Below are 115343 nucleotides of genomic sequence, written 5' to 3' on the forward strand. Positions count from 1 at the left end.
GTAAATAGCGGATTAAAAGCTACTTTTTCAACAATAGGTTTTCCGTGTTCTAAATGGTATAAAATAGGAGTGTCGTTTTGTGCGCAAGCAATATCATAACCACTTCCTCCAAAACTGTTTTTAAGCAGTGTAAAGGCATCGATTTGCAACCATTGAGCTATATTGTTTATTAAAGTAGAGGAGGTGCCTAAACCCCAGCTTTTAGGGAATCCAAGTTCTGTAGTAATTGTATATCCTTCGGAATTAGTGATGAAATTAGGATTTAAGACAAAAGCTTCGTGGAGAATGGTTATTAATGTAGATTTAACGGATTCACTTTCTGAATTTCTATCATTTAAAATATCAGAAAATGAAATGGAATCTTCAAACCAAATGCTGCCATCAGCATCATAGCTTTTCCAAATGATTTCTTTGTTGGTTCCTTTTTCTATAATCAGGTTTTGTCCTAATTTTGTGGGTAATGCAAAAGCTTTTGCGCCATCTAAAACAAGATATTCTCCTGTGATTAAAAGTTTTCCGTTACTGTAAAAGGTTTGTTTCATGTGGTTTTTTTTAGCCCCGATGGGAACGGCATCCTTTTGTGACTGGGTTCGGCACAAAAGATATAGTGTACAGCGGGATTAAGCTCCTGATAAATAGGATTTTATTTTCTTAAATTTTCAATAAAGTCAACTACGGCACTATGTGAAATAGTATTTTTCTTGAAATATTTATGTATCAAAATTCGTTCATCATCATTGGCTTCAAATTGATTGATGATATTGTTTAGATGCATTTTCATATGCCCTTCTTGAATTCCAGTAGTTGTCAAGGAGCGTAAAGCGGCAAAATTTTGCGCTAAACCTGCTACGGCGACCACTTGCATCAATTCTTTAGCGGATGGGTTTTCAAGCATTTCTAATGATAATTTCACTAATGGATGCAAAGAGGTTAATCCGCCAACTGTGCCTAGTGCCAAAGGAATTTCTAACCAAAAAGTGAATATTCCATTCTCTATTTTGGCATGTGATAAGCTGGAATATTTTCTGTTTCGTGCCGCATAGGCGTGAATTCCGGCTTCTACAGCGCGGAAATCATTGCCCGTAGCTAATACAACAGCATCGATTCCGTTCATTATCCCTTTGTTGTGTGTTACGGCGCGATACGGTTCTACTTCGGCTATTTGAACTGCTTGTACAAATCGTTCCGCAAATTCTTGTGGATTTGGAATGTGTTTTTCTTTTAATTCTTCAATAGGACATGAAACTTCGGCTCTTACGGTACAATTAGGAACGTAATTAGAGAGAATGCTCATGACGATTTGAATGTTTTTCTCGGGCACAGAGAATAATTCGTAAACAAGTGCTTCTTCTCTTAATGTTTTTGCAAATTGCTCTAAACAAGAATTAATGAAATTAGCTCCCATGCTGTCTTTGGTTTCAAATGTGGCATGAAGCTGAAAATAATTAGGCAACAAATTAGTTTTGTCTTTCAATACAATATCAAGAATTCCACCGCCACGTTTTTGCATATTTTTTGTGATGGATTCTGTTTCCGAAAAAAATTTTGCTTTGGTTTGAATAAAGAATAATTCTAATTTTGAAATGTCTCCAGTGAAAATAAAATGCACTTGGCCAATTTTTTCCGTGTTGATAACGGTTGCTTTGAATCCACCTCGCGTGGACCAAAATTTTGCTGTTTTTGAGGCAGCTGCAACAACGGAACTCTCTTCAATTGCCATAGGAATGGCACTGTATTTGTTGTTGATTAGGAAGTTTGGAGCGACTCCTAGCGGAATATAGAAGTTGGTTATTGTGTTTTCAATGAATTCATCGTGTAATTTCTGTAATTTTTCGTCAGAATTCCAATACTTTTTAATTAATGTGATTGCTTCAGAAGGATTTGAAAAGTATTCTTTGGCAATCCAGTTTATTTTTTCTTCTTTGGATAATTTAGAAAATCCGGCTACGGCGTTATTCATTCTCAATAGATTATAGTATGTATGTACGCAAAGATACGCTTTTAGCCGTTTTGTTCATATCATATTATCTTCAATAAATTGCCTGCTTTAATATTGTTTTTAACATTTAACACATCAAATGTGAAATAATTGTAAATTTTTCACTAAAATTGACGGTTTTTATATTTAAATCTATATCATGAAATAGTCACGATTAAAAATTACAATATTTAATGAAAATAATGCCTCATGGCGTATAACATATTTCTAAAATTTAATATTATCTATAGATGAATTCGAACAAAATTACCGTCCTACTTTTATTCTTGTGTTTTACTGTTTTCGGCCAACAAAAAATTACAATTGATGAAATTTTTAATGGTGCTTTTACTGCTAAAGGAATGGATGAATTAAAATCCATGAAAAATACCAATCAATATACCGTATTGAATTTTGACGAGACTTCAAGAAATTCGCAAATCGATTTGTATGATTTTGCAACGTTGAAAAAAAATGCTGTTTTAATCGATACCAAAGATCATAAAGAATTGCCTAAGATTGATAGTTACGCATTTGATGCTTCTGAAAAAATGATACTGTTAGCGTGTAACACGAATAAGATTTTCCGTCATTCTTTTACTGCAGATTATTATTTGTATAGTATAGGAACCAAACAATTAACCAAGTTGTTTGATTTCCAGATTCAGGAGCCTAGATTTTCTCCAGATGGAAAAAAGATTGCCTATGCTAAAGAGAATAATCTTTATGTATATGATTTGGCTTCTAAGAAATCAACTCCTATTACTACTGATGGAAAGAAAAATAACATTATCAATGGAATTACGGATTGGGTATACGAAGAAGAATTTGCCTTTGTAAGAGCTTTCGATTGGAGTAAAGACAGTAAAAAAGTGGCTTATATTCGTTTTGACGAAAGTCAAGTTCCGGAACTTTCCATGTCTATATTTGGTAAAGATTTATATCCGAAAATTGAAACATTCAAATATCCAAAAGCAGGAGAAAAGAATTCATTAGTTTCATTACATATTTATGATGCGAATACTAACGCTACCCAAAAAGTAAATCTTGGAAACTACAATGATTTTTATATTCCAAGAATAGAATGGACAAATGATGCAAATGTTTTATCTGCTCAGGTATTGAATCGCCATCAGGATAACTTAGACTTGTTGTTTATTGATGGAAATTCAGGAGCTGCTAAAGTAGTTTTGAATGAGAAAGACAAAGCGTATGTAGATGTGACTGATAATCTTACTTTTTTAAAAGACAATAGTTTTATTTGGACTAGCGAGAAAGATGGTTTCAATCATATTTATGTATATGATAAAGCAGGAAAATTAAAAACCCAAGTAACCAAAGGGAAATGGGAAGTTACTAAATACTATGGTTTTGATGAAAAAACCAATACTGTTTTTTATCAATCAGTAGAGAATGGCTCGATTAATAGAGACATTTACAGAATAGGTCTTGACGGAAAAAATAAAGTTCGTTTGTCCAAGAATGTTGGAACAAGTGGCGCTACTTTTAGTCCTAATTTCCAATACTATATCAATACTTTCTCAAGTGCGACGCAGCCTACAATGTATACTTTGAATGAGGCAAAAACTGGAAGGCAAATACAAATTATTGAGAATAACGAAGCATTAGCAGCAAAATTAAAAGGGTACAACTTACCAGCTAAAGAATTCTTTGTTTTAAAAACCGAAAAAGGAAATGAGTTGAATGCTTGGATTATGAAGCCGAAAGATTTTGATTCTACGAAGAAATATCCAGTTTTTATGGTTCAATATTCTGGACCTGGATCACAGTCAGGAGCCAATCAATGGAATGCTTCCAATGATTATTGGGCTATGATGTTAGCACAGCAAGGTTATATTGTTGCATGTGTTGATGGGCGTGGAACGGGTTATAAAGGAGCTGAATTTAAAAAATGCACTCAAAAGCAATTAGGGAAATATGAAGTGGAAGACCAAATTGATGCAGCTAAAGTTATAGGAAATTACTCTTATGTGGATAAATCCAGGATCGGAATTTGGGGTTGGAGCTTTGGAGGATTTATGGCTTCGAATTGTATTATGAAAGGGAATGACGTTTTCAAAATGGCAATTGCAGTAGCTCCGGTAACGAATTGGAGATTTTATGATAGTGTTTACACGGAGCGTTACATGCAAACGCCCCAAGAAAATGCAAGTGGTTACGATGAAAACTCTCCAATAAATTATGTAGATAAACTAAAAGGGAAGTTTCTTTTAATTCATGGTTCTGGTGATGATAATGTGCATGTCCAAAATTCGATGCAAATGATGGAAGCATTAATTCAAGCCAATAAACAATTTGATTCTCAAATATATCCGGATAAGGACCACGGTATTAAAGGTGGGAAAACTAGGATTCAATTGTATACTAAAATGACCAATTTTATTAAAGAGAATTTAGGGAATACAGATGCTTCAAGTAAAGAAACGATTTGATCTTCAAATTTATCCGAATAAAAATTAGCATTCAATCAAATAATAAATAGACTAACTTTATCAAACTAATTTAAAATCCAAAAAATAACAATATGGTAGAAACTCAAGTAAAAACAGCACATCCAAAAGGACTTTGGGTATTGTTTGGAACTGAAATGTGGGAGCGGTTCAATTTCTATGGAATGCGAGCTTTATTAACTTTATTTTTAGTGAATTCGTTAATGATGAAAGAAGAGGATGCTTCTCTTATTTATGGAGGATTCTTGGGACTTTGTTATTTAACACCTATGTTAGGTGGTTTTATTGCAGATCGTTTTTTTGGAAATAGAAACTGTATTTTACTTGGCGGACTGATGATGGCTATTGGACAATTATTATTGTTTACCAGTGCAAGTGTATTTTCAGCAAATTTAAGTTTAGCTACTACAATAATGTATGGTGGTTTAGGAGTTATTGTTTTTGGAAATGGGTTTTTCAAGCCAAATATTTCGAGTATGGTGGGAAGTTTATATCCAAAACAAGAAAAAAGTAAACTTGATACTGCTTTTACCATTTTCTATATGGGAATCAATTTAGGTGCTTTTTTAGGGCAATCTATTTGTCCATTATTAGGAGACGTTAGAGATACTGGTGGAGTTAGAGATATTCATGCTTTCAGATGGGGATTTCTTGCCGCTTCGATTGCAATGCTTGTTGGAACTTTAATTTTTTACTTTTTAAAAAATAAATATGTAGTTACTCCAGAGGGAAGACCATTAGGAGGATTGCCATCCAAAAATGTGGCCGCTGATTTTGAAGAAGGAGAAGCACAAAAAGCAGTTTTTTCTAAACCATCTTTGATTATTGCCGGAATTGTGTTTTTGATTTTAGGAGCGCTTGTTCATTTTGTTTTTGGTCAAAATTTAATTTATACCTTGATTTACTCCAGTGGGTTGACATTAGCGGGATTAATCATATCTGATTCTTCTTTGACAAAAATTGAAAAAGATAGAATTATTGTAATTTATATCGTTTCCTTTTTTATCATTTTCTTTTGGGCCGCTTTTGAACAAGCAGGATCATCATTAACATTTATAGCAGATAATCAAACAGATAGAAACTTCTTTGGATGGCAAATGCCTCCTTCGATGGTTCAAATTTTTAATGGGCTTTTTGTAGTGATTTTAGCTGTGCCATTCAGTATGTTGTGGGATAAATTGAGAGCCAATGATAAAGAACCAATTTCACCAGTTAAATTGGCTGTTGGTTTGTTGTTAATAACCGTAAGTTTTTTCATGATAGCGAATCAAGTAAAAGACCTTGGAAACTCTGGTTTATTGGCTATTAAATGGTTGATTTTATTGTATTTATTGAATACTTGTGCGGAATTATGTTTGTCTCCAATTGGATTGTCATTAGTAGGGAAACTATCTCCAAAACGTTTCTCTTCCTTACTATACGGCGTATTTTTCTTGTCTAATGCTTCAGGATATGCTTTAGGGGGGACTTTAGGATCTATTTTACCAGCAACAGGAGATAAATTTAATAAAGCAAAAGAATTAGGGATTGATTTACAAGGGATTTTAGATAAAACAATAACTCCTACTCCAGAACAATTAAAAGTATTAGCAGATCATAATATTAGCGATCATAATAATATTTTTGTTGGTTTTGAAATTCATAATTTATTCGAGTTTTTTATGGTTTTTGTAGTCTTAACTGGTATTGCAGCCATTATTTTATTTGCATTAACACCTTTCTTGAAAAAAATGATGCACGGTGTTAGGTAATTTTTGTATGATATAAAATTAAAAACATCATCTTTTTGAGACTCTCAAAGAGATGATGTTTTTTTATGAATAGAATCTTTATTTTTTAAATAATAAATCAAAATGGAACAAAATTTAAGTTTAGAACAAATACAAAATTTTGAAGGGAAATATCCTAAGCAATTGTGGTACTTGTTTATGGTTGAAATGTGGGAACGATTTTGTTTTTACGGTATGCGAGGGGTTCTTACTTTTTTTATGGTTGACCAACTTTTATTAAAAGATGAGGCTGCTAATTTGCAATATGGTGCAATACAGGCTTTTGTTTATGCTTTTACCTTTATTGGAGGGATTTTTGCCGATAAAATTTTAGGTTTCAGAAAATCACTTTTTTTTGGAGGGATTGTAATGATATTAGGGAATTTACTAATTGCTTTTTCTCCACAAACGTTGTTTTATTATGGGATTGCTTTTTCTATTATTGGAACAGGTTTTTTTAAACCTAATATTTCCTCAATGGTTGGGGAATTATATCATGAAAGTGACCACCGAAGAGATGCAGGTTATGGGATGTTTTATGCAGGAATAAATATAGGTGGCCTTTTAGGAGGGGCTTTGTGTATTTATTTGGGTAAATATTATTCTTGGAAATTATGTTTCTTGTCTGCGGCAATTGTAATGGTTTTTGGTCTACTTACTTTTTTATTCACAAAAAAACATCTTGGTCCAATAGGTGACTCCCCTTTGCTAAATTTGACTTCAAGCAAACGAAAAATTAGAGAAATTTCTGTTTATGTGTGTTCTTTGTTGAGTATTCCATTTATATTTATAATGGTAAAGAATACTGAATATACCGATTATTTTATGTACACCATTGGGATTATTGCAATTTCGTATTTCATTTTTGAAGTGATTAGTTTGAAACAAATCAATCTTCAAAAAAAGTTAATTGCTGCATTTTTGTTCATATTTTTCTATTTCTTATTCAATGCTATTTACGAACAAAGTGGAGGTTCGTTATCGCTTTTTGCAAAAGACAATTTGAATAGTAGTTTGTTGTTTTTTAATATTGACCCCAATGTAGTCAATAATAGTTCGAATACTTTTTTTGTAGTTGTTTTTAGTCCAATTATTGGATTACTTTGGTTGTGGATGGCAAAAAAGAAAATAGAGCCTAATACCGTAATTAAATTTGGAATTGGATTTTTGTTTCTTGGTGCATCATTTTATATCTTTTATTATACTCGATTTTTTGCAAATACTGAAGGAATGACTTCTTTGAATGTTTTTACTTTTGCCTATTTGGTCACTACGATTGGTGAACTGTGTTTAGGTCCAATAGGGATGTCTATCATTACAAAGCTTTCACCAAAACGATTGTTTGGGATGATGATGGGGTTGTGGTTTTTAGCGAGTGCCTTCGGGCAATTGGCGGCAGGAAAATTAGGTGCTGAAATGTCTAGATCAAATACTGGAACAACTTTAGTTTCTAAACTTCAATCGTATACAGAAGGCTATTATCAGTTAGCAATTTATTCTATTGTTGCAGGTGTTTTTTTAATAGTTATGACGCCATTGATTAAAAAATTAATGCAAGAAGTAAGATAGCTGACATTTTATGGTATTATTTTTGTTTAAATTTGTATTAAAATAAATCGATTATGAGAAAAATATATTTAATAATAGTATTCTTTATAGGGATCGCTTCTTTGCAGGCGCAAGAACTTAATTGGCATACGAATGTTAAGGAAGCAATTGCCATAGGGAATAAAGAGAAAAAACCATTATTGCTGTTTTTTACCGGTAGCGATTGGTGTGGATGGTGTATCAGATTGCAAAAAGAAGTTTTGAAAACTCCTGAATTTGAAAAATGGGCAAATGAGAATGTAGTACTTGTAGAATTAGATTATCCTAGAAGAACGCCACAAACTCCTGAAATTAAAGCACAAAATAACGAATTGCAACAAGCTTTTTCAATTCAAGGTTTCCCAACAATTTATTTTGCAAATGGAACTGATAAAGAAGGTAAAGTAAATTTTGAAGGACTGGGTAGTACCGGATATGTAGCAGGCGGACCGACCGCTTGGCTTGAAGTTGCCAATGGAATTCTGAAAAAGAAATAATTTTCAATTTAATTTATAAAATCCCTTTTCACCAGTTGCGTGAAAAGGGATTTTTTGTTTATAGCAAGTGGCTTTCCAATATTTTTGTACTGTTTTATAATTTGATGCATCAGCGATAACTATTTTAGGCTGTATGGATTGAAACAAACGGTCTAAATTTATCTTTGGGGATTGTGTAAGTAATAAAATATCAGGTTTTATATTTTTAGGATAAATCCCCAAGCTATCCAAAATCAGAATTTTTTTTCCGTTGAAAAAAGCGGTGTTTTCAATTCTTTTTTTAGTCTTCAAAGTGCTGAAATTTCCAACTAAATAAGCGGTTAGAATGTTGTTTTTTTGGCAAGTTTTCAAAATGCTGTCATTAGCATATACCGTAACTTTTTCTCCATTTCGCTCTGTAATCAGTGTGTTTTTCTTCGAATTGAAAACGATCCATTCTTTTTGGTTTTTCACATCAGATCCGTTTTTTATATATGAAATTTGTAGAACGATTGTCGAAATTAAAACCATTACCAGTTTGTTGAAACTTGGTTTTTTGAACCAAATGACAGTACTTATGATTATCAAATAGAAACTGATTAAAAAATAAAAGTTGAAAGGAATGTTCTGAATTATAAATTGTTCCAGTGAAGCTATGGAATTGATGATTTTATTCAGATAAAAGATACTCCATTCTAATGGTTTGGAAAGAAATAAAGGAACATATCCGAAAGCAGCCAATACCATAACTAAAACACCTAAAATCATTACAATACTAAGTAATGGAATGATAATTAAATTGGTCACAAAGAATAAACCGGGGAATTGATGGAAATAATAGATACTTAAAGGCAAAGTACCAATTTGTGCCGCAAAAGAAACGGTGAGTATATCCCAAATGTATTTTGAAACTTTATACTTTGGCGACCAGATAGAAGCTAAAAGGGGTTGTAGCCAAATGATGAAAAACAACGCGATATAACTCAACTGAAATCCAACATCAAACAAAAAGGAGGGTTGAAAAAGTAAAATAAGCAACATCGACACCAAAAGAGTATGGTAAATATTTACACTTCTTCGCAAATGGCTACCTATTGCAACGAACGAAAACATAACTACAGAGCGAACTACAGATGGTGCTAAACCTGCGATTAATCCAAATAAGGATAATGAAGCCAGAATGATTATAAGCTTGATGAAAGAGCCACGTTTTGTATTAGGTAACGGTTTGAGAATAAAAGTGACAAAGAGCAATATAAACCCAATATGCAATCCCGAAACGGATAAAATATGTACCGCACCAGCATATTGATAATCCCGAATAATTTCTGGAGAAATATCTTGTTGTTGTCCCATGATTAGAGCAACGGCTACATTTAACTCGGTTTTATGGAAGTTACTTTTCTCTAAGCTATGAATAATTTTTGTTCTTAATCGTGAGGTGTAATACCAAATATTCTTGTCTATTTCAGGACTGACGCTAATCTCATCGGTATCTGCATAAAGTTGGGCATAGATTTGTTTGTTCTCCAAATAGTTACTGTAATCAAATTGGTTGGGATTACTGGGCGGACTATTTTCATATAAAGTGCCTTTAATTCTTAATTGAGTTCCAATTTCGAACTCATGATTCAAACTGTCTTTTCGGATATTTAAGAGTATTCTACCTGAACTTTCTGCTTGATCAATGTGGTTTATTATGGCAATATAACGAACATTAAAATTAGAATTTTTTAATTTTTCGCGTAGCGTAAGGGATATCAAATGTGGCTTTTCAAAAATAGAGCGATAATGGGTATAATTACTTTTTTGGTAATAATCAGTATGAATAATTAATGTTGTTGCTCCAATAAAAAAGGAAAGTACGTAAGTGGAAATGCCGAAATAAGTATTTTGTGTTGAATACTTTTTGGTTAAAAAATAAAAAAAGATAAAAGTGATGATGGAAATAAATAGTAAGGCAAAAATAATTTTAGGTTCCGGTTTTAAATAATAAGGAAATAGAATCCCTAAAATAAAGCCAAATGTTATTCTCGCTAAAGGAAATTGGAGCACTTTCATTTATCTAAAGTACAATTTTTAGTAAGAATAACTTTATTTTTTCACAAAAAAATGATTCAGGTATTTATCTAATAATTCTATTTATTTGTGCAAAAGAGCTTTGGTAATAAGGCTCTTTTGTGGAGGAGATTATTACACCTTTGGAAGTAGAAGAATGAATAAATTTTACATCATCATCAGAAACTTCAATTACCATTCCTACATGATTAATTTGAGATTTTCTATTGGTTTTAAAAAAGATTAAATCTCCTTTTTTGATATTATCCCGTTCTCTATCAATGATTAAACCCAATTTTGATTGTTCATAAGAGGATCGTGGGAGTTGAATGTTATAAGAATTAAAAACAGAATAGATTAATCCGGAACAGTCAAAACCTGCTTTTGTCATGCCACCACTTTTATATTTAACACCAATATTCTCTGACGCGGAATGAATTAATTGTGCTATTAAATACTTTGTTCTATCCGTTTCTACCTCTGTTTTTCTTTCAGGAATAATTACTGAAGTTGATTTACATGCGGTAAAAAAAATAAGAATCAATAAAAGGTAAAGTAGGTGTTTCAAAAGAGTTGTTTTTTGCAGATTTTATAAGAATTGGTATCATTGCAAATCAGCCACAATCAATTTTGCTGTTTTTTCGCTGGCACCAATTCCGCCTAGTTTTGCTTCTAGAACGTTATATTTCTCTAAAAGTTGTTTACGATGACTAGATTCCAGAATTTTTTTCAATTCTTCTCGAATCCGTTTCGTCGTGCAATCTTCCTGAATTAATTCGCTGACTACCTCTTCATCCATAATTAAATTCACTAGCGAAATGTATTTTAGCGTAATGATTCGTTTTGCAATTTGGTAGGAAGCCCAGCTCCCTTTGTAACAAACCACTTCCGGAACTTTAAAAAGCGCTGTTTCCAGTGTTGCCGTTCCTGATGTAACTAATGCTGCAGTTGCGTTTTGCAATAAATCATAGGTTTTATTGGATATGAATTTTATATTTTCATTGGATATAAAATTCTCATAAAATGAATATTCCTGACTTGGAGCACCAGCAATGACAAATTGATATTCAGGAAAATCATTGACAACACTCAACATCACCGATAATATTTTAGTGATTTCCTGTTGTCTGCTGCCAGGTAAAATGGCTATAATAGGTTTTCCGTCTAATTTATTTTCTTTTCTAAAAACAGTTGCATCAATTGGTGTTTGGTTATGGATCGCATCAATCAATGGGTGACCTACAAATTCAACAGGAAAATGATGCTTGTCTTCGTAAAAACTTTTTTCGAAAGGCAAAATCACATACATTTTGTCTATATCACGTTTGATTTCTGTAATGCGGCTTTCCTTCCATGCCCAAATTTGGGGTGAAATATAGTAATGGGTTTTTATACCTAATTCTTTTGCCCACTTTGCAATCCGTAAATTGAAACCAGGGTAATCGATAAATATTAGAACATCCGGTTGGGATTTCAGAATGTCTTTTTTACATATTTTGATGTTGTTCAAAATGGTTTTTAAATTAAAAATCACTTCAATAAATCCCATAAAAGCCAATTCACGATAGTGTTTCACCAAAGTTCCACCAACATCTTGCATCAAATCACCTCCCCAAAACCGAATGTCAGCATTTGGATCTTCTTTGTAAAGCGCTTTCATTAAATTTGAACCATGTAAATCTCCCGATGCTTCTCCAGCAATAATGTAGTATTTCATGTTTTTAGTTTAGGGATTTTTTATTTTTGAGTGTTGGTTTCAAATTCTGAACTGTTACGATCAATATTTTTATGTTTAACAAAGGTATGAATATTGTTTTTTAAATAAATAATGACACAAGAGTCATGATAATTACCGCTAAAACAACTCCTCGTGCCATGAGTTCTTTGTTTAATTTGAGTAAAATTCCAAATGCCACTAAATCAAGAATAGATCCCAAAGTGATTATTTTACCTAGTTTGCCTTCAAATCTCATGATTTTGATACCGTTGATAAAATCAAAGTCGGTGAAAAAAGTGATGAAAAGATAACTCCCCAATATGGAAGCTAAAATTCCAATTATAAATCCCGTTAATAAATCCATTTTATTCATATAAGCAAATTTTTATTTGTCAGCGGTCATATATGGTATCGCTTTTTATGTATTGGTGTTTGCTATTGCAAACTAGTTTTTAGTGGCGATTTCATTCCAATTCCAGGTGTTAAGTTGTTGTGTCGCATGATGGGCCGTCAAATCAAATTGGACTGGAACTATAGAAATATATCCGTTTTTTAATGCCCATTCATCAGTATCTTCACCATTGTCTTGGTTTACAAATTCTCCGGTAAGCCAATAATAATCTCTGCCTTGCGGGGTTTTGCGTTTGTCGAATTTTTCCATCCAAATTGCTTTAGCCTGACGGCAAATTTTGATTCCTTGGATATCTTTTTCTTTCAATTTTGGAAAATTTACATTCAAAACAACTCCTTCGGGCAGTTTATTTTCAAGAACTTCCAGTGTTATTTTTCGAATAAATGACTTTATGTCTTCAAAATTGGCATTCCAGTCATAATCTAATAAGGAGAAGCCAATGGCTTGAATTCCCTCGATACCGGCTTCAATAGCAGCACTCATGGTTCCGGAATAGATTACATTTATAGAAGAATTGGAGCCGTGATTCACACCTGATACGCATAAGTCTGGTTTTCTTTTCAAAATTTCGCTTACGGCAAATTTTACACAATCTACAGGAGTTCCAGAACAACTGTATTCTGTGATGGCATCATTTTCTTTTGATATTTTATTTAGATACAAAGTGTCGTTTATGGTAATTCCGTGACCTGTAGCGCTTTGAGGGGCATCTGGAGCGACAACGACTACTTCTCCTATTTCGGCCATAACGGCTATTAATGCCCTAATTCCTGGAGCTGAAATTCCATCATCATTTGTAACTAATATTAAAGGTTTGGAGTGTTTTGTCATTTTATGTTTTCAAAAAGGGATTTCTAATTAAAGATTTAGATAGCAAATGTACTCACACAAAACGAAATTCTATAAACAAAGAAAATAAAATTTATCAACTTGGAATATTTAACCCAGATGAAAAAAAACAATTTTATATCTTTAACAAAAAATTATGCAGCCCTTGTTATAGTTGGCATAGTTTTTACCGTAATTTAGTTTAAAAATTGATGAATACTATTACTGACTTTATGAAAAGAAATTATAAAATACTTCTTGTTGTTGTTTGTCTCTCAGCAACACTGTTTGCATTTAAAATTAATGCATCAAAAGAGGAAGATCCAGATAAAGATAAGTTGCTATTAGAACTATTAACGTTTGTAATTCAAAAAGGACATTATAATCCTGCAGCTATAGATGACACTTTTTCCAAAGGAATTTACAAAGATTATATCCAGGCTTTAGATCCCTCTAAACGTTTTTTCTTGCAGTCAGATATTGAAGAATTCTCAAAATATGAGACTGAATTAGATGATGAATTGTTGAATAAAGATTTGACGTTTTTTAATCTTACTTACGATCGTTTGATGAAAAGAATGGAAGAAAGTAAAAAGATATACAAGAGTGTCTTGAGTCAACCATTTGATTATAATGTCGATGAGAGTTTCAATACGGATTATGAGAAAGCGCCTTATTCAAAAGATGAAAAGGAGCTTGCTGATAAATGGCGTAAGCAAATAAAATTGTCAACACTTTCATCATTGACAGACCGTTTGAAAATTCAAGGAAATAAAAGCAAAGGTATTGTTGAACAAGAGGATAAAGCCACTTCGGATCTTTTGAAAGAAGGAGAAAAGCTTAAAGTTGACATTATTAATCCTGATAAGGAGAAAAGTAATAAAACTGTTGATACCAGTAAGCCTAAAACTTTCGCAGAATTAGAAAAAGAAACAAGAGAAAGTGCTTTGAAATCATTAGATGAGTATTTTGGTTTTATGAAAGATTTAGATAGAAATGATTGGTTCTCTGTTTACATCAATTCAATTACTGCACGATTTGACCCGCATACCAGTTATTTTGCTCCCGAAGAAAAAGAACGTTTTGATGTAAGTATCAGCGGAAAGTTAGAAGGAATTGGGGCTCGTCTTCAAAAGAAAAATGACTTCACTGAAATATCTGAACTTATTTCTGGCGGTCCAGCTTGGAGAGGGAAACAACTTGAAGCAGGTGATTTAGTAATGAAAGTTGCTCAAGGAAATGATGAGGCTGTAGATGTGGTTGGGATGCGTCTTGACGATGTGGTTAAGAAAATAAAAGGTCCAAAAGGAACTGAAGTTCGTCTTACCGTGAAAAAAGTTGATGGAACAATTAAAATCATTTCAATAATTAGAGATATTGTCGAAATTGAAGAAACCTATGCTAAATCAAGTATCGTTAATAAAAATGGATTGAAATACGGGGTTATTTATTTGCCAAAATTCTATATTGATTTTGAAAATAAAGACGGTAGAGATGCTGGAAAAGATATTGCTAAGGAAGTGGAACGTTTAAAAAGTGCTGGTGTAAACGGTATTGTATTAGATGTTCGTGATGATGGAGGAGGTTCATTATCAACAGTAGTGGATATTGCAGGTTTGTTTATAGAACAAGGTCCAATTGTTCAAATAAAATCAGCCGGAAGAAAGAAAGAAGTTTTATTTGATAAAGATAAAAAAATTGAATGGGATGGCCCATTGGTTATTATGGTAAATAGTTTTTCAGCTTCTGCATCTGAGATTTTGGCGGCTGCAATTCAAGATTATAAAAGAGGAATTATCATTGGTAGTAAACAAACATACGGTAAAGGGACGGTGCAAAATGTAATTGATTTGAATCAGTTTGTTCGTAATAGTGCTGTGGGTGATTTAGGAGCTGTAAAAACAACTACGCAAAAATTCTACAGAATCAATGGTGGTTCTACGCAACTTGAAGGAGTAAGCAGCGATATTGTTATGCCAGACAGATATGCTTATTTAAAAATGGGGGAACGTGATGTAGACAATGCTATGCCTTGGGATAAAATTGACCCTGCTGATTATACTGTTTGGAATAAAAACGCTAATTTTAATCAGGCTATTGCCAATAGTAAGAAAAGGATTTCTCAAAGTCCCCAATTTCAGTTGATTGAGGAAAATGCTAAATGGATTGACAGTAGAAGTGAAGATAATAATTATAGTTTGAATATTGATAAATTCAAAACTGCTCAAAATGAAATTGAGGAAAAAGCTAAAAAATACAAACCTTTAGCAGATTATAAAAATACACTTAAGTTTACATCATTGCCATATGAGGTGGATGAAGTTAATAAGGATGTAGTTTTAAAAGAAAAAAGAGACAGATGGCATGAAGCATTGTCAAAAGATATTTATGTGGAAGAAGCGTTAAATGTTTTAGATGATTTGCAATCGAAATCAATAGTAAAAAAGAGTTTGCCCGCTAAATTGAAAAAAGACAAATTAGCTAAGTCATAAGATAATTTTTAGCAATATAGTTAATTGTTAATACGCTCCAGTTATTCTAAATAGAATTTCTGGAGCGTATTTAGTTTATATGACTGTCCGTGACTAGTACCAAAGCGATAAAATTAGCCACAGATTAAAAAAATTTTCACAGATTCCTTTAATGATGCTTATAAAATCTGTGTGAATCAGTGAAATCTGTGGCAAAAAAAAGACTTGGTACGAATTAAGGACTGTCATATAGTTTTATTATGTTTTGTTTTTTTAACTTCGGGTTAATTAATAAGATTAGAATATATGCGAAATCACCAGTTGTTTTATTCAGTTGCTATTCTGCTTAGCTTGAACTTTTTTTCTTCCTGTAAAAAGAATTTTGATACTGACAATGCTGTTGATGGCTACAGTTTACAGGAAAATGAAAAGCATCTTGAGAAAGCAGAGCACACTATTGCAATAGCTGATGCGTCTTTTAATTTTTTGCCATCTTCAACAACTAATCAAATTGTAAAACACGATTATTTCACTTTATCGTATAATGAAAAGTATGAGCAAGCGGAATGGGTTGCTTATGAATTAAAGAAAAGCTATCTGATAAATAATAGTTTTAAGCGTCCTTTTTTTATTGAAGACCCTAGTGTGAAAACGCGTTCTGCAGATTGGAGAAATTATAAGAAATCAGGTTTTGATAAAGGGCATTTGTGTCCGGCAGGTGATATGGAATTTTCTAGAAATGCTTATAATGATACTTTTTTTACATCTAATATTTCTCCACAATTGCATAGTTTTAATGATGGAGTTTGGAACAAATTAGAACAAAAAGTTCGTTATTGGGCCGAAAAATACGATGGAATCTATGTGGTTACCGGTGGGGTTTTAGAACCTTCACTTAAAACTATAGGCAGGGAAAAGGTTTCAGTCCCAAAGTATTTTTATAAAGTCTTACTTGATAAATCCGATGGAAAATACAAAATGATTGCTTTTCTTGTTCCAAATGAAGCAAGTGATAAACCTTTGTATGATTTTGTGGTTTCAGTTGATCGCATCGAAAAATTGACAGGAGTTGACTTTTTTCCTGAATTAGAGGATAAGTTAGAAAGTCAATTGGAAAAAAGTAGTGATTATAAAAGCTGGAGTTTCAACTAGCCCTTATAGTAATGGAAAGCTTTTGAAAGCTCGTTTATTAGTTTTTATATTTTTTCAAAGCGACCGGAGGAAGCTCTTGAAAAAATAATTAAAACTTTAACGAGACGAAAAACTTGAAATGAATAGCAGGATTTAGCTCCCAATATAGCATTCCATTTACCATTCATTTACTTTATTGGCATCCATTTTAATAAATATAAAAAGTAAAATAGTAAAACCCCAAAGTCCTGATCCTCCATAAGAAAAGAAAGGTAACGGTACTCCAATTGTTGGAAAAACCCCTATGACCATTGCGATATTTACAAAGAAATGAATGAATAAAATACCGGCTACACAATAGCCATATACTCTACTGAATTTTGTTTTTTGTCTTTCGGCAAGATATATTAATCTTAAAAACAGTCCTACAAAAAGACCAATAACGACAAGAGATCCTATGAATCCCCATTCTTCACCTACTGTGGTAAATATATAATCGGTATGTTGTTCAGGTACGAAACCTCCTTTGGTTTGTGTGCCTTCAAGAAAGCCTTTGCCTAGCCAGCCTCCAGATCCAATTGCTATTTCTGATTGATTAGTGTTATAACCAATCCCTTTCATATCTACAGATTTCCCTAATAATATATTAAAACGGTCTCTATGGTGTTGTTTAAATACATGCACAAAAACATAATTTACTGATAAGACAAATCCTGAAATTATGGCAAACAAAATTCCGCTTAGGAGCATATTTCTATCGGATAAGCGTGATTTGAAATGTATAATGATTAGGACTAATAATGCAATTAAAATCACATATTGTGGTTGTAATACTAATGTCAGTACAAATAAAAGAATGGTAATGAATCCTGTCCAAACATACCAAGATGGAAGTCCTTCACGATACAAAACGATTATAAAAATACTGTAAATAAGTGCGCTTCCCGGGTCAGGTTGAGGTAAAATGAGCATAACAGGTAAAAATACGATGGCAAGTGCCTGTATTTGCCTGTTAACATCTTTCAAATTAATTTGAGGATCACTTAAGTATTTGGCTAATGCCAATGCTGTAGCTGCTTTAGCAAATTCGGAAGGTTGTATTGTAAAACTTCCAATGCCATACCAACAACGTTGTCCAGCTATGGTCTTACCAAAAGCAAATAAACCAACTAATGATAACAGTGATATTCCAAAAATAATACTCGCGTATTTTTCGTAAAATTTACCATCTACATAAAGTACAATAAAAATTAAAGGAATAGTTAATATGATGAATATAAGTTGTTTGTCGGAAGTGCCTTCCATAGAGGATAAGGAAGAGGAATAAATGTTTAACCAGCCCATTATTACTAATAAGCAATAGATAATGATACATATCCAGTCAAGATTGTTCGTTACGCTTTGGTTTTTCATTTGTAATAGGTTGCTTATTAGTTTTCTTTAGTAGAATCTATTGTAATAATTGGGGCTGCCGTTTTAATTATTGGATTTGCTATTTTTTTACTTAGAAGCGAATCTTTAGGGACTGTTTCTATTAAGCTGGCTTCTTTCATTCCACCTAATTTTGCATATCGGTCCTGTAAACTTCTTTCAAGTATTCTCTTTTCTAAATCAGTTCTGGTTATTTTTTTTCTAAGATATTTTTCAATCATTAGACTGGCAATAGGTCCTGCTATTGTTGCCCCAAAACCACCATTTTCTACTAAAATTGCTATTGCGATCTTTGGATTGTCTTTTGGTGCAAAAGCAACAAATATGGAGTGATCCTCAAGTTTTACTCTTTTTCCATCGATTTTTGCATAATTTTCAGCTGTTCCGGTTTTACCACAAATATCAATTCCGGGTACATTTAATCCATGTGCTGTCCCAAAATTATACACATCAAATAAACCGCTAATCATGGGTTTGTAATATTTTTTGTCTATTGTGGTAACATGCTTGGTCGTGAATTTTTTATCAATTTTGTGGCCTTCAATTTTTTTGATGATGTGAGGGGTGTAATAATATCCTTCATTAGCAACAGTTGCCATCATATTAGCAAGCTGTATTGGAGTCATTAAAACTTCTCCTTGACCAATCGAATTGGATACGATTGTTGTGCTACGCCAACCGCCATTTGGATAGATTTTTTTGTAGGTTTTAGAATCTGGAATATTTCCTTTTTTACCAGTAGGCAAATCATAGCCCATAAATTGTCCTAGTCCAAAACTTTTTACGTGATTGCTCCAGACATCAACAGCATAAGCTGGTTTCGCGTATTTATTAATAGTCAACATGTAGGCACTTGCAAAATAAGTGTTACAAGAATTGTAAATACCATTATGTAATTGATGAGGGCCAAAACCATGGCATTTCATAAAGCGGCCTCTTGCATAACTAAAACCATGATGACACATAAAAGTGGTTTGTTCATTTATAACGCCTTCTTGAAGAGCCACAAGTCCAGTCAGTATTTTAAATGGAGATCCTGGAGGGTATTCAGCCAGCAATCCTCTGTCATAAAGCGGTTTTGCAATGGAATCATGATATAGTAACGTGTAGTTTTTAGAACGCTGTCTCCCTACAAGTATTCCTGGGTCATATGATGGAGCCGTAACTAGAGCTAATATCTCTCCAGTTTTTGGTTCAATAGCTACAATTCCTCCTCTTTTATTAATCATTAATTGTTCGCCATACTTTTGAAGTTCGGCATCAATAGTAAGGTTTATATCTTCCCCTTGAACAGCAATAGTGTCGTATTTCCCTTCTTTGTAGGAACCTATTTCTCTATTATATTTGTCTTTTTGGAAGTATTTTACTCCTTTTATTCCTCGTAAAATATCTTCGTAGCTTTCTTCAACGCCTTGTTTTCCAATTAAATCACCACTATTGTAATAAGGGTTTTTGGCAACTAACTTTTCGTTTACTTGAGTTATAAATCCAAAAACGTTAGCGCCATAGTCCACTTCGTAATCCCGTAAAGAACGTTTTTGAAAGTAGAAACCTTCGTATTTTCGTATTTTTTCCTGAAAAGCTGCAAATTCGCTTTTATTTAATTGTGGTAAAAAAACAGAAGGTAATCGAGGACTATATACCTTGGCTTTTGCCATTCTTTTTATAAAATCTTCTTTTGTAACATTTAGCAGTTGACAAAATTCTAAAGTGTCAATATTTTTAACATCTCTTGGGATAACCATGATGTCATAAGAAGCTTGATTGGCAACTAATAATTTGCCATGTCTATCATAAATATAACCCCTTTCCGGATAGTCATATTTTATTTTTATGGCATTATTGTCTGATTTTAGTTTGAACGAATCATCTATAATTTGTAAATAGAATATCCGTATTACTAGCAATGATGCTGCAACAATGATTAAGGAAGGCAGCAATAATTTTCTCATCTTTTGTTTGGCTTAATAAGATATATTATTATAATGCAAATTAGTATTGTAAATATGCTACTAAGGAGTGTTCGCAGTAAAACGTCCAAGATAAAACTAAATTGAAATGCTTCTAGTACGAATAATACTAAGTGATGAATTACAACAGACATTAATATAAAAGAGAATCGCTCCGGAGTTAAAACATCATTTAATCGCACTGTTTGATATTCATAGCTTAATCCAAATGAAAATTTAAAGATATAAGGTCTGAAATAGGCTAACAGGATACAAGCTGTGGTATGTATGCCTCCAGAATTACTGAACATATCCATGATAAGACCCAGAAAGAAACTAGCGATTAACAATCCTGATTTATTGCCGTTTACAGGATATAATATTATAAAAAGCAGGTATGGAAATGGACTTATATAGCCCAAAAAATTCATATTATTGAAAATAATAATTTGAACTGCTAATAACAGAACAAAACGGAAAACATTGACTAACAACGTGCTATTCATCTTTTTTTCCTTTTTCTAAATTAATAAGTTCGTCGCGATCTTTACTTTTTATGATGTAAACATGACCTAAATTCGTCATGTCATTAAATAGTTTTACATCTAGAGTATAATAGTTTGTTTGATTATCAATATAAATTTTAGCAATAGTTCCAATGTTGATGTTCTCAGGAAATATAACGGATTGTCCGCCGGTTACAATAGTGTCGCCTTTTCTGATAGCTGCTAATCTTGGTACATCTATCAATTGAACGAAACCAGTACTTTTTCCATTCCAAACCAAAGATCCAAAATGATTTGATTTTTTAATCTTTGCGTTAATTTGGGATTTTTTATTTAAAATACTAATTACAGTCGCATAATGGGGAGAAGTATTATCAATGATTCCTACAATTCCTAAGCTATTTATTACACCCATATCTGGTTTTACACCTTGTAATTCACCTGAATTCAATGTTAAATAATTTTCATAAACATTGTATGAATTGTGTATCACTTTTGAAACGATGATATCATCGGCTTTTACGCCTTTTAAACTATCTAATTTTTGTACGGCTGTTGTGTCTTTACGATTGAAGAGAAGGCTTTTTAATTCGGCATTTTCTTGTGCTAGCGCATCATTTTGAGTTTTTAAATTCAAATACTCATTTACAGAATTCACTTTTTCGTAAACTCCGCCACTTAAAAAGTTAGCAGAACTTATTATTTTACTTCTGTGAAAAGAATGAGATTGAATGGTGAGCACGAGTGAAATGCCCAAAAGCAGCAAAAACAGTAATCTATTACTGTTTTTAAATATAAAATTAAATATTTGCTGCATGTACTATTGGTTATTTTGTTTCAGGTTCTATCTTAAATTTCTACTTACAAAACTAAACCGAGGTTTAAATTATCTAGCATTATTTAAATTAGCAATAAAAACCTTATTTTATCAAGATACTTTTAAATTTTGTAATGTTTTTTAGTGCCATACCAGTTCCGCGAACTACTGCTCTTAATGGATCTTCGGCAATGTAAACAGGTAAATCTGTTTTTTGAGAAATTCTTTTATCAAGACCTCTTAACATAGAGCCACCACCTGCAAGATAAATACCAGTATTGTAAATATCGGCTGCTAATTCTGGAGGGGTTTGAGATAAAGTTTCCATTACGGCATCTTCAATTCGTTGAATCGATTTGTCCAATGCTTTAGCAATTTCACGATAAGATACTTCTACTTGTTTTGGTTTACCGGTAAGTAAATCTCTTCCTTGAACTGACATGTCTTCTGGAGGAGTTTCTAAGTCTTCAATTGCGGCTCCAATTTGGATTTTTATTTTCTCTGCAGTACTTTCTCCAACAAAAAGATTGTGTTGGGTACGCATGTAATATACGATGTCATTTGTAAATACATCACCGGCAATTTTTACCGATTTGTCACATACAATTCCGCCTAATGCAATTACAGCAATTTCAGTAGTTCCACCACCGATATCAACAATCATGTTTCCTTTAGGTTGCATAATGTCAATACCAATACCAATAGCTGCTGCCATAGGTTCGTGTATTAGATAGACTTCTTTTCCGTTAACTCTTTCACAAGACTCTTTAACCGCTCTCATTTCCACTTCGGTAATACCGGAAGGAATACAAACAACCATTCTTAATGCGGGAGTAAACATTCTTTTCTTTAATGCCGGTATGCTTTTTATAAACATACTGATCATTTTTTCAGAGGCATCAAAATCAGCAATTACACCATCTTTCAATGGTCTTATCGTCTTAATGTTTTCATGTGTTTTACCCTGCATCATGTTGGCTTCTTTACCAACAGCAATGATTTTGCCTGAAACTCTATCACGAGCAACTATCGAAGGACTGTCAATTACGACTTTATCATTATGTATGATTAAAGTATTAGCGGTACCAAGGTCTATCGCGATATCCTCGGTCATGAAATCAAAAAATCCCATAAGTTTTTTAAGGGTTAAAAAGTTATAAATTTGTGACGGGCAAAGTTAAACAAATTAATGTTTAAAATGACGAGTTCCTGTAAATACCATTGCAACTTTATTTTCATTGCAATAATTGATGCTTAATTCATCTTTAATGGATCCTCCGGGTTGAATTACGGCAGTTATTCCTGCTTCTTTAGCTATTTCTACACAATCAGGGAAAGGGAAGAACGCATCGCTTGCCATAGACGCACCATGTAAATCAAATCCAAAAGTTTTAGCTTTTTCAATGGCTTGCAATAAGGCATCAACTCTTGATGTTTGCCCAGTACCAGACGCAATAAGTGTGCCGTTTTTTGCAAAAACAATCGTGTTTGATTTTGTGTTTTTACAAATTTTAGAAGCAAATATTAAATCTTGAACTTCTTGTTCAGTTGGCGCTATAGTAGTAACGGTTCTTAAGTCTTCTTTATTGTCGGTTATATTGTTTCTTTCTTGAACTAAAATTCCGTTTAAGCAAGTTCGTACTTGTTTTTGTGGTAAAGCTACTTCGTTTTGAATTAATATAATTCTGTTTTTCTTCTCTTGTAAAATTGCAGCAGCTTCGGTGTCATATTCCGGAGCAATAACTACTTCGCAAAATAATTTATTTATTTCTGTTGCAGTCGCCACGTCAATTTTAGTATTGGAAATTAAAACACCTCCAAAAGCTGAAGTTGGGTCACAAGCCAATGCAACATTATAAGCCTCACTAATAGTTTTTCTGGTAGCTAAACCACAAGCATTATTGTGTTTTAATATAGCAAAAGTAGGACCGTCATTCTTGAATTCATTAATCAAATTTACGGCAGCATCTACATCTAATAAATTGTTGTAAGACAATTCTTTTCCGTGAACTTTTTTGAACATAGCGTCAAAGTCACCAAAGAAAAATCCTTTTTGATGTGGATTTTCTCCATATCTCAAGACTTGACCATGAGCAATACTTTGTTTGTAAACGGTTTCGTCTGTATTGAAATAATTGAAAATTGCGGTATCGTAGTGTGATGAAACATGAAACGCTTTTGTAGCCAATAATTTTCTGTTGGCAAGAGTAGTAGCTCCGTTTTGATCCGTAATTAGATCTAAAAGTAAGCTGTACTCATCAACCGAAGCCACAATTACAGTGTCTTTAAAGTTTTTTGCGGCAGCACGAATCAAAGAAATTCCACCAATATCTATTTTCTCAATAATATCTGATTCACTTGCTCCTGAAGCAACTGTTTTTTCAAATGGATATAAATCAACTATAACTAAATCAATTTGCGGGATATTGAACTCTTGCATTTGTTGCACATCACTTTCATTATCCTGACGGTTTAGGATTCCTCCAAAAACTTTTGGATGTAATGTTTTTACTCTTCCACCAAGAATGGAAGGATAAGAAGTTACGTCTTCAACAGGAACTACAGGGATTCCTAAGTTTTTTATAAAATCTTCGGTTCCTCCAGTAGAGTAAAGTATAACATTTTGGTCATGTAGTTTTCTTACAATTGGTTCAAGACCTTCTTTTGAGAATACCGAAATTAATGCAGATTGAATAGTTTTTGTTGTGTTCATTGTGTAGTTATAATTATAAAGTGCAAAAATAGTTTTTTTTTGATTATAAAATTCAATGAATTTGTGTAACATTATCTTAAAAAAATATACCAATTGGTAGGTGGATTTTTATTAGGTTTATGAAAAATATAATGTAGAATTTTACCTTAACGCAAAAAAGATTTTATGATAGTCTATCTTCGGTTATTAAAAGAGAGTTTTGGTTTTGCAATGAATGCTTTGCGAAACAACAAATTGAGAACTTTGCTTTCTTTATTAGGGGTTACTATTGGTATATTTTCAATAATAGCCGTGCTTGCAGCTGTAGATTCGTTGGATAGAAAAATTACCAAAGATTTAAGCAGCCTTGATAAAAACACGATTTATTTAATGAAATTTTCTTTTGGTCCTTCAGATATTCCACAATGGAAAAGAGAACAGTTCCCTAATGTAAAGTATGACGAATATACTTATATGAAGGGGGTTATGACTAATACTGACCAAATGGGATATCAAATATTTACCAAAAGAGAATCCATAAAATATGATTCAAAAACAGTTAGTGATGTTAATGTTGTTCCAGTTTCCCATGAATTTATTGATATTCAGGGATTAGAATTTGAAGAAGGGAGATTTTATAATGAGTCTGAAGCTAATTCTGGTGCTACGGTAATTGTTTTAGGGGACGAAATTGCTAAATCCTTATTTGAGAATATTGATCCAATTGGAAAAAATGTACGTTTATATGGTAAAAGATTCACCGTTATAGGTGTTTTGAAAAAACAAGGAGCTGGATTATTTGGGGATAGCAATGATACTTCTGCTTTTATTCCGGTTAATTTTGTTCGACAATTGTATGGTGATAATAATACTTCTTTGACTAATGTAATCATTTTTAAGCCAGAAAGAGGAGTGGATATGGATGCATATAGAGGCGAAATTTCTCAAAAATTAAGAAGTTATAGAGGTTTGAAAGCAGGTGAAATTGATAATTTCTTTGTTAATGTGTTTTCTGGATTTACGGATTTTATAGATGGCATTATTGGACAAATGAATGTAGTGGGATGGATTATTAGTGGATTTTCATTGCTTGTTGGTGGTTTTGGAATTGCTAATATTATGTTTGTTTCGGTAAAAGAACGTACCAATTTAATAGGAATCCAGAAGTCATTAGGTGCCAAAAATAAATTTATATTGTTTCAGTTTTTATTCGAAGCAATAATACTTTCAGTAATTGGTGGAATAATTGGACTTTTATTAGTTTGGATAATTTCAGTGATTTTAACCAGCGCACTGGATTTTGAATTTGTTTTAGGTATGGGGAATATTCTTTTAGGAACTGGACTTGCTGCTGTTATTGGTTTGATTTCAGGAATACTTCCTGCAATTGCTGCATCAAAATTAGATCCAGTAGAGGCGATTAGGACGGGAATGTAAATCGCCGGATAGCTTAAAAGAATCTGAATTTTATATAAAAAAGGCTTTCAAAATTATTTGAAAGCCTTTTTGTTTGAATCTTAAAAAGATAAAATTTAAAGCATAAAAAATCCCGATTGCTCGGGATTTTCGTTTATCTGATATTATTGTTTTGAATCAAATCAATGTACAAGTTGATCTTGTCCTTCAATTCTTTTCTAGGTGTTATAAAATCTAAGAAACCATGTTCAAGAACAAATTCAGCGGTTTGAAAACCTTCGGGTAAATCTTTACCGGTGGTGTCTCTTACTACTCTTGGTCCTGCAAATCCAATTAATGCGCCTGGTTCAGAAATATTAATATCTCCTAGCATGGCATAAGAAGCAGTTGTTCCTCCTGTTGTTGGATCAGTACATAACGAAATGTAAGGCAATTTTGCTTCAGCAAGTTGAGCCAGTTTAACAGATGTTTTAGCTAGCTGCATCAAAGAATAGGCTGCTTCCATCATTCTTGCTCCACCTGATTTAGAAATCATCACAAATGGTAATTTGTTTTGAATAGCGTGATCGATTCCTCTTGCGATTTTTTCTCCCACTACTGCTCCCATGGAACCACCAATAAAGGCAAAATCCATACAGCAAATTACTAATTCTTTTCCTTTGGATTTTCCAACTCCGGTGCGCACTGCATCCTTAAGTTTGGTTTTCTCCATAACATCTTTTAACCGATCTGCATATTTTTTTGTGTCAACAAAATGCAAAGGGTCTTTAGAAGTCATGTTTTTATCTAATTCAACAAATTCATTGTTGTCAAATAAAATTTGAAAATATTCTGCACTTCCAATTCTAACATGAAAACCATCCTCGGGACTTACAAATAAGTTACGAGCTAGTTCATCGGCATCAATAATTTTTCCAGTTGGAGATTTGTACCAAAGCCCTTTTGGAATGTCCATTTTGTCTTCGGTAGCAGTAGTAATCCCTTTTTCTTTTCTTTTAAACCAAGCCATTTTTCTAGTGTTCAGTGTTCAGTATTCCGTTCCTGTAGTTTCTGGTTTAGATTTCAAATCCCGATGGTTACATCGGGATTCAAAAACTTTAAACTTAATTTTATTATAGTGTATTCACATTGTTTAAGTCAGCAAATGCTTGCTCAAGTCTTGTGTTGAAAGTAACTTCACTTTCACGTAACCATTTTCTTGGGTCGTAATATTTTTTGTTTGGAGCATCAGAACCTTCTGGGTTTCCAATTTGAGTTTTCAAATAGTCAATATTTTTTACCATATAATCACGAATACCTTCCGTAAATGCAAATTGCAAGTCAGTGTCGATATTCATTTTTATTACACCATAGCTAATACCTTCTCTGATTTCTTCCAATGTAGAACCTGAACCACCGTGGAAAACGAAATCTACTGGATTAGATCCTGTGTTGAATTTGTTTTGTACGAAATCTTGAGAATTTTTTAAGATTTTTGGAGTCAATTTTACATTTCCTGGTTTGTAAACACCATGAACGTTACCAAAAGCTGCAGCAATTGTAAATCTTGGACTTACTTTTGAAAGTTCTTCGTATGCGTAAGCAACTTCTTCTGGTTGTGTATATAATTTTGAGCTATCAACATCAGAGTTGTCAACACCATCTTCTTCACCACCTGTAATTCCAAGTTCGATTTCCAATGTCATTCCCATTTTGCTCATTCTCTCTAAATAACCTTTGCAAATTTCGATGTTTTCTTCGATAGGCTCTTCAGATAAATCAATCATGTGAGAAGAGAATAATGGTTTTCCAGTTTTAGCAAAATGTGCTTCTGAAGCGTCTAATAAACCATCAATCCAAGGTAATAATTTTTTTGCACAATGGTCAGTATGTAAGATTACAGTTGCTCCGTAAGCTTCCGCCAAAGTGTGAATATGTAATGCTCCAGCAATTCCACCAGCGATAGCTGCTTTTTCACCTGCATTAGAAAGTCCTTTTCCTGCGTTGAATTGTGCTCCTCCGTTAGAAAATTGGATGATAACTGGCGCGTTTAATTTTGCAGCAGTTTCAAGAACACCATTGATGGTATTTGATCCCGTAACATTTACTGCCGGTAATGCAAATCCTTTCTCTTTAGCATAGTTAAAAATTTCCTGAACCTGATCTCCTGTAGCTACGCCTGGTTTTATGTTGTGTGCCATTGTAATTCTTTTTAGTTATTTTTTAGTTTTTAGTTTGCAAAAATAAGAATTAATTAGCATTAGAACGGATAATTTATACCAAAATTTAAAACAGAGTGTCCAAAATTGTATTCTTGGAACCATCGTTTGTTAGTTTCATTGGCTGGATTGTAGGTTTTAAACCCTAAATCAAATCGAATTACAAAAAAACTTAAATCGTATCGCAACCCAAATCCAGAGCCAATTGCTATATCTTTTAAATTTTTTAAATTTTTAAAAGTTGATTTTTCATCAGTCACATTGTCGAGCACATTCCATATGTTTCCTGCATCTGCAAAAAGAGCTCCTTTTAAACTGCCTAATACTTTAAATCTAAATTCACCACTAAGGGCAATTTTCATGTTCGCTTCATTAAAATCATTTGAAGCACCGCTGCTTCCGGGACCAAGGCTATAGGGTTGCCATGCTCTGTTATCATTAGAACCACCTGAAAAATAACTTCTTGAAAATGGAACGTTATTCGAATTGCCAAACGGGATGGCTATCCCAAAGAAAGTTCTAACGGCAAATACTTTTTCTTTTGTCAGATCCCAATGTTTAATATAGTCGAACTCTGTCTTTATATATTCGGAGTATTCTAAATTAAATATTTGATAATTGTTGTCTGAATTTTTAGGCAAATTTGTTGCTTTCGAAAGTAAGGATAATAAAGTTCCGGCAGATTCAATTTTTGTTCTAAACAGATAAAAATTATTATCCAGTAAGTCTGTTTTAGTGGTTTTGGAAAAACTATAACTTGTGGCTAAAATAAAATCATTCTCGGTAAGTCTAACTCTTCGTTCTTCAATACTTTTTACGTTTTCATAATTTTTATCCGTTGGAACTAATGAAGTGTTTCCTGTCAAAACATCATTAGTGAATCCTAATGTTCCGTCTTCGATTATTAAATCTTTATCTATGGAATTATTAAAATATAATGAGTTTGTATTGTATACTTTTCCAATAGAATTCAAAGCATTATAGGAAGATCTATATACATTGAAATAGTTTTGTGGATTTAGATTGCGCACAAATTGTGCATTAAATAAATCAAAACGAGCTGTATTATTTTTCTTTGGAGTCCAATTATAGGATAGCGCTCCGGTAAAATTCTCTTTATCCAAACCGATATTCCTTTGTTTTGCAAACCCCACAGTAATGAGGGTGGAAGGAATCATACTTTTTGGAATGATTTTTTCAGTTCCAAAAGGGATGAAAATTCTTGGAAAGTTTAATTTTAAATCTACTCCGTATTCTGAAACATTAAAAAAGTTATTATTAGGATTTGCTAAATCTTTAGAAGAGCCTATATTTCCTCGGGCTGCTATTTCTAATGTTTCGGCTCCATTAAATACGTTTCGTATGGTTTCAGAAGCACTTAATCCAATACCAATATCTTGGATATTGGAATGTGTAACATCAAACGTGGTACCGAAGCTGTATTTTTTTCGTGGTGTCAGATATACTTTTGCAATTAAAGAATGTGCAGTTGAGTCTCTTTTATCTACTTCGTATTGTATTGAGGGATAATTAAAAATTTTCAAATTATTCAAATAGCGAGTAGTTAAAACAGTTTTAGAATCAGCAAACAATGTTCCTTTTGTAATGAAAATGGCATTCGTTATTGCCCGAGGTTTATATCTTATTTTTTCGTAACCATACAAATTAAAATTATTGTAGGTGATGCTGTCAGTGATTTGTCTGTTATTACCATTAGGGGAATAATCAGTATATATATTTACATCACTTATTTTGTACATTTTGAAAGGTTCCGTTTTACTGGAGTCTTGTTGTTGGTACGAATAATTATTGATGACTAAATTTACATTTGCTTTATTGACTTTTTTAATCGTGTCCAAGTCAAAAGAGATGTAATTAGGTTGGAAATAATAAACTCCGTTGTTTCTAAAGTGTGTAGTTATTCGGTTTTTTTCATCTTCAAAATCAGATGTTTTATACTGGTTTCCAGATTTAATAAGAGTTTTGTTTTTGGTAGCTTCGTACATTGAATCCAATACAGGAGTCGAAATGGAAGTTCTTAATGAATCCAATAAATAAGGATCAAGTGTAGTTATCGCATATTTTATTTTAGCCTTCTTTGTTTTTAAAGTATCTATGGTATAGGTAGCTTTAACATTGAAAAATCCGTTGTTAAAGTAATAATACTTTAATCGTAATATCGATTTGTCAGTTTTAGTTTTATCAATAATTACAGGTGGTTCTCCTGTTTTTTTTAGGAAATCATGAATGCCGTGGTAAAAAAAAGATTTTCCAAGTCTGTCTACTTGTTTTGCTGAAAGCAATTTTGACTGTCTTTTATATTTTTCGGGATTATTAGTGAACTTTGCCTGATAGGTAGAGTCTGGATTTAGATTGGCTAAATTGTATAAATTCAATCGCAAACGATATCCTAGAAAGGTGCTATTTGGTTTTTGGTACAATTGATTGAAGATGATTTCTTCTTTTGTAGCTTTGTTATTTACCAAAATTTCATTTTTAGTAAGTAAATGTTTGCCCTCTGGAACTCTTTTTACAGCGTTACATGCACATATAAATATTGCAATTAGAATAAATGCTGCTATTTTTGTAGAAATCTTTTTCAAGTGTTATAAAATATTTAATTCAAAAGTACATTATTTTATGGTTAGTAAAAACCAAATAAAACTTATAACGAGTTTACAGCAAAAAAAATATAGATTCACCAATAAATTATTTTTTGCCGAAGGCGTGAAAGTAATTCAGGAATTATTGCAGTCAAATTTTGAACTGGATCATTTGTATACCACACAAAACGATTTTGAAGAAGTTGTAAACGGAAAAAAGACGTTGATTGATGACAGTGATTTAAAAAAGATAAGTGCTCTTTCCTCGCCCAATTCTTGTTTAGCAGTTTTTAAGATGCCAGTTGATAAAGAAATGATTGAATCCGGATTGATTCTCGCTCTTGATAGCATTCGTGATCCCGGAAATCTAGGAACCATATTGCGATTATGCGACTGGTTTGGTATTCATCAATTAGTATGTTCAAAGGAAACCGTTGATATTTATAATCCAAAAGTGGTGCAGGCTACAATGGGCTCCATTGCAAGGGTGAATGTTTCTTACATTGACTTAAATGCTTTTATTGCACAAACTAAATTACCTGTTTTTGGTACTTTTATGGATGGAGAGAATATTTATAAAACGACTTTGCCACAGGAAGGAATAATCATTATGGGAAATGAAGCTAATGGAATTTCACCAGAAATTGAAAAACTAGTTCAAAACAGACTTACAATTCCTCGTTTCGGAGAAATTCAAAAAACGGAAAGTTTGAATGTTGCTACTGCAACGGCTATTATTCTTAGTGAGTTTAGAAGAAATTAGCTATAAAATTAAGCGTAATAACTGTTTTTTAATGAAAGGTAAAATTGATAAAAACGGCTCGTGACTTTATTGATTCGATATTACTTGTCCAAGGACTATTTGGATCTTTGTCCCTAATTAGTTCGTCTTTAAGGCCAAAAACACCTCTTATAGAAGGAGAGAATATAAAGTATTCTGAAAATAAATCAATTCCAAAACCTAATTCGTAATTTGTTGTCCAAGGTTTTACTCTAAAACGTTGTTCTAAATTATCGTCTATAGATTTTGAATTGCTCGATAAATTTAAAGTCGTAGATAATCCTCCTTCAATATATGGACGTACATTACCGGTTCTAAGCGAAGAGAATTTCAATAGTAAAGGGAAATGAATATAAGTACTGTTTACTTCTCTTAGCGCGTCTATTTTTTTTGTAAAACCAGGATAGTATAAATCTCTTTTTGTGTAGTACAATCCTGGCTCAAATCGCAAGTTAATGTATTCATGAAGTTTTAAATCGCCTACAATTCCAACATTAAAACCGGTTGTTTTTTTTACCTGGATATCAGGGCCAACTGTTTTATAGTCAATTTTAAAATCGTAAGAATTGAAACCTAGATAATATCCAAAATAAAGTCTTTTATTTTGAAAATTTTCCAAGTTAATAATAGGATCCTTACTAAACATACTTTTAGTAAACTGTGAGAATCCGTTCAGAGTGAAGGTTAATAAAATTAAAACAACTATTTTTTTCATCTTATTTTTTAGAAGCAGAATAAATGGTGGCCACACCAAATGTTTGTGGCATTGCTATAACATCTATAAACCCAATTTTTCTCAAAATATTGTTCAGCTTTTCTCCATAAGGAAATGCTGCTGAGGATTCGGATAAATAGCCATAAGCAACATTATCTTTAGAAAATAATTTGCCTATAATAGGAAGTATGTTTTTGCTGTAAAAATTATAGCCTTGTTTATAAGGTGTCTTTTCGGGAACAGAGGTTTCCAGAATTACAAAGACACCGTTTGGCTTTAAAACTCTTAAAATTTCTGCCAAGCCTTTTTCAAGCGTTTCAAAGTTTCTAACTCCAAAAGCGACTGTTATAGCATCAAAATAATTGTCTTCAAAAGGCATATTCTCAGAGTCTGCTAAAAGCATCTCAATAGTATTAGATAAGTTTTTAGAGGCAATTTTCTTTACACCTACTTCAAGCATGCCAGCAGAAATATCTAGCCCGATAATTTTTTCAGCATTAGTTTGTGCTAATAGAATGGCTAAGTCTCCTGTGCCAGTTGCGATATCTAGAATTATTTTTGGATTAGATTTAGCAACAATTCCTAAAACTTTTTTACGCCATTTAATATCTATACCAAAAGAAATGACACGATTAAGATTGTCATAATTTCCAGATATGGTGTCAAACATTTTTGCAACTTGTTCCTTCTTACCTAAAGTAGAGTCTTTATAGGGTGTTATATTTTTTGACATTTTTTTAATTTCCACAAATATAATACAAACTACACAAACTAAAAATGGGTTTGAGTATTACGAGGAAACTTTATTTCTAATAAGATAAGGAGTACTCTTTTTTGGTCTTTTTGAAAAAAAAATTAAATTCAAAATATCACTAAAAGTGGGTATTGTATCAACGTTTTTAATTGTTCAATTTTGGATTAATATTTTAAATTATTTTTTCAATGATTAAAAGGGATTCAATGACCCAAATCAAATGGTTGTTTCTTGCGTTAACTTTATCATTTGTTCTTGTAAGCTGTGTTGAAAGTACTATTTTACAAAGTAGTATTGTATTTAAAGCGCAACATACGTTCTTAGGATTAAATTTGTTTTTGGAAATTTTAATTTTCTTTGTCTTTAGTACCTTCGTGGTATTTGGTATTAAAGGCTTTTTTGAGATGTATTCTCAAAAATCATCAAATACTATTATCTTCATTTCTGGAGTATTATTAGTGTTTGTGATTTTTATTTTATGTTATCAAATACTGTTTCAAGAATAGGTCATTCTCTTATCATTGATTAAAAAAAAACATCCCTTTTGGGATGTTTTTTATTTTCTGGAAAAAGTTTGATACGTATAATCGTAAAGATGCTTTTCATCGTTTTGATTAAACTCAGATGCTATGATTTCCCATTCATCAAGATTAATTTCAGGAAAGAAAGCGTCAGCCTCAAAATTATGATGAACTCTCGTGATTTCAATTTTATCTGTAAAAGTAAGGCCCAAGTTATAAATTTCTCCGCCTCCTATGATGTATGATGTTTCATTTATGGGACAAATTTCTAATGCTTTTTGCATACTATCAACTACAATACAGCCTTCTGGTTGATATCCTTCTTGTCTGGAAATAACAATATGGATTCTATTTGGTAGTGGCTTAGGGAAACTTTCAAATGTTTTGCGTCCCATTATGATATGATGTCCCGAAGTCAGTGTTTTGAATCTTTTGAAATCATTAGGAAGATGCCAAACTAATTCATTGTTTTTTCCAAGAGCATTATTTTCGGCAACTGCCGCAATCATTACTATCATAGTTCTTTAAATTTTTATGTAGAGGATTCTTCGTTAATCTTTGTTTGTAATTGAGTAATTTTTTTTTGCTGTAAACTTACAAGTCTATCTATTTGTTCTCTTTCCCAATTTTTATTCATAAACCGATCTGTAATGTAAACTTTTATAAAATGTAATATGAATATAAAAAACCAGATTGTAATTCCCCAAATGTACCAATCAGCCTCTACATCAATAGCAAAAAATTTATTGGCTATAAATAAAAAAAAACTCCCTAAAAGGAATAAAACAAAATGGAAATACAACCTCTTTTTTTGCTTAATTCGCCTTCTAGCATATTCATATTGTTCGTGTTGTTCTTTTTCCATAGGTTAAATTTTGTTTATAAAGATAAATTTTATTTTGAAAAGGCACAATTTTGATTCGGGATTATTTAGTAAGAAAACGTTTTCTTATTTTGGAAATAAAATTATAAACTTGTTAAATTAGTAATTTGTTTAAAAATTAACATAGTTTGTAGCTTTATGCTAAAACTTCATAGGCTTTGTCGAAACTTCAATTGAATTTATTTTCTTTGTCACATAATTCTAAAAATGAAATAGTTATGTCAATAAAGAAACAATTTGTAAAAACAAAACCGGTTTGTAAAGTTACATTTTCGGTAGAAGCAAAGCAAGCTAAATCAGCATCTGTGGTTGGTGATTTCAATAACTGGAATTTAGCCGAAGGAGTTTTAAGTAAATTGAAAAATGGTACTTTCAAAGCTACATACGACTTGAATAAAGATGCCTCTTATGAGTTTAAATATGTAATCGATGGAGAGTTTGTTAATGAGCCTGAAGCAGATTCATTTATTTGGAATGACTTCGCTGGTGCTGAAAACAGTGTTTTATCTGTCTAATCTAGTATAAAAAAATCCGCTGTAAAGCGGATTTTTTTATTTTGTTTTATCGGTGAATTTGAATTTTAAACAGATGTTGTTTTATACCGCAACACTACCTTTTATTAAGGCATGTGGCTCATAGCCTTCTAATGTAAAATCTTCAAAATCAAAATCGAATATATTTTTTATTGCTGGATTTAAAATCATTTTTGGTAATGGTTTTGGCTCGCGTGATAATTGTAATTCCAGTTGTTCAAAATGATTGTTGTAAATGTGTGCGTCGCCAAAAGTGTGAATAAACTCACCGGTTTCTAATTCACAAACTTGTGCAATCATCATGGTCAATAATGCATAAGAAGCAATATTAAAAGGAACGCCCAAGAAAATATCGGCGCTTCTTTGGTATAATTGACAGGATAATTTGCCGTCGGAAACATAGAACTGAAAAAAAGCATGGCATGGCGGTAACGCAGCTTTGTTATTGGCTACATTTTCGTCAAATGATTTTTTTGTATCCGGAAGTACAGAAGGATTCCAAGCCGAAACAAGCATTCTACGGCTGTTTGGATTGGTTTTTAGTTCCGTAATTAGTTCGGTAATCTGATCTATTTCTTCGCTATTCCAGTTACGCCACTGATGACCATAAACAGGACCTAAATCCCCATTGGCATCAGCCCAGGCATCCCATATTTTTACGCCATTTTCTTGAAGATACTTAATGTTAGTGTCTCCTTTGAGGAACCAAAGCAATTCGTAAATAATAGATTTTAGATGTAGTTTTTTGGTAGTAACCATTGGGAAACCTTCACTTAAATCAAAACGCATTTGATAACCAAATACACTTTTAGTTCCTGTTCCGGTACGATCTCCTTTTTGGCAACCGTTTTCCATAACGTGTTGCACTAAATCTAAATATTGCTTCATTTTATTTGAGGATTAATCGGTTAATCGGTTTTAGTTTAATTGTATCGGATACTGGATTAACAATTAAACAAATTACGATTCTCTTTTTGAAATTTCATCTCTAATTTTAGCGGCTTTTTCATAATCTTCATGAGAAACAGCTTGGTCCAGTAATTCGTTCAACTCTTGTAAACTATGTTTAGAATAGGTTTCGCCGGATTGATTGCTTTCTTCTTCATGGCCAAAAGTGTCTGGGTTAGAAAGGACATCGTCAATTTCTTGAGAATCTTTATTGGCTTCAAGCGGATTTGCCTTCAAATAAATTCCAGCTTTGTCCAAGATGTTTTTATAGGTAAAAATTGGTGCATTAAAACGAAGTGCCAACGCAATTGCATCGGATGTTCTGGCGTCTATAATCTCTTCAATTTTATCTCTTTCGCAAATGATACTGGAGTAAAAAACACCATCAACTAATTTATGGATAATGACTTGTTTTACAACGATATCGAAACGCTCAGCAAAATTTTTGAATAAATCATGTGTCAAAGGGCGAGGTGGTTTGATTTCTTTTTCTAAAGCAATAGCGATAGATTGGGCTTCAAATGCTCCGATTACTATAGGTAGTTTTCTTTCTCCATCAACTTCATTCAAAATTAGAGCATAAGCTCCGTTTTGGGTTTGACTGTAAGAAATTCCTTTTATAGATAATTTAACTAAGCTCATAGTTGTGAAAATGGGAAAGTACGTTGTACTTGTTTTTTTAATAAAAATCAGTAGCAATTTTTTTGCAAAAAAAAGCTACCTAAAAGCAAAGATACAAATATCTTATTTTTTAGGTAGCAATTTATATAGATTTGTTGAATTATGAGTGCTGAGCTTTAAAAGCTTTAAATTTCTCAATTAATTTTGGTACAATTTCAAAAGCATCTCCTACAATTCCGTAATCAGCTACTTTGAAGAACGGTGCTTCCGGGTCGCTATTGATGACTACTTTTATTTTAGAAGAGTTGATCCCTGCAATGTGCTGGATAGCTCCCGAAATTCCTATTGCAATATACAAGTTAGTTGCAACTGGTTTTCCTGTTTGTCCTACGTGCTCACTATGAGGTCTCCAACCTAAATCTGAAACTGGTTTTGAACAAGCTGTTGCAGCACCAAGTACTGAAGCTAATTCTTCAATCATTCCCCAGTTTTCAGGTCCTTTCAAACCACGTCCACCTGAGACTACGATGTCAGCATCGGCGATAGAAACTTTTCCGGAACCTTTTTCTACTGATTCTACTTTTACACCAAAATCATTATCTCCAATTGTTGGGTTGAAATCTTCTTCGGTTAGAGTGGATGCGTTTTCAAAAACACCATACGAGTTTTTCGCAAGACCAAGTACTTTTATATCAGTCGCAATTTCAGTGATGTTGAAAGCTTTGTTTGAAAAAGCATTTCTTTTTACTTGAAAAGGAGCTGTGCTTACTGGTAAACCTACCACATTTGAAGCAAATCCAGCTTCCAGAGCTACTGCTACAAGTGATGAAAGGTAAATACTGTCTGTTGTGGATGATAGCAAAATTAATTTGGCACTTTCTTTTTGAGCAGCTTGTTTGATGACATCAGCATATGCTTTTGCAGTAAATCCTGATAATTTATCGTTATTTACTTTTAAAACTTTATCTACTCCGTATTTTGATAATTCCGAAACATCTCCAGCGTTTACGGTTACGGCTGTAACAGTTGTTCCTAATGATTCGGCTACTTTTTTTGCATAAGAAGCTAATTCGAAAGCTACTTTCTTGAATTTTCCTTCTGCGTATTCTGCATATATTAATATTGACATAATGATTTTAGATTTTAGATTAACGATTTTAGATTTGAATCAAATGTTGAATTTTAGATTTATGCTGCTTTCTGCAATCTTAAATCTGAATTCTTCTATCTTAAATTACCTTGGCTTCGTTGTGTAATAAATTGATTAATTCATCTAAATTGTCAGGTGAAATTAATTTCACAGCTGATTTAGGTGCTGGTTTTTCAAATTTCACCGCTTTAGTGTTTACTGGAGCTTCAACGGGTTCCAGTATGGTCAATACTTTAGTTCTTGCAGTCATAATTCCTCTCATGTTTGGAATACGCAAGTCCTTTTCTTCAACTAATCCTTTTTGTCCTCCAATGATTAAAGGTAAAGAAGTGCTTACTGTTTCTTTTCCACCGTCAATCTCACGAACTGCTTTTACATTAGTTCCATCTACGGTAAGGCTTGTGCACGAATTTAGAAAGTTATAACCTAGAATTCCAGCAATCATTCCAGGAACCATTCCGCCATTATAATCCAGCGATTCTTTTCCAGCTATGATAACATCGTATGCGCCATTTTTAATTACTTCTGCAAGTTGTTTGGCAACAAAAAATCCGTCTGTAGGAGTTGCGTTTACACGAATGGCTTCGTTTGCGCCTATTGCTAATGCTTTTCTTAAAGTTGGTTCGGTTTCTGGTCCTCCTACATTGACAACTGTAACGGTTGCACCTTGTTGTTCTTGGAACCAAATTGCACGTGTTAAACCAAATTCATCATTTGGATTGATTACGTATTGTACGCCATTAGTGTCGAATTCAGAGTCACCATTGACGAAATTAATCTTTGAAGTAGTATCAGGAACGTGACTGATGCAAACTAATATTTTCATAAGTATGTTTTTTATTATTCTAAATTTCTTTTACAAAATTAGAATAATATTTTGAATAATTTACTATGCGTGCATAATATTTTTAGATACTATTACGATTTCGCAATTTTGTAATAAAAGCGGGATATTTTTTGACAAGAGAAAGGTTGCTTATGGATTTGAGTGAATTAATGAAAAAAATTAAACAAAAAACAACCAAATTGTTGCTTTCGGCTTCTTTATTTAATGTCTAAATTCAGGTGGGAAGTTGCTTGAAATGTGCAAATTTTCAATATTACATCGATTTCGTAGCCCGGATAGCAGCGGTATCCTTCCTGTGGTTCCTTTAACCACAGGAAGATATAGCGTATAGCCGGAAATAGCTCCTGATTATTTTAAAGTGATTTATGCTTTTAAGTGGTTTAAAATATTTATTTTTGCTTTTCGAAAATTACACACATACAACATACAACTATGAGAACTATACAATTTAGAGAGGCCATTTGCGAAGCTATGAGTGAAGAAATGCGTCGCGATGAGTCCATATACTTAATGGGTGAAGAAGTTGCAGAATATAATGGTGCATACAAAGCATCTAAAGGAATGCTTGCTGAATTTGGCGAAAAAAGAGTAATTGATACTCCGATTGCGGAACTTGGTTTTACTGGTATTGCAGTAGGTTCAGCAATGAACGGTTGTAGACCAATTGTTGAATACATGACTTTCAATTTCTGTTTAGTGGGGATTGACCAAATAATAAATAATGCTGCCAAAATGCGTCAAATGACTGGGGGACAATTCAATGTGCCTATCGTTTTTCGTGGTCCAACGGCTTCGGCAGGACAATTAGGAGCGACACACTCACAAGCACTTGAAAACTGGTTTGCTAACACTCCAGGTCTTAAAGTAGTTGTTCCATCTAATGTTTACGATGCGAAAGGATTGTTGAAATCAGCTATTCGTGATAATGATCCTGTGATTTTCATGGAATCAGAACAAATGTATGGTGATAAAGGGGAAGTTCCGGATGGTGAGTATACTATTCCAATTGGGGTAGCTGATATCAAACGTGAAGGAACGGATGTAACGATTGTGTCTTTTGGGAAAATCATTAAAGAAGCGTACATCGCTGCTGATGAATTAGCAAAAGAAGGAATCTCATGTGAAATTATCGATTTAAGAACGGTTCGTCCCTTGGATTTTGAAACGATTTTGACTTCTGTGAAAAAAACAAACAGATTGGTGATTCTTGAGGAAGCTTGGCCTTTTGCAAGTGTTTCTTCTGAGATTACCTATTTAGTTCAAGAACGTGCTTTTGATTTTCTTGATGCGCCTATCCAAAGAATCACTACTGCAGATACTCCAGCACCTTACTCTCCAGTATTGCTTAAAGAATGGTTGCCAAACGCTGGTGATGTTGTAAAAGCGGTTAAAAAAGTATTGTATAAAAAATAGATTTTTTTTAAGAATTTGATTTTTAGATAAATTTTAACAGTCAACAGTCTTAATTTAGAATAATCTAGATTTCTAAATACCTATATTTGAAACTTCATCAATTGTTTATTTGATGAAGTTTTTTTTTTTGAAATGATTATGAAAAAGCCCCTCTTATTTATCTTGTTTTTTTTGCTGATTAGCGCAAACGTCCTTTTTGCGCAAACTAAAGTTAGCGGTATAGTTTTAGATAAAACAAATCAGCCCATTCCTTTTGCCAATGTTGTTTTTAAAGATTCCAATGAAGGTGTCGTTTCTAATGAAGACGGACGTTTTTACATTGAATCAGCTAAAACCTATACAGCTATAATAATATCATCGGTAGGATTTTCTGAAAAAGAAATTACTTTAAATAAACCAGTGAATTATAATTTTAAAATTCAATTAAACGAAGCCGAAAGCTTGAAGGAAGTTGTCATTTTTACGGGTAAAACTTCTAAAAAAAACAATCCGGCACTTGATATTCTTAGAAAAATTTGGGAGCACAAGCGTAAAAATGGATTAAATTTATTTGCTCAATACCAAATGGAAAAGTATGAGAAAATAGAGTTTGACATGAATACCATTGATAGTGCGTTTATGAAAAATAAGCTGTTCAAAGGAATGGAATTTATTTTCAAGCAAGTCGATACCTCTAAGATTACTGGAAAAACGTATTTGCCTATTTTTATCAATGAATCATTGTATGATGTGTATGGAGACAATAAACTGAAGAAACTAAAAGAGAAAATAAAAGCCAGTAAAACTTCCGGTTTTAATGGAAATCAACAAATTTTATCTTTTGTAAAAGATTTGTATTCAGATTATAATATTTATGACAATCACCTTACTTTTTTTGATAAAAGTTTTACTAGTCCGCTGTCTAAAACAGGAATTGATGTCTATAATTATGTTTTAAAGGATAGTGCAGTCATTGATAAAAAATGGTGTTACAATATTATTTTTTATCCAAGGCGAAAAAATGAATTGACTTTCAAAGGGGATTTTTGGGTGAATGATTCAACGTATGCGATCAAAAAAATTAATATGGCGGTCACAAAAAGTGCCAATATTAACTGGGTGAAGGATATTTATCTAGAGCAAGAATTTGAAGTGATGAACGATTCTGTTTTCCTGTTGACTCGTGATTATCTGATGTCAGATTTTGCATTAAATAAGAAAGAGAAGTCAAAAGGAGTCTATGGAAAGCGAACCTCTTTCTATAGAAACCATGAATTCAATAAAGAAAAACCGGTCGTTTTTTATAAAGATGAGGTCAATTATATGGATAATGATGTCTATAATAAATCAGACGATTATTGGCATGAAAACCGGTTTGAAAATTTAAGCAAAGATGAATTGGGCGTTTATAAAATGCTGGATACTTTGCAAACAGTAAAGAAATTTAAACAATTATATAGTTTAGTCCAAATACTTGGCAGCGGTTATCTACCCATTGGGCATTTTGATTATGGTCCTCTTTTTTCATCGTTTGGTTATAATGAAGTAGAAGGCGTTCGTTTGAGAGCAGGAGGAAGAACCTATTTTGGTCCTAATGATGCTTGGCGAATACAAGGGTATACTGCTTATGGTTTTAAGGATGATAAATTTAAATATGGATTTTCTGGAAAGTGGATGGTCGATAAAAAAAACAGAATTATTTTGTCAGGAGGAAACCGGCGAGATGTTGAGCAAATAGGCGCAAGTTTGACTTCGACAAGCGATGTTTTGGGCAGGAGCTTTGCTTCATCATCTGTTTTTTCAACGGGTAGCAATGGAAAACTGACTAATATAAATTTGAGTAATATTAGTGTAGAAATAGAGCCCGTTAAAAATCTAATCTTTCAAACTGGATTTTCTTATCGAACATTAGAATCTGCATCTAAGACTTTTAGTTTGGATTATTACACTGATGCGGCACATACAATAACAAAAAGTGATGTAAAACAATCAGAGGTGAATTTGCAAATTGAATACACACCTAAGAGAAAAACTATAGGATTTGCAGTAGAAAGAGAGAATGTAGACAGTCCTTACAGTCGTTTTTTTGTTAACTATAGTCACGGTTTCAAAGGGCTTTTGGATAGTGATTTTCAATATGAAAAAGTACAATTGTATTATAAGCAACCTATCATTATTGGCCCATTAGGACGTACGAATATAATTATGGAATTAGGAAAAACTTTTGGAACAGTTCCTTTGGGATTGATGAGTGTGATTCCAGGAAATCAAACATATTTTACAATTGAGAATACCTTTAGTAATCTTAATTTTTATGAATTTGTAAGCGATCAATACGCAACTTTGGAATGGAACCATAACTTCAACGGAAGAATTTTTTCCAGAATTCCATTTATGCGAAAGCTCAATTGGAGAGAAATCATTGGTGTCAAAGGAGTTTATGGAACTATTTCGGATGCTAATAAAGCCATTAACGCTTCTGGTTTAATATACAATGCACCCGAAAAAGTGTATTGGGAATACAGTGCAGGAATTGGTAATATCTTCAAGGTATTCCGTATCGATTTTGCTTGGCGAGGAAATTATTTGAATACACCGGATACACAAAAATTTTCAGTAAAAGGATCGTTTGGCTTCTATTTTTAGGAGCTATTCCGGCTGTACACTATATCTTTTTATAAGGCGAAAAAAAATCGCCTTATAAAAAGGATGCCGTTTCCATCCGGGCTAAAAAAACATCAGATTATGCAAGAAGCCATTGAATATCTTTTAGAAAAAGATACCATTTTCAAGTCAATTATTGAACAATATGGGATGCCTACAATTCCCATAAGACCTCAAGGATTTGAAACTTTGGTGTTGTTAATTTTAGAACAACAAGTGTCTATAGATTCAGCAAAAGCGACTTTTTTAAAGTTAAAGGCCAAAGAAAAAAACTTTGTTCCTGTGGCACTTCTTGATTTATCAGATGAAGAATTTAGGAATCTTGGCGTAAGCCGTCAAAAAACATCTTATATCAAAGCGTTATCAACTGCAATACTGAATAAAGATATTGATTTAGAAAGTTTGCCGACCAAAACAGCTGAACAAGTGCGACAAGAACTGATTAAGATAAAAGGAATAGGAAACTGGACCATTGACATTTATTTAATGTTTTGCCTTCAAGAGCCAGATTTACTGCCATTAGGGGATATTGCGGTAGTAAATACCATAAAAGAATTACTGGAAATTCACAATAAGGAAGATATGGAAGCCCATACTATAAGATGGAGTCCGCATCGTTCCGTGGCGACCTATCTTTTGTGGCATCATTATTTGAACAAAAGAAATCGAACGGTGGTTTACTAAAGTGCTGTTTGTTACAATTTAATCCACAGATAACCTAATTTTTTCATTGTTGAAAGGGATTCTTTACTTATTTTTGCACCCATAAATATAGAAAAGAAAAACTAAAATGACTGCAGACAAATTAACAACTTTCGATGTCTTAATCGAAATACCAAGAGGAAGTAGAAATAAATACGAATATGATTTCGAAATAAAAAGAATGCGTTTTGACAGAATGTTATTCTCGTCAATGATGTATCCAGCTGATTACGGATTTATTCCTGAAACATTAGCATTAGACGGAGATCCATTAGATGTTTTGGTTTTGGTAAACGAGCCAACTTTTCCTGGATGTGTTATGGAAGTAAAACCTATCGGTGTTTTTCACATGGCAGATGATAAAGGACCAGATGAAAAAGTAATCTGTGTACCGGTTTCAGATCCAATTTGGAATTCATTGGAAAACCTTTCTGATATTAATCCACACTTGTTAAAAGAGATTGAACATTTCTTCCAAGTTTACAAAGATCTTGAAAACAAGCAAGTTGATGTAGAAGGTTGGGGAGATGTAAATGAAGCGTTTGCCATTATTAAGGAATGTACAGAGCGTTTTAATCAAATTGAGAATAAACCAGAAGGATTATTTAGTATTAAATAATTTTCAACTATAATTTTTACAAAAAAAGCAATATTCCGTTAGGAGTATTGCTTTTTTGTTTAAATTCGTTTCGTAACATTACTAATACTAACCAAAAACCAAAAGAAATTTATGAATACAATAATGATTTACTTGCCAATAGTTATGGCAATTGTAGGACTTCTGTTCATGTGGGTTAAAAGAGCTTGGGTATTAAAACAAGACGCTGGAGATGGTAAAATGAAAGAGATTTCAGATTATATTTACGAAGGCGCATTAGCTTTCCTTAAAGCAGAATATAGGTTATTGGCTTTCTTCGTAGTAGGAGCAAGCATTGTTTTAGCCGGAGTTTCATTTGTCGTTCCTACAACGCATATATTAATAGTAGTTGCTTTTGTTTTCGGAGCATTTTTCTCAGCCTTGGCTGGAAACATGGGAATGAAAATTGCAACAAAAACCAATGTTAGAACAACACAAGCCGCTCGTACCAGTTTGCCGCAAGCTTTAAAAGTTTCTTTTGGTGGTGGAACAGTAATGGGATTGGGTGTTGCTGGTTTAGCCGTTCTTGGTTTAACCTCTTTTTTTATTTTCTTTTTCCATTTCTTTATGAATGGCGTATGGACTTCTTCTGAAGACATGACCAAAGTTTTAGAGACTTTAGCAGGGTTTTCTCTTGGAGCGGAATCTATCGCTTTGTTTGCTCGTGTTGGTGGTGGAATTTATACTAAAGCTGCCGATGTTGGTGCTGATTTAGTTGGTAAAGTAGAAGCTGGAATTCCAGAAGATGATCCTCGTAATCCTGCTACAATTGCGGATAATGTTGGGGATAATGTGGGTGATGTCGCCGGAATGGGTGCCGATTTATTTGGTTCTTATGTAGCAACAGTTTTAGCAGCCATGGTTTTAGGCAATTATGTTATCAAAGATATGGGTGGGAAAATCGAGGATGCTTTTGGCGGAATCGGACCTATTTTACTGCCAATGGCAATCGCTGGTTTTGGAATATTATTCTCTATCATCGGAACCATGTTGGTTAAAATTACGGATACTAATGCCAAAGAAAAACAAGTGCAAAAAGCATTAAATATTGGAAACTGGGTTTCTATAGCTTTAACGGCAATTGCTTGTTTCTTTTTAGTTCAATATATGTTGCCTACAACCATGAAAATGGAATTTTTTGGAGAAGGAATACAAGATATCTCCTCTATGAGAGTTTTCTATGCGACTATCGTAGGATTAGTAGTTGGAGCTACAATTTCATCTGTTACAGAATATTATACGGGATTAGGGACTAAACCAGTAATGGCAATTGTACAAAAATCGAGCACTGGTGCTGGAACAAATGTAATTGCAGGTTTAGCGACCGGGATGATTTCTACCTTTCCAACCGTTTTATTATTTGCAGCTGCCATTTGGACTTCTTATGCTTTTGCCGGATTTTATGGTGTGGCTTTAGCTGCTTCGGCCATGATGGCAACAACAGCTATGCAACTGGCAATTGATGCTTTTGGACCCATATCAGATAATGCAGGTGGGATTGCTGAAATGAGTGAATTACCAAAAGAAGTTCGTACAAGAACCGATATTTTGGATTCTGTAGGGAACACAACTGCTGCAACAGGAAAAGGTTTTGCTATTGCTTCAGCTGCATTGACTTCATTGGCTTTATTTGCGGCATATGTAACTTTTACAGGAATTGACGGAATCAATATTTTCAAAGCGCCTGTTTTAGCGATGTTATTTGTTGGGGGAATGATACCCGTAGTTTTCTCTGCTTTAGCGATGAATTCTGTTGGAAAGGCAGCTATGGATATGGTGTACGAAGTGCGTCGTCAGTTTAGAGAAATTCCTGGGATTATGGAAGGAACCGGAAAACCGGAATATGCTAAATGTGTTGATATTTCTACCAAAGCCGCTTTACGCGAAATGATGTTGCCGGGAATCTTGACTATCGGTTTTCCAATAGCAATTGTTTTACTTGGTAAATTAGTTTACGGAGACAACAACCAGTTAATTGCTGAAATGTTAGGCGGATATATGGCTGGGGTTACTGTATCCGGTGTGCTTTGGGCCGTTTTCCAAAACAATGCAGGTGGTGCTTGGGATAATGCTAAAAAATCTTTCGAAGCAGGAGTTATGATAAATGGAGAAATGACATACAAAGGCTCTGATGCACATAAAGCAGCTGTTACTGGAGATACTGTTGGAGATCCGTTCAAAGATACTTCTGGACCATCGATGAATATTTTGATTAAATTAACTTGTTTGATTGGTCTTGTAATTGCGCCAATTTTAGGCAACGGAAGTCATACAATTTCTGATAAAGCGTCTTGTTGCGTGGCCTCAGGGAAATGTATCTCAATGTCAGCAGAAGAATGTAAAGCAAAAGGTTGTACAAATAAAACCTGTGAATATATGAATACAGGAGCAATGTCGACTCATATGATTTCTAAAGAAGTTTCAATTCAAAAAACAAGTACCAATGGTGTGGTTGTGGCTACAGTAACGACAACCTTAAATGGTAAAGTGGATACGCAAGTTTTCGAGGGAACTGAGAAAGAAGTTCAGGCGAAAATCGATGCTTGGAAATAAAATAATTTATTATTTGATAGTTAAAATGCCCTGTTTTTACAGGGTATTTTGCTTTTATAACAAACGATGAATCACTTAAAAATTAGTTTATTTAACTGTTTGTCAATTGACTAGTGTTTTTATAAAGATTCAATAAGTACCCAGATTCCAATCGTCACCCCAATTAGAAAGTTCTATAGCTGCGACAACTAAAAAAACAATTCCTAATGAACCTACAACAATGGCCACATTTCCTATTGTGGTTTTTGTTCTGTCTAAAATACGGATGGTTTTTAAATCACTTTCAGTCAACGGTATTTTTTCAATTTTATGTTTAGTCTTTATATAACCGTAATAGTTGCCATCAATTTTTTCAATGTCGATGAGCTTTAGTTTAGTATTGTCCGTTTTTAAAACTAAAATTTTTCTATTTGTAACTACTGCCTCATCTAAAGTTACAGGTGCTTTTTGATAAACAACGCAACTTTGCAAGTTAAGTGCAATGACTAATAGAAAACAAATAGTTTTGTTCTTTAAGTTGTTGTGTCTCATGATTTTTAGATTTAAATTAATAATCAGAAAAATCAGTTGATTAATGTTTTTATGTGGTAAACTAAGGGAGGTAAAAAAAAATAGTTTAATTTGTATTAATGTTAACGTGTTGATCTATAAAGGTATGAAAATAAAAAATACCTCACAATCTGTGAAGTATTTATTTTGTCTTATTGTTTTGTTGATTTAAAATAATCCATTTAGCTCTGCATCGATACGATTAAAAATGTGTCCTAAATCTTCAGGATTGTCAACAAAGTTAATATTATCAACATCAATAATTAATAATTTACCTCTATCGTAAGTGTGAATCCAAGCTTCATAACGCTCATTCAATCGGCTTAAATAATCAATAGAAATGGTAGATTCGTATTCACGACCACGTTTGTGAATTTGTCCAACAAGATTTGGGATAGAGCTTCTCAAATAAATTAATAAATCAGGAGCTTTGACCGTTGATTCCATTAATTCGAAAAGAGAAGAATAGTTTTGAAAATCACGATTTGTCATCAAGCCCATAGAGTATAGATTGGGGGCAAAAATATGTGCATCTTCATAAATTGTTCTGTCCTGAATGATTTTTTTACCACTCTCCCGAATTTGCATTATTTGGCGAAAACGACTATTCAAGAAATAAATTTGTAGATTAAAAGACCAACGCTCCATTTGATGATAGAAATCATCTAGATATGGATTGTCAACTACATCTTCAAAATGGGGTTCCCACTTAAAATGTTTAGCCAATAATCGTGTTAAAGTTGTTTTTCCTGAACCAATGTTTCCTGCTACTGCTATGTGCATTACGGTATTGTGATTTTATAATTTGTAATTCCTTCTGATGTAAAAATAGATAAAATTTGGTCTTTGTAGCTGAATTTTTTAAACGTTTTTTCTAAAATTTCAATTTCGAATTTTTGATTCTTTTCAATGTCTTCAATAGTCAGAATGGAGTTCTTGGAAAAGATAAATTGGTTGTCGGTGATAATTTCTATCGAATCAAAATCGGGAGTTTTTCCCTTCTTTGTTATTTTTCCAAAAATGTCACAGGAGAACCAATTGTTTTTATCATCTATCCAATAAAAAGCATTGAAATTTGATTGATAGTATTTTATGCTTTCTGGGAATGAAGTGGAAATGACTTTGTAGTCATTTTTTAAATAATCATAAAGTCCAATTTGCTGATTTAAACTGTTGTAAACCCACAATTGGTTTTGAGAAGCTATTCCTATAGCGTTCACAACTATTGGAATTGGGTTTTCTGAGAAGTTTATTTTTTGAGTTTCGTTCAGTTGATTGTCAAGTAGGATAACGGTATTGAAATTTTCGTAGAACAAAACAATTTTTAAAGGATTTAGTAAATCTACTTTCGTGATTTTTCCCAATGTAATGTTTTTGTATTCTAAAGATTCTTTGTCTTTTATTTTAGAAAAGACATTGTTTTTAATAGTGTAATAGTAACCAAATTGATCGTATCCTAAAAATTGATCGACGTCAATAGTTACGTGATTTATCTTCGAAGAAAGTAGTTTTTGGTTCTGTCCGAATGCAATCGGGATTGTAGTGAAGAAGAAAAATAGAATCAGGTTTCTCATAATTCAAGCAAATTACAAAAAAAGCGCTAAACTATTCGTTTTTGATTGTTAAGTTGAATTTTTTTCTACTTGCGGTGTTTTTGGATAGTTATTATTGCTAAAATAAAAACCCAGCTCAATTGAGCTGGGTTTTAAGTATAAATGGAATTATAATTCTTACAATCCAAATGCTGTTTTAACTTGTTCTACAAAGTCTAATTTTTCCCAAGTAAACAATTCAACAGTAACTGTTTTTTCGTTTCCACCTGGAGCAGAGAAAGTTTTAGTTACCGTTTCTGGAGTACGTCCCATATGCCCGTAAGCTGCTGTTTCGCTGTAAATAGGATTTCTTAATTTTAAACGTTGCTCGATAAAGTAAGGACGCATATCAAAAATAGCTTCTACTTTCTTTGCAATTTCACCATTGGTTAAACTCACTTTTGATGTTCCGTAAGTATCGATAAAAATACCCATTGGTTTTGCAACACCAATTGCATAAGAAACCTGTACTAAAATCTCGTCAGCAACACCTGCCGCAACTAAGTTTTTAGCAATATGACGGGTTGCATAAGCAGCACTTCTGTCTACTTTACTTGGGTCTTTTCCAGAGAATGCACCACCACCATGAGCACCTTTTCCACCGTAAGTATCCACAATGATTTTTCTTCCTGTAAGTCCAGTATCTCCGTGTGGTCCTCCAATTACGAATTTCCCGGTTGGATTAATATGGTATTGGATTTTATCATTAAATAAATGAGCATGTGCAGGATTTTTAGCAATAATCCTTGGAATCAAAATTTCAACTATGTCTTTTTTGATTTTTGCTAACATTGTAGCTTCTTCATCAAAATCATCGTGTTGTGTTGAGATTACAATAGCATCAATACGAGTTGGCTTATTGTCATCACTATATTCTAAAGTTACTTGAGATTTTGCATCAGGACGCAAATAAGTAATTTCGTTGTTTTCACGTCTTAAAATAGCTAATTCCTGCAATAATTTATGTGATAAATCAAGTGCCAATGGCATGTAATTGTCAGTTTCGTTAGTCGCATAACCAAACATCATTCCTTGGTCACCAGCTCCTTGTTCTTCAGGATTTTTTCTGTCAACCCCTTGATTGATGTCAGCAGATTGTTCGTGAATAGCAGAAAGGATTCCACAAGAATTGGCTTCAAACATGTATTCGCTTTTTGTGTAACCAATTTTCTTGATTACGTCACGAGCGATTTGTTGTACGTCTAAATAGGTGTTAGATTTTACTTCACCAGCCAAAATTACTTGACCAGTAGTCACTAAAGTTTCGCAAGCTACTTTTGAGTCAGCATCAAATGCTAAAAAGTTATCGATTAACGCATCCGAAATTTGATCTGCAATTTTGTCTGGATGTCCTTCGCTTACAGATTCTGACGTAAATAAATAGGCCATAATAATTATTAGTTTAAAATTAAGCGAGAAAAAATAATTGCTGAAAAGGACTAAAGAAGAGTTTCTGCTTTAGCATTTTTTCTACTGAAAAATTTTCAGCATCCATAATGAATTCGTTTCATTATGAAGAGGTTGCAATCAGTTCAAATTTTTCCTCTTGTATTCGAGTGCAAATGTATGAAACCATTTTGAATTGCAAATTAATCTTTTGTTTTTTTTAATTTAAATGAAGAAATTTAACATATTCTACTATTTCTATAGAGTTTATAAAATAAATTGATTTTTGTTTGGTAGATTCAAAAAAAGTTTGCAATTTTGCTTCATCAAATAACAGAAAAATGAAATTAGTTACTATCAATATGTGTTGCATGATGCCGGAATCTTCCGCAGAGTGCACTATTGTATAGTTTTAAATTTTAAAAATATATAAGTAAGACCTCTGCTAACCGCAGAGGTTTTTTTATTTTATGTTGAATTCATGATTTGAAAATTTGAAGAAATAAAAAGAAAGATAAATTCAATTTTGTCAAACTGATAAATAAAATCCAATGGTTAAAACAGTAGTAAATAAAATAATGATGTGTTGTATGATGCGTATGTGCATCCCAATTTGCTATTGCCAAAAGTGAAAGATATAATCTTTGTTATAGTTCCAACTATAAGTCCTTTTGGTAAGCCATCCAAAAGGACTTTTTTTTTGTCCAACAATACGAAAACATTAAAATAAATTATAAAAACAATAAGTATCAAAATTTAAAATTAATAACACTAATATTAAAATCTAATCATCATGAGTACACAAAAATTTGCAACAAACGCATTACACGCAGGACACGACGTAACAAAAAACGCAGGAACTAGAGCCGTTCCTATTTATCAAACCAGTTCTTATGTTTTCAATAACTCGGAACATGCCGCTAATCTTTTTGGTCTTGCGGAATCGGGATTTATCTATACCAGATTGAATAATCCAACAAATGATATTCTGGAACAACGGTTAGCGACTTTAGAGGGAGGGATTGGAGCAGTAGTCACTGCATCAGGAACTGCCGCAATTGCCACAACGTTATTGGTATTGCTAAAAGCGGGTGACCATATTGTGGCTTCTAACAGCTTGTATGGCGGAACGTATAATTTATTAAAAGTTACGCTGCCAAGATTAGGTATCACCACCACATTTGTTGATCCATCCGATCCGGCTAATTTTAAAAATGCTGCGAAGGAAAATACCAGAGCATTCTTTGTGGAATCTTTGGGGAATCCAAAATTAGATGTATTGGATTTGAAAGCTATTTCGGCTGAAGCCAAAGCATTCAAAGTGCCTTTTATTGTTGATAATACGGTTGCGTCTCCGTATTTACTGAACCCAATTCAATATGGAGCCGATGTTGTTATTCACTCTTTGACGAAATACATAACAGGTAACGGAACTTCCCTGGGAGGTGTTATTATTGATGCAGGAAATTTTGATTGGACGAATGGGAAATTCCCGGAATTTACAGAACCTTCTGCGGGTTATCATGGATTAGTCTATCACGAAGCACTTGGAAATGCAGCTTTCATTGCTAAAGTTCGTATAGAAGGGTTGCGGGATTATGGTGCTGCTTTGAGTCCGTTCAATGCGTTCCAGATTATTCAAGGATTAGAAACGTTGCCTATTCGAGTTCAAAGACATAGCGATAATGCTTTGGCTTTAGCCCAATGGTTGGAAAATCAGGAAGAGGTGGCATGGGTAAATTATCCGGGATTGAAATCGAGTAAATATTATCTTTTAGGACAGGAATATTTGCCAAAGGGGCAAAGCGGAGTAGTTACTTTTGGATTAAAAGGAGGATTTGAAGCTGCTAAAAAAGTAGCCGATGAAACTAAAATATTCTCTCTTCTTGCGAATATTGGCGATACAAAATCACTGATTATTCATCCTGCCAGTACCACACACCAGCAATTGTCTGACGAGGAACAAATTGCAACGGGAGTTTCTAAAGATTTAATCCGACTTTCTGTTGGTTTAGAAGATATAGAAGATTTGAAAGGGGATTTGAAAGCCGTTTTCGAAAGTATAAAAAAATCTCAATTGGTATAAAAGTTTGTTTTTTGGTAGTTAAACTGTCTTTGGTTTATTGGTCAGGCCAAAGGCGGTTTTTCTTAAAAATAGGGAACAGAAATGTGTAGTAAGAATTTGTCACCATCAAAATCAAATTTTAATCAATTCAGTCTTAAAAATTATTTAAAATGAAAAATATAGAAAAAATAGATCTCTTTAATTTTGATTTAGAAATAGGGAAGCAGAAACCATACATTTCTTTATCGTATCAAGTTTTTGGTCAGCCTATTGGTGGTTATCCAATTATTGTAGTGAATCATTCTTTAACAGGAAATTCAAATATTAGTGGTGAAAAGGGCTGGTGGAATGGTATAATAGGAGAAAATAAAGCCATTGATACTAATTATTTTACGGTTATCGCTTTTAATATTCCTGGAAATGGATATGATGATGTCATTGGAAATCTTATCGATAATTACCGTGATTTTACCGTTCGTGACATTGCTCGGATTTTTTGGGAAGGATTGTCTTTTTTGAAAGTTGAAAATCTTTTTGCTGTTATTGGCGGAAGTCTGGGAGGTGCAATTGCATGGGAAATGGCAGTTTTGCAACCTGATAAAATTGAAAATCTAATTCCTATTGCTACAGATTGGAAAGCTACAGATTGGGTAATTGCGAATGTTTTGATTCAAGATCAAATTCTTAATCACTCGGATGACCCGATTGTGGATGCTCGATTACATGCTACATTATTGTATAGAACGCCAGAATATGTGAATCAAAGATTTCAGAGAAATAAACTGGACAATTCTTCTATTCTCCAAATCGAAAATTGGTTGCTTGATCATGGGTTTAAATTGAAAGACAGGTATCGATTGGCAGCTTATAAATTGATGAATCATTTGCTGAAAACGAATGATATTACCCGCAATAGAAAAGATTTTTTGGCTGTAGCCAATACTATTCAAGCGAATATTCATCTTGTAGCAATTGATTCGGATTACTTGTTTATTGTTGATGAAAGCCGCAAAACCTATTTTGGATTGAAAAATATAAAGCAAAATGTTTTCTATCACCAAATCCAATCCATTCATGGGCATGATGCTTTTTTAATAGAATTCAATCAATTGTCAGATATTTTAAACCCCATTTTGAACAATCACAAACAACCAAATTATGTCAACGCTTAGAATAAACGTCGTGCTTTTTGGAATAGGAAATATAGGAGGCGCATTAATACAGCAAGTCCTGGAAAGTCAGCAATTTTTTCTTGAAAAGAAGAATATCGAATTGCGTTTTCCAATAATAACCAATTCCAGTTTAGCTTTTTTTGAAAAAGAAGGCTTGAAAAATACTTGGGAAGCTAATTTTGCGCAATCGGCAATTCCTTTCCGAGTGGAAGATATTATCGAGTATACAGAAAACCAAGGATTAGAAAATTTAATTGCTATTGATGCTACTGCCAGTCCAGAATTGGTAAAATCCTATATCTCATTAATACAAAACGGATTTCATATAGTATCTGCTAATAAAATTGCCAATACTTTGCATCATGATTTTTACAAAGAAATCCGTAGAAACTTAAAGAAGTTCGATAAAAGTTATTTGTACGAAACGAGTGTAGGTAAAGGTTTGCCAATTATTAATACCATTAGGGACTTGCATTTTTCAGGTGAAAAAATCACGAAGATACGTGGTGTTTTTTCCAGTTCATTGAGTTATATCTTTAATAGATTCGGAAATGAAAAGCTTCCTTTTTCGAAAGTTCTTCAAGACGCTGAAAAACTAGGTTACACTAATACCGATTCTCGGGAAGACTTATCCGGAAATGATGTTGCCGAAAAATTATTGGTTTTAGCCAGAGAAATCGAACTACAAGTTGAGATTACTGAGGTAAAAATCACGTCTTTATTGCTGCCAAATCTAAATAAAAAACACAAAAAATCAGAATACGCTTCTCGTAAAGATTTATTTGATGCACCTTATAAAATTGCAAAATTGACTCAAAAAGAAAACCATGTTTTAAGATATATAGGAGAAATAGATGTTGAAAGTAATACTCTCGAAGTCAAATTAGTTTCTGAGCCAATTAATTCCGCTCTCGGTCAATTAAAAGGAACGGATAATTTAGTTGAAATTTATACTAAATCTAATGGTGTGAATCCAATCATAATTCACGGCGGAGGTATAGGAAAGCAAATTGTTGCTCGTGGTGTGCTCAACGATATTTTGAAAATTACAGATCGAATGCAACAATTGGATCAAACGAAATATAAAGAAACAGTTTGGTTGTAATCACGATTGTAATTGCTGTTAAATTTTTTGACTTTTATTTGGAAAATTCAAAAACAATTAGCATATTTGCTATAAGAAAAAAAACAAAGATGAAATTTAATGTGTGCAATATGTCAAAAGCCATTCAGGAGAAATCCTGCGGGTCGCTTGTTGCTTAAATTTAAATTAAAAATTTATATAGCAAAAGCCTCCCGGATAACGGGAGGCTTTTTTTTTGAAATGCATCGGTCGTGATTTTTTAAACATAAAAAAACAAGAATAAAATGAATACGTTAAATCTACAGAAAACAAATAATTCCAAGGTCAAAAACATGATTTGTGCCAATGCCATTATGTGTATTCACGTCTGTTGATTCCAGAAGTATAAGTTTATAACACAACTTAAAACCCTTTTGGATATCTATCTAAAAGGGTTTTTTCATTTATTCTGAATTTGTTTCAGAATCTATAATTAATTAAAAAGAAAAAAATAACAGCTAATATCTTAAAATTATGAGAACATTAAAATATTTCCCAAGAACCTTTCGGTTGCTAAAAAACTTTAGTTTCAGGAACAAAACAGAAAATAGTAGCGATTCAAAAAATGAATTGATTCATCCAAGATTTGAAGTGTCAAAAAACGATCCTTTGGCACAAAAAATAGTACCAAATTCTTTGCTTTTTCTAATGTATTCAGAAGAGAATGAAGAGCTTTTTATTTAAAAAATCGAATTTCAAGATTGGTTTTGATTCCTTGATATTGTTACTTAAAGTTGTTTTTTCGACGAAGTAGAAAGCCCATGTACTGGTACTATTCCTTCGTCGAAAAGGCAATTGTGAGTTGCTTTTCCAGATTGTTTTTCAATGAAACAATTAGAATCAATTCTTATAAAAATTTGTTTCTTAAAAAAAATAGTAGTTAATTTGTGCCTTTAAGTTCAGAACTGTATTGAAATGTTATAAAGAAAGGCAGAGGGATTAGACCCGATGAAGCCTTAGCAACCCTTCGATTTATCGAAGAAGGTGCTGCATTCTACCACATCATAATGTGGAAAGATAACACTAAGAATTCTCCTAGTTTACTTCTAGCTTTCTTTCTAATATTTCCAGACACAAATCATAAAATCATAAAAGATTTGAAATTGGAAAATAAACCAACACCTATTACATTACAAAATTTCACCACCGAAAGTGGGGCTTTTTATGCTACCTTAAACTTAAGTTTTCAAGTTTTTGGTCCGGCTTTGCATACTGCTCCAATAGTTTTGGTAAATCATGCGTTGACTGGAAATTCCCAAGTTGTGGGAGAGAACGGTTGGTGGAATGATTTAATTGGTGAAAACAAAACCATAGATACTACTAAATACACGATACTGGCTTTTAACGTTCCCGGAAATGGTTTTGATGCTACCATCATTGAAAATTATTTAGATTTTAATACCAGAGATATTGCCAGAATTTTTATTGAAGGGATTCATTTTCTTAAAATAAAACAACTGTACGCTATTATTGGTGGATCAGTTGGTGGCGGAATTGCTTGGGAAATAGCGGCTTTGGAACCAAAAATCACACAACATTTAATTCCTATCGCGACGGATTGGAAATCGACAGATTGGTTGATAGCCAATTGCTTTTTGCAGGAGCAAATTCTAAATAATTCTTCGAAGCCTATTGAAGATGCTCGGATTCATGCGATGCTTTGTTATAGAACTCCGGAATCGTTCAAGTCAAAATTTGGTAGAACTACTAATGCCGAATTAGCCATTTTTAATATAGAAAGCTGGTTGTGTCATCACGGTGAAAAACTCCAAAAACGATTCCAACTTTCATCTTATAAAATGATGAATCAATTGCTTAAAACAATAGATATTACTCGAAACAGCGATTCATTTGAAGCAATTGCATCTAAAATTGAAGCTGATATTCACATTATTGGAATTGATTCAGACTTGTTTTTTACGGTAAGTGAAAATAGAGCGACTTATGAGGAATTAAAAAAATATAAAAATAATGTCACCTATCAAGAGATTGTTTCCATTCACGGACATGATGCTTTTTTGATAGAATATAAACAATTAGATAATTTGCTTGCCTCCATTTTTTAGGGGTGACACCATATAAAAACATACACAATGAAAATATTAAAATTTGGAGGTAAATCTTTATCGAATGGCGAGGGAATAAATAAAGTAGTCGCTATTATTACTGATAAAGTAAATCAAGGAGAAAAAATTGCTATAGTAGTTTCGGCAAGAGGAAATGCTACAGATGAACTGGAAGAAATTTTAGGAGTTGCTTCTAAAAATGGTAATTATAAAGAATTATTTGAAGACTTTAAAAAATACCAACAAGACGATTATGATGAAGTTGATTTGTCAGAAGAATTCAATGTTCTTGAAAAACTTTTTGAAGGTGTAAGTTTAATTGGGGATTACAGTAATAAAATTAAAGACCAAGTACTTTCTAAAGGGGAGTTGCTTTCTGCAAAATTACTGACGGCTATTTTAATTAAAAATGGAGTAAATGCGCGTTTTGCTGATTCAAGAGAATTGATTAAAACGGATTCGAAATTTGGAGACGCACAACCTTTGGAACAACTTTCGAAGAAAAACGTAATCAATTATTTCAAACAAAATAACGGAACAACAGTCAACATTGTTACTGGATTTATTGGTTCAAATAGTAAAAATGACACTACGACTTTAGGAAGAAACGGCAGTAATTATACCGCTTCATTGATAGCTAATTATATCGATGCCGAAGAACTACAGAATTATACGCATGTTGACGGAATTTATACTGCTAACCCCGATTTAGTTCCTGATGCTAAAAAAATAGATCATTTGACTTTTAACGAAGCGAATGAATTGGCTAATTTTGGAGCAACGATACTGCATGCCAAAACGATTATTCCTTTATTGGAAAAAAACATTCCGCTTCGTATTCTTAATACATTCAATCACGAAAATAAAGGAACATTAATTACTTCTAATTCTAACAAAGAAGGAATTAAAACCCTTTCAGTACTTGAAAATGTATCGTTAGTAAATCTGGAAGGTAGAGGATTGCTTGGAAAAACTGGTGTTGATGCCCGTATTTTCAGAGTGATGGGCGACAATGATATTAGTGTAAGTATTATTTCTCAAGGTTCTTCTGAAAGAGGAATTGGATTGGTAGTTGATGCTGATAAAGCGACAAAAGCAATGATTGAACTGGAGAAAGAATTCGAAAATGATTTCTACTCGAAGGATGTGAATAAAATCACGGTTACTGATAATGTTTCGGTGATTTCTATCATTGGTCAGGATTTAAGTACGTTCCATAAGCCTTACACGGCATTGATAAAAAATAAAATTGTCCCTATACTTTTCAATAATACAGTTACGGGTAAAAACGTGAGTTTGGTGGTTAAAAAATCGCAACTTCACAAAGCGTTAAATGTGATTCACGGGGAGATTTTTGGAGTTTCTAAGAAAATTAATATTGCCATTTTTGGACATGGTTTAGTAGGTGGAACTTTGATTAACCAAATACTGGAATCAGCAGCAACGATTGAGAAAAGAAAAGATATAAAACTGAATGTTTTTGCAATTGCAAATTCTAAAAACGTTCTTTTAAATAAAAATGGCGTTACTCCAAATTGGAGAAATGAAATTCAAAATAATGGTTTCTCCTACACAATTGAGGATGTAATTGCTTACGCAAATGAACATCATTTAGAAAATTTAATAGCTATTGATAATACAGCAAGTCCTGCTTTTGTAGAAAATTATATTTCTTTGATAGAAAGTGGTTTTGATTTGATTTCGTCCAATAAAGTGGCGAATACATTAAGTTATAGCTTTTATAAAAAACTGCGAAAAGTGTTGGCGGATAATCAAAAGAGTTATTTGTATGAAACCAATGTTGGAGCGGGATTACCATTAATTGATACGATAAAATTATTGCATCTTTCAGGCGAAAATATCACAAAGATTAAAGGAGTTTTCTCTGGTACATTGAGTTATTTGTTCAACAATTTCTCTGCGAAGGACGTTCCGTTTAGCGAAGTTTTAAAAGAAGCTATCGATAATGGATATACAGAACCAGACCCAAGAGAAGATTTGTGTGGAAATGATGTAGGTAGAAAATTATTGATTTTGGCAAGAGAATTAGACTTGCAAAATGAGTTTGAAGAAATTGAAATTCAGAATTTAATTCCAGAACATTTACGAGAAGGTGATGCTTCTAATTTTTTAAATAAACTGACGGAATTTGATCCAATTTATGCTAAAATAAAAGCGGAGCAAAAACCAAATCACGTGTTGCGATACATAGGTGAATTATCAGGTGATTTGCAAAATGACAAAGGAAATCTAGAAGTGAAGTTAGTTTCTGTACCTTCGGATACCGCTTTGGGTGGATTAAAAGGTTCTGATTCTTTCTTCGAAATTTACACGGAATCGTATGGTGACAGACCAATTGTAATTCAAGGAGCAGGCGCAGGATCTGCAGTAACGGCGAGAGGTGTTTTTGGTGATATTTTGAGATTGTCAGATAAAGGGTAATGATTTAAGATTTAAAAAACAACAAAATGAAAATAACACTTAACAGAATAAACGACAACTTTCACTTTGAATTAAAAAACGAAAGAGGTCATGTAGTAAATGTTGATAGTCGTCCTGAATTTGGCGGGAATGATATGGGTGCAAGTCCAATGGAATTAGTATTAATGGGTGTTGCAGGTTGCAGCGCAATTGATATGATTTCGATTTTAAAAAAACAACGTCAAGAAATTACCTCTTTCAAAGCTGAGGTAGAAGGGGAACGCGTACAAGTAGGAGAGGCAAAACCATTCAAGGATATTCATGTTGTGTTTTATCTGGAAGGTCCAATTAATGAAGAAAAAGCAGCAAGAGCAGCGCAACTTTCTTTTGAGAAATATTGTTCGGTTTCAAAAACATTGGAACCAAACGCAACGATACATTATAAAGTAGTTTTGAATAATAAATCATTATAGTTTAAATAAAGTTGTTGGTATTTGCGATTCCAACAACTTTAAAACTTAAACTTTAAACTAAAAAATAAAAATGAACGAACAAGATTTTGGTTTTGAAACCCAAGCCATCCGTACCCAATTAGAAAGGTCACAGTATCAAGAGCATTCTGTGCCTTTGTATTTATCATCCAGTTTTGTATTTGAAGATGCCGAAGACATGCGGGCTTCTTTTACAGAAGAAAAAGAACGTAATATTTACAGCCGTTTCAGCAATCCTAATACAACTGAATTTGTAGAGAAAATTTGCAAAATGGAAGGTGCCGAAGCCGGTTATGCTTTTGCAACAGGAATGGCAGCCGTATATTCTACTTTTGCAGCTTTGTTGAATTCAGGGGATCATATTGTTTCTGCAAGTAGTGTTTTTGGTTCTACGCACGCTTTGTTTATGACTTATTTTCCAAAATGGAATATCGAAACCTCGTATTTTGATATTAATAAGCCGGAAACTATCGAGAGTTTCATTAAACCAAATACTAAAATATTGTATGCCGAGTCACCTACGAATCCTGCGGTAGATGTTATTGATTTGGAATTATTAGGAGCAATTGCCAAAAAACACAATTTGATATTGATTATCGATAATTGTTTTGCAACGCCTTATATTCAGCAGCCTATAAAATGGGGAGCGCATTTAGTGGTGCATTCAGCTACCAAATTAATTGATGGACAAGGAAGAGTTTTGGGCGGAGTAACAGTAGGTAGCGAAGATTTGATCCGTCAAATTTATTTATTTTCTAGAAATACAGGACCAGCTTTGTCACCGTTTAATGCTTGGATTTTATCTAAAAGTTTAGAAACGTTAGTAGTTCGTGTCGAAAAACATTGCGAAAATGCTTTGAAAGTAGCTGAATTTCTAGAAAATAATCCGAATGTGAACAGCGTGAAATATCCGTTCTTGAAATCGCATCCAAAATATGAAATAGCCAAAAAACAAATGCTTTTGGGAGGCAACATTATTGCTTTTGAAATTAAAGGCGGAATAGAAGCAGGGCGACAATTTTTGGATAAAATAAAACTTTGTTCCCTTTCGGCAAATATTGGTGATACCAGAACAATTGTAACGCATCCAGCTTCTACAACACACAGTAAATTATCTGTTGAAGAACGTTTGGCTGTGAGCATTACTGATGGACTCGTACGTGTTTCAGTAGGTTTAGAAACAGTGAAAGATGTAATTGCTGATTTGGAGCAAGCGCTTTCGTAATTTTTTTTAATGAAAGATTAACGATTTTTGATTGTAGATTTAATACCTGTCAAAAATCGTTAATCTCCATTCACCATTCTTAAATCAAAAAGTATATTTTTGTTGGTACAATAAAAGACATGTTGATTTCGGATTAGTTTAAAATTTGAAATCAACAATTGTTAAACAACAATCTTAATTCACTTCAATATGCTTTCAAAGAAAACAAAATACGGAATAAAAGCGTTGTCATTTTTGGCTCGTCAAGAGAATCAAACCCCGGTTCCCATTTCGGATATTGCAAAAAGTGAAAATATTTCTATTAAGTTTTTGGAAAGTATTTTATTACTCTTACGTTATTCTGGTTTTTTGGGAGCAAAAAAAGGAAAAGGCGGAGGTTATTACCTGATTAAAGAGCCAAAAGATATTAATATGGCTCATGTATACCGCATTCTTGAAGGGCCTATAGCGCTATTGCCATGTGTAAGTCATAACTTTTATGAAAAATGTGATGATTGTATTGATGAGGTAAATTGTTCCGTTCATAGGCTAATGACTGAAGTGCGTGATAATACCTTAATGATATTGGAAAACAATTCATTAGCTGATATTACATTTTAGTCTATTCTGTCAAATAAAATAGTATAAAAAAAGACCATTTCATTGAATTAACCCAATGAAATGGACCTTTTTTTGTAAAAGATAAGGTGATCAAAAATGGATTATTGGACTATTTTTATATGTCAATTTCAATTAAAATATTTCGTTATAAAAGCTAAAAAACTAATTTATACCCCACGAAAAATAACATTATTGCAATGGCATTTCGAAGGAATAAATCAGGTACTTTTCCACTCAACATACTTCCAATAAAAATCCCAGGAAGTGATCCTATTAATAGCTGTCCTAGTAGCCCTAAATCTAAATTCCCCATTGAGGCGTGCCCTATTCCAGCAACAAGAGTTAATGGTACTGCATGGGCAATCTCTGTTCCAACTAATCTCGGAGTTGGTAAAAGAGGGTATAGGAAAAATAAAGTTACGGTGCCTAAAGCACCAGCTCCTATCGAAGTTAGGGTCACAGTTGCTCCCAGCATTACACCAATAGCGATAGTTAATACATTTTGAGTTTTACTCTGACTATGGAATTTATCACCAGCATGTTTTTGAGAAAAAACTAAGAGTTTCTTTTTGAACAAAATGGCTATCGAAGTAAAAAGTAGCGCCCAACCCAAACTGTATTTTATTACAGCATTTATAGTTGAAATGTCTGTTTTAATACTATTCAATATCCATAAAGTTAGTAAAGCTGCAGGAACACTCCCTAAAGTAAGCCAACCGGTGATGGACCAATTTATATTGCCTTTTTTATGATGTACAAACACGCCGCCTAATTTAGTAAAAGCCGCATACAATAAATCAGTTCCAACAGCAGTTGTTGGTGGAATACCAAACCATAATAAAATAGGAGTCATCAAAGATCCGCCTCCCACACCTGTCAATCCTACCACAAAACCAACTACTAAACCTGCAACAATTAATCCTAATTGAAAATCCATAAAAGAAATTTTTGACAAAAATAATAACTATTTTATAATTATCCTATAGATTTGGTAGACTTTATAAAGTATATTTAAAAAATAAAAAATTAATGTAAAAAATTCAAATATTATTTTGTAATATAGAAATAAGTAGTACTTTTGCATAGTAATCTACTAAACCGATAGGGTAATAGATTTTGTAATTAAACCAATAAAATGAGCGCAGCAATAGTAACTACTTTATTAGAAAAAACAGCAAATTTCTCTATCGAGGAAACGTTTGCTTTTTTGGCTAATGAATACAAAGACAAAGTGGTTTTTTCAACCTCTTTTGGACAGGAAGATCAAGTGATTACGGCTTTAATTGCCAAAAATGATTTGCCGATTACCATTTTTACTTTGGATACAGGAAGATTATTTCAAGAAACGTATGATGTTTTTCATAAGACCTTGAAAAAATATAAAATAGACATTAAAACCTATTTTCCGGAAGCTAGCGCTGTAGAAGAATTATTAAATAAAAAAGGTCCAAACAGTTTCTATGAATCAGTTGAGAATAGAAAAGAATGTTGTTTTATTCGAAAAGTAGCACCGTTGACTAAGGCATTAAAAGGAAATGAAATTTGGATTACCGGTTTACGTGCAGAACAATCGGAAAACAGAAATGATTTGGCGGCCTTTGAATACGATGCGCATTTCAATATCATAAAATTCAATCCATTATTGAAATGGACTTTGGCAGACGTTCAGAAATATATTGATGATAATAATGTGCCACAAAACGCTTTACACAAAAAAGGGTTTGTTAGCATTGGTTGTGCGCCTTGCACTAGGGCCATAGCCGAAGGCGAAGATATCAGAGCAGGAAGATGGTCATGGGAATCGAGTCATAAAGAATGTGGTTTACACCAAAAATAAAAGTTTAATCGTTTAGACGAAAACAGATTAACAAAAAAACAAATTACCAAATAAACAAAGAATGATGAGTTCAATATTAAAAACAAACGCTTTAGAAAGCGAAGCGATATACATTTTTAGAGAAGTTATTTCTCAATTTGACAAACCAGTTTTGCTTTTCTCTGGTGGAAAAGATTCAATTACATTGGTACGTTTAGCACAGAAAGCCTTTTTTCCCGCTAAAATTCCTTTTCCATTGTTACACGTAGATACAGGACATAACTTTCCTGAAACTATTGCGTTTAGAGATAAATTAGTAGCTGAATTAGGATTGGAATTAATCGTTCGTAATGTGCAGGACGCTATAGATGAAGGGAAAGTTGTAGAAGAGTCTGGGAAATATTCTAGCAGAAACAGTTTGCAAACGACTACATTATTGGATGCTATCGAAGAATTCAAATTTGACGCTTGTATTGGTGGAGCTCGTAGAGATGAAGAAAAAGCAAGGGCTAAAGAACGTATTTTTTCTGTTCGTGATGATTTTGGTCAATGGGATGAAAAAAACCAACGTCCAGAATTGTTTGATTTATTGAATGGAAAAATTGAAAATGGTCAAAACGTACGTGTTTTTCCAATTTCAAACTGGACTGAATTAGATGTTTGGAGTTATATCGAACAAGAGCAAATAGAAATTCCATCGATTTACTTTTCGCATAAGCGTAAAGTATTTATAAGAGATGGTATGATTTGGTCACATTCTCCATTTGTATACCAAGAAGAAGATGAAGAAATCGAAGAAAGAATTGTTCGTTTTAGAACTGTTGGAGATATGAGTTGTACTGCTGCCGTTGATTCTTATGCAGCAACTATTCAAGAAGTGGTTGGTGAAATTAGATCTTCAACTATTTCTGAAAGAGGAGCCAGAATTGATGACAAACGTTCTGAAGCTGCGATGGAAAAAAGAAAACAACAAGGGTATTTTTAGAATCCCCACTCCAGCCCTCCCCGAAGGGAAGGGAGCCTAAACTGGATTAATGTTGGTTTTGAGTTTTGGGAAAAGAATTTAGAAAATAAAAAGTAGAATAGTAATATATAAAAATATACCAGACTCGTCTCCCTTCCCTTCGGGGAGGGTCGGGGAGGGGAAAATATAACGGTAATATGGAAGTTTTAAAAATAGCAACAGCAGGAAGTGTGGATGACGGGAAAAGTACATTAATCGGGAGATTATTATACGATACAAAATCGTTGACTACAGATAAGATTGAAGCAATAGAAAAAAGCAGCAAGCAAAAAGGATACGATTACTTAGATTTTTCTTTGGCTACCGATGGTTTAGTTGCTGAAAGAGAACAAGGAATCACGATTGATGTGGCTCACATTTATTTTTCGACTGCAAAGAAAAGTTATATCATTGCGGATACTCCGGGTCACGTAGAATATACACGTAATATGGTTACCGGAGCGTCAACTTCACAAGTTTCAATTATTTTGATTGATGCTCGTAAAGGAGTAATTGAGCAAACCTACCGTCACTTTTTTATCAATAATTTATTGAGAGTAAAAGATGTAATTGTTGCGGTAAACAAAATGGATTTAGTTGATTATTCAGAAGAAGTATACAACAAAATTAAAGCTGACTTTCAGGCATTAAATGCAAAGAGCGCTTTCAAAGAACAAAATGTAAGTTACATTCCGTTAAGTGCAATCAATGGGGGTAATGTTGCCGATAAATCGGAGAATATGCCTTGGTACACAGGACAAACGGTTTTGGAACATTTGGAATCTTTAGAACCAAATGATATCTACGAAAACGGAATCGCACGTTTCCCTGTTCAAACAGTAATCCGACCAAAAACCGAGGAATATCACGATTTTAGAGGGTATGCCGGAAAATTATACGGGAACAATATTAAAGTTGGGGATGCCGTAACGGTACTTCCTTCTTTAACAGAATCTACAGTAACGAATATTCACTTTTTTGACAAGCAATTTGATGAAGCTACGGCTGGTTCTTCTATCACTATCGAATTAGATAATGACATCAATGTAACGAGAGGTGATATGATTGTAAAATCTAATGAACTTCCTAAAATTGAAAAAGACATCACAACAACTGTTTGTTGGATGGACAGTAAAAAATTAGTTGCAGGTGCAAAATATTATGTGCAACACAACAGCAATAGAGTTTTAGCAAAAATTGATAGTGTAAAAAACGTAATCGCAACCGATTATTCTGGAACAACTCCAGCGACTCAATTAGCTATAAATGAAATTGGAGAAGTAACTATTAAATTGAGCAAAGCCATTTATTTTGATGCCTATACGGACAACAAATCAAACGGTGCTTTTATCTTAATAGATGCTGCAACCAACACAACAGCAGGAGTTGGATTTATTAAATAGTTACTGGCTGACGGTTTTGAGTTGATAGTTATGCTACCAACAACCATCAATCAACAACAATAAACTAAAAAGATATGCAAAGTTTTAGAACCGAAATAGAAGATCCGATTGTCCAAAAAGAGATTATCGATTTAGAGAAAAAAATTCATTCATTCCGAAGTGGACAAATTGACGATGAGCGTTTTCGTAGTCTTCGTTTGGCACGTGGTATTTACGGTCAACGTCAAGAAGGCGTACAAATGATTCGTATTAAATTGCCTTACGGAAAAGTGACTAGTGAGCAATTGAAAAGAATTACTGAAGTGTCAGATAAATATTCTACGGGACGTTTACACATTACTACCCGTCAGGATATTCAAATTCACTATGTGAGTTTAGACAGAACACCTGAGCTTTGGTCAGAATTAGCCAAAGATGATATCACTTTGAGAGAAGCTTGTGGAAACACAGTGCGTAATATTACTGGTAGCGAATTAGCTGGTGTAGATGTTGACGAGCCTTTTGACGTATCACCTTATGCACACGGTTTGTTTCAATATTTATTGCGTAACCCAATTTGTCAAGAAATGGGGCGTAAGTTCAAAATATCATTTTCGTCTTCTGATAAAGATACTGCGTTGAGTTATTTACACGATTTAGGATTTATTCCAAAAATTGTAAATGGCGAAAAAGGTTTCAAAATAATGTTTGCTGGTGGTTTAGGTTCTCAACCAAGTCACGCTGAATTGCTTTCAGAATTTGTACCGGTGAATCAAATTATTCCAACTGCCGAAGGTATAATTAGAGTTTTTGACCGTTACGGAGAAAGAGCAAAACGTTTGAAAGCACGTATGAAATTCTTAATTAAAGACTTAGGTCGTGATGAGTTTTTACGTTTGGTTGACGAAGAGAAAAAAGCTTTGCCTTTTCATACATACGAAATAGATACTACCGCTTTTGAAGGACCAATTACAGAACCTTTGTTGGCAGTGCCATCAGTAACGATTGGTGATGTTGAAGCTTTTGAAGCTTGGAAAAAATCGAATGTGATTGCACAAAAACAAGCAGGATATGTAGCTATTGGTATTAAAGTGCTTTTAGGAGATTTTTATACAGACAAAGCAAGATTATTAGCTGATTTGATTAAAAATTACGGTGCTAATGAATTGCGTTTTTCTCTAAGACAAAACATCGTTTTGCGTAATATTAAAGAAGAAAATCTAGCGTTCTTTTATCAAGAATTGGCTAAATTGGATTTTGTTGCTTTAGGATATGACACTATCGGAGATATCACGGCTTGTCCGGGAACGGATACTTGTAATTTAGGTATCGCAAGTAGTACAGGTATTGCAGATGAATTAGAAAGAGTATTAAAAACGGAATACCCACAATACAGCAACAATCAAGAAATCGCAATTAAAATTAGCGGTTGTATGAATGCTTGTGGACAACACAATATGTCTGAAATTGGTTTCCAAGGAATGTCAATTAATGCAGGAAAACTAGTTGCTCCAGCACTTCAGGTATTATTAGGTGGAGGGAATTTAGGAAATGGAGTAGGACGTTTTTCTGATAAAGTAATCAAAATTCCAAGTAGAAGAGGGCCAGATGCGTTGCGTTTTATTTTAAATGATTTTGATGCCAATGGAAACGGACAATCATTCTTGAATTATTACGATGCCAAAGGAGAGAAATATTTCTACGAATTCTTGAAGCCATTAGCCGATTTGACTAATCTTACCGAAGCTGATTTTGTAGATTGGGGAAATGCTGATAACTACGTAAAAGCAGTTGGAGTTGGAGAATGTGCTGGTGTTGTAATTGATTTAGTGGCTACATTATTATTGGAAGCCAAAGATAAATTAACTTTCGCACAAGAAGCTTTCGAAGATAAAAAATGGGCAGATGCGATTTATTTAGCCTACGCAGGTTTTGTAAATGGGGCGAAAGCAATATTATTGGCTGAAAACCAAAAAACGAATCACCATGCTGGAATTATCGATTTGTTTGATACTGTTTTTGTCGAAAGCAAAAAAATAGAATTGGATTCAAGCTTCAAAGATTTGGTTTATCAAATCAAAGCGAATGAGCCTTCTGAGGAATTTGCACAAAAATACATTCAAGAAGGAGTTGCATTTTTTGATAAAATAGAAAAATACAGAGCAAAAGATTTAGCTGATGCATAATACAATAAAACCAAAAGTAACTTTAGTGGGTGCTGGTCCCGGTGACCCAGATTTGCTTACTCTGAAAGGAGTAAAAGCACTTGCTGAAGCGAATGTGGTTTTGTATGATGCGCTGGCCAATGAAGAAATAATGAATCACGCGCCAAAAAATGCCATAAAAATATTTGTGGGAAAAAGAATTGGAACACATGAATATTCGCAAGATCAAATCAATCAGTTGATTGTAGATAATGCGCTTACGTATGGAAATGTGGTTCGGTTAAAAGGTGGCGATCCGTTTATTTTTGGCCGTGGAAGCGAAGAAATAGAATTCGCAGAAAGTTTTGGAATCCCTACATTTGTAGTGCCCGGAATTTCATCAGCCATTGCAGTTCCCGCTTATCAAGGAATTTCTTTGACAAAAAGAGGCGTTTCCGAAAGTTTTTGGGTTATTACAGGCACAACTTCCGACAGGAATTTGTCCGATGATGTAGCGCTTGCAGCGCAATCATCAGCAACAGTTGTGATTTTGATGGGAATGAGTAAATTGGCGCAAATTGTGTCATTATTCCAAAAAGAATCTAAAGGAGAAACTCCTGTTGCGATTATTCAAAACGGAACTACTCCACAAGAAAAAGTGGGTGTTGGAACGATTAATACTATCCAACAAGTTGTAGTGGAGAATAAATTAAGTTCACCAGCAATAATTGTTATTGGAGAAGTGGTAAAAGAGAGTAACAAGTTCAAAGGGTTTTACGAGGAATTTATAGCATCTGAAATAAGATAATAATGGAACAAAACGAATTATATCCAATATTTTTAAAATTACACAACCTCAATGTACTTATTGTAGGTGGAGGAAATGTAGGTTTAGAAAAGTTATCGTTTATGCTAAAATCCAGTCCAAATGCAAATGTTGAGGTGGTAGCACCAAAGTTTTTGTCTGAACTGGAAGAATTGGTTAAAAAGCATCCTTCGGTGAAATTGACGAAAGCCAAGTTCAAGAAAAAGATGTTGAAGAAACGGCACATGGTTATTGCTTGTACCGATGATTTAAAAGTCAATAAACGCGTATTCGACTTATCTCGAAAAAGATATTTGATTTGTAACATTGCTGATACGCCGCCATTATGTGATTATTATTTGGGAGGAATCGTAACCAAAGGAAATGTCAAAATAGCGATTTCAACAAACGGTAAGTCTCCGACTACTGCCAAAAGATTGCGGGAGTTTTTTGAAGAAATAATTCCGGACGATATCAATAAAATGGTCGAAAACCTAAATGAATATCGCAAAACGCTGAAAGGAAATTTCGAAGAAAAAGTTCAAAAAATGAATGAAATTACCGAAGCGTTAAAAAATAAAGAATAAAAGAGCCAATAAGTAACGAATGATATTTATCATTTAAAACAGTAAAAATCAATCGTTAATTTGCAGTAAAATAGTTTAGCATAATTACACATATAAAGAATAAAAAAATGGTTAAAACAGACATATTAATTATAGGAGCCGGACCAACAGGTTTATTTGCAGTTTTTGAAGCAGGATTGTTAAAACTAAAATGTCACATTTTAGACGCACTGCCACAAGCGGGCGGACAACTTTCAGAATTGTATCCAAAAAAACCTATTTATGATATTCCAGGATTTCCTGAAGTATTAGCGGGTGATTTAGTTGATAATTTGATGGAACAAATCAAACAATTCGAACCAGGTTTTACGCTGGGCGAACGTGCAGAAACTATAGCAAAACAAGAAGACGGAAGTTTTATTGTAACCTCAAATAAAGGAAAGAAATTTCATGCTTCAGTTGTTGCGATTGCGGGTGGATTAGGAAGTTTTGAACCAAGAAAACCACTTATCGAAGACATTGAATTTTACGAAGATAAAGGGATAAAATATTTCATCAAAAATCCAGAGAAATTCAGAGACAAAAGAGTTGTAATTGCCGGAGGTGGTGATTCTGCTTTGGACTGGAGTATTTTCTTGTCTAATGTAGCTTCTGAGGTGACTTTGATTCACAGAAGAAATGAATTTAGAGGAGCATTAGATTCTGTAGAAAAAGTCCAAGAGTTGAAAGATTTAGGAAAAATACGAATGATCACGCCTGCGGAAGTAATTGGTTTGAACGGAGCCGAACATTTAGAATCAATTGATATTGAGGAAAATGGGGCACACCGTACCATTGAAACAGATTATTTTATTCCACTTTTTGGATTAACTCCAAAATTAGGTCCTATTGGAGACTGGGGATTAGATATTGAAAAAAATGCAATCAAAGTAAATAATGCTTTGGATTACCAAACGAATATTCCTGGAATTTTTGCCATTGGTGACGTAAATACATACCCGGGAAAATTAAAATTGATTCTTTGTGGATTCCACGAAGCGACTTTAATGTGTCAGGCAGCATACCAAATTATCAATCCAGGTAAGAAATATGTATTAAAATATACTACAGTTTCTGGTGTTGACGGATTTGACGGAACCCGTAAAGAGGCTCCAAAAGCAGTGGTAAAAGCCATAGTATAAAACTAGTAAAAAAATATAGCGTTAATACTTGCAAGTATTAACGCTATGTCTTTACTTTGCAGTGTTCCTATTTTTATTGAAAGTTATCACGAAAGGCGGAGGGAAAGACCCGATGAAACCTTAGCAACCCTTTATCTTTAAAGAAGGTGCTACATTCTACTTTATACTGAATTATTCAGCATTTAAGATAGATAACACAAGAATACTTCCACAGTATTTCTCAAACCTTTTCTTGACAAACATATCGATATTTACTTACTGAATTTATTTCAGTATCAGGAGCGAATGATTGGCGCAATTTTTGCCGTCATTGTTCCCGCTTTTCGTTGCAAACGAAGTTCACTGAACTCCGCTTAAAATGAAAGTTTAGTGAAGTAATCTTTTACTTTTTTTAAAGAAAAAAGTAAAAGGATTTACACTGCAAACGTAGTTTATCGAACTCCTATGAAAATAGGAATTAAGTGAGATAATCGGGGCTAAAGAGTAAAAATTTGTGTTTTTTTGGTTTTATTTCAACCATCAAAACACAACAATAACAAAATAAAATGTCAAGTATTCAAGAAGCCATTAAAAAAAACATACTCATACTCGATGGAGCTATGGGAACGATGTTACAACGTTACAATTTTTCCGAAGAAGATTTTCGTGGAGAGCGTTTCAAAGATTTTCCACATTCCTTAAAAGGAAACAACGATTTGTTGTCACTTACACAACCACAAGCCATCAAAGCAGTCCACGCAGCTTATTTTGAAGCGGGTGCTGATATCGTTGAAACCAATACGTTCTCAGGAACCACGATTGGTATGGCGGATTATTATCTGGAAGAATACGTTTATGAACTCAACTACGAATCGGCAAAAATTGCCCGTGAAGTAGCCGATGAATTTACTGCCAAAAATCCGGATAAACCTCGTTTTGTAGCAGGTTCAATAGGACCAACAAACAGAACGGCGAGTATGTCACCAGATGTAAACGACCCAGGTTATAGAGCCGTAACTTTTGATGATTTGCGTATTGCTTACAAGCAACAAGTAGAAGCCTTAATGGACGGCGGTTGCGATTTACTTTTGGTGGAAACTATTTTCGACACTTTAAATGCCAAAGCAGCCCTTTTCGCTATCGAAGAAGTCAAAGATGAACGCAATATCGATATTCCTATCATGGTTTCAGGAACAATTACCGATGCTTCAGGAAGAACACTTTCAGGACAAACGGTAGAAGCTTTTTTGGTTTCAGTTTCACACATTCCATTGTTAAGTGTAGGATTCAATTGTGCTCTGGGTGCGGATTTATTAAAACCATATTTGCAAACCTTGTCTCAAAACACTTCTTTCAACGTGTCAGCACATCCTAATGCAGGATTGCCAAACGCATTTGGAGAGTACGATGAAACGCCGGAACAGATGCAAGCATTTATCAAAGAATATTTAGACGATAATTTAGTAAATATCATAGGCGGTTGTTGCGGAACAACGCCAGAACATATAAAGTTGATTGCTGATATTGCAAAGGATTATAAACCTCGAGTTTCGACAGCAACAATGTAACGAAGAGACGCAAAGTATTGCGTCTGAATTATAGCCTCGATGTATTGGAATTAGTGAATTTGAGGCAAAAAAAAATAAAAAATGGCACAAGCAGAAACTAGAAAAAACCTTGTATTATCGGGATTAGAGCCTTTAATCATTACGCCACAAAGCGTTTTTGTGAATATTGGTGAACGAACCAATGTTACAGGTTCTAGAAAATTCCTTCGATTAATTAAGGAAGAAAAATACGAAGAAGCACTCAGTATTGCTAAAGAACAAGTAGAAGGTGGCGCACAAATCATCGATATTAATATGGATGAAGGAATGCTTGATGGCGAATATGCCATGACAAAATTCCTGAATTTGATTGCTGCCGAACCTGATATTTCCAGAGTGCCAATAATGATTGATAGCTCGAAATGGGATATCATCGAAGCGGGTCTGAAAGTAGTACAAGGAAAGAGTGTTGTGAATTCCATTTCTTTGAAAGAAGGGGAAGAGCAATTTATTCATCATGCTAAATTGATTAAGCGTTACGGTGCTGCAGCAATTATAATGGCTTTTGATGAGGTAGGACAAGCAGATAATTACGAACGTCGAGTAGAAATTTGCCAACGTTCATATGATATATTAGTGAATAAAGTTGGTTTTCCTCCACAGGATATTATTTTCGATTTGAATATATTTCCCGTAGCTACAGGAATGGAAGAACACCGCCTGAATGCTTTGGATTTCTTTAGAGGAACGAAATGGGTTAGAGAGAATCTTCCACATGCGCACATTAGTGGTGGTGTGAGTAATGTTTCGTTTTCGTTTAGAGGAAATGACACGGTGCGGGAAGCGATGCACTCCGTTTTCTTGTACCATGCTATTCAAAACGGAATGACGATGGGAATTGTAAACCCAGAGATGCTTTCTATTTACGACGAAATTCCAAAGGATTTATTAGAACACGTTGAGGATGTAATCCTAAACCGTCGTGATGATGCAACCGAAAGATTATTGGATTTTGCAGAGAATGTAAAAGGAGATGTAAAGAGTAATGAAAAAGCAGTTCAAGAATGGCGTTCGGGAACCGTTCAAGAACGAATTACACACTCACTTGTAAAAGGAGTCGATGCCTTTATAGAACTAGATGTTGAAGAAGCTCGATTGGCTGCTACAAAACCTATTGAAGTTATCGAAATTAACTTGATGACAGGAATGAATGTTGTAGGTGATTTGTTTGGTTCTGGTAAAATGTTTTTGCCACAAGTAGTAAAATCAGCGCGGGTGATGAAAAAAGCCGTGGCCTATTTGTTACCTTATATCGAAGCAAGCAAACAAGCGGGTGACAAGCAAGGAAATGGAAAAATCCTGATGGCAACCGTAAAAGGCGATGTGCATGATATTGGTAAAAATATTGTTAGCGTGGTGCTGGCGTGTAATAATTATGAAATAGTAGATTTGGGCGTAATGGTGCCACCTGAAAAAATTATTGCAGCTGCCATTGAGCACAACGTGGATATTATTGGATTAAGCGGATTAATCACGCCGTCACTGGACGAAATGGTATATCTCGCCAAAGAATTAGATAAACGAGGAATGAAAATTCCGGTAATGATTGGTGGAGCAACAACTTCTAGAGCACATACTGCCGTGAAAATTGCGCCTCAATATAGAGAAACGGTAATTCATGTAAACGATGCTTCGAGAGCCGTGACAGTGGCCGGAAGTTTATTAAACAAGGATAGAAAGATATACGCAAGCGATATTAGAGCGGAATATGATGCGTTTAGAGAAACATTTTTGAATCGTTCGCGTGATAAAAATTTCCTGACCATTGAGCAAGCACGTAAAAATAAATTGCAGTTGGATTGGGCCAATTTTACTCCTGTAAAACCAAATGTAATTGGAGAACAAACTATCGAAGTCGATTTGGATGTTTTGGTTCCTTATATTGACTGGACTCCATTTTTTAGAACATGGGAATTGTTCGGAAAATACCCTGCGATTTTAACGGATGAGGTAGTAGGAGAGCAAGCAACGTCTGTTTTTGCAGATGCACAAGAAATGTTGGAAGTTATTTTGAGAGAAAAGAAACTAACCGCTAAAGGAATTTACGGAATTTTCCCTGCGAATCAAATCAACGATGATGATATTGAATTGACTGATGAAAACGGAAAACCATTGCAGACATTCTTAACTTTACGTCAGCAATCACAAAAAACGAAAGGAGCTCCCAATATTGCATTGGCCGATTTTATTGCTCCAAAAGAAAGTGGAAAAGTTGATTATATGGGTGCATTTTGCGTAACCACCGGTTTTGGTGTGGATGAATGGGCAGCTGAATTCGAAAGAGATTTAGACGATTATAATTCAATTATGGTAAAAGCATTGGCGGATCGTTTTGCGGAAGCTTTCGCCGAATATTTGCACGAAAAAATTCGTAAAGAAATTTGGGGTTATTCGTCAGATGAAGCGTTGAGTACAGAGGCAATGATTGCTGAAGATTACAAAGGAATTCGTCCGGCACCAGGATATCCGGCTTGTCCTGACCATTTAGAAAAACCTACCATTTGGAAATTACTAAATGTAGAACAAGAAATAGGAGTGACTTTAACGGAAAGTATGGCGATGTGGCCGGCTTCTTCGGTATCTGGTTACTATTTTGGAAATCCGGAAAGTAAGTATTTTGGACTTGGAAAAATAAAAGAAGACCAAGTTATTGATTATGCCAAACGTAGAAGCGTTTCAACAGAAGTAGCCATGAAATGGTTGAACCCAAATATAGCAGATTAAAAAATAGTTTAAAGTTAAAGTTGTTCGAGAGAACCTTAAACCTTAAACTTCAAACTAAAGAAAATGAAAGTAACACAACATATAGAAGACGCAAAAGGTAGCACCTTATTCTCGTTTGAAATTATTCCGCCTCAAAAAGGCAAAAGCATTCAGGAATTATACGATAATATTGATCCGTTGATGGAGTTCAAACCGCCTTTTATAGACGTAACTACATCTCGCGAAGAATATATTTACGTTAATAAAGGTAATGGTTTATTAGAAAAAAAACTAACTAGAATGCGTCCTGGAACTCTTGGAATTTGTGCGTCTATCAAGCACAAGTATAACGTAGATACAGTTCCTCACGTGCTTTGCGGTGGGTTTACCAAAGAAGAAACCGAGTATTTATTGGTAGATTGTCACTATCTGGGAATTGATAATGTGATGGCGCTTCGTGGTGATGCAATGAAAGATGAACAATCTTTTGTGCCGAAAGAAGGAGGTAATGATTTTGCGGTTGATTTAGTTAAACAAATTAACCAATTGAATTGCGGAAAGTACTTGCATGATGTGATGGATATTGACAATAAAGCCAATTTTTGTATTGGAGTTGCAGGTTATCCAGAAAAACATTTGGAATCACCTTCATTAATTTCGGATTTAAAAAGACTGAAAGAAAAGGTAGAAGCAGGTGCTGATTATGTAGTAACCCAAATGTTTTTTGACAATGCAAAATATTTTGAGTTTGTTGCCAAAGCTAGAGAAATGGGAATTACAGTTCCTATTATTCCGGGTATCAAACCTATTGCTGTGCAAAGACATTTACAAGTATTGCCACAAATTTTCAGAATAGATTTGCCTGAAGATTTGATTCATGCAGTTGGTCAATGCAAAAATAATGCTGACATCAGACAAGTAGGAATCGAATGGGCTATTCAACAATCTTTAGAATTGAAAGCTGCCGGGGTTCCCGTGTTGCACTATTATTCTATGGGAAAATCAGAAAATATTCGACAAATAGCGAGTCAAGTTTTTTAATTGATACAATTTAAAAGGGCTGATTCTTCAGCCCTTTTTTTATATATAAAATCGAAACCAAATGAATCCAATCCTCCAACAAGATTTAAACGATATTGAAAAGATCCTTGAAATAGTAAAACAACAAGGAATTGATTTTCTAGATTCAATGGATAACGTTCCTACTTCTACTAAGAATTCTATAACTACGGATAGAAATCTAAACGATTCTGGTTTGGGAGCACTGTCAGCTTTGGAAGAATTTAACCAACGTTTAGCACCTTTGATGGTTTCGCAAGCTGGGCCAAGATATTGGGGCTTTGTAACTGGCGGAGCAACACCAGCATCTATTATTGGTGATTGGTTGACTACTATTTACGATCCAAATGCGCAAGCAACAAAAGCACAAGGTGGTGTTTCGGCTTTAATAGAAATTGAAACAATTAATTTGTTGTTGCAATTGTTAGAGTTACCAAAATCATTTTTAGGCGGATTTGTGACTGGAGCTACGATGTCTAATTTTACTTGTTTGGCGGTGGCGAGACAATGGTTCGGAAATCAATTAGGAAAAGATTTTGCAAAAAACGGAATTTCAGAACCTATAAACATTCTTACGGCTACGCCACATTCTTCGTCGGTAAAATGTTTGGCAATGTTAGGGATTGGAAGCCAGAATTTCACGAAAATAAAAACTATTGAAGGAAACCGTGAAGCGATAGATATTACCGATTTAGAAAAAAATATTGAAAGTCTAAATGGGAAACCATTCATTTTAATATCTAGTGCAGGAACGGTCAACACGGCTGATTTTGATGATTTCAATGCTATTACCAAACTGAAAGAAAAATACAATTTCTGGTGGCATGTTGATGCTGCTTTTGGAGGTTTTACCGCTTGTTCTCCAAAATATAAACACCTTGTAAACGGTTGGGAAAACGCCGACAGTATTACTATAGATTGTCATAAATGGTTAAATGTGCCTTATGAAAGCGCTTTTTATTTGGTAAAAGAAGAACATCAAAACTTGCAAATTGAAACCTTTCAAAATTCTAATGCACCATATTTAGGAAATCCGTTAGATAATTTTAGTTACCTTAATTTTTTACCTGAAAACTCAAGACGCTTAAAAGCTTTGCCGGTTTGGTTTTCATTATTGGCCTATGGCAAAAAAGGTTTTCAGGGTATTATTGAAAATAGCGTTACGATGGCATTGCAGTTTGACGATTTCATTACTCAAAACGAGAACTTCGAATTATTGGCCCCAACTCGCTTGAACAACGTATGCTTTACTTTGGCGGGAGACCACAATCAAGAAAAAGTCAATTTGTTTTTGTCGCATCTTAATGACAGAGGGAAAGTGTTTATGACGCCAACGGTTTACGAAAACCGAAAAGGAATTCGGGCTTCGTTTGTCAATTGGAGAACTAGTGAGAAGGATATACAAATTGCTGTGGAGGAAATGAAAACAAGTGTTTTGGAGCTAGGGATTGAGTAGATTTTAAATGTTCGTGTCAATTTTAGCACTAACATGTTATTCTGACGAAGGAGAAATCCCACGTGCTGAGATTCCTCCTTCGTTGATTGAAAAGTTAAAGGTTTTGTATTAAACGAGTTCTCTTTTTTATCTGAAAACTGAAAACTGTAACCTGATACTACTTCGTAATCTCCCTGAAAACAGCCTCCAAGTTTTTATTCTTCTGATTCAGTTGTAACGTTTTCAAACCATTTGCAGTAGCAAAATCAAAAACGGCTGGGCGCATGTCTTTGTCGGTTGTAAAGGTTAGTTCCCAGATCATGTCGTGTGTGTTTTTATAGGAAGTAAGATTTTCGATTTTAGCAATGGCTTGTTCTTCTATTTTATAATCAAATTCCACTTCGATAACTTGTTCCTTATCTTCAGAAATTAAGTTATCCAGTTTTTTATCGGCAACGATTTTACCGTTGTTGATGATGATCACGCGATCGCAAATCGCTTCGACTTCCTGCATGATGTGCGTAGAAAGAAAAACGGTTTTGTCTTTCCCTACATTTTTAATGACGTTACGAATTTCGATTAATTGGTTTGGGTCTAATCCTGTGGTGGGTTCATCAAGAATCAAAACATCGGGATTGTGCAATAAAGCATTGGCCAGTCCTACACGTTGGCGGTATCCTTTAGATAATTGACCTATTTTTTTATGACTTTCGGAACTTAAACCAGTCAGTTGAATTACTTCTTCGATTCGGGATTTAGCTACTTTATAGACATCGGCATTAAAAGCTAAATATTCTCTCACATACAAATCCAAATACAATGGATTGTGTTCGGGTAAATAACCAATAGAAAGTTGAACTGCTTTTTGTTGGCTGTTTACATCATGCCCATTTACTAATGCTGAACCTTCATCAGCATTGATATAGGTTGTCAATATTTTCATCAAAGTTGATTTTCCGGCTCCATTTGGACCTAAAAAACCAACAATTTCTCCTTTATTTACAGAAAATGAAATGTTATCCAGTGCTTTTTGGGCACCATAACTTTTGGATATGTTATTTACTTCTATTGACATGGAATTTTATTTGTTGCAAAAGTAAACAGAATAATCATTGATTTATTGTTTTTTGTAGTCCAATAAGTAAAAAGACCTTTGTCAAAGTTTACTAAGCAAGATGATATTCTCTTTTAGATTTATATATTTACCATAAACTATATGGATATGAATTTAAAAAATACACAATCGGGCAGTTTCTTAAAAAACTACAAAAGTATTTTATTGCTACTTGGAGGAATTCTGGTAGGAAGTATATTGGGTTTGGTTTTTGGAAAAGGAGTAGAAGTGATTAAACCTTTGGGAGATATATTTCTGAATTTATTGTTTACTGCAATTATTCCGCTGATATTTTTTACCATTTCATCCTCGATAGCCAGTTTAGAAAAGTCTGAGAAACTGGGGAGGTTATTTGTGATTGTAATTGGTGTGTTTTTAAGTACTGTGTTGATTTCAGCTATTTTGATGATTATTGGCGTATTGTTATTCCCTATTCAGCAAGATATCATCATTTCAAAAATTCCGTTAGAATCGATTCAAGCTAGTTCAGCAGGTTCACAAATTACACAATTGCTTACCGCTAATGATTTCTTCGAATTGTTATCTCGTAAGAATATGTTAGCACTTATCATATTCTCGTTTTTAATAGGATTTGCCAGTTTGCATTCGGGTGAAAAAGGAAAAGATTTCAGTCGGTTCTTGAATTCAGGAAACGAAGTGATGAAACAATTGCTGCATATGATTATGAAAACGGCTCCAATAGGTTTGGGTGCTTATTTTGCGTATCAGGTTGGGATTTTTGGCCCACAATTATTTGGTGCGTATGCAAAACCTTTGGGTCTTTATTATGCGGTTTGTGCTTTTTACTTTGTCGTGTTTTTTAGTTTGTATGCTTTTATTGCTGGAGGAAGAAAAGGACTGAATGTATTTTGGAAAAATAATATCACTCCATCATTAACTGCATTGGGGACCTGTAGCAGTATTGCCACAATTCCTGCAAATCTGGAAGGGGCAGAACACATGAATATTCCGAGTCATATCAGAAATGTAGTTATTCCCTTGGGAGCACCTTTGCATAAAGACGGTTCAAGTATGTCGTCAGTGATAAAGATTGCAGTTATTTTTGCCATGTTTGGTAAAGATTTTACGGATCCGCATACATTACTTTTAGCATTAGGAATTACTGTAATAGTTTCGGTTGTCGAAGGAGGAATTCCGAATGGTGGTTATATAGGGGAAATTTTGGCGATAACCGTTTATGGATTTCCAATGGAGCAAGCTTTGCCGGCGGCGATGATAGTAGGGACTTTAGTAGATCCTATGGCAACCTTATTAAATGCTAATGGCGACTTAGTTTCGGCGATGTTAGTGACCCGAATTGCGGAAGGAAAAAAATGGCTTTCGGTGAAAATAGCTGCTTAAATGTTATTTTGAATCAAAATTAAAGAAAAAGTCATTTTGAAATCTGTAATAAACAGTAATTTAAAAATCATTTGTTTAAGTATTTGGTAATAAAAAGGTTGTTTCACAAAGAATTCTTTTTTTGTTACATAAAATAATATTTTTTTTTTGGTCGGTTTGAAATAAGTCCTACATTTGCAGAGTAATTATTGAAAATAACACAACATACAATGTCTAATAACCGTTTTTATTTTAGCAACACTTATTATTTCTTCTTTAGGAAGTAAGGGATTGTGCTATGGTTATTTGAAAAACAACAAACAAATAAAACTAATATACAATCCTGATGAAAATCAGGATTTTTTTTTGAATAAAAATGAAATTAGCATAACAAAAAATCGGTAGAGCACGAATCAAAAATTATCAAAATTTCATTTTCAAATAAAAACAAATAGTAATTTCGAATGAGAACAAAGATTGCAATACAAGGTATAAAAGGCTGTTTCCATCATCAGGTAGCACAAGAATATTACTATCAGAATGTTGAGGTAGATGAGTGTTTGTCTTTTGAAGAATTGGTGGATAGTTTATTGTCCGGGAAATCAGATCAAGCGGTTATGGCTATAGAAAATTCTATTGCAGGACCAATTATTCCGAATTACGCTTTGATTGATAAAAATAATTTGCACATCATAGGAGAACATTATTTGGATATTCATCAAAATTTAATGGCGTTGAGAGGTCAAAAAATTGAAGATATTCAAGAAGTACATTCTCATCCTATGGCCTTATTACAATGTATGGAGTTTTTGAAAAAATATCCAAACATAAAATTAGTTGAAGATAAAGATACTGCTGAAACGGCCAGAAGAATACACCAAAATCAGTTGAAAGGAATTGCCGCAATTGCGAGCAAAACAGCTTCTGAAATGTATGAATTAGAAATTTTAGCGCCAGAAATTCAAACGATAAATAATAACATGACACGATTTGTTATTATTAAAAAGGAGAATTCATTTGTTGAAGAAAACGAAATAAACAGAGCTTCTATCAAATTTGAATTGGATCACAAACGCGGAAGTTTAGCGGCGGTTCTGAATGTAATGAGTGATTGTAAATTGAATTTAACTAAAATACAATCGTTACCAAAAATAGAAACTCCTTGGAAATATTCCTTTTTTGTGGATGTTACTTTCGAAAAATACGAAGATTATGCTAAAGCAAAAGCATTACTGACCATCATGGCAGAATACTTTAAAGTTTTAGGTGAATATAAAAATACAAAACCATGATTACTACAGCGAAACGTCTGGATATAATTGAAGAATACTATTTCTCCTCAAAATTGAGGGAAGTAAGACAATTGGCTTCTGAAGGGAAACCAATTATCAATATGGGAATTGGAAGTCCGGATTTACAGCCTTCACAAGCGGTTATAGATGCAGTAGTTCTTGCTATGCAAGAAGAAAATGCACATCAGTACCAAAGTTACCAAGGGTTGCCGGAATTGAGAAAAGGAATGGCTGATTTTTATCAGAACAACTTTCAGGTGGCGTTGAATCCAAATACTGAGATTTTGCCTTTGATGGGGTCCAAAGAAGGGATTATGCATATTTCACTGGCTTTCTTGAATGAAGGAGATCAGGTGCTGATTCCAAATCCAGGATATCCAACGTATACTTCGGTGACAAATTTAGTAGGGGCAGTACCCGTTTATTACGATTTAAAAGAAGTAAATAACTGGGAACCTGATTTTGAAGCTTTGGAAAAATTAGATTTATCGAAAGTGAAAATCATGTGGATTGGTTATCCGCACATGCCAACAGGAGTAAGAGGAAGTTTACAGTTGTTTGAAAAGTTGGTGGCTTTCGCCAAAAAACATCAGATATTATTAGTTAACGACAATCCGTACAGTTTTGTTTTGAATGACAATCCTATGAGTTTGTTGCAAGTAGAAGGCGCAAAAGACGTGGCTTTAGAATTGAATTCTTTGAGCAAGACTTTTAACATGGCGGGCTGGAGAGTCGGAATGGTTTTAGGAAATGCAGCTTGTATCGATGCGGTACTAAAAGTAAAAAGCAACATGGATAGCGGTATGTTTTACGGGATTCAAAAAGGGGCAATTGAAGCTTTGAAAAGTGACAAGACTTGGTTTGAATCGATGAATGCAATTTATAGAAAACGCAGAATTCTTACCGAACAACTAGCTGAGGAATTAGGATGTAAAGTTTATAAGGAAGGTGTTGGATTATTTGTTTGGGCAAAATTGCCTGACGGAATTACATCGGCGGAGAAATTTATTGATGAAATTTTATATGATAAATCTATTTTCATTACGCCGGGAACAATTTTTGGTTCTAATGGAGAAGGATACATCCGATTTGCACTTTGTGTAAAAGAGGAAAAAGTACAAGAGGCTATAGAAAGATTTAGGAATTAGGATTTTTTGATTTAGGAATTCAAATTAATCCTAATTCGAAAGTCCCAAATCCCAAATAATATAAAATATGAATATACACGTAATAGGAATAGGGTTGATTGGTGGTTCGATGGTATTGGACATTAAAACACTGTATCCGGAAGCCAAAATATATGGGATTGATAACAACGAAAGCCATTTGGCGGAAGCAATTGCTTTAGGAGTTGTTGATGCTGGTGCGACTTTTGATGATTTAAAAGAAGCAGATTTTGTAATCGTTTCTGTTCCGGTTGATGTTGCATTGACTGTTTTGCCAAAAGTATTGGATGTTATTGGTGATAGTACGATTGTTTTTGAAGTGGGCTCGACAAAGACGCCTATTTGCGAAGCGGTTGCCAATCATCCTAAGAGAAGAAATTTTATTGCAACACATCCTATTGCTGGGACGGAGTTCTCAGGACCATCGGCAGCGATAAAAGGATTGTTTCAAGGGAAAACGAATATCATTTGTGAGGTGGAGAAAACGACTTTCAAATTACAGGAAAAAGCGTTGCAACTTTTTACAGCTATGGGAATGAGAATTCGTTATATGGATCCAAAATCGCATGACAAACACATTGCTTATGTGTCGCACTTATCGCATATCAGTGCATTTATGCTTGGGAAAACGGTAATTAATAAAGAGAAAGACGAGCAGGATATTTTTGATATGGCAGGTTCTGGTTTTGAAAGTACAGTTCGTTTAGCCAAAAGTTCACCGGCAATGTGGACGCCTATTTTTAAACAAAACAGGAAACAAGTAGTAAAAACATTGGATGAATACATTTCTAATTTATTAAAGTTTAAGGAATTATTAGAAAAGGAAGATTACGATGCGATTTACAATGAAATGCAAAGTGTGAATAAAATAAAAGAAATATTAAACGGAATAAATATAAAAAAGTAATCAGCATTTATCCCGAAACTTAGGGAGCAGGTTACAGTTAAAGAGAACAACACAGAATAAAATAAAAAAAAGTAAAAATTAGAAAAGATGGAAAACAAGAAAGAAATGAGAAATTGGTTGAATGAATTCAATTTGACTCATCCATTTGTTATCGCAGGACCTTGTAGTGCTGAAACAGAAGAACAAGTATTGAAAATTGCACATGAATTGAAAGATTCAGATGTGAGTGTTTTTAGAGCAGGAATTTGGAAACCAAGAACACGTCCAGGAGGATTTGAAGGTGTTGGGGAAATAGGATTGAAATGGTTGCAAAAAGCAAAAGCAGAAACAGGTTTACTAATGGGAACTGAAGTAGCAACTGCTGCTCACTGTAAATTGGCTTTGGAACATGATATTGATGTGTTATGGGTTGGTGCTCGTACAACTGCAAATCCATTTGCGGTTCAAGAGATTGCTGATACATTAAAAGGTACTGATAAAATTGTATTGATTAAAAACCCTGTAAATCCAGATATGGCTTTATGGTTAGGTGGAGTAGAGCGTTTATATGCAGCTGGAATCAAGAATTTAGGAGTTATTCATAGAGGTTTTTCTACATACGAAAAAACAAAATACAGAAACATTCCAGAATGGCAGATTGCTATCGAATTGCAAAACAAATTCCCTGATTTACCATTAATCATTGATCCATCTCATATTACAGGAAACCGTGATATGATTCTTGAAGTGACTCAAGAAGCGTTGGATTTGAATTATGACGGTATGATTATCGAAACGCATACTGATCCAGACAATGCTTGGAGTGATGCAGCACAACAAGTAACACCTGACGCTTTGAAACAAATTTTCAAAGATTTGAAAGTGAGAAAACATGACGATGCATCGGATGAATTTACGAATAAAATGACAAAATTGAGAGCGAATATCGATGTTTTGGATGCTAATTTATTGGAATTGTTAGGAAAGCGTATGAAAGTTGCTGACGAAATTGGTCAAGTGAAAAAAGACGCAAACGTTGCAGTATTGCAAAACAATCGTTGGAATGAAATCCAAGAGAAAATGATTTTGGAAGGTGGAAAAAAAGGATTGACAGAAGAATTTATAGTTAAATTATTCAAAAACATCCACCAAGAAAGTATTGGTCACCAAGAAAAAATATTGAACTCTTAATTAGCTAAATAAGATTAATTATTTTTATTTATTAAAACCTACAATTTATTTGTAGGTTTTTTTTGTATTATTGTGTGAAATTTTAACAATCTAACCTTTAATTTTATGAAAAAACAATTACTACTTTTTTTTGCATTTTTTATGTTTTGTCTAACAGGCTATTCTCAATACAAAATTGAAAACATTGGGATTTCTTATGGTGAGGAAATCACAGAAGAAAAGGGAAAAATTATTAAAATTATTGGAGAAGCCAATAATAAAATTTACGCATTAGGTTTAAAAGGAAAAAAAGAATATTTCTTAAAAATTTTTTCGTCAAAGGAAATGAAGTTGTTATCTAATAAACCGATAGTTTTACCTGAGCTGGATGATAAAGAAATAGGTTTTGAGGAAATAACAATTTTAAATGATAGAATATATGTTATTGGAAGTGTTTATAAACGAAAAGAAAAAATTTTCAATCTAGTCGGAATCGAGTTTTCTGAAGATGGCGTTTTAAGTAATAAAATGGTGACCATGTTTGAATCTCAGGTAGCAAAAAGTTCAGACAGAGGAGGTTTCTATTTTAAACAATCTCCTGATGAAAATAAATTATTGGTTATGCATACTGCATTATTCGAAAAGGAAGATGCGATGAAATATGAAATTAAATTGTTTGACGATTCTTTGAATGTAAATTTTGCTACTGAAAATAAAGTGTCTTATGATGATTCCAAAAAAGATTACCAGTTTACAATTTCTGATTTTGATGTAAATTTTAAAAATGATGTATTCTTGATTGTAAATGAAGGATATAGAGATTCTAAAAAGAAAGAAAAGATTGAAAAATTTGAACTCCATATTTTTAAAAATGAAAATAAATATAAAAAAGAGGTTGTAAATATTGATGTAAAAGACAAGGAGATCATCAATTGTAAAATGTTGTCAACTAATAAAAACACATTGCAAATAGTTGGTTTTTACTCTAGTGTGAGAGAGAATGGTAAAGCGAATAAAGAGTTGAAAGGGGTATATAATGCTACTATAAATTTGGCTACTAACGTAAATGATAACCTTAAATTCAATGAATTTGACTATGAAACCAAAGTTAAATTACTTGGAGAGCGAAGAGCTAAAAAAGGAAAAGATGTTAAACCTTTATACGAGATTCATTCAATAATAGAAAAAAATGACGGTGGACTTATTGTTTTGTCGGAATATAGAATGGTTATTGTAGGACAAACACAAGGTTTTGGGCCACTAGGTTTTACCCCAATAACTTATATTACTAACGAAATGATTGTTACATGTCTAAAACCTGATGGATCTCTAGATTGGAGTAATGTGGTTGCAAAAGATCAATCGGCTGCGGTTACAGTATTGTCTTTAGGCTTTTTTGGTACAGGTGGAAACGGGAATTTTAATGTAAGTGCGGGTGTTTCTATTCCATTAACTGTTATGGGAAAAGGCCCAGAATATTTAAGTGGAATTCCAATTTATAAAGATGGACAATTGAATATCATTTTTAATGATAATAAAAAGAATAAGGGAATTACTGATATCGAAGAAATCAAATCATTGGGGAATTATAATAATTCAGTACCAACACTTTTTGTTTTTGATAATAAAGGGATAATAACAAGGAAGGATCCGGAAGAGGCTATAAAAAATGAATTGGTTATGAGGCCTGGAATTTTTTATAGAAAAAATGAAAAAGAATTTTTAATTTATGCTTCAAGGAAGTCCGAAGATAAATTAGGAAGAATGATTTTAAATTAAAAAAAAGCTGCCTGAATCAAGGCAGCTTTTTTTATAAACTTAACTCCTATCAATAAACGGGCATAAACTTTAAAATTTTATCTTTGCACCATGACAGGACTAGTATACAAATCTACAGGAAGTTGGTACACCGTAAAATCCGAACAAGGTGATTTTATCGAATGCCGTATGAAAGGGAAATTCCGAATAAAAGGAATCAAAAGCACCAATCCTATTGCTGTGGGTGATGTAGTGGATTATGAACTCGAGGAAACATCAGATACTGTTACGGGAACCATCCATAAAATTCACGACAGGAAGAACTATATCGTTCGAAAATCAGTGAATTTATCGCATCAAATGCATATTATTGCCTCAAATATTGATCGGGTTTTCTTGTTGGTTACCATAAATAATCCACCTACGACTTTTAATTTTATTGACCGTTTTCTGGTTACTGCCGAAGCGTATGGAATTGAAACGATATTGGTTTTTAATAAAATAGATACTTTTGACGATGCTACTCTTGATGAGCAATTGTATATGCAGCATGTATACCAAGAAATTGGATACAAATGTTTACGCGTTTCTTCTACTGAAATGAAAGGAATCGAAGAGTTGAAGGAAATGATGATTGGTAAAGTGAGTATGTTTTCAGGACACTCTGGAGTGGGAAAATCAACTTTGGTAAATGCAATGGAACCTTCTTTGCATCTAAAAACAAAAACAATTTCTGAAGCAAGTAAGCAGGGACAACACACGACGACTTTTGCAGAAATGTATGATTTATCATTTAATGCCAGAATCATCGATACGCCGGGTATCAAAGGTTTTGGGATTGTAGATATGGAAAAAGAAGAAGTGAGTGGTTATTTTCCTGAGTTTTTCAAATTGAAAGAACAGTGTAAGTTTAATAATTGCTTGCATAAAGAGGAACCGCATTGCGCCATTAAAGCTGCATTAGAAAGAGATGAAATTGCATGGTCCCGTTATAGAAGTTACCTTAAAATTCTCGAAGGTGACGATGAACATTATCGTACGGATATTCATAATGAAGACAGAATAATTAGTGATAAAACAAGAGAATAATAGAGACGCGATTTATCGCGTCTGTTTTTTATAGAATAAAAAAATGAAAGTTGTAATTCAAAGAGTCTCCTCCGCTTCTGTAACTATTGATGAAAAAATTGTTGCCAATATCCAAAAAGGCTTATTGGTTTTAGTTGGAATTGAAGATAGTGACACGCAAGAAGATAGTAACTGGTTGGTTGCTAAAATCGTAAACCTGCGAATTTTTGGAGATGAAAACAATGTGATGAATTTATCCGTAAAAGATATTGACGGTGATATAATTGTGGTAAGTCAGTTTACACTTCATGCTTCTACTAAAAAAGGCAATCGCCCTTCCTATATTAAAGCCTCAAAACCAGAAGTTGCCATTCCATTGTATGAAAATTTTGTAAAACGTCTGGAAATAGAGTTGGAGAAGAAAGTTCAAACAGGTGTTTTTGGTGCGGATATGAAGGTGCTTTTGTTAAATGATGGGCCTGTAACGATACAAATTGACAGTAAAAATAGAGAATAAATTTTTTTTGCCGAATTTTTCTTATAAATTTGAGAAAAATGTAATCTATGCAATTTAAATTTACTTGTTTTCTATTGTTGTTTTCTTCTACATTACTTCTTGCACAAAAAAGCGAATATAATACGCTATCTATCGCTGATAGCCTCAAAGAAAATGCAAATGCGGTAGTTCGTTTGAATCAAATTGATATTACTATTTCGTCTCAAAGGAATATGAATATCAAAACCAAAAGAGTAGTTACCGTTCTAAATGAAAAGGGCATTGGCGAAATTGAAGCGACAGAATACTATAGCAAAACGTCCTCAGTAAAAAATATAGAAGCATTAGTCTTTGATGGTTTTGGTATTGAAATTAAAAAAATAAAAAGGAAAGATTTCAAAGATCAAAGTGCAGTGAGCGGAAGTACGCTTTTCTCTGACGACCGTATTATTTATTTGGATTACACACCTATCCAATATCCCTTTACCATAATTTATGAAAGCGAAGTAGAAAGTTCAAACACTGCTTTTATTCCACAATGGTATCCCTTAAGTGATTACTTTGTAAGTGTTGAAAAAAGTGTTTTAAATGTAAATTATCCTTCTACTCTTGGTTTTAAAAAGATGGAATCTAATTTTTCTAATTTTAAAATTAATAAAACGGTAGATTCATCCACGCAACTTTCTTATACCGCCACTAATATTACTGCTCAAAAAGAAGAAGATTACAGTCCTGGGTTTACTACTATTTTTCCAAAAGTAATGATGGGTTTAGAAAATTTTCATCTTGAAAATGTAGATGGAAACGCTAAAACCTGGGCTACTTTCGGGCAATGGTATTCCGATAAAATTTTATCAGGAACAACCGAATTATCTGAAGAAACCAAATTAAAAATGAAAGCGCTTGTTGGGGACGAAAAAGATCCAATAAAGAAAGCAAAATTGATTTATAATTATGTGCAGCAAAAATCGCGATATGTAAATATCAGTATTGGAATCGGAGGGTGGAAACCAATGTTAGCTGCTGATGTTGATCGATTAGGATATGGTGACTGTAAAGCATTGACTAATTATACAAAAGCACTTCTTAATGCAGTTGATGTACCATCATACAATACTATTTTATACGGAAGTCCTCGCAAACGAAATATTGAGCCTGATTTTGTATCCATGCAAGGCAATCATATGATTTTATCGATTCCTAATGGGGATAATTATATTTGGCTGGAATGTACTAGTCAGGACACACCTTTTGGTTATCAAGGAACCTTTACTGACGATAGAGATGTTTTAATTATGAAGCCAGAAGGAGGAGAAATTGTGCGAACTAAAATTTATCAAGACAAAGACAATACCCAAATCAGTAAAGGAAAATTTTCTTTATCGCAAACGGGAAATTTTTTAGGGAAAATAATTATTGTCTCAGAAGGGTCACAATACAATCAAAAAGCAGCTATAGAGAATTTTCAGCCTACAGATAAAGAAGCGCATTATAAAAAATATTGGGATAATATCAATAATTTAAAAATTGATAAAATAACATTTACTAACGATAAGGAAAAGGTCAGTTTTACTGAAAATGCTGAAATTAGTGCCGTTAATTATGGAAGTGTTTCAGGAAATAAGATAATGTTTGTGGTCAATGGGTATAACCAAATTACAGGAAATGTAAAACGAATCCGAAATCGGAAAAATCCATTTGAAATTCAAAGAGGATATGTAGATGGAGATGAAATCGAGATTAGTTTGCCTTCAGGGTTTTCTATTGAATTTCTACCGAGTAATTTTGAATTGAAAACGAAGTTTGGAGAATACAAAACTGAAATCATCAAGAAAGATGCTGCTAATCTTGTTTATAAGCGTACCATGTTCTTGAAAAAAGGATTTTATTCTAACAAAGAGTACGATGAATACCGTCTTTTTATGGAACAGATTTCCAGAAATGACAATGCTAAAATTATTTTAACCAAAACCATGTAAAACTATGAAATGTAATGAACTAACCATTATTTTATTTTTCACTCTGTTTTTTTATAATGCTAATGCACAAGATTTTAAACTAGGGAAAGTTTCAATAGAAGAGCTTCAGCAAAAAGTTCATCCGAAAGACACGGCAGCTGTTGCAGCAATATTATTTAAAAAAGGAGAAACTAGTTTTGAATATTCAAATGATGCAGGTTTTACGGTAGTCACTAAAGTAGCTGTTCGTATAAAAATTTATAAAAAAGAAGGGTATGATTGGGCAAATCAAGAAATACATTTTAGAATAGGTTCTTCGAAAGAAAGTGTTGTTATTTCGGATGCTGTAACATATAATCTAGTAGCCGGAAAAATCGAAAAAACAAAATTAAAAAGTGAGGGAGCGTTTCAGGAAAATATAAATAAATATTGGGATAAAAAGAAAATCACAATGCCTAATGTAAAAGTGGGTTCTGTGATAGAGTACGAGTACAATGTTAAATCTTCAAATGTAGGCTCACTTAGAGATTGGAATTTTCAAACTAGTGTACCGGTCAATTATTCAGAATATAAGACTTTTGTACCCGAATATTTTATTTACAATAGTCAATTCAAAGGATTTATTACTCCAAAAATAACATCTGAAAGAAATAACAAACAAATATTTTTAAATAAAAAAGAGAAGGAATGTGATATATGTCCTTCATTAAATACTAATACCAAGTTTGATTACATAGAAACCAAAACGACTTATTTAGCGGAGAATTTACCAGCAATCAAAGAAGAAGCGTTTGTTAATAATATAAATAATTATGTAGCTAGTTTAGAGCAGGAGCTGTCTATGACGCATTATCCAAACGAGCCTATGAAACCTTTTTCATCGGATTGGAATGCGGTGGTGAAGACCATTTATGATTATGAAGATTTTGGACCTGAATTGAATAAAACCAGTTATTTTGAAGCGGATATAAAACCTATAATTGCAGGATTAGATACTCCGGAAGAAAAAATAACAGCACTATTAAATTATGTAAAAACTATTGTAAAATGGAATGATTACTATGGCTATTCTTGTAATGATGGAGTTAAAAAAGCCTATAAAGATAAAACAGGAAATGTAGCCGAAATCAATTTAATGTTAACGGCTATGTTGCGTTATGCTGGATTGATTGCGAATCCAGTTTTAGTTAGCACACGTTCTAATGGAATTGCAATTTTTCCTAATAGAACAGCTTTTAATTATGTTATTGCCGCAGTAGAAACTCCAAATGGATTGATATTATTGGATGCGTCGGATGCATTTTCGATACCAAACGTATTGCCTTTTAGAGCATTAAACTGGGAGGGAAGGTTGATACGAAAAGATGGTACATCCGAAGAGGTAGATTTAATGCCAAAAATCGCATCAAATAATACAGTAATGATGAATTATACAGTTGATGCCAATGGGCAAGTTTCAGGGAAATTAAGACGCCAGAGAACGGATCACAATGCTATGATTTTTAGGAAAAATATTGATAACATAAAAGATGATACTTATCTGGAAAAACTGGAAAATGATAATGAAAAGATAGAAATAAAAGAATATTCAAGAGTAAATGAAAAAGAGTTGAAATTACCTGTAACAGAAACCTTTTCTTTTTCAGGTTCTAATCTTTGTGAGGGAATTGGAGGCAAAATTTATATAAATCCAATGTTATTTCTTACAGAAGAACAAAACCCCTTCAAGCAAGAAAATAGAGAATATCCTATAGATTATGGATTTCCGTTTATTGATAAATACAGTATTAATATTCAAATTCCGGACGGATATAAAGTAGAAACAATTCCAGTGCCTACTGTTCTTAACATGCAGGATAATTTAGGTAGTTTTAAATTCATGACCAATTTATCTGAGAAAACAATTCAGTTAGTAATAACAAATCAAATAAATACACCGATTATTTCATCTGAATATTATTCAATGTTAAAAGAATACTATCAGGGCATGATCACAAAAGAAAACGAAAAAATAGTTCTAACAAAAATATAGTAGCATATGTCATTCAAAAAAACACTGTTTATCGTATTGTTTTTGGTTTCCTTTTCAAATGCCAAAGCACAAAATTTTGAATTGGGTAAAGTTTCGATTGCGGAATTAGAAGAAAAAGAACATCCTAAAGACCCTTCGGCAGTAGCGGCGATATTATTCAAAAAAGGAAAGATGAGTCTTGAATATACTAAAAATGAGGGTTTTGTAATGATAACTGAAGTGAAAACCAGGGTTAAGATTTATAAAAAAGAAGGATATGATTGGGCAAATCAAAAAGTGCGTTACTATTTAGGAAATAATTCTAAAGAGAATGTATCCTTTACGGATGCTGTAACATACAATTTACTGGATGGAAAAATTGAGAAAACGAAATTGAAAAGTGACGGAACATTTGATGAGACCATCAATAGATTTTGGGGGCAGAAAAAGATAACAATGCCAAATGTAAAAGAAGGGTCTGTAATAGAATTTCAGTATACAATTCGATCATTGAGTATTGGAATGCCGAGAGAGTATAGTTTCCAGACGACAATTCCGGTAAATTATTCAGAGTACAGGACTTTTATTCCACAATATTTTATTTATAATGCCAATCAAAAAGGATTTATTTTTCCAAAAGTAACGGTAGAGAAAAAACCAAAAACAATTAAATTTTTGGATATGGAAAGTAAACAAGCTGGAACAAGCTCTAGTAATGTCAATACATCATTTTATGAAAGTGCGCTAGAATACGAAGAAACCAGAACCACTTATTTGACAGAGAATTTACCGGCGATGAATGAAGAATCTTTTGTAAATAATATTGATAATTACACATCAAGTTTGGTGCAGGAATTATCAATGACACAATACCCTAATCAGCCTTTGAAACCCTATTCGACCGATTGGAAATCAGTAGTAAAGACAATTTATGAGTATGATGATTTTGGGCCAGAATTGGATAAAACAGGTTATTTTGAAGATGATATAAATGCTTTAATCAAAGGGTTGAATACCCAAGAAGAAAAAATAGAAGCTATTTTTAATTACGTTAAATCTAGTGTAAAATGGAATGATTATTATGGTTATTCTTGTAATGACGGTGTGAAAAAAGCATATAAAGATAAAACAGGAAATGTAGCCGAAATTAATCTTATGCTAGCTGCTATGCTGCGTTATGCTGGAATCAATGCTAATCCGGTATTGTTAAGTACACGCGCTAACGGAGTTGCATTATTTCCTAATAGAACAGCTTTTGATTATGTAATTGCAGCTGTAGAAATACAAGATGGTTTAGTTTTATTGGATGCAACTGAGAAGTATTCGTTACCTAATGTTTTGCCATTAAGAGATCTGAACTGGTTTGGGAGGCTAATTAGAAAAGATAGAACATCTGTAGAAGTAGACTTGACGCCAAAAATACTTTCGAAAGAAATCATAAATACTAGTTTTGTTATTAATAGTAATGGTGTTATTACCGGGAAAGTAAGAAAGCAACTTACCGATCATGAGGCGCTTTATTTTAGACAAAAAAACATAATAACTAGTAAAGATAATTACCTGGAAGAATTAGAAAACAAAAACAATGCTATTGAAATAACGGATTATGTTAGAGAAAATGATTTGAACTTGGCAAAGCCAATTCTTGAAACATATACTTTTAAAGATTCCAAAGATTTTGAAAGCATAAATGGAAAAATCTATATAGCTCCATTATTGTTTTTGTCAACTAAAGTAAATCCTTTTAAGCAGGAAGTAAGAGCATATCCAGTTGATTTTGGTTATCCTATAGAGAATAAGTATAATATTATGATAGAAATACCAGAAGGTTATGCTGTAGAATCTTTACCTGTTTCAATGAATATTGCTACGCCAGATAACATTGGAACATATAAATATGTTATTGGAGCTACTGGAAATAAAATCCAAATTTCAATTACTTCAGATATTAACACAGCAATAGTTCCAGCGGATTATTATACTGCTTTAAAAGAATTCTTTCAGAAAATGATTGACAAACAAAATGAAAAAATAGTACTTAAAAAAGTATAATTAAATGAAAATTGTTAAAGTTGCAATTTTTTTGTTTTTTGTTTTGTGTGTTACAAAAAGTAGTGCACAAAATTTTGAGTTAGGAAAAGTTTCTACTAAAGAACTCCTAGAAAAATTTCATGCTGAAGATTCTACTGCAGTTGCGGCCATTTTATTTAAAAAAGCAAGAACTTTTTTTAGTTATAATTCGACAAGTGGATTCACAGTAAATCATGAATACATCTACAGAATCAAAATTTATAAAAAAGAAGGACTTAGTTGGGCAAATTTTGAGGTTCCGTATTATGTTGGTTATGAAGAGATGAAAGATGAATCGGTTAAATTTTCAAATTGTGTAACTTATAATCTTGAAAATGGTAATATTGTTAAAACGAAATTAAACAATGAAGGCACTTTCAAAAAAAATGTGAATGAATATTGGAATGAAGCTTCCATTACTATGCCCAATGTTAAAGTGGGTTCCGTAATAGAGTTTAAGTATCTTTTAAAATCAGAAGCAATTGTTAAGTTTCCTAAATTTAAAATGCAATATGATATTCCGGTGAATTATGCCGAATATGAAACAGATATTCCGGAATATTTTATTTACAAACCAATTTTGACGGGCTATGTGAAGATTAAGGCAGAAGCAAAATATGTAAATGGTTCTCAGAGTTTCGAAAATAAATACAACCAATCGGCATCTATTAGTTACAAGCAAATTAACAGTGTTTATCTTGCTGAAAATATTCCTGCACTTAAAGAAGAGGAATATATTGACAATATTGAAAATTACAGATCGTCCATTTATAATGAATTAGAAAGAACGCGCTTTCCTGATCAACCAGTTAAAGATTATTCAATAACTTGGGAGGGAGTTGCTAAAACTATTTTTGAAAACGAAAGTTTCGGAAAAGAATTGAATGAACGTATGTATCTTATTCAGGATATTAAGATGATACTCAAAAGCGCTGTTTCTGAAGAGGAAAAATTAGATATCATTTTTAAATTTGTAAAATCAAAAATGAACTGGGATGGGGAATATGGTTTTTATACCCAAAAAGGAGTGAAAAAGGCATACGCTGATAAAACAGGAAATGTAGCCGAAATAAATTTTATTTTAATAGCAATGCTAAACTTTGCAGGGATAAATGCTAGTCCGGTTTTGATAAGTACGATAGAACATGGAGTTCCTGCATTTCCTAACAGGACAGTTTTTAATTATGTAATTGCTGCAGCTGAAATAGAAGGGAAGCAAATTCTATTAGATGCAACACATAAATATACTACACAGAATATTTTGCCATTGAATACCTTAAACGGGACAGGGCGACTTATTAAACCTGATGGAACATCACAAGAAGTTAATATGGTGCCAAATTTAGCATCAAATAAAAACTATAATTTAATGGTGAAAATTGATGATAAGGGGACTGTGTCTGGAAAGTTTAGGGCTCAAAAGAAGGATTATGAGGCGTATAGTTTTAGAGAAAAAAATACGCAAATCAATAAAGAAAATTATCTAGAAAAATTAGAAAATGATTTGGATGGAATCCAAATTAGTAACTATGTGATAGAAAATAAAGACACAGATTTCTCAAAACCTGTCTTGGAAACTTTTACTTTTACATCAGATAATCATTGTGAAACAATAGGTAATAAAATGTTTATTAATCCCATGTTGTTTTTTGCTTTAACGAAAAATCCATTTCTTCAGGAAAAAAGGATGATGCCAATTTATTTTGGTTATCCAAAGCAAGATAAATATAATATAAATATAGAAATCCCGGAAGGATATATAGTGGAATCTATTCCAAAAGCAATGAAAATTGCAACGGAAGATAAAATAGTATTATTTACAATTAATACAAAGGTTGAAGAAAATAGAATTCAAATCATAATTACAAGAGAAATTAATGCTGCCATTTTACCTGCAGATTATTATTATGATTTAAAAGAATTCTTTCAAAAAATTATCGATAAACAAAACGAAAAAATAGTACTTAAAAAACTATAATAATGAACTTAAAAAACTCCCAACTAGACGTAGATACTTGGATAAAAGAACATGGCGTTCGTTATTTCAATGAATTGACAAATATGGCTCAACTTACTGAAGAAGTAGGAGAAGTAGCCAGAATCATTGCTCGTCGTTACGGAGAACAATCCGAGAAAGAATCTGATAAAAATAAAGACCTTGGTGAAGAATTGGCCGATGTGGTTTTCGTGGTTTTATGTTTGGCCAATCAAACGGGAATCGATTTACAAGCTGCTTTCGACAAGAAAATGGATTTGAAATCCGTCCGTGACAAAGACCGTCACAAAAACAACGAAAAACTTAAATAATTTGTGAATTGTAAATTATGAATTGTGAATGAGTAGTGGTAAATTGCGTCCCTAAATTATTTGAGTTAAAAGCGAAAGCTATACCTCATAATTCATAACTCATAATTAAAAACATGAATTTACTGTTACAAACTTCCCATTCCAATTTACAAGCTCAAATTGCAGTTACCGGCTCAAAAAGTGAAACCAACCGACTATTATTGCTACAAGCGTTGTTTCCCAATATTACTTTGGCCAATACTTCTAATTCAGATGATAGTGAAGTAATGCAAAAAGCATTGAAAGGAAACGAGGAAATAGTAGATATTCATCATGCGGGAACAGCGATGCGTTTTCTAACTGCTTATTTTGCTGTTAACGAAGGTCGTGAAGTGGTATTAACAGGTTCGCAGCGAATGACTGAGCGTCCAATTAAAGTTTTGGTGGAAGCGTTAGAACAATTGGGTGCAAAAATCTCCTACGAGAAAGAAGTAGGTTATCCGCCTATTCGAATCAAAGGACAAAAAATTACTGCCTCTAAGGTTAACATTCCGGCAAATGTGAGCAGTCAATACATATCGGCATTGTCATTAGTGGCGCCAAAACTAGAAAATGGTATTGAAATCACTTTAGTTGGTGAAATCACTTCGGTTCCTTATATCAAAATGACTTTGGCTTTGCTGAATGATTTAGACATCAAAACCAGTTTTGAAGGAAATGTGATTACCGTTTACCCAAAACAAGAAGTAGAATCGAAAGTAATGACTGTAGAATCCGATTGGAGTTCTGCTTCTTACTTTTTTAGTTTGGCTGCTTTAGCAGATAACGCTGCTATTTCATTGACGAGTTATAAAGAAACTAGTTTGCAAGGAGATTCCGCTTTAGTTGAAATCTATAAGCAAATGGGTGTTGATACACATTTTGAAGAAAATAAAATGACGCTTACAAAACAAGCGGGCTTTATTCCTCAAACTGTAAATTTTGAACTTAACAATACACCTGATATTGCACAAACCATAGTAGTTACTTGCCTTGGATTAGGAATTGGGTGTCACCTTACCGGACTTCATACGTTGAAAATTAAAGAAACGGACAGGCTGGAAGCACTGCGAATTGAAATGACAAAACTCGGAGCGAATATCTCAGTTACCAATGACAGCTTGACGCTCGTGGCTTCAAATACTATTAATCATAATGTGCCAATCGCGACTTATAACGATCACAGAATGGCGATGGCATTTGCTCCTTTAGCTTTGAAAGTCCCAATAATCATCGAAAATGCAGAAGTAGTTTCAAAATCGTATCCTGATTTTTGGAATGATTTAAAAACGTTAGGCTTCGAAATTTTAGAAAAATAAGAGTTGTAAACACTAGTGAATCAGCAGCTTTTGAAAATAAAAGGCAAAACACTTGACAACGCCTATCTCACAATCGTATATTTGCAAACGATTTAGAATTTTGCTGTCCTGAGCGATGTTGATGGACCTAATTTATAAGTCATAACTCATAAATTTTTTAAATGAAATTATCACATTTTCAATTCGATTTACCTAAAGAACTTCTTGCCGAATATCCAGCTGAAAACAGAGACGAAGCTCGTCTAATGGTTATTGATCGTAAGAAGCAAACTATAGAACATAAAATGTTCAAAGATGTTATCGATTATTTTGATGACGGAGATGTTTTAATTCTGAATAATACTAAAGTTTTTCCAGCGCGTTTGTATGGAAATAAGGAAAAAACAGGAGCAAGAATCGAAGTTTTTTTACTTAGAGAATTAAATTCTGAGCAAAGACTTTGGGATGTTTTGGTAGATCCGGCTCGTAAAATCAGAATTGGAAACAAATTATATTTTGGAGATGACGACTCATTAGTTGCTGAGGTTATCGACAATACCACTTCTCGTGGTAGAACATTGCGTTTCCTTTATGACGGTTCTTATGAAGAATTCAGAAATAAATTAACGGAACTTGGAGAAACTCCAATCCCAAAATACATTTCAAGAGACGTAACTCCGGAAGATGCGGAACGTTACCAAACTATTTATGCTAAAGAAGAAGGAGCTGTTGCGGCACCAACTGCAGGATTGCACTTCTCTAAACATTTATTGAAAAAACTAGAAATCAAAGGTATAAAGTTTGCCGAAGTTACGCTTCACGTAGGTTTAGGAACTTTCAATCCAGTTGAGGTTGAAGATTTATCAAAACACAAAATGGATTCTGAGGAATTAAAAATTACTCAGGAAGCATGCGATATTGTTAATGATGCTAAAGTGAAAAAGAAACGTATTTGTGCTGTAGGAACTACTTCTATGCGTGCCGTAGAAAGTTCAGTTTCATCACAAAGTACGCTAAATCCTTTTGATGGTTGGACCAATAAATTTGTATTTCCTCCTCACGATTTCAGTATTGCGACGTGTATGATTACGAATTTCCACACACCAAAATCTACTCTATTAATGATGGTTTCAGCATTTTGCGGACATGATTTAATGAAAAGAGCGTATGCAGAAGCAATCAAAGAAGGATATAAATTCTATTCTTACGGTGATGCCATGATGATCATATAATCTGAATTCATTTCAATTCTAAATAACAAAATCTCGTCAGTAATGGCGAGATTTTTTTTGGGTGTGCCCTAAGGGTCGGGCTGTACGCTGTATCTTTATTTTCTTAAAGAAAGAAAATAAAGGATGCCGCTTCCATCCCTCACACAAAACAATTTCGGGATGATTCATGATTTGAATTCCTAGTTCACTTGATAAACCAGTTTTACGGTAATATTCGCTGTTTTATTTTTGGACTGCGTATTAAACGAACCGCCATAAGAAAAATCTTCAGATGAGTTTTGACCAGTAATTTGAAATACTCCCATATCTGATTTTTTTAAATTACCAAGATTTGCATCCGCATTTTCGGCAATGCTTTTAGCTCTAATACTTGCATCTTTTGTAGCTTCGGCAATCATTTTTATTTTCAACTCCGCTAATTTGGTGTAATAATATTCTGGAGGATTGGAGTAAAATTCTACTCCCGAATTAATTAATTCACTAGATTGTCTTGATATTTCTTCAATTTTATTCACTTCCTTAGATTGGATGCTCACACTTTGAGTCAATGTGAATCCTGTGAATATTTGTTGTTTAGTAGTTCCGTTTTCATTGAAAACAGTTTCGAAATCTTTATTAAAATTCACCGCCGAAAACACCATTTCAGTCGGAGCAATTCCTTTGCCTGACAAGTAGCTTTTGATTTTTTCTCTGTCGGCATCAAGTGAAGCATAAGCTTCTTTCAAAGTCGTACTTTTTTTGGAGAAAGAACCGCTCCAAACAATCAAATCCGAAACAAAATCCTTCTTCCCTAGACCAGTCACGCTTATAGTATCATTGTTCTTATTTCGATTCTGAAAAGCATTCGAAAATAAATATGCTGAAATCACAACTGCCAGCGAAATAATAATAACATTCAAATTGTTTTTAAGCATAGCTAAGATTTTATATTCAACCAAATATAATCAAATAACGAGTTTTTTTTTAATTCAGTATGCTATAGATGAATTATTTTTTCCTTCTCCAAAGCTTATTTTTAATCTATTATCTTTAAGTCTATCCTTTAAAAGGCTTTTATCTATCGGTCTTTTTTTATTACTTTTACCAAACAAAATACAAACAATGACTTTCGAAAATACCCTTGAATTTGCAAAACAACTCGATTTACAAGATCAGTTAAATAAATACCAAGATGAATTTATTTTTCCGCAGGTAAATGGAAAAAAAGTAATTTATTTTACAGGAAATTCACTGGGATTACAACCTAAGCGCACCAAAGCATACGTAGATGAGGTTATGAATGACTGGGGAAACCTTGCCGTTGAAGGTCATTTTTATGCACAAAAACCCTGGTGGGATTACCAAGAGCGATTTGCGAATCCGTTGAGTAAAATTGTTGGTGCCTTACCAAGTGAGGTAACTGTGATGAATACGTTGACGGTTAATCTTCATTTGTTGATGGTTTCCTTTTACCGACCTAATACAACCAGATATAAAATCATTTGTGAGGAAAAAGCGTTTCCTTCAGATCAATATATGTTTCAAAGTCAAGTGCATTTTCATGGGTATAAACCAGAAGATGCAATTATTGAAATCAAGCGTCGCGAAGGCGAACATAATATCCTCTTAGAAGATGTTTTGGCTAAAATTGAAGAAGTAGGAGAGGAGTTGGCTTTGGTTTTAATTGGCGGTGTCAACTATTACACAGGACAAGTTTTTGACATGAAAACTATAACTGCTGCAGGTCATAAAGCAGGAGCTTATGTAGGTTGGGATTTAGCTCACGCTGCAGGAAATATAAAATTAGAATTGCACGATTGGAACGTAGATTTTGCTGCTTGGTGCAGTTATAAGTATATGAATTCAGGACCTGGAAATGCTTCAGGATGTTTTATTCATGAAAAACACCACAATAATTCGGAGTTGCCAAGATTTGCCGGTTGGTGGGGGCACAATAAAGAACGTCGTTTCAAGATGGAACAAACTTTCGATCCCATTCATAGTGCAGATGGTTGGCAAATAAGTAATTTACCGGTACTTTCTTTAGCACCTTATTTGGCATCAGTAGAAATGTTTGATGAAATAGGAATGGAAGCTTTAATTCAAAAAAGAGATACAATCACTTCTTATTTAGAGTTTATTCTACTTGAGATAGACAAGGAAGTCGATAGTAGCTTCGAAATCATTACACCATCGAATCCTTCTGAAAGAGCGTCGCAATTATCAGTGTTGTTACATGGCGAAGGGCGAAGTTTATTTGACTATCTTATGGAAAATGGTGTGATAACGGATTGGCGGGAACCTAATGTTATTCGTTTGGCTCCGGTTCCATTATATACTTCTTTTGAGGATATGTATCACTTTGGTCAAATCTTGAAAGCAGGAATTTTAGGGTAACATTATCCTAAAATTATATAAAAAATAGTTTAAATTCTATAAGTTTTATTGGATGGTTTAAACGTTTCTTTGTAATATTAGAAATTATGAAAAATTTAAAATCATGAAAAATATATACATTATAATAGTGTCATTAGTTATTGTGTCTTGTCAAAATCAAGGAAAAATGGAGATTCAAAAAGCCAAACAGGCTACTGTGGATTCCATGAAAGTTGTAATAGAAAAACAAAGGGTTATCGATTCTATGCAAGTTGAAATAGCTAAAGTTGAAAATGCCAAGATAGAAACCCAAAAAGAAGTTGTTGTTGTAAATCATCAAGCAGCTGCTACGACTACCACAACAACCACAAAAAAGAAAGGTTGGAGCGGAGCTGCTAAAGGAGCTGTTATTGGAGCAGGAGTTGGAGCTGTTACAGGAGCAATTATTAGTAAGAAAAAAGGTCAGGGAGCAATAATTGGTGGTTTGGCAGGAGCAGGTGTTGGAGCTGGTACAGGCGCTATTATTGACGGAAGTAAAAAATAATAAATAAATTTTTATAAAAAAGAGTGTTTAAGTTCTAATCGAATTTAAACACTCTTTTTTATTTACTATCGTTGCAATTTTCGGTTATGTTATTTATTTAGAACCGAAAACAAATTTAAATACATAACCCATTTTTTGAAATCAGAAATACTTTTATTTGGTCACAACGGATAATCGAATGTTTTTTGTTTCTATTTTTTAAAAAATGAAGTAGTGGGAATTTCTTTTCGTGCATATTGAAAACGATCTACTAATTTGGGTAAACAATATCCGTCGAGTCCATTTAATGCCACAATGTTTCCTTTATCAATTTGTAACCAACCATCTTTGTGTTCCAATTCTTCTTCAAAAAATAAATTTTCGATAGAAGCAATGATGTGAATGGTATCATTTTCCTTGATATAATATTCATTTACATACTTGCAATACAATTGTACCGGGCTTCCTTTTACGAAAGGGATTTTAATATTATTTTTATATTCTTCTTCAAGATTGGTCTTGTCAAATTCAGAAATCCCCAATTCATAATTTGCCGAGGTATGATGCGCATCTTCAATCATATCCACCGTAATGTGATTCACGGTAAAATAGCCCGTTTCCCTTATATTTTTGTAGGTATCCCTTGGAACTGTTGTAGGCCTCATTATGAATCCAATTAATGCAGGATTGCTTCCTAAATGGGTTACGCTGCTAAAAATGGCTACGTTAGGTTTTCCATCAATAGATTTTGTGGCAAGTAAATTTGCTGATTTATATCCGGTGCAAGAATTGATTAAATTTAATCTTTCGATTTTCTCCATTTGGGAAATATCGTCTCTGGAAATATGCTTCATGTCTTTTTTAATTTGGAACAAATATAACTTTTTGTTTAATTAAATATAAAATAAATTAAACAAAATAATTATATTCAATATTTTAAAATCAAAAAGCTATCGAAAATAAATACTTTAAAATAACTTTCAAATCCTATATATTTGTTTATCAATTTATCCAAAAATGAAAAAGCTCAAAAAAGTCCTTCTGGTTTTACTTTCGTTAGTAGCGATTATAACAATAGCTTTAATTGGTTATGGGTTTTATCTAAAACCAAAATATGAAGGCGAATTGCAACTGAAAAATATTCAGAAAGAAACAACGGTGTATTTTGATGAATTTGGAGTGCCTCATATTTATGCTGCCACTACAAAGGATGCGATGGAAGCTTTAGGTTATGTTCATGCACAGGATCGATTGTGGCAAATGGAATTGATGCGACGCATTGCTCCGGGACGTTTGTCAGAAATATTTGGTTCAGTTGCGTTGAAAAATGATAAATTCTTTGCAGGACTTGGAATCGAAGAAGCTTCTTCAAAAGCGATTGCAGCTTTAGATAAAAATAGCCCAAGTTATCAATTGACTATGGCATATTTAGATGGAATTAATCAATATATCGATGAAGGAAAAACACCTATAGAGTTCAGTTTAGTAGGAGTGAAGAAAGAGAAGTTTACGATAAAAGATGTCTATAATATTTTTGGATATATGTCTTTTAGTTTTGCGATGGCTCAAAAATCAGATCCGTTATTGACCGATATTCGAAATAAATATGGAATGGAGTATCTCAAGGATTTTGGAATTGACGGCTCTTTTAATACCACACGTATAAAAAATGCCAAAGAAAAACCACAGGAATATGCCACTATTGCAAAATCGATAGCTTCGCTTTTAGATCAGTCGCCAATTCCTCCATTTGTAGGAAGTAATAGCTGGGTTATAGCACCAAAGAAAACTAAGAACGGTAAAGTTATTTTTGCCAATGATCCTCATATTGGGTTTTCGCAACCGGGAACTTGGTACGAAGCACATTTGGTAACGCCTGATTTTGAATTGTATGGTTGTTATTTGGCAGGAACTCCTTATCCTTTGTTAGGTCACAATCATGAATATGCGTATGGTTTGACGATGTTTGAAAACGATGATATTGATTTGTACCAAGAAGAGAATAATCCAACTGATGTGAATGCTTACAAAACACCAAATGGGTTCAGTCGCTATGAAATTAGAAAAAAAACTATAAAAGTAAAAGATTCTACTGATGTAGTTTTAAATATAAAAGTGACACGTCACGGTCCTATTGTGAATGATCTTATTGATGGTTTAAATAAAAAGAAACCCGTTGCGATGTCGTGGATTTATACACAACAGCCCATTCAGATTCTAGATGCGGTCTATATGCTTTCACACGCAAAAAGTAAAGCCGATTTTCACAAAGGAGTAGTTTTAATTGCTGCGCCGGGATTGAATGTAATGTATGGTGATGCCAAAGGGAATGTGGCTTGGTGGGCAACAGGGAAATTATACAAACACAATGTGGGGGTGAATACTAATTTTATTCTGGATGGAGCTAGTGGTAAAGACGATATTACCGAATATTTGGATTTCTCCAAAAATCCTTCAGCGGAAAATCCAGATTGGAATTATGTATATTCTGCGAATAATCAACCGGAACCAATAGACGGATTTTTATATCCGGGGTATTACCTGCCAGAAGACAGAGCCAAAAGAATCACCCAGTTATTAGACCTAAAATCCAATTGGGATAAGGAGTCTGTTAGTAAAATGATTTTCGATAATACTTCATTAGTAGCGCCACAAGTTCTTTTAAATTTATTTTCGAGTGTCAATTATAATGCACTTTCTAAAAATGAAAAAGAAGCCATTACTATTTTAAAATCTTGGAAAGGATCAAATAATCTTCATGATGTGGCTCCAACAATTTACAACAAATGGGTTTATTTTTATTTGAAAAACACTTTTGAAGACGAACTCGGTGAAACTGATTTCAAACAATTTCTTGAAACGCACATAATGAAACAAATTGTAGCGAAACAAATGGCTAATGAAAATTCACTTTGGTGGGATAATATTACCAGCAAAAGTGTTAAAGAAACTAGATCTCAAATTCTTTCACAATCGTTTAAGGAAGCTATTGTTTCATTAGAAAAACAATTAGGAAATTCAGTGCCAACTTGGACTTGGAATAAAGTTCATGTTTTAGAACATCAACATCCATTGGGCAAAGTGGCTGCATTACGAAGAATTTTCAATGTGGGACCTTTTGAAGTTCCAGGTTCTAATGAGGTAATCAACAATCAGTTTTTTGATTATACAGATGAAGCAAATTATGTTGTAAAAGGTGGGCCTTCAACGAGAAGAATTATTGATTTTTCGGATGTAGAAAACAGTTGGAGTATTCTGCCAACAGGACAATCAGGGAATCCACTGAGTTCGCATTACAGCGATCAAGCGGAACTTTACAATGCAGGAAAATTTAGAAAAATGAAACTGAATAAAGAGGAGATTGTTAGAACTTCAACAAAATTGGTCTTTGTTCCCTATAAAAATTAATAGTTTTAAAGTCCTTAGTCTAATAAAATCAGTAATTTTGCCTAACTTTTTATAAAAAATTAATGCAAACTCCCAAAAAAATAGCGGTTGTAGGTTCTGGATTAGTAGGATCTTTATTAGCTATTTACCTTCGCAAAGCTGGACATATAGTTCATGTTTATGATAGAAGTCCAGATATTAGACAAATTCAGTTTTCGGGACGTTCTATCAATTTAGCTATGTCTAACCGAGGTTGGAAAGCACTGGATGGAGTAGGAGTGGGTGATGCAGTGCGTGAGATTGCAATTCCTATGGATAAACGCGCCATTCATCTTGTGGACAAACTTAATTTTCAAAATTACGGACAAGAAGGGGAATCTATTTATTCGATTTCGAGAGGAACTTTAAATAGAAAAATGATCGATTTGGCGGAAGCCGCAGGAGCTCAATTCTTTTTTGAACATAAAATTTGGGATGTAACTTTAGATGATGCGACCCTGCATATTGGAGAAACTGAAAGAGGAGCTTGGCAAGAAAAAAAATACGATATGGTCTTTGGTGCTGATGGGGCTTTTTCTAGAATCCGTCACCGAATGCAACGTCAAAGCATGTTTGATTATTCACAAGAATTTCTGCCTATTGGATATAAGGAATTAAATATTCCTGCAAATCCTGGTGCCACACATAAATTAGACAAGAATTCTTTTCATATTTGGCCACGAGGCGAATACATGTTGATTGCATTACCTAATTTAGACGGTAGTTTTACGTGTACCTTGTTTATGCCTTTTGAAGGAGAAAATTCTTTTGCAGCATTAAAAGATCAAAAAGAGGTTGAAGCTTTTTTTGAAAAGAATTTGCCAGATACGATTGATGTAATTCCAAAATTGACAGAAGATTTTTTCAATAATCCAACAAGTACATTGGTAACCATGAAATGCTTTCCTTGGACTTATGAAGATAAAATTGCTTTAATTGGGGATGCCTGTCATGCAATTGTGCCATTTTATGGGCAGGGAATGAATGCGGGTTTTGAAGATATTTCAGTGCTATATGAAATGATTGAAATGTATGGTGATGATTGGAAAACTATTTTTTCGGAATATCAAAAATCGCGTAAACCAAATGCGGATGCAATAGCAGAACTTTCCTATCGTAATTTTATGGAGATGAGTTCTAAAACTGCTGATGAAAAATTCCTATTGCAAAAGAAAATCGAAAAATCCTTCTCGGATAAATACCCTGATAAATGGATTCCGCTTTATAGTAGAGTAACTTTTAGTGATCGTCCTTATGCTGAAGCTTTAGCAATTGGGGATTATCAAAATGCCATTATGGAGGAAGTTTTAAAAATGGAAAACATTGAAAATATTTGGAATAGCGAAGTAGTTGAGAATAAAATATTGGAATTATTGCAATAGTTTTTTAGAGCTATTTAAGGTCAGTTCGTTTCTAGTTAATCGCTGAAATCCCATCTCATTTTTTTAAACGAGATGGGATTTTTGTTTTAAACGAAGTGCATCAAATTCCTTATAAATAAAATTAAGTGAGGCATTCGAGACTACTTATTCCTCACGGTGTACTTTTGTGAAATCGAAAGCAGGTTTGCAAATGGCAATATATTCACACGGTTCATTAAAAGGATTAGAATATTGTACCCGAGTGTTTTTCTCAATTTTTATAGATTGACCAGCTTCAAGAATTACAATTTCATCTTCAATGATAAATTGCTTTTTTCCTTTTATAATATAGGTGTATTCTTCAAATTCGGGTGTTTGAAAGGGTTCGCTCCACTTGGGCGGTGCAATCATGTGTGCGATTGAAATTTCAGGATTGTTTGTGGTTGCGATTCCGTGATGCTCTTCAATTAATTTACCATCTGTTGTTGGAACTACAAATGGTGTTTTTTGGATAAAATATTTTTTCATTTTTTGAATTGATTTTTTGAAATATTTTTCAAGAAGTTTGATTGTAAAAGGGACTGTAGAGCTTATTTTTTGAACATTTTTGTTAAAATACCAAAAGCGCCTCTTATAAAAGTTGCACTAGTCAATACTTTCAAAACGGATTTTCCAACAACACTCGCAGTGCTTGGTCCACTATTTTCTTCTTTTTTAATTGTTTTTTCTTGTTCTTGTGCAGCAACTTCCTGTTCGACAACGGCTATTTTTTTATTGAGCATTTCGTAAGCGCTTTCACGATCAATAAGTTCACTGTATTTTTTTACCAGTTTTGATTTAGTGTTGATTTCTTGAATTTCACTTTCAGTTAAAATATCCATTCTGCTCATAGGTGCACGCATCATGGTCGCAGCAAGTGGAGTAGGAATTCCTTTTTCGTTCAATGCTGTAACCAATGCTTCTCCAATTCCAAGGCTAGTCAACACTTCATCTGTTTTGTAATATTCGGATGTAGGATAATTATCGGCTGTTTGCTTAATTGCCTGTCGATCATTGGCTGTAAAAGCCCTTAAAGCATGTTGTATTTTTAAACCTAATTGTGCCAAAACGCCACTTGGAATATCCATTGGATTTTGAGTAATAAAGTAAATCCCAATTCCTTTTGAACGGATTAATTTTATGATAGTTTCTATTTGTTCTAATAATGCTTTGCTGGCTTCATTAAATATTAAATGGGCTTCATCAATAAAAATTACTAATTCAGGTTGATCGGCATCTCCTTTTTCAGGCATTTGTTGGTATATTTCAGCCAATAAACTAAGCATGAATGTCGAAAATAATTTTGGCTTATCTTGAATATCTGTCAAACGAAGGATGTTGACATATCCTTTGCCATTTTCATCAATTCGCATCAAATCCTCAATATCAAAAGACATTTCTCCAAAAAATAAGTCAGCACCTTGTTGTTCTAACTCAATTATTTTTCTAAGAATAATTCCAGTGGTTGAAGTTGAAATTTTACCATAATCTGCCGTAATCTCGTCTTTTCCCTCTTCGGTTATATAATTGATTACTTTTTTGATGTCTTTAAGATCTAATAAAGGCATTTTATTGTCATCACAATATTTGAATATAACAGCAATAACGCCTGCTTGAGTGTCATTTAATGCTAATATTCTTGAGAATAGTACAGGACCAAATTCTGATACTGTTGCACGAAGGCGTACTCCATTTTGTTCAGACAAAGTCAGTAATTCAACTGGAAAGCTGGATACACTATATGGGATGTTAATTTTAGCCTGACGTTCGATAATAAAAGGTTTTTCCTCCCCTTCTTTTGCAATACCACTAAAATCACCTTTTATGTCCATCATCAATACTGGAATTCCAAAAGAGGACAATTGTTCTGAAAGGACCTGAATAGTTTTAGTTTTTCCTGTTCCAGTAGCTCCGGCAATTAAGCCATGGCGGTTCATTGTTTTTAATGGTATTTTTACATGTGCATCTGCTAAAGCCTCCCCGTCTAATATTGCTCCACCTAAAATAATGCTTTCTCCTTTCGAAATATAACCGTTTGTAATGTGTTGTGTAAAATCTTCTTTTCTGCTCATAATGGGGTCTAATTTAAATGATTTGCAAGGTAATAATTATTGTAATTTGTATAAATAAAGCGTTAACTGCAGTTTTCCTGCTTTTTTATTGTTAATAATAAAAAAAAATATTTTTAGCTGTTTCAATCTGGATATTGAAAAATTATCTCAATATGTCATAAAACATTATGTTTTTTTTTGTAAAATAACTGATTTACTTGTGAATTCTGATATAAATGCAAATTTTAAATTAACAAATTATTTTTCGGAATAAAATTAATTAGAATAAAATTAAAAAAAGTTTTTTTATTTAAACTAAAAATATAAATTTGCTCCACTACAAGTTTATTATAACTAAAGAATAAATTATTTAAAACTATTAAAATTAAAAAAAATGGCAAACGTTAAAAAAGAAAACGGTTCAAAAGGTGGAGGAATGATTTCAGGAATCATTATTGTAGCATGTGTTTTTGTTGGATGGATAGTATGGAATTTTATAATGGGTAATGGTGCTAATTTCGAGGGTGGAATTAATACAGGTCACCCACTACCAGGAAATTACTTGGCAATGGTTTATAAAGGAGGTCCTATTGTACCTATTTTATTAGGTTGTTTATTAATGGTTATTGTGTTTTCATTCGAGCGTTTTGCAGTTATTTCAAAAGCAGCTGGTAAAGGAAATCTTGATCAATTCATGAAAAGTGTACAAGGAAATATTACTACAGGTGATATTGATGGTGCTATCGCTTTATGTGACAAACAAAAAGGATCTGTTGCAAATGCAATTAAATCTGCTTTATTGAAATACCAAGATGTTAAAAAAGAAGGATTAGATAGTGAAGCTGCTGCTGAAACAATTCACAAAGAAATTGAAGAAGCTACTTCATTAGAAATGCCAATGTTAGAAAAACATATGACTATTCTTTCTACATTAGTTTCATTAGGAACTCTTGCAGGTTTGTTAGGAACAGTAACAGGGATGATTAAAGCGTTTGGTGCTTTGGCTTCAGCTGGAACTCCGGATCAAGCTGCACTTGCAAATGGTATCTCTGAAGCATTGATTAACACTGCAACGGGTATCTCTACTTCTGCATTAGCAATCGTTGCTTACAACTTTTTTACTTCTAAAATTGATACTTTGACTTATTCTATTGATGAGGCAGGTAATACAATTGTAAATACTTACAGACACTACAGAAGTACACAAAAATAATTAATAATTTAATTTATAAGAAAATAGTAATCTTGTAAAAGAGCTATTTTCTTATAAATATTAAAAAATATATTAATGGCTATAAAAATGTCCAAAAAAGCAGCGTCTATTGACATGACTGCTATGTGTGATGTGGCTTTTCTTTTGCTTACGTTCTTTATTTTGACCGCTACAGCTAAGATTCCAGAAGCATTGCCGGTAGATACGCCAGCTTCAACAGTTCAGTCTAAGTTGCCGGATTCGGATTTAGCAACCATTACTGTTGGAAAAGGGAAAGTGTTTTTTGACTTAAAAGGGAGAGAAGTTCGTAAAAGAACGCTTGAATTAATGGGTCAAAAATATGGTGTTGCATTTACAGAGGATGAATCATCAAAATTTGCTTTAATGGAAGGAATTGGAGTGCCAATTTCAAACCTAAAGCAGCTTATCTCTATGAAAACTGCAGAGCGAAGTAAAGAAGGTGTTCAGCCGGGAGTTCCTAAAGATTCTCTTGATAATCAATTGAAAGAGTGGATTTACAATGCTCGTATTGCAAATATTGAGGTCGATGATAAAGAATTGCAATTTGCTATAAAAGGAGATGCAAAGGAAGAATATCCTTCTATTAAAAAGGTAATGGATATTTTACAAGACCAAAAAATCAATAGCTTCAATCTAGTTACTGGTTTGAGAGCAAAAGATAAATAACTAAAAAAAATACACTAAAATGGCTGAATTAAATACCGGCGACGGTGGAGGCAAAAAAGGTGGAAAAGTAAGAAGTAAAAAGGCAAATTCAAAAGTAGATTTAACTGCTATGGTGGATTTGGCATTCTTATTGATTACATTCTTTATGCTTACTACTACGTTGTCTAAACCGCAATCGATGCCTTTGGGTTTGCCAGATAAAGAAGACGATAAAACTAAGGATAAACCAATTAAAGTTGATGAAAACCGTACAATGACTGTGTTATTAGGTGCTAATAACAAAATGACATATTACATGGGTTTATTGGCAACTCCAATTGCTGGTCCTAAAGAAATCTCTTATGGTAAAGAAGGTATTCGTAAAGAATTATTCAAGAGAAAAAAATCAGTATTAGAATATACCGGTAAGAAAGATAAAGGAATGATTGTAATTATCAAGCCAAGTAAAAAATCAAATTACCGTAATTTAGTAGATATTCTAGATGAAATGGCGATTGTTGATGTTCCAACATATGCAATTGTAAATGATTTTACTCCTGAGGAACAAAAATTGTTAGAAGGTAAATAAGATTTATCTTATTACTCAATAACCTAATAACTAAGAAAAATGAAATTAGATATATTCACAAACCAATGGCTTGATATTGTATTCGAAGGTCGTAATAAGGCCTATGGTGCTTATGAACTTAGAAAAACAAATACGAAGACTACGGTTAAAGCTCTTGTGCTTGGCGCAATTGTTTTCGCTCTTGCTGTTAGTGCGCCACTTATAATGAGTCTTATTCCTAATTCTTCAGATGATTCTGATACTTTAGATACTAAGATTACTACTGTAAAGTTGCCACCTAAGAAAGAAGAAGTAAAAAAAGATCTTCCACCACCTCCACCACCTCCTCCAAAAGTGGATCAAGTGAAATTTGTTAAGCCAGTTGTGGCTAAAGCAGATGAGGTTACAGAGGAACCACCAAAAATTGTTGAAATTAAAGACAAAAAATTAGGTGCAGAAACTATTAAAGGGGATCCAGATGCTGAATTATCTGTTGAACCAGTTGGAAACGGACCTAGTGCTGTAGTTGAAGAAGACAACCAAATCTACAATACAGCTGGTATCGAAGTTAAACCTGATTTTCCTGGTGGTATGGAGAAATTCTACAAGTATGTTGGTAATAATTACCAAACTCCTGAAGAAGAAGGTTTAAAAGGTAAAGTTTACGTTACTTTTGTTGTAGAAAAAGATGGTTCATTAACTGATATTAAAGTAATCAGAGATATTGGTTACGGTACAGGAAAAGAAGCAATCCGTGTTTTGAACAAATGTCCTAAATGGAATCCAGGAGAGCAAAATGGTAAAAAAGTAAGGGTGCTTTATTCTCTTCCAATTACTATTCAATCTGCTGAATAATGTTAAATAACATAGTAAATAATATTAAGAAGAAATCGCTTAAAGAGCGATTTCTTCTTGTTTTAGGAATTTTGTTTTTTCTAGTTTACCTTATTTTAGGTTTATTTGTTATCTTTATGAAGAATTTTCCTCTGGCAATTCAACCTAATTATAGGATTGCTTTTGGCGTATTACTTATTGTATATGCCTCTATTAGATTCTTCAGAATTATTAATGATAACAAAAACTAGATTATGAAAAATTATGCTAAAATTTCGTATTTTGTTTTTCTTGCAGTAATTGTATTTTTCTTAGCTTGTAACCAATCTAAAAGTTCAAAAGACAATGAAACTATACTGAAAGGTTCTGTTTCAATTTTTGTAGATGAAACTTTGACGCCTATTATTGAGGATCAGGTTTCTGTATTTGAAAGTAGATATGATGCTAAAATAAAACTTATTTCAAAATCTGAATCTGAAACTGTTAATTCATTGTTTAAGGAGAAAGCTGCAATAGCTATTTTGGCTAGAAATTTGACAACTGAAGAATTGAAGATTTTTGATCAAAGAAAAATTATTCCTAAAGTAACAATATTTGCTACAGATGCGATTGCACTGATTTCAAATAAGAACAATAAGGATACTATTATAGCGTTAAAAGATGTAATTGATTATATGCAAGGAAAAACTGTCCCATCGATTAAAGGGTTGGTTTTTGATAACCCAAATTCAAGTACAGTTCGATATATAAATTCTCTAGCTGGTTTAAATGCTATTCCAGAAAAAGGTGTTTTTTCATTTAAAACCAATGATGAAGTTATTAAATATGTTTCTGAAAATGCTGGAATGATTGGGATTGTAGGAGTTAATTGGCTTTCTCAACCAATGCCTGCGATGCAAAAATATATTGATAATGTAAATACGTTAAGTGTTAAAGGACTTAATACTGATAATTCATTTTCTCCTTCCCAAAATAATATAGCAGAAGGGAAATACCCTTTGGCACGCGATTTGTATATAATCAATTGTCAAGGATATTCAGGATTAGGAATGGGCTTTGCTTCATTTGTAGCCGGGGATATTGGACAAAGAGTAATTTTAAAATCTGGTTTGCTTCCTGTTCGTATTCCTGGCAGGAATATTACAATAAGGAATAAAATTGAAAATGATAAAAAATAAATTAACTACAATAAAGATGAATAAATTTAAAATTTTTAGTGTTGCTTTATTGGCTTCGGTAACCGTAAGTCAAGCGCAAGATTTGAATCCGGCCAAAAAAGCAATTGACGCAGAACAGTTTGATAGTGCAAAATCGATTTTAAAATCAATAGTAAGCTCTAAACCATCTAATGGGAGAGCTGCTTTCCTTTTAGGGAATGTATATCTTACTCAAAACATAGCAGATAGTGCTAAAATTTATTTTCAAAAAGGATTAACTGGTTCTGATGGAGCGAAACTTAATTATATTGGGTTAGGTCAATTAGACTTAGATAATGGAAATGTAGCAGCTGCTCAAGCAAATTTTGCATTGGCTGCGAAAGACATGAAAAAGAAAGATGTAGAAGAATATATCTACATTGGAAAAGCATATATGGCGGCTAATAAGCCTGATTATAAAAGTGCATTGTCTATTTTGACAAGAGCAAAAATTAACAATCCTCAAGATGCACAAGTTTTACTTGAACTTGGGAATGCTTTTTACGGAGATAAAAATCAGAATGAGGCATATGTTGCTTATCGTGATGCTTATCAAGCAGATCCTACTTTAATTAGAGCTAAAATGCAATTAGGTGTTTTGCTTAAAGGGGCAAAAGCCTATACTGAAGCAGTAAAAGCGTATGATAACGTAATTGCTACAAATGCAAGTTACGGACCGGTTTACCGTGAACTGGCCGAAACGTATTATTTATGGGGAAGAAATGAGCCATCTAAAGGTAAAGAGTACTTGCAAAAAGCATTAGGTTATTATGAAAAATACATGACTTTAACGGATTATTCGTTAGCCTCTCGTATGCGTCATGCAGACTTTTTAATCTTAGCGGGTGACTACAAAGCGTTAGAAGTTGAAGCTAATAAAATGAAAGAATTAGATAAAGTAAATCCTAGAATTTTACGTTATTTAGGTTTTGCTGCATATGAAAATGGAAATGTTGATGTTGCAATTCAATCGTTAGAAAGTTTTATTGCAAATCCTGCTAATAAAGTACTTGCTTTAGATTATCAATATTTAGGTTTTTCTAAAATCAAAAAAGCAATAAGTGCAGACGGTAAAACAGTTGATGCTACTCTTTTTAATAATGGTGTTTCAGATGTTAAGAAAGCGGTTGAAATGGAAATTTCCATCACTAATAATCTTGCTGATATTGGTAAAAAATTATACGAACAAAAATTATTCAAAGAAGCAGCTGCGATTTATGAAATAGCAACTACGAATAAAGAATCTAGAAATTACTTACTTGATAATTTCTATTTAGGAAACTCATTGTATTATGACAATACTAAAAAGGATGTTGTTAAGCCAGATCCTATTGCACTTCAAAAAGCGGATGTAGCTTTTGGAAATGTTATTGAAGCTTCACCATCTACTCAAGATGCTTATATCTTTAGAGCTAGAACTAATAGATTGCTTGAAAAAGATGACATGATGGTTAAGTATTATGAAGCTTATATCGCAGTTGTTACTGAAAAAGGTGCTGAAGAATTAGCTAAACCAGCAGTAAAAACTAAATTGATTGAATGTTATAATAATATGGCAGCTAGTTTCGCTAATACTGATAAAGTTAAAGCAAAAGAATATTTTAATAAAACACTTGCATTAGACCCTACAAATAATTATGCAACTGAATCATTGAAAACGTTAAAATAATTGTTTTTTAAATATATAGAAACCGATAACTTTAAAAAGTTATCGGTTTTTTGTGTATAATCGGTACTGATAATTAGTTGAGATTAGTAGTGTTTTCGCTCTGAATTAGGTGAAATGATCTAGCTAAAGGCTTTTATTGGTGATTTTCAGAAAGCATTTTCCAAATATCAAATTAACTCATTTTCTAATTAACTATCTTTGCCCTTTAAAATTAAATAATGTTATCAAAAGAAATACAATTAGAAGTTAATAAAGGCGCGATGCTTCCATTGATGGAAGAATTTTATACCATTCAAGGGGAAGGATTTCATACAGGAACAGCTGCATACTTTATTAGAATAGGTGGATGTGATGTTGGATGTCATTGGTGTGATGTTAAAGAAAGCTGGAATGCCGAATTGCATCCTCCAACAGGGATTGATTTGATTGTTTCAAATGCAAGTAAATATTCGGAGACTGTTGTAGTAACTGGTGGAGAACCTCTAATGTGGGATATGTCTTTGCTTACGCAAAAGCTAAAAGAAAATAACAGAAAAGTTCATATTGAAACTTCAGGGGCATATCCATTAACAGGGATCTGGGATTGGATTTGTTTGTCTCCAAAGAAAAATAAATTACCTACGGAAACTGTTTATGATAATGCACATGAGTTAAAAGTAATAATTTATAATAAACATGATTTTATTTTTGCTGAAGAGCAAGCTGAAAAAGTGAATAATAATGCTATTTTATTCCTGCAACCAGAATGGAGTAAAAAAGAAGAAATGACTCCGTTGATTGTAGATTATGTGATGAACAATCCGAAATGGCGTGTTTCTTTACAAACGCATAAATATCTGAATATTCCTTAAAAATTTAAAAACCCAAACTACAAATTGTAGTTTGGGTTTTTAAATTAAATATCTCTATAACTAGTTTTCGGAATGCTAACTTCTTGCAATCCGATTGCCTAGGAGCTTAGCCACAAAACTACCACACTTTCTGCTTTTTCAATTCGGTGATGTGAGCTAAGTGATGGTTTCCATGCCAAGCATAAGTTCCTATTATTTCCTTCAACTGAAATGCTGCGTTATGCTCAGGATGAATAAAGGATTTTTCTAAATCAGCTTCAGAAAGACTATTCATTAGATATGCCAAACGAAAGTGTAATCCTTCCAGGAAAGATAGCGTAGGCTGAATGGGCATTGTTAAATTATCATGCAATTCTGCCCAACGATCTTCATAATAAAATTTTATTACGGGTTTATCTTCAGTAAGAGTCCATTTAATCCTAATGAAACAATTCAGGTGGCTGTCTGCGCAATGGTGAATTACTTGACGAATCGTCCAACCGCCGTTACGATATGGCGTATCAAGTTGTTCCTCGGTTAAATGAATTACCTCTTTTTTTAATCGTTCTGGGAAATTTGCGATCTCTGCTATTTTATTAGTTAGATAATCGCTAGAATAGATTTCCGGTGCGATAAATTTCCCGATAGGATAACGTAATTTTTCTAATGCTGTATTTTCCATACTATAATTTATTTTTTTAAATCGAAAGTTTAGCTAAATAGTCATAATACTCCCCTTCAAGAACTAATTCGCATTGTAATCCATTGGCGAAAGCTGCATTTTGTAAGGTATTGTAATCCAGGTAAAGCCAAGGAAATTCCTCTTCTTTTTCTTTTTTATAGCGT

General features: G+C 33.3%; 96 protein-coding genes and 2 riboswitches (2 of these 98 cut by a window edge). Of the genes, 60 read left to right on the forward strand and 36 right to left on the reverse strand.

Going from position 1 to position 115343, the window contains the following annotated elements; translation table 11 throughout:
• Both OA85_RS15580 and OA85_RS15585 read right to left on the reverse strand, forming a co-directional pair.
• Nucleotides 1-542, reverse strand: partial view of a GYDIA family GHMP kinase gene (locus tag OA85_RS15580; protein WP_039110865.1) — the 5' portion only. Its footprint begins 376 nt before the window's first position; the window shows 542 of its 918 coding nt (coding positions 1-542); the start codon lies at nucleotides 540-542; the stop codon falls past the left edge of the window.
• A gap of 101 nt (nucleotides 543-643) precedes the next feature.
• Entirely contained in the window at nucleotides 644-1960 is a 1317-nt protein-coding gene (locus tag OA85_RS15585) for a hydroxymethylglutaryl-CoA reductase, degradative (protein ID WP_039110767.1), read from the reverse strand.
• A gap of 269 nt (nucleotides 1961-2229) precedes the next feature.
• Between OA85_RS15585 and OA85_RS15590 the strand changes: the two genes are divergently transcribed.
• The 4 genes from OA85_RS15590 (at nucleotide 2230) to OA85_RS15605 (ending at nucleotide 8302) form a co-directional block, all read left to right on the forward strand.
• Nucleotides 2230-4431: a S9 family peptidase gene (locus tag OA85_RS15590; RefSeq protein WP_039110768.1), complete on the forward strand. Its 2202-nt coding sequence runs from the start codon at nucleotides 2230-2232 to the stop codon at nucleotides 4429-4431.
• A gap of 92 nt (nucleotides 4432-4523) precedes the next feature.
• Nucleotides 4524-6200, forward strand: coding sequence for a peptide MFS transporter (locus OA85_RS15595; protein WP_039110769.1), 1677 nt, complete (start codon nucleotides 4524-4526; stop codon nucleotides 6198-6200).
• A gap of 102 nt (nucleotides 6201-6302) precedes the next feature.
• On the forward strand, nucleotides 6303-7787 hold the full coding sequence (locus OA85_RS15600) for a peptide MFS transporter (RefSeq protein ID WP_039110770.1): 1485 nt from the start codon (nucleotides 6303-6305) through the stop codon (nucleotides 7785-7787).
• Nucleotides 7788-7840: 53 nt separating this feature from the next.
• Nucleotides 7841-8302 (forward strand): thioredoxin family protein, encoded by a 462-nt coding sequence (locus OA85_RS15605; protein ID WP_039110771.1) that lies wholly within the window; start codon nucleotides 7841-7843, stop codon nucleotides 8300-8302.
• 3 nt (nucleotides 8303-8305) lie between these two features.
• Here the strand turns inward: OA85_RS15605 and OA85_RS15610 are convergent, their stop codons facing one another.
• The 5 genes from OA85_RS15610 to surE form a co-directional block, all read right to left on the reverse strand.
• Nucleotides 8306-10342 (reverse strand): ComEC/Rec2 family competence protein, encoded by a 2037-nt coding sequence (locus OA85_RS15610; protein ID WP_039110772.1) that lies wholly within the window; start codon nucleotides 10340-10342, stop codon nucleotides 8306-8308.
• Nucleotides 10343-10406: 64 nt separating this feature from the next.
• Entirely contained in the window at nucleotides 10407-10907 is a 501-nt protein-coding gene (locus tag OA85_RS15615; RefSeq protein ID WP_039110773.1) for a C40 family peptidase, read from the reverse strand.
• Between the two features lie 36 nt (nucleotides 10908-10943).
• Nucleotides 10944-12056, reverse strand: a complete 1113-nt coding sequence (gene lpxB / locus OA85_RS15620; RefSeq protein ID WP_039110775.1) for a lipid-A-disaccharide synthase — start codon at nucleotides 12054-12056, stop codon at nucleotides 10944-10946.
• A 100-nt stretch (nucleotides 12057-12156) separates the two neighbouring features.
• Nucleotides 12157-12429: a hypothetical protein gene (locus OA85_RS15625; protein WP_039110776.1), complete on the reverse strand. Its 273-nt coding sequence runs from the start codon at nucleotides 12427-12429 to the stop codon at nucleotides 12157-12159.
• A 72-nt stretch (nucleotides 12430-12501) separates the two neighbouring features.
• A complete protein-coding gene (surE, locus tag OA85_RS15630) occupies nucleotides 12502-13299 on the reverse strand; it encodes a 5'/3'-nucleotidase SurE (RefSeq protein ID WP_039110778.1) in 798 nt (265 codons plus the stop codon).
• Between the two features lie 209 nt (nucleotides 13300-13508).
• On the opposite strand from surE, the gene OA85_RS15640 reads away from it, so the two are divergent.
• The gene (locus OA85_RS15640) at nucleotides 13509-15788 is read left to right on the forward strand and encodes a carboxy terminal-processing peptidase (RefSeq protein WP_039110780.1); all 2280 of its coding nucleotides are present in this window, start codon (nucleotides 13509-13511) and stop codon (nucleotides 15786-15788) included.
• Nucleotides 15789-16073: 285 nt separating this feature from the next.
• Complete coding sequence (locus tag OA85_RS15645) at nucleotides 16074-16919, forward strand: DNA/RNA non-specific endonuclease (RefSeq protein WP_039110781.1); 846 nt, start codon at nucleotides 16074-16076, stop codon at nucleotides 16917-16919.
• Nucleotides 16920-17075: 156 nt separating this feature from the next.
• Here the strand turns inward: OA85_RS15645 and rodA are convergent, their stop codons facing one another.
• The 6 genes from rodA to purH form a co-directional block, all read right to left on the reverse strand.
• A complete protein-coding gene (gene rodA / locus OA85_RS15650; RefSeq protein WP_039110782.1) occupies nucleotides 17076-18311 on the reverse strand; it encodes a rod shape-determining protein RodA in 1236 nt (411 codons plus the stop codon).
• Nucleotides 18312-18328: 17 nt separating this feature from the next.
• Complete coding sequence (gene mrdA, locus OA85_RS15655) at nucleotides 18329-20281, reverse strand: penicillin-binding protein 2 (RefSeq protein ID WP_039110783.1); 1953 nt, start codon at nucleotides 20279-20281, stop codon at nucleotides 18329-18331.
• A complete protein-coding gene (mreD, locus tag OA85_RS17660) occupies nucleotides 20278-20784 on the reverse strand; it encodes a rod shape-determining protein MreD (protein WP_039110784.1) in 507 nt (168 codons plus the stop codon). Before mreD ends, mrdA begins: the two co-directional genes overlap by 4 nt.
• The gene (gene mreC, locus OA85_RS15665; protein ID WP_039110785.1) at nucleotides 20777-21601 is read right to left on the reverse strand and encodes a rod shape-determining protein MreC; all 825 of its coding nucleotides are present in this window, start codon (nucleotides 21599-21601) and stop codon (nucleotides 20777-20779) included. Before mreC ends, mreD begins: the two co-directional genes overlap by 8 nt.
• 103 nt (nucleotides 21602-21704) lie before the next feature.
• The gene (locus OA85_RS15670; RefSeq protein WP_035668436.1) at nucleotides 21705-22733 is read right to left on the reverse strand and encodes a rod shape-determining protein; all 1029 of its coding nucleotides are present in this window, start codon (nucleotides 22731-22733) and stop codon (nucleotides 21705-21707) included.
• A 54-nt stretch (nucleotides 22734-22787) separates the two neighbouring features.
• The gene (gene purH, locus OA85_RS15675; RefSeq protein WP_039110866.1) at nucleotides 22788-24314 is read right to left on the reverse strand and encodes a bifunctional phosphoribosylaminoimidazolecarboxamide formyltransferase/IMP cyclohydrolase; all 1527 of its coding nucleotides are present in this window, start codon (nucleotides 24312-24314) and stop codon (nucleotides 22788-22790) included.
• A gap of 165 nt (nucleotides 24315-24479) precedes the next feature.
• Here purH and OA85_RS15680 point away from each other — a divergent pair, with 165 nt between their 5' ends.
• Nucleotides 24480-25730, forward strand: a complete 1251-nt coding sequence (locus OA85_RS15680; protein WP_039110787.1) for an ABC transporter permease — start codon at nucleotides 24480-24482, stop codon at nucleotides 25728-25730.
• A 133-nt stretch (nucleotides 25731-25863) separates the two neighbouring features.
• Here the strand turns inward: OA85_RS15680 and accD are convergent, their stop codons facing one another.
• The 3 genes from accD to OA85_RS15695 form a co-directional block, all read right to left on the reverse strand.
• On the reverse strand, nucleotides 25864-26718 hold the full coding sequence (gene accD / locus OA85_RS15685; RefSeq protein ID WP_039110788.1) for an acetyl-CoA carboxylase, carboxyltransferase subunit beta: 855 nt from the start codon (nucleotides 26716-26718) through the stop codon (nucleotides 25864-25866).
• 103 nt (nucleotides 26719-26821) lie between these two features.
• Entirely contained in the window at nucleotides 26822-27889 is a 1068-nt protein-coding gene (gene fbaA / locus OA85_RS15690) for a class II fructose-bisphosphate aldolase (RefSeq protein WP_039110789.1), read from the reverse strand.
• A 59-nt stretch (nucleotides 27890-27948) separates the two neighbouring features.
• A complete protein-coding gene (locus tag OA85_RS15695; RefSeq protein WP_052257284.1) occupies nucleotides 27949-30510 on the reverse strand; it encodes a BamA/TamA family outer membrane protein in 2562 nt (853 codons plus the stop codon).
• A gap of 37 nt (nucleotides 30511-30547) precedes the next feature.
• Between OA85_RS15695 and OA85_RS15700 the strand changes: the two genes are divergently transcribed.
• On the forward strand, nucleotides 30548-31273 hold the full coding sequence (locus tag OA85_RS15700; RefSeq protein ID WP_039110790.1) for an RNA methyltransferase: 726 nt from the start codon (nucleotides 30548-30550) through the stop codon (nucleotides 31271-31273).
• A gap of 28 nt (nucleotides 31274-31301) precedes the next feature.
• Here the strand turns inward: OA85_RS15700 and OA85_RS15705 are convergent, their stop codons facing one another.
• The 4 genes from OA85_RS15705 to OA85_RS15725 form a co-directional block, all read right to left on the reverse strand.
• Entirely contained in the window at nucleotides 31302-32006 is a 705-nt protein-coding gene (locus tag OA85_RS15705; RefSeq protein ID WP_039110791.1) for a porin family protein, read from the reverse strand.
• A gap of 1 nt (nucleotide 32007) precedes the next feature.
• Entirely contained in the window at nucleotides 32008-32739 is a 732-nt protein-coding gene (gene ubiE / locus OA85_RS15710) for a bifunctional demethylmenaquinone methyltransferase/2-methoxy-6-polyprenyl-1,4-benzoquinol methylase UbiE (RefSeq protein ID WP_039110793.1), read from the reverse strand.
• Between the two features lie 577 nt (nucleotides 32740-33316).
• The gene (locus OA85_RS15720; protein WP_039110794.1) at nucleotides 33317-33799 is read right to left on the reverse strand and encodes a dihydrofolate reductase; all 483 of its coding nucleotides are present in this window, start codon (nucleotides 33797-33799) and stop codon (nucleotides 33317-33319) included.
• Between the two features lie 14 nt (nucleotides 33800-33813).
• On the reverse strand, nucleotides 33814-34146 hold the full coding sequence (locus OA85_RS15725; protein WP_039110795.1) for a 2TM domain-containing protein: 333 nt from the start codon (nucleotides 34144-34146) through the stop codon (nucleotides 33814-33816).
• Between the two features lie 236 nt (nucleotides 34147-34382).
• Here OA85_RS15725 and OA85_RS15730 point away from each other — a divergent pair, with 236 nt between their 5' ends.
• Nucleotides 34383-34679 (forward strand): isoamylase early set domain-containing protein, encoded by a 297-nt coding sequence (locus tag OA85_RS15730; protein WP_039110796.1) that lies wholly within the window; start codon nucleotides 34383-34385, stop codon nucleotides 34677-34679.
• An 81-nt stretch (nucleotides 34680-34760) separates the two neighbouring features.
• On the opposite strand, the gene OA85_RS15735 is transcribed toward OA85_RS15730, so the two are convergent.
• From OA85_RS15735 to OA85_RS15750, 4 genes are all read right to left on the reverse strand, one after another.
• Nucleotides 34761-35585: a thymidylate synthase gene (locus OA85_RS15735; protein WP_039110797.1), complete on the reverse strand. Its 825-nt coding sequence runs from the start codon at nucleotides 35583-35585 to the stop codon at nucleotides 34761-34763.
• Between the two features lie 72 nt (nucleotides 35586-35657).
• Nucleotides 35658-36287, reverse strand: coding sequence for a bifunctional nuclease family protein (locus tag OA85_RS15740; RefSeq protein WP_035668411.1), 630 nt, complete (start codon nucleotides 36285-36287; stop codon nucleotides 35658-35660).
• Nucleotides 36288-36426: 139 nt separating this feature from the next.
• Nucleotides 36427-37395 carry an electron transfer flavoprotein subunit alpha/FixB family protein gene (locus OA85_RS15745; protein ID WP_039110798.1) on the reverse strand — a complete coding sequence of 323 codons (969 nt, stop codon included), beginning with the start codon at nucleotides 37393-37395 and terminating at the stop codon, nucleotides 36427-36429.
• Nucleotides 37396-37495: 100 nt separating this feature from the next.
• Nucleotides 37496-38242, reverse strand: a complete 747-nt coding sequence (locus tag OA85_RS15750; RefSeq protein ID WP_039110799.1) for an electron transfer flavoprotein subunit beta/FixA family protein — start codon at nucleotides 38240-38242, stop codon at nucleotides 37496-37498.
• 453 nt (nucleotides 38243-38695) lie between these two features.
• Here OA85_RS15750 and OA85_RS15755 point away from each other — a divergent pair, with 453 nt between their 5' ends.
• The 5 genes from OA85_RS15755 (at nucleotide 38696) to OA85_RS15775 (ending at nucleotide 46211) form a co-directional block, all read left to right on the forward strand.
• A complete protein-coding gene (locus OA85_RS15755; protein ID WP_039110800.1) occupies nucleotides 38696-39676 on the forward strand; it encodes a pyruvate dehydrogenase complex E1 component subunit beta in 981 nt (326 codons plus the stop codon).
• Nucleotides 39677-39814: 138 nt separating this feature from the next.
• Complete coding sequence (locus tag OA85_RS15760; RefSeq protein WP_039110801.1) at nucleotides 39815-42301, forward strand: DUF5686 and carboxypeptidase-like regulatory domain-containing protein; 2487 nt, start codon at nucleotides 39815-39817, stop codon at nucleotides 42299-42301.
• A 99-nt stretch (nucleotides 42302-42400) separates the two neighbouring features.
• The gene (locus OA85_RS15765; RefSeq protein ID WP_039110869.1) at nucleotides 42401-43003 is read left to right on the forward strand and encodes a DNA-3-methyladenine glycosylase; all 603 of its coding nucleotides are present in this window, start codon (nucleotides 42401-42403) and stop codon (nucleotides 43001-43003) included.
• A gap of 106 nt (nucleotides 43004-43109) precedes the next feature.
• The gene (locus OA85_RS15770; protein WP_039110802.1) at nucleotides 43110-43640 is read left to right on the forward strand and encodes an inorganic diphosphatase; all 531 of its coding nucleotides are present in this window, start codon (nucleotides 43110-43112) and stop codon (nucleotides 43638-43640) included.
• 111 nt (nucleotides 43641-43751) lie between these two features.
• A complete protein-coding gene (locus OA85_RS15775; RefSeq protein WP_039110803.1) occupies nucleotides 43752-46211 on the forward strand; it encodes a sodium-translocating pyrophosphatase in 2460 nt (819 codons plus the stop codon).
• Nucleotides 46212-46340: 129 nt separating this feature from the next.
• Here OA85_RS15775 and OA85_RS15780 read toward each other — a convergent pair whose 3' ends face one another.
• From OA85_RS15780 to metK, 4 genes are all read right to left on the reverse strand, one after another.
• Nucleotides 46341-46742, reverse strand: a complete 402-nt coding sequence (locus OA85_RS15780; RefSeq protein ID WP_039110804.1) for a hypothetical protein — start codon at nucleotides 46740-46742, stop codon at nucleotides 46341-46343.
• A 186-nt stretch (nucleotides 46743-46928) separates the two neighbouring features.
• Entirely contained in the window at nucleotides 46929-47543 is a 615-nt protein-coding gene (locus tag OA85_RS15785) for a deoxynucleoside kinase (protein ID WP_039110805.1), read from the reverse strand.
• The gene (locus OA85_RS15790; protein ID WP_039110806.1) at nucleotides 47543-48334 is read right to left on the reverse strand and encodes a hypothetical protein; all 792 of its coding nucleotides are present in this window, start codon (nucleotides 48332-48334) and stop codon (nucleotides 47543-47545) included. Before OA85_RS15790 ends, OA85_RS15785 begins: the two co-directional genes overlap by 1 nt.
• A 156-nt stretch (nucleotides 48335-48490) precedes the next feature.
• Nucleotides 48491-49741: a methionine adenosyltransferase gene (metK, locus tag OA85_RS15795; RefSeq protein ID WP_039110807.1), complete on the reverse strand. Its 1251-nt coding sequence runs from the start codon at nucleotides 49739-49741 to the stop codon at nucleotides 48491-48493.
• A gap of 790 nt (nucleotides 49742-50531) precedes the next feature.
• On the opposite strand from metK, the gene OA85_RS15800 reads away from it, so the two are divergent.
• The 9 genes from OA85_RS15800 to OA85_RS15840 all read left to right on the forward strand — a co-directional run bounded on the left by OA85_RS15800 (nucleotide 50532) and on the right by OA85_RS15840 (nucleotide 60901).
• On the forward strand, nucleotides 50532-51824 hold the full coding sequence (locus OA85_RS15800) for an O-acetylhomoserine aminocarboxypropyltransferase/cysteine synthase family protein (protein ID WP_039110808.1): 1293 nt from the start codon (nucleotides 50532-50534) through the stop codon (nucleotides 51822-51824).
• 149 nt (nucleotides 51825-51973) lie between these two features.
• On the forward strand, nucleotides 51974-52975 hold the full coding sequence (locus OA85_RS17530) for an alpha/beta fold hydrolase (protein WP_039110809.1): 1002 nt from the start codon (nucleotides 51974-51976) through the stop codon (nucleotides 52973-52975).
• Complete coding sequence (locus OA85_RS17535) at nucleotides 52962-54080, forward strand: aspartate kinase (protein ID WP_039110810.1); 1119 nt, start codon at nucleotides 52962-52964, stop codon at nucleotides 54078-54080. Before OA85_RS17530 ends, OA85_RS17535 begins: the two co-directional genes overlap by 14 nt.
• 492 nt (nucleotides 54081-54572) lie before the next feature.
• Nucleotides 54573-54782: a hypothetical protein gene (locus OA85_RS15815; RefSeq protein ID WP_039110811.1), complete on the forward strand. Its 210-nt coding sequence runs from the start codon at nucleotides 54573-54575 to the stop codon at nucleotides 54780-54782.
• Nucleotides 54783-55013: 231 nt separating this feature from the next.
• Nucleotides 55014-55122: riboswitch (SAM riboswitch) on the forward strand.
• Between the two features lie 79 nt (nucleotides 55123-55201).
• Complete coding sequence (locus OA85_RS15820; protein WP_231557118.1) at nucleotides 55202-56164, forward strand: alpha/beta fold hydrolase; 963 nt, start codon at nucleotides 55202-55204, stop codon at nucleotides 56162-56164.
• Nucleotides 56165-56191: 27 nt separating this feature from the next.
• The gene (thrA, locus tag OA85_RS15825) at nucleotides 56192-58606 is read left to right on the forward strand and encodes a bifunctional aspartate kinase/homoserine dehydrogenase I (protein ID WP_039110812.1); all 2415 of its coding nucleotides are present in this window, start codon (nucleotides 56192-56194) and stop codon (nucleotides 58604-58606) included.
• A 26-nt stretch (nucleotides 58607-58632) separates the two neighbouring features.
• Nucleotides 58633-59058, forward strand: coding sequence for an OsmC family protein (locus OA85_RS15830; protein ID WP_039110813.1), 426 nt, complete (start codon nucleotides 58633-58635; stop codon nucleotides 59056-59058).
• Between the two features lie 70 nt (nucleotides 59059-59128).
• Complete coding sequence (locus tag OA85_RS15835; protein WP_039110814.1) at nucleotides 59129-60301, forward strand: PLP-dependent aspartate aminotransferase family protein; 1173 nt, start codon at nucleotides 59129-59131, stop codon at nucleotides 60299-60301.
• Between the two features lie 189 nt (nucleotides 60302-60490).
• Nucleotides 60491-60901 carry an Rrf2 family transcriptional regulator gene (locus tag OA85_RS15840; RefSeq protein ID WP_039110815.1) on the forward strand — a complete coding sequence of 137 codons (411 nt, stop codon included), beginning with the start codon at nucleotides 60491-60493 and terminating at the stop codon, nucleotides 60899-60901.
• A gap of 154 nt (nucleotides 60902-61055) precedes the next feature.
• Here the strand turns inward: OA85_RS15840 and OA85_RS15845 are convergent, their stop codons facing one another.
• The gene (locus OA85_RS15845; RefSeq protein WP_039110816.1) at nucleotides 61056-61838 is read right to left on the reverse strand and encodes a sulfite exporter TauE/SafE family protein; all 783 of its coding nucleotides are present in this window, start codon (nucleotides 61836-61838) and stop codon (nucleotides 61056-61058) included.
• A 198-nt stretch (nucleotides 61839-62036) separates the two neighbouring features.
• Between OA85_RS15845 and OA85_RS15850 the strand changes: the two genes are divergently transcribed.
• The 11 genes from OA85_RS15850 to OA85_RS15900 all read left to right on the forward strand — a co-directional run bounded on the left by OA85_RS15850 (nucleotide 62037) and on the right by OA85_RS15900 (nucleotide 76602).
• Nucleotides 62037-62738, forward strand: a complete 702-nt coding sequence (locus OA85_RS15850) for a phosphoadenylyl-sulfate reductase (RefSeq protein ID WP_039110817.1) — start codon at nucleotides 62037-62039, stop codon at nucleotides 62736-62738.
• Between the two features lie 64 nt (nucleotides 62739-62802).
• Nucleotides 62803-63702 (forward strand): sulfate adenylyltransferase subunit CysD, encoded by a 900-nt coding sequence (cysD, locus tag OA85_RS15855; protein WP_039110818.1) that lies wholly within the window; start codon nucleotides 62803-62805, stop codon nucleotides 63700-63702.
• Between the two features lie 176 nt (nucleotides 63703-63878).
• A complete protein-coding gene (locus OA85_RS15860; protein WP_035668363.1) occupies nucleotides 63879-65123 on the forward strand; it encodes a sulfate adenylyltransferase subunit 1 in 1245 nt (414 codons plus the stop codon).
• 74 nt (nucleotides 65124-65197) lie between these two features.
• The gene (locus tag OA85_RS15865) at nucleotides 65198-67288 is read left to right on the forward strand and encodes a HEPN domain-containing protein (RefSeq protein ID WP_039110819.1); all 2091 of its coding nucleotides are present in this window, start codon (nucleotides 65198-65200) and stop codon (nucleotides 67286-67288) included.
• The gene (gene cobA / locus OA85_RS15870) at nucleotides 67281-68054 is read left to right on the forward strand and encodes a uroporphyrinogen-III C-methyltransferase (protein ID WP_039110820.1); all 774 of its coding nucleotides are present in this window, start codon (nucleotides 67281-67283) and stop codon (nucleotides 68052-68054) included. The genes OA85_RS15865 and cobA overlap by 8 nt, the downstream gene beginning before the upstream one ends.
• 2 nt (nucleotides 68055-68056) lie before the next feature.
• A complete protein-coding gene (locus tag OA85_RS15875) occupies nucleotides 68057-68638 on the forward strand; it encodes a bifunctional precorrin-2 dehydrogenase/sirohydrochlorin ferrochelatase (RefSeq protein WP_039110821.1) in 582 nt (193 codons plus the stop codon).
• A gap of 107 nt (nucleotides 68639-68745) precedes the next feature.
• Nucleotides 68746-69798: an NAD(P)/FAD-dependent oxidoreductase gene (locus OA85_RS15880; protein ID WP_039110822.1), complete on the forward strand. Its 1053-nt coding sequence runs from the start codon at nucleotides 68746-68748 to the stop codon at nucleotides 69796-69798.
• Between the two features lie 80 nt (nucleotides 69799-69878).
• A riboswitch (SAM riboswitch) is annotated at nucleotides 69879-69996 on the forward strand.
• A gap of 347 nt (nucleotides 69997-70343) precedes the next feature.
• Nucleotides 70344-71345: a homocysteine S-methyltransferase family protein gene (locus tag OA85_RS15885; RefSeq protein WP_039110823.1), complete on the forward strand. Its 1002-nt coding sequence runs from the start codon at nucleotides 70344-70346 to the stop codon at nucleotides 71343-71345.
• An 81-nt stretch (nucleotides 71346-71426) separates the two neighbouring features.
• Nucleotides 71427-74108: a methionine synthase gene (metH, locus tag OA85_RS15890; RefSeq protein ID WP_039110824.1), complete on the forward strand. Its 2682-nt coding sequence runs from the start codon at nucleotides 71427-71429 to the stop codon at nucleotides 74106-74108.
• A 63-nt stretch (nucleotides 74109-74171) separates the two neighbouring features.
• On the forward strand, nucleotides 74172-75128 hold the full coding sequence (metF, locus tag OA85_RS15895; RefSeq protein ID WP_039110825.1) for a methylenetetrahydrofolate reductase [NAD(P)H]: 957 nt from the start codon (nucleotides 74172-74174) through the stop codon (nucleotides 75126-75128).
• A 61-nt stretch (nucleotides 75129-75189) separates the two neighbouring features.
• A complete protein-coding gene (locus OA85_RS15900; RefSeq protein WP_039110826.1) occupies nucleotides 75190-76602 on the forward strand; it encodes a pyridoxal-dependent decarboxylase in 1413 nt (470 codons plus the stop codon).
• Nucleotides 76603-76759: 157 nt separating this feature from the next.
• Here OA85_RS15900 and gldA read toward each other — a convergent pair whose 3' ends face one another.
• Entirely contained in the window at nucleotides 76760-77656 is an 897-nt protein-coding gene (gene gldA, locus OA85_RS15905; RefSeq protein ID WP_039110827.1) for a gliding motility-associated ABC transporter ATP-binding subunit GldA, read from the reverse strand.
• Between the two features lie 147 nt (nucleotides 77657-77803).
• Here gldA and OA85_RS15910 point away from each other — a divergent pair, with 147 nt between their 5' ends.
• The 15 genes from OA85_RS15910 (at nucleotide 77804) to queA (ending at nucleotide 97766) form a co-directional block, all read left to right on the forward strand.
• Nucleotides 77804-79057: a dicarboxylate/amino acid:cation symporter gene (locus OA85_RS15910; RefSeq protein ID WP_039110871.1), complete on the forward strand. Its 1254-nt coding sequence runs from the start codon at nucleotides 77804-77806 to the stop codon at nucleotides 79055-79057.
• 443 nt (nucleotides 79058-79500) lie between these two features.
• The gene (locus tag OA85_RS15915) at nucleotides 79501-80328 is read left to right on the forward strand and encodes a prephenate dehydratase (RefSeq protein WP_039110828.1); all 828 of its coding nucleotides are present in this window, start codon (nucleotides 79501-79503) and stop codon (nucleotides 80326-80328) included.
• Nucleotides 80325-81476, forward strand: coding sequence for an aminotransferase class I/II-fold pyridoxal phosphate-dependent enzyme (locus OA85_RS15920; protein WP_039110829.1), 1152 nt, complete (start codon nucleotides 80325-80327; stop codon nucleotides 81474-81476). The genes OA85_RS15915 and OA85_RS15920 overlap by 4 nt, the downstream gene beginning before the upstream one ends.
• Nucleotides 81477-81543: 67 nt before the next feature.
• Nucleotides 81544-82401, forward strand: coding sequence for a prephenate dehydrogenase (locus OA85_RS15925; RefSeq protein ID WP_039110830.1), 858 nt, complete (start codon nucleotides 81544-81546; stop codon nucleotides 82399-82401).
• 87 nt (nucleotides 82402-82488) lie between these two features.
• Complete coding sequence (locus tag OA85_RS15930) at nucleotides 82489-83571, forward strand: bifunctional 3-deoxy-7-phosphoheptulonate synthase/chorismate mutase type II (RefSeq protein WP_039110831.1); 1083 nt, start codon at nucleotides 82489-82491, stop codon at nucleotides 83569-83571.
• A gap of 105 nt (nucleotides 83572-83676) precedes the next feature.
• The gene (locus OA85_RS15935; RefSeq protein ID WP_039110832.1) at nucleotides 83677-85329 is read left to right on the forward strand and encodes a hypothetical protein; all 1653 of its coding nucleotides are present in this window, start codon (nucleotides 83677-83679) and stop codon (nucleotides 85327-85329) included.
• 90 nt (nucleotides 85330-85419) lie between these two features.
• On the forward strand, nucleotides 85420-86397 hold the full coding sequence (gene rsgA / locus OA85_RS15940; RefSeq protein WP_039110833.1) for a ribosome small subunit-dependent GTPase A: 978 nt from the start codon (nucleotides 85420-85422) through the stop codon (nucleotides 86395-86397).
• A gap of 43 nt (nucleotides 86398-86440) precedes the next feature.
• Complete coding sequence (gene dtd / locus OA85_RS15945) at nucleotides 86441-86893, forward strand: D-aminoacyl-tRNA deacylase (RefSeq protein WP_039110834.1); 453 nt, start codon at nucleotides 86441-86443, stop codon at nucleotides 86891-86893.
• A 47-nt stretch (nucleotides 86894-86940) separates the two neighbouring features.
• Nucleotides 86941-88851, forward strand: a complete 1911-nt coding sequence (locus OA85_RS15950; protein WP_039110835.1) for a DUF3857 domain-containing protein — start codon at nucleotides 86941-86943, stop codon at nucleotides 88849-88851.
• 4 nt (nucleotides 88852-88855) lie between these two features.
• Nucleotides 88856-90862, forward strand: a complete 2007-nt coding sequence (locus tag OA85_RS15955; protein WP_039110836.1) for a DUF3857 domain-containing protein — start codon at nucleotides 88856-88858, stop codon at nucleotides 90860-90862.
• A gap of 6 nt (nucleotides 90863-90868) precedes the next feature.
• Complete coding sequence (locus OA85_RS15960) at nucleotides 90869-92893, forward strand: DUF3857 domain-containing protein (protein ID WP_039110837.1); 2025 nt, start codon at nucleotides 90869-90871, stop codon at nucleotides 92891-92893.
• Nucleotides 92894-92897: 4 nt separating this feature from the next.
• Nucleotides 92898-94889, forward strand: coding sequence for a DUF3857 domain-containing protein (locus tag OA85_RS15965; protein WP_039110838.1), 1992 nt, complete (start codon nucleotides 92898-92900; stop codon nucleotides 94887-94889).
• Between the two features lie 2 nt (nucleotides 94890-94891).
• Nucleotides 94892-95218, forward strand: a complete 327-nt coding sequence (locus OA85_RS15970) for a nucleotide pyrophosphohydrolase (RefSeq protein ID WP_039110839.1) — start codon at nucleotides 94892-94894, stop codon at nucleotides 95216-95218.
• 113 nt (nucleotides 95219-95331) lie between these two features.
• Complete coding sequence (aroA, locus tag OA85_RS15975; RefSeq protein ID WP_039110840.1) at nucleotides 95332-96555, forward strand: 3-phosphoshikimate 1-carboxyvinyltransferase; 1224 nt, start codon at nucleotides 95332-95334, stop codon at nucleotides 96553-96555.
• Between the two features lie 161 nt (nucleotides 96556-96716).
• A complete protein-coding gene (gene queA / locus OA85_RS15980) occupies nucleotides 96717-97766 on the forward strand; it encodes a tRNA preQ1(34) S-adenosylmethionine ribosyltransferase-isomerase QueA (RefSeq protein ID WP_039110841.1) in 1050 nt (349 codons plus the stop codon).
• Nucleotides 97767-97945: 179 nt separating this feature from the next.
• Here queA and OA85_RS15985 read toward each other — a convergent pair whose 3' ends face one another.
• On the reverse strand, nucleotides 97946-98680 hold the full coding sequence (locus OA85_RS15985) for an SIMPL domain-containing protein (protein WP_039110842.1): 735 nt from the start codon (nucleotides 98678-98680) through the stop codon (nucleotides 97946-97948).
• Nucleotides 98681-98867: 187 nt separating this feature from the next.
• On the opposite strand from OA85_RS15985, the gene kynU reads away from it, so the two are divergent.
• Entirely contained in the window at nucleotides 98868-100142 is a 1275-nt protein-coding gene (gene kynU / locus OA85_RS15990; protein WP_039110843.1) for a kynureninase, read from the forward strand.
• 103 nt (nucleotides 100143-100245) lie between these two features.
• A complete protein-coding gene (locus OA85_RS15995; protein ID WP_039110844.1) occupies nucleotides 100246-100665 on the forward strand; it encodes a glycine zipper family protein in 420 nt (139 codons plus the stop codon).
• A 191-nt stretch (nucleotides 100666-100856) separates the two neighbouring features.
• On the opposite strand, the gene OA85_RS16000 is transcribed toward OA85_RS15995, so the two are convergent.
• A complete protein-coding gene (locus tag OA85_RS16000) occupies nucleotides 100857-101498 on the reverse strand; it encodes a flavin reductase family protein (protein WP_039110845.1) in 642 nt (213 codons plus the stop codon).
• Nucleotides 101499-101661: 163 nt separating this feature from the next.
• Here OA85_RS16000 and OA85_RS16005 point away from each other — a divergent pair, with 163 nt between their 5' ends.
• Both OA85_RS16005 and OA85_RS16010 read left to right on the forward strand, forming a co-directional pair.
• Nucleotides 101662-104052 carry a penicillin acylase family protein gene (locus OA85_RS16005; protein WP_039110846.1) on the forward strand — a complete coding sequence of 797 codons (2391 nt, stop codon included), beginning with the start codon at nucleotides 101662-101664 and terminating at the stop codon, nucleotides 104050-104052.
• Between the two features lie 62 nt (nucleotides 104053-104114).
• Nucleotides 104115-105452, forward strand: coding sequence for an NAD(P)/FAD-dependent oxidoreductase (locus OA85_RS16010; RefSeq protein WP_039110847.1), 1338 nt, complete (start codon nucleotides 104115-104117; stop codon nucleotides 105450-105452).
• 144 nt (nucleotides 105453-105596) lie between these two features.
• Here OA85_RS16010 and OA85_RS16015 read toward each other — a convergent pair whose 3' ends face one another.
• Together OA85_RS16015 and OA85_RS16020 are read right to left on the reverse strand one after the other, a co-directional pair.
• Nucleotides 105597-105959, reverse strand: a complete 363-nt coding sequence (locus OA85_RS16015; protein WP_039110848.1) for a cupin domain-containing protein — start codon at nucleotides 105957-105959, stop codon at nucleotides 105597-105599.
• A 62-nt stretch (nucleotides 105960-106021) separates the two neighbouring features.
• Nucleotides 106022-107542 carry a helicase HerA-like domain-containing protein gene (locus OA85_RS16020; protein ID WP_039110849.1) on the reverse strand — a complete coding sequence of 507 codons (1521 nt, stop codon included), beginning with the start codon at nucleotides 107540-107542 and terminating at the stop codon, nucleotides 106022-106024.
• A 373-nt stretch (nucleotides 107543-107915) separates the two neighbouring features.
• Here OA85_RS16020 and OA85_RS16025 point away from each other — a divergent pair, with 373 nt between their 5' ends.
• The 7 genes from OA85_RS16025 to OA85_RS16060 all read left to right on the forward strand — a co-directional run bounded on the left by OA85_RS16025 (nucleotide 107916) and on the right by OA85_RS16060 (nucleotide 114518).
• The gene (locus OA85_RS16025; protein ID WP_039110850.1) at nucleotides 107916-108734 is read left to right on the forward strand and encodes a MotA/TolQ/ExbB proton channel family protein; all 819 of its coding nucleotides are present in this window, start codon (nucleotides 107916-107918) and stop codon (nucleotides 108732-108734) included.
• A gap of 75 nt (nucleotides 108735-108809) precedes the next feature.
• Nucleotides 108810-109421, forward strand: coding sequence for a biopolymer transporter ExbD (locus OA85_RS16030; protein WP_039110851.1), 612 nt, complete (start codon nucleotides 108810-108812; stop codon nucleotides 109419-109421).
• Nucleotides 109422-109440: 19 nt separating this feature from the next.
• Entirely contained in the window at nucleotides 109441-109989 is a 549-nt protein-coding gene (locus OA85_RS16035) for a biopolymer transporter ExbD (protein WP_039110852.1), read from the forward strand.
• A 39-nt stretch (nucleotides 109990-110028) separates the two neighbouring features.
• Entirely contained in the window at nucleotides 110029-110823 is a 795-nt protein-coding gene (locus OA85_RS16040) for an energy transducer TonB (protein ID WP_039110853.1), read from the forward strand.
• Nucleotides 110824-111056: 233 nt separating this feature from the next.
• Complete coding sequence (locus OA85_RS16050; RefSeq protein ID WP_039110855.1) at nucleotides 111057-111980, forward strand: PstS family phosphate ABC transporter substrate-binding protein; 924 nt, start codon at nucleotides 111057-111059, stop codon at nucleotides 111978-111980.
• Between the two features lie 16 nt (nucleotides 111981-111996).
• Nucleotides 111997-113667: a hypothetical protein gene (locus OA85_RS16055; RefSeq protein ID WP_039110872.1), complete on the forward strand. Its 1671-nt coding sequence runs from the start codon at nucleotides 111997-111999 to the stop codon at nucleotides 113665-113667.
• 218 nt (nucleotides 113668-113885) lie between these two features.
• On the forward strand, nucleotides 113886-114518 hold the full coding sequence (locus OA85_RS16060; RefSeq protein WP_039110856.1) for a 7-carboxy-7-deazaguanine synthase QueE: 633 nt from the start codon (nucleotides 113886-113888) through the stop codon (nucleotides 114516-114518).
• Nucleotides 114519-114636: 118 nt separating this feature from the next.
• Here the strand turns inward: OA85_RS16060 and OA85_RS16065 are convergent, their stop codons facing one another.
• Together OA85_RS16065 and OA85_RS16070 are read right to left on the reverse strand one after the other, a co-directional pair.
• Nucleotides 114637-115179, reverse strand: coding sequence for a YfiT family bacillithiol transferase (locus OA85_RS16065; RefSeq protein ID WP_039110857.1), 543 nt, complete (start codon nucleotides 115177-115179; stop codon nucleotides 114637-114639).
• Between the two features lie 16 nt (nucleotides 115180-115195).
• Nucleotides 115196-115343, reverse strand: partial view of a bifunctional 2-polyprenyl-6-hydroxyphenol methylase/3-demethylubiquinol 3-O-methyltransferase UbiG gene (locus tag OA85_RS16070; protein ID WP_039110858.1) — the final stretch only. It continues 569 nt past the right edge of the window; the window shows 148 of its 717 coding nt (coding positions 570-717); its start codon lies beyond the right edge, outside the window — the gene reads right to left on this strand; it ends in the stop codon at nucleotides 115196-115198.

Origin of the sequence: Flavobacterium sp. AED, assembly GCF_000812945.1 — a bacterium.
GTDB lineage: Bacteria > Bacteroidota > Bacteroidia > Flavobacteriales > Flavobacteriaceae > Flavobacterium.

Bases quoted from the DNA above. Each gene is read 5' to 3' on its own strand.
- OA85_RS15585 (WP_039110767.1), bottom strand. From the start codon at position 1,960: ATGAATAACGCCGTAGCCGGATTTTCTAAATTATCCAAAGAAGAAAAA.
- OA85_RS15590 (WP_039110768.1), top strand. From the start codon at position 2,230: ATGAATTCGAACAAAATTACCGTCCTACTTTTATTCTTGTGTTTTACT.
- OA85_RS15595 (WP_039110769.1), top strand. From the start codon at position 4,524: ATGGTAGAAACTCAAGTAAAAACAGCACATCCAAAAGGACTTTGGGTA.
- OA85_RS15600 (WP_039110770.1), top strand. From the start codon at position 6,303: ATGGAACAAAATTTAAGTTTAGAACAAATACAAAATTTTGAAGGGAAA.
- OA85_RS15605 (WP_039110771.1), top strand. From the start codon at position 7,841: ATGAGAAAAATATATTTAATAATAGTATTCTTTATAGGGATCGCTTCT.
- OA85_RS15610 (WP_039110772.1), bottom strand. From the start codon at position 10,342: ATGAAAGTGCTCCAATTTCCTTTAGCGAGAATAACATTTGGCTTTATT.
- lpxB (WP_039110775.1), bottom strand. From the start codon at position 12,056: ATGAAATACTACATTATTGCTGGAGAAGCATCGGGAGATTTACATGGT.
- OA85_RS15625 (WP_039110776.1), bottom strand. From the start codon at position 12,429: ATGAATAAAATGGATTTATTAACGGGATTTATAATTGGAATTTTAGCT.
- surE (WP_039110778.1), bottom strand. From the start codon at position 13,299: ATGACAAAACACTCCAAACCTTTAATATTAGTTACAAATGATGATGGA.
- OA85_RS15640 (WP_039110780.1), top strand. From the start codon at position 13,509: ATGAATACTATTACTGACTTTATGAAAAGAAATTATAAAATACTTCTT.
- OA85_RS15645 (WP_039110781.1), top strand. From the start codon at position 16,074: ATGCGAAATCACCAGTTGTTTTATTCAGTTGCTATTCTGCTTAGCTTG.
- rodA (WP_039110782.1), bottom strand. From the start codon at position 18,311: ATGAAAAACCAAAGCGTAACGAACAATCTTGACTGGATATGTATCATT.
- mrdA (WP_039110783.1), bottom strand. From the start codon at position 20,281: ATGAGAAAATTATTGCTGCCTTCCTTAATCATTGTTGCAGCATCATTG.
- mreD (WP_039110784.1), bottom strand. From the start codon at position 20,784: ATGAATAGCACGTTGTTAGTCAATGTTTTCCGTTTTGTTCTGTTATTA.
- mreC (WP_039110785.1), bottom strand. From the start codon at position 21,601: ATGCAGCAAATATTTAATTTTATATTTAAAAACAGTAATAGATTACTG.
- OA85_RS15670 (WP_035668436.1), bottom strand. From the start codon at position 22,733: ATGGGATTTTTTGATTTCATGACCGAGGATATCGCGATAGACCTTGGT.
- purH (WP_039110866.1), bottom strand. From the start codon at position 24,314: ATGAACACAACAAAAACTATTCAATCTGCATTAATTTCGGTATTCTCA.
- OA85_RS15680 (WP_039110787.1), top strand. From the start codon at position 24,480: ATGATAGTCTATCTTCGGTTATTAAAAGAGAGTTTTGGTTTTGCAATG.
- accD (WP_039110788.1), bottom strand. From the start codon at position 26,718: ATGGCTTGGTTTAAAAGAAAAGAAAAAGGGATTACTACTGCTACCGAA.
- fbaA (WP_039110789.1), bottom strand. From the start codon at position 27,889: ATGGCACACAACATAAAACCAGGCGTAGCTACAGGAGATCAGGTTCAG.
- OA85_RS15700 (WP_039110790.1), top strand. From the start codon at position 30,548: ATGGTTAGTAAAAACCAAATAAAACTTATAACGAGTTTACAGCAAAAA.
- OA85_RS15705 (WP_039110791.1), bottom strand. From the start codon at position 32,006: ATGAAAAAAATAGTTGTTTTAATTTTATTAACCTTCACTCTGAACGGA.
- ubiE (WP_039110793.1), bottom strand. From the start codon at position 32,739: ATGTCAAAAAATATAACACCCTATAAAGACTCTACTTTAGGTAAGAAG.
- OA85_RS15720 (WP_039110794.1), bottom strand. From the start codon at position 33,799: ATGATAGTAATGATTGCGGCAGTTGCCGAAAATAATGCTCTTGGAAAA.
- OA85_RS15725 (WP_039110795.1), bottom strand. From the start codon at position 34,146: ATGGAAAAAGAACAACACGAACAATATGAATATGCTAGAAGGCGAATT.
- OA85_RS15730 (WP_039110796.1), top strand. From the start codon at position 34,383: ATGTCAATAAAGAAACAATTTGTAAAAACAAAACCGGTTTGTAAAGTT.
- OA85_RS15735 (WP_039110797.1), bottom strand. From the start codon at position 35,585: ATGAAGCAATATTTAGATTTAGTGCAACACGTTATGGAAAACGGTTGC.
- OA85_RS15740 (WP_035668411.1), bottom strand. From the start codon at position 36,287: ATGAGCTTAGTTAAATTATCTATAAAAGGAATTTCTTACAGTCAAACC.
- OA85_RS15745 (WP_039110798.1), bottom strand. From the start codon at position 37,395: ATGTCAATATTAATATATGCAGAATACGCAGAAGGAAAATTCAAGAAA.
- OA85_RS15750 (WP_039110799.1), bottom strand. From the start codon at position 38,242: ATGAAAATATTAGTTTGCATCAGTCACGTTCCTGATACTACTTCAAAG.
- OA85_RS15755 (WP_039110800.1), top strand. From the start codon at position 38,696: ATGAGAACTATACAATTTAGAGAGGCCATTTGCGAAGCTATGAGTGAA.
- OA85_RS15760 (WP_039110801.1), top strand. From the start codon at position 39,815: ATGAAAAAGCCCCTCTTATTTATCTTGTTTTTTTTGCTGATTAGCGCA.
- OA85_RS15765 (WP_039110869.1), top strand. From the start codon at position 42,401: ATGCAAGAAGCCATTGAATATCTTTTAGAAAAAGATACCATTTTCAAG.
- OA85_RS15770 (WP_039110802.1), top strand. From the start codon at position 43,110: ATGACTGCAGACAAATTAACAACTTTCGATGTCTTAATCGAAATACCA.
- OA85_RS15775 (WP_039110803.1), top strand. From the start codon at position 43,752: ATGAATACAATAATGATTTACTTGCCAATAGTTATGGCAATTGTAGGA.
- OA85_RS15780 (WP_039110804.1), bottom strand. From the start codon at position 46,742: ATGAGACACAACAACTTAAAGAACAAAACTATTTGTTTTCTATTAGTC.
- OA85_RS15785 (WP_039110805.1), bottom strand. From the start codon at position 47,543: ATGCACATAGCAGTAGCAGGAAACATTGGTTCAGGAAAAACAACTTTA.
- OA85_RS15790 (WP_039110806.1), bottom strand. From the start codon at position 48,334: ATGAGAAACCTGATTCTATTTTTCTTCTTCACTACAATCCCGATTGCA.
- metK (WP_039110807.1), bottom strand. From the start codon at position 49,741: ATGGCCTATTTATTTACGTCAGAATCTGTAAGCGAAGGACATCCAGAC.
- OA85_RS15800 (WP_039110808.1), top strand. From the start codon at position 50,532: ATGAGTACACAAAAATTTGCAACAAACGCATTACACGCAGGACACGAC.
- OA85_RS17530 (WP_039110809.1), top strand. From the start codon at position 51,974: ATGAAAAATATAGAAAAAATAGATCTCTTTAATTTTGATTTAGAAATA.
- OA85_RS17535 (WP_039110810.1), top strand. From the start codon at position 52,962: ATGTCAACGCTTAGAATAAACGTCGTGCTTTTTGGAATAGGAAATATA.
- OA85_RS15815 (WP_039110811.1), top strand. From the start codon at position 54,573: ATGAGAACATTAAAATATTTCCCAAGAACCTTTCGGTTGCTAAAAAAC.
- thrA (WP_039110812.1), top strand. From the start codon at position 56,192: ATGAAAATATTAAAATTTGGAGGTAAATCTTTATCGAATGGCGAGGGA.
- OA85_RS15830 (WP_039110813.1), top strand. From the start codon at position 58,633: ATGAAAATAACACTTAACAGAATAAACGACAACTTTCACTTTGAATTA.
- OA85_RS15835 (WP_039110814.1), top strand. From the start codon at position 59,129: ATGAACGAACAAGATTTTGGTTTTGAAACCCAAGCCATCCGTACCCAA.
- OA85_RS15840 (WP_039110815.1), top strand. From the start codon at position 60,491: ATGCTTTCAAAGAAAACAAAATACGGAATAAAAGCGTTGTCATTTTTG.
- OA85_RS15845 (WP_039110816.1), bottom strand. From the start codon at position 61,838: ATGGATTTTCAATTAGGATTAATTGTTGCAGGTTTAGTAGTTGGTTTT.
- OA85_RS15850 (WP_039110817.1), top strand. From the start codon at position 62,037: ATGAGCGCAGCAATAGTAACTACTTTATTAGAAAAAACAGCAAATTTC.
- cysD (WP_039110818.1), top strand. From the start codon at position 62,803: ATGAGTTCAATATTAAAAACAAACGCTTTAGAAAGCGAAGCGATATAC.
- OA85_RS15860 (WP_035668363.1), top strand. From the start codon at position 63,879: ATGGAAGTTTTAAAAATAGCAACAGCAGGAAGTGTGGATGACGGGAAA.
- OA85_RS15865 (WP_039110819.1), top strand. From the start codon at position 65,198: ATGCAAAGTTTTAGAACCGAAATAGAAGATCCGATTGTCCAAAAAGAG.
- cobA (WP_039110820.1), top strand. From the start codon at position 67,281: ATGCATAATACAATAAAACCAAAAGTAACTTTAGTGGGTGCTGGTCCC.
- OA85_RS15875 (WP_039110821.1), top strand. From the start codon at position 68,057: ATGGAACAAAACGAATTATATCCAATATTTTTAAAATTACACAACCTC.
- OA85_RS15880 (WP_039110822.1), top strand. From the start codon at position 68,746: ATGGTTAAAACAGACATATTAATTATAGGAGCCGGACCAACAGGTTTA.
- OA85_RS15885 (WP_039110823.1), top strand. From the start codon at position 70,344: ATGTCAAGTATTCAAGAAGCCATTAAAAAAAACATACTCATACTCGAT.
- metH (WP_039110824.1), top strand. From the start codon at position 71,427: ATGGCACAAGCAGAAACTAGAAAAAACCTTGTATTATCGGGATTAGAG.
- metF (WP_039110825.1), top strand. From the start codon at position 74,172: ATGAAAGTAACACAACATATAGAAGACGCAAAAGGTAGCACCTTATTC.
- OA85_RS15900 (WP_039110826.1), top strand. From the start codon at position 75,190: ATGAATCCAATCCTCCAACAAGATTTAAACGATATTGAAAAGATCCTT.
- gldA (WP_039110827.1), bottom strand. From the start codon at position 77,656: ATGTCAATAGAAGTAAATAACATATCCAAAAGTTATGGTGCCCAAAAA.
- OA85_RS15910 (WP_039110871.1), top strand. From the start codon at position 77,804: ATGAATTTAAAAAATACACAATCGGGCAGTTTCTTAAAAAACTACAAA.
- OA85_RS15915 (WP_039110828.1), top strand. From the start codon at position 79,501: ATGAGAACAAAGATTGCAATACAAGGTATAAAAGGCTGTTTCCATCAT.
- OA85_RS15920 (WP_039110829.1), top strand. From the start codon at position 80,325: ATGATTACTACAGCGAAACGTCTGGATATAATTGAAGAATACTATTTC.
- OA85_RS15925 (WP_039110830.1), top strand. From the start codon at position 81,544: ATGAATATACACGTAATAGGAATAGGGTTGATTGGTGGTTCGATGGTA.
- OA85_RS15930 (WP_039110831.1), top strand. From the start codon at position 82,489: ATGGAAAACAAGAAAGAAATGAGAAATTGGTTGAATGAATTCAATTTG.
- OA85_RS15935 (WP_039110832.1), top strand. From the start codon at position 83,677: ATGAAAAAACAATTACTACTTTTTTTTGCATTTTTTATGTTTTGTCTA.
- rsgA (WP_039110833.1), top strand. From the start codon at position 85,420: ATGACAGGACTAGTATACAAATCTACAGGAAGTTGGTACACCGTAAAA.
- dtd (WP_039110834.1), top strand. From the start codon at position 86,441: ATGAAAGTTGTAATTCAAAGAGTCTCCTCCGCTTCTGTAACTATTGAT.
- OA85_RS15950 (WP_039110835.1), top strand. From the start codon at position 86,941: ATGCAATTTAAATTTACTTGTTTTCTATTGTTGTTTTCTTCTACATTA.
- OA85_RS15955 (WP_039110836.1), top strand. From the start codon at position 88,856: ATGAAATGTAATGAACTAACCATTATTTTATTTTTCACTCTGTTTTTT.
- OA85_RS15960 (WP_039110837.1), top strand. From the start codon at position 90,869: ATGTCATTCAAAAAAACACTGTTTATCGTATTGTTTTTGGTTTCCTTT.
- OA85_RS15965 (WP_039110838.1), top strand. From the start codon at position 92,898: ATGAAAATTGTTAAAGTTGCAATTTTTTTGTTTTTTGTTTTGTGTGTT.
- OA85_RS15970 (WP_039110839.1), top strand. From the start codon at position 94,892: ATGAACTTAAAAAACTCCCAACTAGACGTAGATACTTGGATAAAAGAA.
- aroA (WP_039110840.1), top strand. From the start codon at position 95,332: ATGAATTTACTGTTACAAACTTCCCATTCCAATTTACAAGCTCAAATT.
- queA (WP_039110841.1), top strand. From the start codon at position 96,717: ATGAAATTATCACATTTTCAATTCGATTTACCTAAAGAACTTCTTGCC.
- OA85_RS15985 (WP_039110842.1), bottom strand. From the start codon at position 98,680: ATGCTTAAAAACAATTTGAATGTTATTATTATTTCGCTGGCAGTTGTG.
- kynU (WP_039110843.1), top strand. From the start codon at position 98,868: ATGACTTTCGAAAATACCCTTGAATTTGCAAAACAACTCGATTTACAA.
- OA85_RS15995 (WP_039110844.1), top strand. From the start codon at position 100,246: ATGAAAAATATATACATTATAATAGTGTCATTAGTTATTGTGTCTTGT.
- OA85_RS16000 (WP_039110845.1), bottom strand. From the start codon at position 101,498: ATGAAGCATATTTCCAGAGACGATATTTCCCAAATGGAGAAAATCGAA.
- OA85_RS16005 (WP_039110846.1), top strand. From the start codon at position 101,662: ATGAAAAAGCTCAAAAAAGTCCTTCTGGTTTTACTTTCGTTAGTAGCG.
- OA85_RS16010 (WP_039110847.1), top strand. From the start codon at position 104,115: ATGCAAACTCCCAAAAAAATAGCGGTTGTAGGTTCTGGATTAGTAGGA.
- OA85_RS16015 (WP_039110848.1), bottom strand. From the start codon at position 105,959: ATGAAAAAATATTTTATCCAAAAAACACCATTTGTAGTTCCAACAACA.
- OA85_RS16020 (WP_039110849.1), bottom strand. From the start codon at position 107,542: ATGAGCAGAAAAGAAGATTTTACACAACACATTACAAACGGTTATATT.
- OA85_RS16025 (WP_039110850.1), top strand. From the start codon at position 107,916: ATGGCAAACGTTAAAAAAGAAAACGGTTCAAAAGGTGGAGGAATGATT.
- OA85_RS16030 (WP_039110851.1), top strand. From the start codon at position 108,810: ATGGCTATAAAAATGTCCAAAAAAGCAGCGTCTATTGACATGACTGCT.
- OA85_RS16035 (WP_039110852.1), top strand. From the start codon at position 109,441: ATGGCTGAATTAAATACCGGCGACGGTGGAGGCAAAAAAGGTGGAAAA.
- OA85_RS16040 (WP_039110853.1), top strand. From the start codon at position 110,029: ATGAAATTAGATATATTCACAAACCAATGGCTTGATATTGTATTCGAA.
- OA85_RS16050 (WP_039110855.1), top strand. From the start codon at position 111,057: ATGAAAAATTATGCTAAAATTTCGTATTTTGTTTTTCTTGCAGTAATT.
- OA85_RS16055 (WP_039110872.1), top strand. From the start codon at position 111,997: ATGAATAAATTTAAAATTTTTAGTGTTGCTTTATTGGCTTCGGTAACC.
- OA85_RS16060 (WP_039110856.1), top strand. From the start codon at position 113,886: ATGTTATCAAAAGAAATACAATTAGAAGTTAATAAAGGCGCGATGCTT.
- OA85_RS16065 (WP_039110857.1), bottom strand. From the start codon at position 115,179: ATGGAAAATACAGCATTAGAAAAATTACGTTATCCTATCGGGAAATTT.